The organism is Arthrobacter sp. P1_D12, from assembly GCF_056406175.1.
In genome coordinates this window covers 1-115,343 of the sequence record NZ_JBFUAR010000015.1, presented here as the reverse complement: position 1 = coordinate 115,343, position 115,343 = coordinate 1, and the positions used below count along the sequence as shown (strand labels likewise).

92 protein-coding genes, 1 tRNA gene and 3 pseudogenes (1 of these 96 running past the window's edge) are annotated in these 115,343 nt (G+C 68.0%); 49 read left to right on the top strand and 47 right to left on the bottom strand.

Going from position 1 to position 115,343, the window contains the following annotated elements; all coding sequences use genetic code 11:
• On the top strand, positions 1 to 225 hold the 3' end of the coding sequence (locus AC1DZV_RS13020) for an isoprenyl transferase (protein WP_043436292.1). It extends 537 nt beyond the left edge of the window; the window shows 225 of its 762 coding nt (coding positions 538–762); its start codon lies off the left edge, out of view; the stop codon is at positions 223 to 225.
• 233 nt (positions 226 to 458) lie between these two features.
• Positions 459 to 1,736 (top strand): annotated as a pseudogene (locus AC1DZV_RS13015) (PhoH family protein); the annotation flags it as partial.
• A gap of 512 nt (positions 1,737 to 2,248) precedes the next feature.
• Here the strand turns inward: AC1DZV_RS13015 and AC1DZV_RS13010 are convergent.
• Together AC1DZV_RS13010 and AC1DZV_RS13005 are read right to left on the bottom strand one after the other, a co-directional pair.
• Positions 2,249 to 2,899: a GNAT family N-acetyltransferase gene (locus AC1DZV_RS13010; protein ID WP_476953860.1), complete on the bottom strand. Its 651-nt coding sequence runs from the start codon at positions 2,897 to 2,899 to the stop codon at positions 2,249 to 2,251.
• Between the two features lie 48 nt (positions 2,900 to 2,947).
• On the bottom strand, positions 2,948 to 3,775 hold the full coding sequence (locus AC1DZV_RS13005) for a hypothetical protein (protein WP_476953859.1): 828 nt from the start codon (positions 3,773 to 3,775) through the stop codon (positions 2,948 to 2,950).
• Between the two features lie 58 nt (positions 3,776 to 3,833).
• Here AC1DZV_RS13005 and AC1DZV_RS13000 point away from each other — a divergent pair, with 58 nt between their 5' ends.
• Positions 3,834 to 4,391 carry a prepilin peptidase gene (locus AC1DZV_RS13000; RefSeq protein WP_028277379.1) on the top strand — a complete coding sequence of 186 codons (558 nt, stop codon included), beginning with the start codon at positions 3,834 to 3,836 and terminating at the stop codon, positions 4,389 to 4,391.
• Positions 4,392 to 4,534: 143 nt separating this feature from the next.
• Here the strand turns inward: AC1DZV_RS13000 and AC1DZV_RS12995 are convergent, their stop codons facing one another.
• Together AC1DZV_RS12995 and AC1DZV_RS12990 are read right to left on the bottom strand one after the other, a co-directional pair.
• On the bottom strand, positions 4,535 to 6,250 hold the full coding sequence (locus AC1DZV_RS12995; RefSeq protein WP_476953858.1) for an MDR family MFS transporter: 1,716 nt from the start codon (positions 6,248 to 6,250) through the stop codon (positions 4,535 to 4,537).
• A complete protein-coding gene (locus tag AC1DZV_RS12990; RefSeq protein WP_476950406.1) occupies positions 6,247 to 6,963 on the bottom strand; it encodes a TetR/AcrR family transcriptional regulator in 717 nt (238 codons plus the stop codon). The genes AC1DZV_RS12995 and AC1DZV_RS12990 overlap by 4 nt, the downstream gene beginning before the upstream one ends.
• A gap of 183 nt (positions 6,964 to 7,146) precedes the next feature.
• On the opposite strand from AC1DZV_RS12990, the gene AC1DZV_RS12985 reads away from it, so the two are divergent.
• The gene (locus AC1DZV_RS12985) at positions 7,147 to 7,473 is read left to right on the top strand and encodes a hypothetical protein (RefSeq protein ID WP_476953857.1); all 327 of its coding nucleotides are present in this window, start codon (positions 7,147 to 7,149) and stop codon (positions 7,471 to 7,473) included.
• On the opposite strand, the gene AC1DZV_RS12980 is transcribed toward AC1DZV_RS12985, so the two are convergent.
• From AC1DZV_RS12980 to AC1DZV_RS12970, 3 genes are all read right to left on the bottom strand, one after another.
• Complete coding sequence (locus tag AC1DZV_RS12980) at positions 7,470 to 8,906, bottom strand: class II fumarate hydratase (protein WP_476950408.1); 1,437 nt, start codon at positions 8,904 to 8,906, stop codon at positions 7,470 to 7,472. The two genes, AC1DZV_RS12985 and AC1DZV_RS12980, sit on opposite strands and share 4 nt — an antisense overlap.
• A 71-nt stretch (positions 8,907 to 8,977) precedes the next feature.
• Positions 8,978 to 9,592, bottom strand: a complete 615-nt coding sequence (locus AC1DZV_RS12975; protein WP_028277382.1) for a carbonic anhydrase — start codon at positions 9,590 to 9,592, stop codon at positions 8,978 to 8,980.
• 9 nt (positions 9,593 to 9,601) lie between these two features.
• Positions 9,602 to 10,318, bottom strand: a complete 717-nt coding sequence (locus AC1DZV_RS12970; protein WP_476953856.1) for a DUF4245 domain-containing protein — start codon at positions 10,316 to 10,318, stop codon at positions 9,602 to 9,604.
• Between the two features lie 213 nt (positions 10,319 to 10,531).
• Here AC1DZV_RS12970 and glpX point away from each other — a divergent pair, with 213 nt between their 5' ends.
• Both glpX and galE read left to right on the top strand, forming a co-directional pair.
• Complete coding sequence (glpX, locus tag AC1DZV_RS12965; protein WP_028277383.1) at positions 10,532 to 11,554, top strand: class II fructose-bisphosphatase; 1,023 nt, start codon at positions 10,532 to 10,534, stop codon at positions 11,552 to 11,554.
• Positions 11,555 to 11,704: 150 nt separating this feature from the next.
• Positions 11,705 to 12,676 (top strand): UDP-glucose 4-epimerase GalE, encoded by a 972-nt coding sequence (galE, locus tag AC1DZV_RS12960; protein WP_476950410.1) that lies wholly within the window; start codon positions 11,705 to 11,707, stop codon positions 12,674 to 12,676.
• On the opposite strand, the gene AC1DZV_RS12955 is transcribed toward galE, so the two are convergent.
• The 5 genes from AC1DZV_RS12955 to AC1DZV_RS12935 all read right to left on the bottom strand — a co-directional run bounded on the left by AC1DZV_RS12955 (position 12,663) and on the right by AC1DZV_RS12935 (position 18,528).
• A complete protein-coding gene (locus AC1DZV_RS12955) occupies positions 12,663 to 13,733 on the bottom strand; it encodes a lipid II:glycine glycyltransferase FemX (RefSeq protein WP_476953855.1) in 1,071 nt (356 codons plus the stop codon). The genes galE and AC1DZV_RS12955 overlap by 14 nt on opposite strands.
• Positions 13,734 to 13,737: 4 nt before the next feature.
• Positions 13,738 to 15,027, bottom strand: a complete 1,290-nt coding sequence (gene manA, locus AC1DZV_RS12950) for a mannose-6-phosphate isomerase, class I (RefSeq protein WP_476953854.1) — start codon at positions 15,025 to 15,027, stop codon at positions 13,738 to 13,740.
• 81 nt (positions 15,028 to 15,108) lie between these two features.
• On the bottom strand, positions 15,109 to 16,749 hold the full coding sequence (locus tag AC1DZV_RS12945) for an LCP family protein (RefSeq protein WP_476950413.1): 1,641 nt from the start codon (positions 16,747 to 16,749) through the stop codon (positions 15,109 to 15,111).
• Between the two features lie 22 nt (positions 16,750 to 16,771).
• On the bottom strand, positions 16,772 to 17,296 hold the full coding sequence (purE, locus tag AC1DZV_RS12940) for a 5-(carboxyamino)imidazole ribonucleotide mutase (RefSeq protein ID WP_459385965.1): 525 nt from the start codon (positions 17,294 to 17,296) through the stop codon (positions 16,772 to 16,774).
• An 83-nt stretch (positions 17,297 to 17,379) separates the two neighbouring features.
• Entirely contained in the window at positions 17,380 to 18,528 is a 1,149-nt protein-coding gene (locus AC1DZV_RS12935; protein ID WP_476953889.1) for a 5-(carboxyamino)imidazole ribonucleotide synthase, read from the bottom strand.
• Positions 18,529 to 18,796: 268 nt separating this feature from the next.
• Here AC1DZV_RS12935 and AC1DZV_RS12930 point away from each other — a divergent pair, with 268 nt between their 5' ends.
• A complete protein-coding gene (locus tag AC1DZV_RS12930; RefSeq protein ID WP_459384196.1) occupies positions 18,797 to 19,363 on the top strand; it encodes a GtrA family protein in 567 nt (188 codons plus the stop codon).
• A gap of 33 nt (positions 19,364 to 19,396) precedes the next feature.
• Here the strand turns inward: AC1DZV_RS12930 and AC1DZV_RS12925 are convergent, their stop codons facing one another.
• Positions 19,397 to 20,101, bottom strand: coding sequence for a TIGR03089 family protein (locus AC1DZV_RS12925; protein WP_476950414.1), 705 nt, complete (start codon positions 20,099 to 20,101; stop codon positions 19,397 to 19,399).
• A gap of 370 nt (positions 20,102 to 20,471) precedes the next feature.
• Here AC1DZV_RS12925 and AC1DZV_RS12920 point away from each other — a divergent pair, with 370 nt between their 5' ends.
• Genes AC1DZV_RS12920 through AC1DZV_RS12910 form a run of 3 tightly spaced genes read left to right on the top strand, consistent with a single transcriptional unit; the run spans position 20,472 to position 26,084 of the window.
• The gene (locus AC1DZV_RS12920) at positions 20,472 to 21,014 is read left to right on the top strand and encodes a WhiB family transcriptional regulator (RefSeq protein ID WP_052355088.1); all 543 of its coding nucleotides are present in this window, start codon (positions 20,472 to 20,474) and stop codon (positions 21,012 to 21,014) included.
• 29 nt (positions 21,015 to 21,043) lie between these two features.
• Positions 21,044 to 24,430: a glycosyltransferase family 2 protein gene (locus tag AC1DZV_RS12915; protein ID WP_476950415.1), complete on the top strand. Its 3,387-nt coding sequence runs from the start codon at positions 21,044 to 21,046 to the stop codon at positions 24,428 to 24,430.
• A complete protein-coding gene (locus tag AC1DZV_RS12910; protein WP_476950416.1) occupies positions 24,423 to 26,084 on the top strand; it encodes a DUF5719 family protein in 1,662 nt (553 codons plus the stop codon). The genes AC1DZV_RS12915 and AC1DZV_RS12910 overlap by 8 nt, the downstream gene beginning before the upstream one ends.
• A 29-nt stretch (positions 26,085 to 26,113) precedes the next feature.
• On the opposite strand, the gene AC1DZV_RS12905 is transcribed toward AC1DZV_RS12910, so the two are convergent.
• Positions 26,114 to 26,665, bottom strand: coding sequence for a metallopeptidase family protein (locus AC1DZV_RS12905; protein WP_028277395.1), 552 nt, complete (start codon positions 26,663 to 26,665; stop codon positions 26,114 to 26,116).
• Between the two features lie 232 nt (positions 26,666 to 26,897).
• Between AC1DZV_RS12905 and AC1DZV_RS12900 the strand changes: the two genes are divergently transcribed.
• The 5 genes from AC1DZV_RS12900 to AC1DZV_RS12880 all read left to right on the top strand — a co-directional run bounded on the left by AC1DZV_RS12900 (position 26,898) and on the right by AC1DZV_RS12880 (position 31,946).
• Positions 26,898 to 27,287, top strand: a complete 390-nt coding sequence (locus tag AC1DZV_RS12900; RefSeq protein WP_476950417.1) for a DUF3499 domain-containing protein — start codon at positions 26,898 to 26,900, stop codon at positions 27,285 to 27,287.
• 93 nt (positions 27,288 to 27,380) lie between these two features.
• Positions 27,381 to 27,614 carry a hypothetical protein gene (locus tag AC1DZV_RS12895; RefSeq protein WP_476950418.1) on the top strand — a complete coding sequence of 78 codons (234 nt, stop codon included), beginning with the start codon at positions 27,381 to 27,383 and terminating at the stop codon, positions 27,612 to 27,614.
• Positions 27,615 to 27,770: 156 nt separating this feature from the next.
• Positions 27,771 to 29,258, top strand: a complete 1,488-nt coding sequence (gene ahcY, locus AC1DZV_RS12890) for an adenosylhomocysteinase (RefSeq protein WP_476953853.1) — start codon at positions 27,771 to 27,773, stop codon at positions 29,256 to 29,258.
• Positions 29,259 to 29,416: 158 nt separating this feature from the next.
• Entirely contained in the window at positions 29,417 to 30,643 is a 1,227-nt protein-coding gene (locus tag AC1DZV_RS12885; RefSeq protein WP_476950419.1) for a L,D-transpeptidase, read from the top strand.
• 112 nt (positions 30,644 to 30,755) lie between these two features.
• Positions 30,756 to 31,946, top strand: coding sequence for a TIGR01906 family membrane protein (locus AC1DZV_RS12880; RefSeq protein WP_476953852.1), 1,191 nt, complete (start codon positions 30,756 to 30,758; stop codon positions 31,944 to 31,946).
• A 21-nt stretch (positions 31,947 to 31,967) separates the two neighbouring features.
• Here AC1DZV_RS12880 and AC1DZV_RS12875 read toward each other — a convergent pair whose 3' ends face one another.
• On the bottom strand, positions 31,968 to 33,797 hold the full coding sequence (locus tag AC1DZV_RS12875; RefSeq protein WP_476950421.1) for an AMP-dependent synthetase/ligase: 1,830 nt from the start codon (positions 33,795 to 33,797) through the stop codon (positions 31,968 to 31,970).
• 61 nt (positions 33,798 to 33,858) lie between these two features.
• The gene (locus tag AC1DZV_RS12870; RefSeq protein ID WP_476950422.1) at positions 33,859 to 35,616 is read right to left on the bottom strand and encodes a dolichyl-phosphate-mannose--protein mannosyltransferase; all 1,758 of its coding nucleotides are present in this window, start codon (positions 35,614 to 35,616) and stop codon (positions 33,859 to 33,861) included.
• A 57-nt stretch (positions 35,617 to 35,673) separates the two neighbouring features.
• Between AC1DZV_RS12870 and rsmI the strand changes: the two genes are divergently transcribed.
• Both rsmI and AC1DZV_RS12860 read left to right on the top strand, forming a co-directional pair.
• Entirely contained in the window at positions 35,674 to 36,630 is a 957-nt protein-coding gene (rsmI, locus tag AC1DZV_RS12865) for a 16S rRNA (cytidine(1402)-2'-O)-methyltransferase (RefSeq protein ID WP_476950423.1), read from the top strand.
• A 288-nt stretch (positions 36,631 to 36,918) separates the two neighbouring features.
• On the top strand, positions 36,919 to 38,418 hold the full coding sequence (locus AC1DZV_RS12860; protein ID WP_243179863.1) for an NAD-dependent succinate-semialdehyde dehydrogenase: 1,500 nt from the start codon (positions 36,919 to 36,921) through the stop codon (positions 38,416 to 38,418).
• Positions 38,419 to 38,427: 9 nt separating this feature from the next.
• Here AC1DZV_RS12860 and AC1DZV_RS12855 read toward each other — a convergent pair whose 3' ends face one another.
• Genes AC1DZV_RS12855 through AC1DZV_RS12845 form a run of 3 tightly spaced genes read right to left on the bottom strand, consistent with a single transcriptional unit; the run spans position 38,428 to position 43,663 of the window.
• Complete coding sequence (locus tag AC1DZV_RS12855; protein ID WP_476953851.1) at positions 38,428 to 40,953, bottom strand: transglutaminase TgpA family protein; 2,526 nt, start codon at positions 40,951 to 40,953, stop codon at positions 38,428 to 38,430.
• Positions 40,950 to 42,491 (bottom strand): DUF58 domain-containing protein, encoded by a 1,542-nt coding sequence (locus tag AC1DZV_RS12850; protein WP_476953850.1) that lies wholly within the window; start codon positions 42,489 to 42,491, stop codon positions 40,950 to 40,952. The genes AC1DZV_RS12855 and AC1DZV_RS12850 overlap by 4 nt, the downstream gene beginning before the upstream one ends.
• 14 nt (positions 42,492 to 42,505) lie before the next feature.
• The gene (locus AC1DZV_RS12845) at positions 42,506 to 43,663 is read right to left on the bottom strand and encodes an AAA family ATPase (RefSeq protein WP_476950426.1); all 1,158 of its coding nucleotides are present in this window, start codon (positions 43,661 to 43,663) and stop codon (positions 42,506 to 42,508) included.
• A 178-nt stretch (positions 43,664 to 43,841) separates the two neighbouring features.
• Between AC1DZV_RS12845 and AC1DZV_RS12840 the strand changes: the two genes are divergently transcribed.
• From AC1DZV_RS12840 to sufU, 16 genes are all read left to right on the top strand, one after another.
• Positions 43,842 to 44,729: a TatD family hydrolase gene (locus tag AC1DZV_RS12840; protein WP_476950427.1), complete on the top strand. Its 888-nt coding sequence runs from the start codon at positions 43,842 to 43,844 to the stop codon at positions 44,727 to 44,729.
• 304 nt (positions 44,730 to 45,033) lie between these two features.
• Positions 45,034 to 46,179 (top strand): ubiquitin-like domain-containing protein, encoded by a 1,146-nt coding sequence (locus AC1DZV_RS12835; RefSeq protein WP_476950428.1) that lies wholly within the window; start codon positions 45,034 to 45,036, stop codon positions 46,177 to 46,179.
• A 203-nt stretch (positions 46,180 to 46,382) separates the two neighbouring features.
• A complete protein-coding gene (gene rsmA / locus AC1DZV_RS12830; RefSeq protein ID WP_476950480.1) occupies positions 46,383 to 47,222 on the top strand; it encodes a 16S rRNA (adenine(1518)-N(6)/adenine(1519)-N(6))-dimethyltransferase RsmA in 840 nt (279 codons plus the stop codon).
• An 81-nt stretch (positions 47,223 to 47,303) separates the two neighbouring features.
• Entirely contained in the window at positions 47,304 to 48,266 is a 963-nt protein-coding gene (locus tag AC1DZV_RS12825; RefSeq protein WP_028276492.1) for a 4-(cytidine 5'-diphospho)-2-C-methyl-D-erythritol kinase, read from the top strand.
• Between the two features lie 72 nt (positions 48,267 to 48,338).
• Positions 48,339 to 50,168, top strand: a complete 1,830-nt coding sequence (locus AC1DZV_RS12820; RefSeq protein ID WP_476950429.1) for an ABC-F family ATP-binding cassette domain-containing protein — start codon at positions 48,339 to 48,341, stop codon at positions 50,166 to 50,168.
• Positions 50,169 to 50,834: 666 nt separating this feature from the next.
• Positions 50,835 to 50,906 (top strand) — tRNA-Gln (locus AC1DZV_RS12815).
• 43 nt (positions 50,907 to 50,949) lie between these two features.
• Positions 50,950 to 52,476, top strand: coding sequence for a bifunctional UDP-N-acetylglucosamine diphosphorylase/glucosamine-1-phosphate N-acetyltransferase GlmU (glmU, locus tag AC1DZV_RS12810; RefSeq protein WP_476953849.1), 1,527 nt, complete (start codon positions 50,950 to 50,952; stop codon positions 52,474 to 52,476).
• Between the two features lie 5 nt (positions 52,477 to 52,481).
• Entirely contained in the window at positions 52,482 to 53,462 is a 981-nt protein-coding gene (locus tag AC1DZV_RS12805; protein ID WP_018774662.1) for a ribose-phosphate diphosphokinase, read from the top strand.
• A 264-nt stretch (positions 53,463 to 53,726) separates the two neighbouring features.
• A complete protein-coding gene (locus AC1DZV_RS12800; RefSeq protein ID WP_476950431.1) occupies positions 53,727 to 54,326 on the top strand; it encodes a 50S ribosomal protein L25/general stress protein Ctc in 600 nt (199 codons plus the stop codon).
• Positions 54,327 to 54,482: 156 nt separating this feature from the next.
• Positions 54,483 to 55,070: an aminoacyl-tRNA hydrolase gene (pth, locus tag AC1DZV_RS12795; protein ID WP_028276488.1), complete on the top strand. Its 588-nt coding sequence runs from the start codon at positions 54,483 to 54,485 to the stop codon at positions 55,068 to 55,070.
• A 238-nt stretch (positions 55,071 to 55,308) separates the two neighbouring features.
• Entirely contained in the window at positions 55,309 to 58,053 is a 2,745-nt protein-coding gene (locus AC1DZV_RS12790; protein ID WP_476950432.1) for a helix-turn-helix transcriptional regulator, read from the top strand.
• Positions 58,031 to 60,799, top strand: a complete 2,769-nt coding sequence (locus tag AC1DZV_RS12785; protein WP_476953848.1) for a LuxR C-terminal-related transcriptional regulator — start codon at positions 58,031 to 58,033, stop codon at positions 60,797 to 60,799. The genes AC1DZV_RS12790 and AC1DZV_RS12785 overlap by 23 nt, the downstream gene beginning before the upstream one ends.
• Before the next feature lie 303 nt (positions 60,800 to 61,102).
• A complete protein-coding gene (locus tag AC1DZV_RS12780) occupies positions 61,103 to 63,844 on the top strand; it encodes a LuxR C-terminal-related transcriptional regulator (protein WP_476953847.1) in 2,742 nt (913 codons plus the stop codon).
• Positions 63,845 to 63,915: 71 nt separating this feature from the next.
• Positions 63,916 to 66,639 (top strand): helix-turn-helix transcriptional regulator, encoded by a 2,724-nt coding sequence (locus tag AC1DZV_RS12775; RefSeq protein WP_476953846.1) that lies wholly within the window; start codon positions 63,916 to 63,918, stop codon positions 66,637 to 66,639.
• A gap of 1,126 nt (positions 66,640 to 67,765) precedes the next feature.
• The gene (locus AC1DZV_RS12770) at positions 67,766 to 69,073 is read left to right on the top strand and encodes an aminotransferase class V-fold PLP-dependent enzyme (RefSeq protein WP_476953845.1); all 1,308 of its coding nucleotides are present in this window, start codon (positions 67,766 to 67,768) and stop codon (positions 69,071 to 69,073) included.
• Between the two features lie 11 nt (positions 69,074 to 69,084).
• The gene (sufU, locus tag AC1DZV_RS12765; protein ID WP_476950437.1) at positions 69,085 to 69,540 is read left to right on the top strand and encodes a Fe-S cluster assembly sulfur transfer protein SufU; all 456 of its coding nucleotides are present in this window, start codon (positions 69,085 to 69,087) and stop codon (positions 69,538 to 69,540) included.
• Positions 69,541 to 69,550: 10 nt separating this feature from the next.
• Here sufU and AC1DZV_RS12760 read toward each other — a convergent pair whose 3' ends face one another.
• Genes AC1DZV_RS12760 through AC1DZV_RS12740 form a run of 5 tightly spaced genes read right to left on the bottom strand, consistent with a single transcriptional unit; the run spans position 69,551 to position 73,652 of the window.
• Positions 69,551 to 70,864, bottom strand: coding sequence for a UDP-glucose dehydrogenase family protein (locus tag AC1DZV_RS12760; RefSeq protein WP_476950438.1), 1,314 nt, complete (start codon positions 70,862 to 70,864; stop codon positions 69,551 to 69,553).
• 28 nt (positions 70,865 to 70,892) lie between these two features.
• Positions 70,893 to 71,261, bottom strand: coding sequence for a VanZ family protein (locus AC1DZV_RS12755; RefSeq protein ID WP_476953844.1), 369 nt, complete (start codon positions 71,259 to 71,261; stop codon positions 70,893 to 70,895).
• 54 nt (positions 71,262 to 71,315) lie between these two features.
• Complete coding sequence (locus AC1DZV_RS12750; protein WP_476950440.1) at positions 71,316 to 71,537, bottom strand: SCO4848 family membrane protein; 222 nt, start codon at positions 71,535 to 71,537, stop codon at positions 71,316 to 71,318.
• A 4-nt stretch (positions 71,538 to 71,541) separates the two neighbouring features.
• The gene (locus tag AC1DZV_RS12745; protein ID WP_476953843.1) at positions 71,542 to 72,039 is read right to left on the bottom strand and encodes a DUF2505 domain-containing protein; all 498 of its coding nucleotides are present in this window, start codon (positions 72,037 to 72,039) and stop codon (positions 71,542 to 71,544) included.
• A 47-nt stretch (positions 72,040 to 72,086) separates the two neighbouring features.
• A complete protein-coding gene (locus AC1DZV_RS12740; RefSeq protein WP_476950442.1) occupies positions 72,087 to 73,652 on the bottom strand; it encodes an SDR family oxidoreductase in 1,566 nt (521 codons plus the stop codon).
• A gap of 247 nt (positions 73,653 to 73,899) precedes the next feature.
• Between AC1DZV_RS12740 and mfd the strand changes: the two genes are divergently transcribed.
• The gene (gene mfd, locus AC1DZV_RS12735) at positions 73,900 to 77,571 is read left to right on the top strand and encodes a transcription-repair coupling factor (protein WP_476953842.1); all 3,672 of its coding nucleotides are present in this window, start codon (positions 73,900 to 73,902) and stop codon (positions 77,569 to 77,571) included.
• A gap of 4 nt (positions 77,572 to 77,575) precedes the next feature.
• Positions 77,576 to 78,406: a metal-dependent hydrolase gene (locus AC1DZV_RS12730; protein ID WP_476953841.1), complete on the top strand. Its 831-nt coding sequence runs from the start codon at positions 77,576 to 77,578 to the stop codon at positions 78,404 to 78,406.
• 71 nt (positions 78,407 to 78,477) lie between these two features.
• Here AC1DZV_RS12730 and AC1DZV_RS12725 read toward each other — a convergent pair whose 3' ends face one another.
• The 6 genes from AC1DZV_RS12725 to nirB form a co-directional block, all read right to left on the bottom strand.
• On the bottom strand, positions 78,478 to 78,696 hold the full coding sequence (locus AC1DZV_RS12725) for a hypothetical protein (RefSeq protein ID WP_028278362.1): 219 nt from the start codon (positions 78,694 to 78,696) through the stop codon (positions 78,478 to 78,480).
• Positions 78,697 to 78,748: 52 nt separating this feature from the next.
• Positions 78,749 to 79,447 (bottom strand): deoxyribose-phosphate aldolase, encoded by a 699-nt coding sequence (gene deoC / locus AC1DZV_RS12720; protein ID WP_028278361.1) that lies wholly within the window; start codon positions 79,445 to 79,447, stop codon positions 78,749 to 78,751.
• Positions 79,448 to 79,607: 160 nt separating this feature from the next.
• A complete protein-coding gene (locus AC1DZV_RS12715; protein WP_476953840.1) occupies positions 79,608 to 80,507 on the bottom strand; it encodes an FAD-dependent oxidoreductase in 900 nt (299 codons plus the stop codon).
• Between the two features lie 184 nt (positions 80,508 to 80,691).
• The gene (locus AC1DZV_RS12710) at positions 80,692 to 81,846 is read right to left on the bottom strand and encodes a uroporphyrinogen-III synthase (protein WP_476953888.1); all 1,155 of its coding nucleotides are present in this window, start codon (positions 81,844 to 81,846) and stop codon (positions 80,692 to 80,694) included.
• Between the two features lie 92 nt (positions 81,847 to 81,938).
• Positions 81,939 to 82,973 (bottom strand): uroporphyrinogen-III C-methyltransferase, encoded by a 1,035-nt coding sequence (gene cobA / locus AC1DZV_RS12705; protein ID WP_476953839.1) that lies wholly within the window; start codon positions 82,971 to 82,973, stop codon positions 81,939 to 81,941.
• Positions 82,974 to 82,975: 2 nt separating this feature from the next.
• Positions 82,976 to 85,657: a nitrite reductase large subunit NirB gene (nirB, locus tag AC1DZV_RS12700; protein WP_476950446.1), complete on the bottom strand. Its 2,682-nt coding sequence runs from the start codon at positions 85,655 to 85,657 to the stop codon at positions 82,976 to 82,978.
• Positions 85,658 to 85,913: 256 nt separating this feature from the next.
• On the opposite strand from nirB, the gene nirD reads away from it, so the two are divergent.
• Positions 85,914 to 86,294 carry a nitrite reductase small subunit NirD gene (gene nirD, locus AC1DZV_RS12695; protein WP_476945623.1) on the top strand — a complete coding sequence of 127 codons (381 nt, stop codon included), beginning with the start codon at positions 85,914 to 85,916 and terminating at the stop codon, positions 86,292 to 86,294.
• On the opposite strand, the gene AC1DZV_RS12690 is transcribed toward nirD, so the two are convergent.
• Entirely contained in the window at positions 86,291 to 88,030 is a 1,740-nt protein-coding gene (locus tag AC1DZV_RS12690; protein ID WP_476953838.1) for a phospho-sugar mutase, read from the bottom strand. The two genes, nirD and AC1DZV_RS12690, sit on opposite strands and share 4 nt — an antisense overlap.
• Positions 88,031 to 88,157: 127 nt before the next feature.
• Here AC1DZV_RS12690 and AC1DZV_RS12685 point away from each other — a divergent pair, with 127 nt between their 5' ends.
• On the top strand, positions 88,158 to 88,637 hold the full coding sequence (locus AC1DZV_RS12685) for an RrF2 family transcriptional regulator (protein ID WP_028278356.1): 480 nt from the start codon (positions 88,158 to 88,160) through the stop codon (positions 88,635 to 88,637).
• 51 nt (positions 88,638 to 88,688) lie between these two features.
• On the opposite strand, the gene AC1DZV_RS12680 is transcribed toward AC1DZV_RS12685, so the two are convergent.
• Complete coding sequence (locus tag AC1DZV_RS12680) at positions 88,689 to 89,507, bottom strand: purine-nucleoside phosphorylase (RefSeq protein WP_476950448.1); 819 nt, start codon at positions 89,505 to 89,507, stop codon at positions 88,689 to 88,691.
• Positions 89,508 to 89,615: 108 nt separating this feature from the next.
• Between AC1DZV_RS12680 and AC1DZV_RS12675 the strand changes: the two genes are divergently transcribed.
• Positions 89,616 to 91,031 (top strand): NAD(P)H-quinone dehydrogenase, encoded by a 1,416-nt coding sequence (locus tag AC1DZV_RS12675; protein ID WP_476950449.1) that lies wholly within the window; start codon positions 89,616 to 89,618, stop codon positions 91,029 to 91,031.
• Between the two features lie 64 nt (positions 91,032 to 91,095).
• Positions 91,096 to 91,758, top strand: a complete 663-nt coding sequence (locus tag AC1DZV_RS12670) for a hypothetical protein (RefSeq protein WP_476953837.1) — start codon at positions 91,096 to 91,098, stop codon at positions 91,756 to 91,758.
• A 29-nt stretch (positions 91,759 to 91,787) separates the two neighbouring features.
• On the opposite strand, the gene AC1DZV_RS12665 is transcribed toward AC1DZV_RS12670, so the two are convergent.
• A complete protein-coding gene (locus AC1DZV_RS12665) occupies positions 91,788 to 93,245 on the bottom strand; it encodes a benzaldehyde dehydrogenase (RefSeq protein ID WP_476950451.1) in 1,458 nt (485 codons plus the stop codon).
• 188 nt (positions 93,246 to 93,433) lie between these two features.
• On the opposite strand from AC1DZV_RS12665, the gene AC1DZV_RS12660 reads away from it, so the two are divergent.
• Positions 93,434 to 93,979 (top strand): flavodoxin domain-containing protein, encoded by a 546-nt coding sequence (locus AC1DZV_RS12660; RefSeq protein ID WP_476950452.1) that lies wholly within the window; start codon positions 93,434 to 93,436, stop codon positions 93,977 to 93,979.
• Positions 93,980 to 93,995: 16 nt separating this feature from the next.
• On the opposite strand, the gene AC1DZV_RS12655 is transcribed toward AC1DZV_RS12660, so the two are convergent.
• From AC1DZV_RS12655 to AC1DZV_RS12645, 3 genes are all read right to left on the bottom strand, one after another.
• Positions 93,996 to 94,688, bottom strand: a complete 693-nt coding sequence (locus AC1DZV_RS12655; RefSeq protein WP_476953836.1) for a hypothetical protein — start codon at positions 94,686 to 94,688, stop codon at positions 93,996 to 93,998.
• Between the two features lie 42 nt (positions 94,689 to 94,730).
• Positions 94,731 to 95,369: a hypothetical protein gene (locus AC1DZV_RS12650; protein WP_476950454.1), complete on the bottom strand. Its 639-nt coding sequence runs from the start codon at positions 95,367 to 95,369 to the stop codon at positions 94,731 to 94,733.
• Positions 95,370 to 95,499: 130 nt separating this feature from the next.
• Complete coding sequence (locus AC1DZV_RS12645) at positions 95,500 to 96,618, bottom strand: endonuclease VII domain-containing protein (protein WP_476953835.1); 1,119 nt, start codon at positions 96,616 to 96,618, stop codon at positions 95,500 to 95,502.
• Between the two features lie 300 nt (positions 96,619 to 96,918).
• Here AC1DZV_RS12645 and AC1DZV_RS12640 point away from each other — a divergent pair, with 300 nt between their 5' ends.
• On the top strand, positions 96,919 to 97,725 hold the full coding sequence (locus AC1DZV_RS12640) for a hypothetical protein (RefSeq protein WP_476953834.1): 807 nt from the start codon (positions 96,919 to 96,921) through the stop codon (positions 97,723 to 97,725).
• 143 nt (positions 97,726 to 97,868) lie between these two features.
• The gene (locus tag AC1DZV_RS12635) at positions 97,869 to 98,276 is read left to right on the top strand and encodes a helix-turn-helix domain-containing protein (RefSeq protein ID WP_476950458.1); all 408 of its coding nucleotides are present in this window, start codon (positions 97,869 to 97,871) and stop codon (positions 98,274 to 98,276) included.
• 193 nt (positions 98,277 to 98,469) lie between these two features.
• On the opposite strand, the gene AC1DZV_RS12630 is transcribed toward AC1DZV_RS12635, so the two are convergent.
• Complete coding sequence (locus tag AC1DZV_RS12630; RefSeq protein WP_476953833.1) at positions 98,470 to 98,811, bottom strand: hypothetical protein; 342 nt, start codon at positions 98,809 to 98,811, stop codon at positions 98,470 to 98,472.
• Positions 98,812 to 99,022: 211 nt separating this feature from the next.
• Entirely contained in the window at positions 99,023 to 99,250 is a 228-nt protein-coding gene (locus tag AC1DZV_RS12625) for a hypothetical protein (RefSeq protein WP_476950460.1), read from the bottom strand.
• 236 nt (positions 99,251 to 99,486) lie between these two features.
• On the opposite strand from AC1DZV_RS12625, the gene AC1DZV_RS12620 reads away from it, so the two are divergent.
• A complete protein-coding gene (locus AC1DZV_RS12620) occupies positions 99,487 to 99,741 on the top strand; it encodes a hypothetical protein (protein ID WP_476953832.1) in 255 nt (84 codons plus the stop codon).
• On the opposite strand, the gene AC1DZV_RS12615 is transcribed toward AC1DZV_RS12620, so the two are convergent.
• The 3 genes from AC1DZV_RS12615 to AC1DZV_RS12605 all read right to left on the bottom strand — a co-directional run bounded on the left by AC1DZV_RS12615 (position 99,738) and on the right by AC1DZV_RS12605 (position 100,883).
• Positions 99,738 to 99,896 carry a hypothetical protein gene (locus AC1DZV_RS12615; protein WP_476950462.1) on the bottom strand — a complete coding sequence of 53 codons (159 nt, stop codon included), beginning with the start codon at positions 99,894 to 99,896 and terminating at the stop codon, positions 99,738 to 99,740. The two genes, AC1DZV_RS12620 and AC1DZV_RS12615, sit on opposite strands and share 4 nt — an antisense overlap.
• Before the next feature lie 47 nt (positions 99,897 to 99,943).
• Complete coding sequence (locus tag AC1DZV_RS12610; protein WP_476950463.1) at positions 99,944 to 100,201, bottom strand: recombinase family protein; 258 nt, start codon at positions 100,199 to 100,201, stop codon at positions 99,944 to 99,946.
• Between the two features lie 196 nt (positions 100,202 to 100,397).
• The gene (locus AC1DZV_RS12605; protein WP_476950464.1) at positions 100,398 to 100,883 is read right to left on the bottom strand and encodes a hypothetical protein; all 486 of its coding nucleotides are present in this window, start codon (positions 100,881 to 100,883) and stop codon (positions 100,398 to 100,400) included.
• An 896-nt stretch (positions 100,884 to 101,779) separates the two neighbouring features.
• Between AC1DZV_RS12605 and AC1DZV_RS12600 the strand changes: the two genes are divergently transcribed.
• On the top strand, positions 101,780 to 102,202 hold the full coding sequence (locus tag AC1DZV_RS12600; RefSeq protein WP_476953831.1) for a YybH family protein: 423 nt from the start codon (positions 101,780 to 101,782) through the stop codon (positions 102,200 to 102,202).
• A 214-nt stretch (positions 102,203 to 102,416) separates the two neighbouring features.
• On the opposite strand, the gene AC1DZV_RS12595 is transcribed toward AC1DZV_RS12600, so the two are convergent.
• From AC1DZV_RS12595 to AC1DZV_RS12585, 3 genes are read right to left on the bottom strand one after another with little or no spacing between them, the layout of a single operon-like run.
• On the bottom strand, positions 102,417 to 103,976 hold the full coding sequence (locus AC1DZV_RS12595) for an FAD-dependent oxidoreductase (RefSeq protein WP_476953830.1): 1,560 nt from the start codon (positions 103,974 to 103,976) through the stop codon (positions 102,417 to 102,419).
• Positions 103,973 to 106,264 (bottom strand): molybdopterin oxidoreductase family protein, encoded by a 2,292-nt coding sequence (locus tag AC1DZV_RS12590; protein WP_476953829.1) that lies wholly within the window; start codon positions 106,262 to 106,264, stop codon positions 103,973 to 103,975. Before AC1DZV_RS12590 ends, AC1DZV_RS12595 begins: the two co-directional genes overlap by 4 nt.
• Before the next feature lies 1 nt (position 106,265).
• Entirely contained in the window at positions 106,266 to 107,657 is a 1,392-nt protein-coding gene (locus AC1DZV_RS12585) for an MFS transporter (protein WP_476953887.1), read from the bottom strand.
• A 318-nt stretch (positions 107,658 to 107,975) separates the two neighbouring features.
• Between AC1DZV_RS12585 and AC1DZV_RS12580 the strand changes: the two are divergent.
• Positions 107,976 to 109,298 (top strand): annotated as a pseudogene (locus AC1DZV_RS12580) (MFS transporter); the annotation flags it as partial.
• A gap of 37 nt (positions 109,299 to 109,335) precedes the next feature.
• On the opposite strand, the gene AC1DZV_RS12575 reads toward AC1DZV_RS12580, so the two are convergent.
• From AC1DZV_RS12575 to AC1DZV_RS12565, 3 genes are all read right to left on the bottom strand, one after another.
• Positions 109,336 to 110,067, bottom strand: coding sequence for a glutamine amidotransferase (locus AC1DZV_RS12575; RefSeq protein WP_476950468.1), 732 nt, complete (start codon positions 110,065 to 110,067; stop codon positions 109,336 to 109,338).
• A gap of 96 nt (positions 110,068 to 110,163) precedes the next feature.
• The gene (locus AC1DZV_RS12570; protein ID WP_476953828.1) at positions 110,164 to 112,017 is read right to left on the bottom strand and encodes an acetyl/propionyl/methylcrotonyl-CoA carboxylase subunit alpha; all 1,854 of its coding nucleotides are present in this window, start codon (positions 112,015 to 112,017) and stop codon (positions 110,164 to 110,166) included.
• A 147-nt stretch (positions 112,018 to 112,164) separates the two neighbouring features.
• Positions 112,165 to 112,857 carry a Maf family protein gene (locus AC1DZV_RS12565; protein WP_243179679.1) on the bottom strand — a complete coding sequence of 231 codons (693 nt, stop codon included), beginning with the start codon at positions 112,855 to 112,857 and terminating at the stop codon, positions 112,165 to 112,167.
• Between the two features lie 134 nt (positions 112,858 to 112,991).
• Here AC1DZV_RS12565 and AC1DZV_RS12560 point away from each other — a divergent pair, with 134 nt between their 5' ends.
• The 4 genes and pseudogenes from AC1DZV_RS12560 to AC1DZV_RS12545 all read left to right on the top strand — a co-directional run.
• Complete coding sequence (locus AC1DZV_RS12560; protein ID WP_476950470.1) at positions 112,992 to 113,159, top strand: hypothetical protein; 168 nt, start codon at positions 112,992 to 112,994, stop codon at positions 113,157 to 113,159.
• On the top strand, positions 113,156 to 113,881 hold the full coding sequence (locus AC1DZV_RS12555; RefSeq protein WP_476953827.1) for a cytochrome b N-terminal domain-containing protein: 726 nt from the start codon (positions 113,156 to 113,158) through the stop codon (positions 113,879 to 113,881). Before AC1DZV_RS12560 ends, AC1DZV_RS12555 begins: the two co-directional genes overlap by 4 nt.
• Positions 113,878 to 114,828, top strand: a complete 951-nt coding sequence (locus tag AC1DZV_RS12550) for a hypothetical protein (protein WP_476950472.1) — start codon at positions 113,878 to 113,880, stop codon at positions 114,826 to 114,828. Before AC1DZV_RS12555 ends, AC1DZV_RS12550 begins: the two co-directional genes overlap by 4 nt.
• A 226-nt stretch (positions 114,829 to 115,054) precedes the next feature.
• Positions 115,055 to 115,343 (top strand): annotated as a pseudogene (locus tag AC1DZV_RS12545) (HNH endonuclease); the annotation flags it as partial.

The window sequence follows — 115,343 nt, the reverse complement described above, 5'->3', positions numbered from 1 at the left end:
CTCACCGTGGATGACATCTCGCGCTTCCTCTACACCAGGGGCCAGCCGGATCCGGACTTGGTGATCCGGACCTCCGGGGAGCAGCGGCTGTCCGGATTCCTCATGTGGCAGAGCGCGTACAGTGAGTTCTACTTCTGCGAGGCCTTGTGGCCGGCGTTCCGTAAGGTGGATTTCCTGCGCGCCCTGCGCGACTACGCCGGCAGGCAGCGCCGCTTCGGCGCCTGAGCGGTTCACGCGGAATTCACAAGACGGCAACAAGAATCGCCGAAAAATTATCGGACAAACCGGCCCCCGGAGACGTACGTTAATCCCATCGGCAGGCAATTCGCCGGCCGATCGGGGAGGCCAGTACATGGAGCGGATTTTCGCACCGGGTGTATGGGAGGCCGCGTCCGGCCTCCAGGCCGAGCCGCCTCACCAATAACAATTCCGGGCATTGCCCCGGGGCTGGAGTCGATGTGGCTATTTCTGAGCAACTGCCCGACGTCATTTCCGATCAGGGACAGAAAGCTACCTCTCGCGCCAAGCGAGCCACCTCAAAGACCGGTGCAGCGGATTCCGCGGCGGCCGGTCTTGCTGTTTCCGGGGAAGGAACAGGGAGCCGGGGCACGGCCCGCAGTTTCGTGATCGATACCTCCGTTCTGCTCTCCGATCCGCGGGCCCTCCTGCGCTTCGCCGAGCACGAGGTCATCCTGCCGATCGTTGTCATCACCGAGCTCGAAGGAAAGCGCCACGACCCGGAGCTGGGTTACTTTGCGCGCAAGGCCCTCCGGCTGCTCGATGACCTGCGGCTCGAGCACGGCGGCCTGGACCGTCCCATCCCGCTGGGCCCCGACGGCGGCACGCTCATGGTGGAGCTGAACCATATCTCCGCCGAGGTGCTGCCCGCCGGGTTCCGCGGGGTGGACAACGACAGCCGCATCCTCGCGGTGGCCAAGAACATGGCCAACGAGGGCCGCGACGTGACGGTGGTGTCCAAGGACCTGCCGATGCGCGTCAAGGCCTCGGCCATGGGGCTGCTGGCCGACGAGTACCGCAATGAGCTCGTCAAGGACTCCGGCTGGACCGGCGTTGCCGAGCTCGACGCGGGCGAGGACGAGGTTGCCACCTTGTACGGGCACGAGCCGGTATTCATCCCGGCGGCGGCCGAGATGCCGACCAACACCGGGCTGGTCCTGCTGTCCAGCCGAGGCTCGGCCCTCGGACGGGTAGGGGCGGACAAACAGGTCCGGCTCGTGAAGGGCGACCGCGACGTCTTCGGACTCCACGGCCGCTCGGCCGAGCAGCGGTTGGCAATCGACCTCCTGATGGACCCGTCGGTCGGCATCGTGTCCCTCGGCGGCCGGGCCGGCACGGGCAAGTCCGCACTGGCCCTGTGCGCCGGGCTCGAAGCCGTCCTGGAGCGCCGGGAGCACCGCAAGGTGATCGTCTTCCGGCCCCTGTACGCGGTGGGCGGCCAGGAACTCGGCTACCTGCCCGGGTCCGAAGCGGAAAAGATGAACCCGTGGGCGCAGGCGGTCTTTGACACCCTGGGCGCGCTGGTCAGCCAGGAAGTGGTGGAGGAAGTGATGGACCGGGGCATGCTTGAGGTCATGCCGCTGACGCACATCCGCGGACGCTCCCTGCACGACGCATTCGTGATCGTCGACGAGGCGCAGTCCCTGGAGAAGAATGTGCTGCTGACTGTGATGAGCCGGATCGGCCAGAACTCCAAGATCGTCCTGACGCACGACGTCCCCCCCCCCCCCCCCCCCCCTTCGACGTTGTCAGGAAACCGTGGTCCAGTTCGCCGTGTCGTGGCGCTTCGCTGTTGTCGGGTTTGCCGTGGTTGGGTTGGCCGGACCGCCGCCTTTCGCCGTCGCTTAGCGCAGAGGTCCCTTCCCAAGGCTCGCAAGCTCGCCTCGGGGCCCTCGGGACGCTGCTTACGACGCATAGGGACCCCTGCGGTCGCTGAGCGACCTCCGGGGATCCGATGCGTCGCGATGCGCTCTTTTGCGAAAGACCGCGTCCCGGCACGTTTGTCCCTCACCTTACGGAGGACCGCGTCCCGGCTGGTGAGCGTCCCAGCTTCGCGGGGCTGCGGTGTCCCGCTGAGGAGCGCATCGCCGACCAAAGCGCAGCGAAGGTCGCCCAGCGACCGCAGCGCAGCGACGGGAGGTGTCTAAGCGACGGCGGGACGCCGCGGGCCGGCGAACCCAACCACGGCAACCCACCGACGGCGGGGGGGCGCTGCCCCGCTTGGGGGCTGCTACTCGTGGATGCCCAGGTACTTCGCGAAGGCTTCGTGGCCTTCGACGCCGAGATCCCAGTCGGGGCGTTTGAAGGTGGCGGGGGTGAGGCGGACGTTTTGGACCTCCTGGGCCTTGCCGCCCCAGGCCGCGCGGGTGACGCCGTTGAGCTCGTAGCCGAGGGAGCGTGAGACGCCCAGGGACTGCTGGTTCCAGTCGGCGGCCTCGGATTCCGCCACTTCGGCGCCGAGCCAGTCGAAGGCATAGAGGGCGACGGCCGTCCGCATCTCCTTGCCGAATCCCTGGCCGTGCACGCTTTGCCGCAGCCAGGAGCCCGTGGTGACCGTCTTCAGCGTGGCGAAGTCTTTGGCCTCGACGTCCTGGCATCCGATGAACTCGCCGTCGTGCCAGATGCCCAGCAGCAGCGTCCACTCCTGCGGTGTCATGTTCCCGCGGCACCGCCAGTACCACTGCGCCATGTTCGGGCCGAGCTCCTCAGCGGGGGATTCGGCCCAGGGCCTGCTGAAGGGGCTGCGGCCCGGCTCGTGCACGCCGCTCAGGGCGGCTGAGACCGCGGCCGGAATGTCCGCGTCGCGGATGGGGCGCAGCTGAAGGCGCGGCGTGGTCAGGCTCAGGCCGAAAGGGGGCCAGTAGTCGGCGGGTTCAGTCATCGCAGGAAGCTTAGCGGGGCCGGCTGGCGGATGCGAGTCACAGCCGGGCTACTCCGCGGGTACGTCCCAGCTGATGTGGCGCCGGACGTCCGTGAGGTTCATCGATTCGGCCACGAACAGGTCATCGAGCATGTATTCGTCGACGCCCAGGATGCGGAGCCAGTGCCCGTAACCGTCCTGCTCTGAGCCGGCCCCGGGCGCGTCCAGCCAGCGGCTCGCAACGCAGACGCCCGTGCCGGCGTCAATCCTCAGCAGCGTGCGTCCCGGACGGCATAGCGGGGCTCCAGGATCGGCGGGCCGGTAGGAGAGGTTCGGGCTGACCGTCGATTCCAGGGCCGGCCGGCCCTCGTGGTCTACCTCCGTGATGGGGCCAAGCTCGACGGCGTTGGAGTTGGGGAACTCCAACGGGACGGGGGCGTTCCCCGCAAGCTCCACCGGGTCCAGGACGGCGGCGAACCTGCCGTTGCCGAACGACGGCTCGCCATAAGCTGCCTCCGGGCGGCGGCGCACCAGCCCGTCGTCGTCGTACACCGGCGTAACCAAGTGCGGGGGCAGGAGCCAGGTCTTCCTCGTGGAGCTGATATAGAAACCGCCGCGGGAATCATTGATGCCGGTAGTGCTGCCGATGACCAGGCCGTCGGCGGTCTCCAGCCGCAAGGCACCGGGCCGGCGCAGCCACCCCCTGACGAGGTCGCCGGGGGAGGGGGCGGCCGGGGACCCCGCGGAACCCGTGAGCGGCCGGTCCAGGTACTCGAACCTCAGCGACTGCCACTTCCAGGGCGATGACCGGCACAGGTTCCGGAAGGCCGCGGCCTTCTCCGCCGGGCCGCGGGGCGCGTCCGGCCCGCGCCGGTTTGTGCTGTCCCATGCGGCCATATCCACAGTTTACGCGCGGGGACCGCCGGGCCGGACGAATATCAAGTAGCATCCGAGGGTGATCGAACGACTCGGCATCCTGGGCGCCGCCAACCCGCTGGCTTTCTGGCTTGCCCTGGCTGCGTGTGCGTATTTCTTCGTGATGGCCGTTCGGCTCACGGTCATTGACGTCCGGCACCACCTGCTCCCGGACAGGATCGTCTTTCCCTCTTATGGGATCGCCGGAGTCCTTCTGCTGGGCGCGGCGGCCAGCCAGTTGCTTCCCGGCGGGCAGGACGTGGCGGGCACGGCCGACGCCGGGGCATTCGGCATTCCGGGGCTCCGTGTCCTGGCCGGCGGGGCAGCCCTCTGGCTCTTCTACTTTCTCCTGCACGCGGTATATCCGCCGGGAATGGGATTCGGCGACGTGAAACTCGCGGGCGTCCTGGGAATGTACCTGGGATTCCTGGGCTGGGGGCACGTCATGGCGGGGACCTTTGCGGCGTTCGTCCTCGGCGGACTGTGGAGTCTCGGATTGCTCGCCGCACGGCGCGGGACGCTGCAGTCGGCCATTCCCTTCGGGCCCTTTATGCTGGCCGGCACGGCCGCCGCCATGCTGCTGCCGACGGCCGGATAGGCTGACGGCACGGCCATCCCGGCCTGCCGGCGCTGACCGGCACGGCACGCGGCAGGGGCGCCGCACCCCCAAAGGTTGCGGCGCCCCTGCTGCCATTCACCGGCTGCTGCCGGGCCGTTTCCGGACCGTCAGTTTCCGGACCGTCAGCCGCGCAGGCGGGTGAGCTCGTCGTCGTGGCTGGACCCACCGGCGTTGCTGTGGGCTGAAAGCCCTTCCGGCCCCGTGGACTCCGCGGCGTTGGCGGCGTGGCGGGTTGCCGCCCGTTCCGCCTCGAGCCGCTCGGCTTCCTCGCCGCCTACTGCTTCGCCGCGGGCCACCATGCCGGCGGTGTCCGACAGGGGGATCTGCTTGAGGGTCAGGGCCAGGATCAGGGCGATGACCAAGAACGGCAGCAGGTACCAGAAGACGGGGGCGAGCGAGTCCGCGTAGGCGTTGACAATCGCGTCCTTGAGCTGTGCCGGGAGCTGGCTGAGGGCCTGGGGGTCCATCGTCCGGGTGGACTGCGACGCCTGCTCAGCTGAGGCCCCGGCGCCGGTAAAGGCATTGGTCAGGGACTCGGAGAGCCGGGTGGTGAAGATGGAGCCGAACACCGCGACGCCCAGGGACGCGCCCACCTCGCGGAAGTAGTTGTTGGTGCTCGTGGCCGTGCCGATCTGGTCCGCCGGCACCGAGTTCTGGACCACCAGGACAATCACCTGCATGATCGAGCCCAGGCCGGCACCGAAGACGAACAGCTGCACGCAGATGACCCAGATGGGCGTGGCGGCCGTGAGCGTGGTCAACCACAGCATTGCCGCGATGGTCAGGATGGCCCCGAGGATCGGGAACATCTTGTACTTGCCGGTCTTGGAAATGCGGATGCCGGAGAAGATGGCCATGCCCATGAGTCCCACCATCATGGGCAGCATCAGCAGGCCGGATTCGGCGGCGGAGGTCCCGGAGGACATCTGCAGGAAGGTCGGGACGAAGGCGATCGCCGCGAACATGCCCAGCCCGAGGGTGAAGCCGATGGCGGTGGAGTTCACGAAGATGCGGTTCTTGAACAGGCTCAACGGAATAATGGGGTCCTCGGCCCGGCGTTCCACCAGGATGAAGGCCGTCGCGGCGAGCACCAGCCCGGCTCCGAACGCCCACGTCAGCGGCGAATCCCAGCCTTCGTCCTTCTTGCCGCCGAAGTCGGTGAAGAAGATCAGGCACGTGGTGGCCGTGGAGAGCAGCAGCACGCCCAGGACGTCGATCCGCTTCTCGGCCTTCTTGTTCGGCAGCGTCAGGGTGAACCAGGCGATGGTGAACGCGGCGATGCCGATCGGGATGTTGATGTAGAAGGCCCATTCCCAGGTCAGGTGGTCCACGAAGAAACCGCCCAGCAGCGGTCCGGCGACGGCGGAGAGGCCGAAGATTGCGCCCAGCGGGCCCATGTACTTGCCGCGCTCCTTGGCCGGAACGATGTCGGCGATGATGGCCTGGGACAGGATCATCAGGCCGCCGCCGCCGAGGCCCTGGATGGCGCGGAAGACCACGAAGCCCCAGAAGTCCGTGGCGAGGGCGCACCCGACGGAGGCGAGGGTGAAGAGCCCGATGGCGATGAGGAACAGGTTCCGGCGGCCCAGGATGTCGCCGAACTTTCCATAGATGGGCATGACGATGGTGGTGGCGAGCAGGTAGGACGTGGTGATCCAGGCCTGGTGTTCCACGCCGCCGAGCTTGCCGACGATCGTGGGCATGGCGGTGGAGACGATGGTCTGGTCAAGGCTGGAGAGCAGCATGCCCGCGATGAGGGCGGAGAAGATGATCCAGATGCGTTTCTGGGTCAGCAGCAGCGGCTCGGCTGCTGGCTTGGTGCTGACGGCGGCGCTCATTGCGCTCCTTCGGAAGGGTTGGGCTGGACTGTATTTGACTCGACTCCGTCGAAGTGGACTGTGTCGAACTGGGACATGGTGAACGGCAGGGAGAAGAGCATGCGGGCTGCTGCGATGTTTTCCAGCAGCAAGTCCTTGTAGGGGCGGGCGTTGCCCTCGGAGAAGTAGTCGGCGCTGGTTTTCCTGGCGACGTTTCCGAGGAGGACCACGGCCATGCGGACTACGGGATGATCGGCAGGTACGCCTTCCCTGGCCGCGAGCAGCCGGGCGAAGTCGGCCTCGCGTTCCTCGGTGGCGCCGATGATCTTCAGCATCAGCTGGGGCTCCTTCTTGATCACCCCGATCAGCTGGCGGGTCTCTTCCTCGGAGCCGCTCATCCGCTCCGACAGATCAAGGGACAGGCGCACGAGGTCGGCGAGGAGTGAGGCCGAGATTTCCCCGGCGGGCGAACCTGCGCCGCCCGCCATGAACCGGGCCACCACCTCTTCCGGAAAGTCGTCGTCGACGTGGCCCAGGATCGCATCTTCCTTGGCAGGGAAGTAGTTGAAGAAGGTCCGGCGGGAGATGCCCGCGCGCTCGCAGACTTCCTCCACGGTGTAGCCGCTGAGGCCGCGTTCGGCGGTCAGGGAACGCGCGACGGCGGTGATCGCCGCCCGTGTTGCGGCCCGCTTGCGCTCGCGGAGGCCGCCCGAAGTAATTGCACTGTTTCCCATATAGTGTATTTTTGCACTTAGTCATAAATAGTGCAAAGAGGCTGTGGGCTGTTTGGGCTGTTTGGCCTGTTGCCGGCAATAATGTCGCTGCCCGGCCGTAGCCTGCTCCTGTCCAGCCATACCGCTGGCAACAGGTGGCCCGCGAGGAGGCAGAAGCGCCGTCGGGGCCGGAAATGGGGAAGCATGACAGATTCAGCCCTGACGCACGTGTACGTCCTCCTGGACCGTTCCGGGTCGATGAGCGCCATCGCCGATGACACTGAGGGCGGGTTTGCGGCGTTCATCCGCGAACAGCGGGCAGTGGCGGGCCGGTGCCGGCTGTCGCTGGCGCAGTTCGATGACACCTATGAGCGCGTCTACGCTTCGGTGGACATCCAGGACGTGCCGGCCCTGGACCTGCAGCCGCGGGGCAGCACCGCCCTGCACGACGCCATGGTCCGGCTCTTCCAGGAAGGATGCCGGCCGTCGGCAGTTGTACTCTTCGGGGGCGGCGCCGCCCGGAGCAGTTAGGCCTTGTGCGGCGGGCGCGTCATGGACATGACGTCCAGGGCGGTGTCCAGCTGCTCTTCGGTCAGTTCGCCGCGCTCGAGGAAGCCCATGGAGACGACGGTCTCACGGATGGTCAGGCCCTCGGCCACGGCCTTTTTGGCGATCTTGGCGGCGTTCTCGTAGCCGATGAACTTGTTCAGCGGGGTCACAATCGACGGCGAGGCCTCGGCGAGGAAGCGGGCGCGCTCGACGTTGGCGGTGATGCCGTCGATCATCTTGTCGGCCATGACGCGGCTGGTGTTGGCCAGCAGGCGCACGGATTCAAGGAGGTTGGCGGCCATGACCGGGATGCCGACGTTGAGTTCGAAGGCGCCGTTGGTGCCGGACCACGCGATGGCGGTGTCATTGCCGATCACCTGGGCGCAGACCATGATGGAGGCTTCGCAGATGACGGGGTTGACCTTGCCCGGCATGATCGACGAGCCCGGCTGCAGGTCCGGGATGGCGATTTCGCCGAGGCCGGTGTTGGGGCCGGAACCCATCCAGCGCAGGTCGTTGTTGATCTTCATGAAGGAAATCGCGATGTTGCGCAGCTGGCTGGACGCTTCGATGAGGCCGTCCCGGTTGGCCTGGGCCTCGAAGTGGTCGCGGGCCTCGGTCAGGGGCAGTCCGGTGTCGGCCGCCAGCAGTTCGATCACGCGCTCCGGGAATCCCGCCGGGGTGTTGATGCCGGTGCCCACGGCGGTGCCGCCAAGCGGGACCTCGGCGACGCGGGGGAGCGAGGCGTTGATGCGCTCGATGCCGTAGCGGACCTGCGCGGCGTAGCCGCCGAACTCCTGGCCCAAAGTGACAGGGGTGGCGTCCATGAGGTGCGTGCGGCCGGACTTCACAACGTCCTTGAATTCGGTTGCCTTGCGCTCCAGCGACTCCGCCAGGTAACCGAGGGCCGGGATCAGGTCATTGATCAGCGCGGAGGTCGCGGCAACGTGGACGGACGTGGGAAAGACGTCGTTGGAGGACTGCGAGGCGTTGACGTGGTCGTTCGGGTGGACAACCTTCTCGCTGCCTGCGGACTTCAGGGCCCGCGAGGCGAGCTCGGCGAGGACCTCGTTGGTGTTCATGTTCGAGGACGTCCCGGACCCGGTCTGGAAGACGTCAATCGGGAAGTCGCCGTCGTACTTGCCGGCCGCAACCTCGTCGGCTGCGTCAGCGATCGCCTGGGCCAGCTCGCCGTCGAGCACCCCCAGTTCGGCGTTCGCCTGCGCGGCAGCTTTCTTCACCCGTGCCAGGGCTTCGATGTGGGCGCGCTCCAGCGTCTTGCCGGAGATCGGGAAGTTCTCGACTGCCCGCTGCGTCTGTGCGCGGTACAGGGCGTTCACGGGAACGCGGACTTCGCCCATCGTGTCGTGTTCAATGCGGAACTCTTCGGTGTTCAACTCATCTGTGGAAGTCATGGGGCTAGCTTATTGGGAGTAGGAGTCCCACCGAAAACCATGAGCAGGCTGCGACCGCCGGGCGCCGGGGTTTACAGCCTGCCGATGCTGGAAACGAGATCGGCCCGGCCGTCAGCCAAGCTGTAGGCGAGGCCGATCACGGCGGTGCGGCCGCTGTCGACTGCGCCCGAAATCACCCGGGAACTGTCCACCAGCCGCTGCGAGGTCTGCTTGACGTTCTCGACCACCATGTCGTTGACGTCGGTCTGATTGTTACGCAGCGAGGTCAACACGGACGGGGTGATCCGCTCCACCAGGCTGCGGATGAAACCGACCGGCATCTGGCCGGTTTCCACGGCGTTCTTGGTCGCGGTGACAGCACCACAACTGTCGTGCCCCAGGACGACGATCAGAGGGACGTCCAGTTCGCTGACGCTGTATTCCAGCGAGCCAAGCACGGCGTCGTCGATCACCTGGCCGGCGGTGCGGACCACAAAGGCGTCCCCGAGGCCGAGGTCGAAGATGATTTCGGCGGCAAGCCTGGAGTCGGCGCAACCGAAGATCACCGCGAAGGGGTGCTGGTTTTCAACCAGCGACGAGCGCCGCGACGCGTCCTGGTTGGGGTGTGATGACGTGCCGGCGACAAAACGCTTGTTGCCTTCACGGAGACGCTGCCAGGCGAGTGCGGGAGTCAGATAAGTAGCCACGTGGCCACTTTACGGTGAAGGGCTGGCCGAAGGTGAAACTGTTGCGCCTGGCGTGCTGGACGATGCCCCGGCGGGCGGATTGCTTTCGAGCGACTTCACCACGGCGGCGGCCAGGGCGGAGAACTCCTCCAGCGTCGCGGATCCGGAGAGGATGACGGTGGTGCCGCGATCAGTCAGCACCATGGATTTCTCGCCCTTGCCGGTGTCGCGCAGTTCCCAGTCGCGGCCGCCGGCGTTGCGGGCGCCGGTCACGGGAGCGTTCTTGGTCTGCTGCAGGAGCCAGGTGGGGTTGGCCGTGCGGGTCTGCACGAGGGCGATGAAGGATTCCTTGGGCGTCAGGTAGCCGACTTCCCAGGCAGGGACGCCGCTGCCGGCACCTGACTCCCAACGGGCGTAGTTGGCGCGGAATGTGTCGCCGGTATCGGCCGCCACGGGTGTGAATCCCGCCACACCCGCCGCGTTCTGCGCGGTGGCGCTGACATTGACGTTGGGCCGGTAACCGTCGGTCTTCGGAGAAGGATTCATGAGGACGATCGGCAGGAACGCGGCGATGCTCACCACCAGGGCGATGATCATGCCCATCACGGACGCGTTGGCGCGTTTGGCCGCCGCGGCGGCGATGACGGGCTTCACGGGGGGCTGTTCGGACGGGTCCGGGCCTGCCGCGGGGGAGCTGCCAGCCGGCGAACCGGGGGCGGCGGGGGAAGCGTCCTGCAATTCACTCACCCCTCTATAGTCGCGCATGTCCGGGCCGATCTCACATTCGCGGCGCAGGGACCGCTCCGACGGTGAAGTGCGTCACGCGCCGGTCATCCCATGACCTTGCGGGCCCGCCCCGACTATGATCAATATCAGACGAATCACCGCGACGGATCGATCCTGGCCGTACGGGTTCAACGACCGCCACTCGAAGAAGAGGTTCACGTGACACCAGCGCCCATGTCCCAGAAGTACTCCACGCTTTCCCCCTCGCTCGCCGTCGGGATCGATGAGCCTGACCGCAACCTCGCGCTGGAACTTGTCCGCGTCACGGAAGCCGCGGCCATCGCCGGCGGCCACTGGGTGGGTTTCGGCGACAAGAACAAGGCCGACGGCGCCGCCGTGGACGCCATGCGCTCCTTCCTGCAGACCGTGCACTTCAACGGCGTCGTTGTCATCGGTGAGGGCGAGAAGGACGAAGCCCCGATGCTGTTCAACGGCGAGCACGTCGGTGACGGCACCGGCCCCGAGTGCGACGTCGCCGTCGACCCCATCGACGGAACCAGGCTGACCGCCCTTGGCATCAACAATGCCCTGGCCGTCCTGGCCGTGGCCGAACGCGGCTCCATGTTCGATCCCTCCGCCGTGTTCTACATGGAAAAGCTCGTCACCGGCCCGGAAGCGGCCGACATGGTGGACCTGCGCCTGCCGGTCAAGCAGAACCTGCACCTGATCGCCAAGGCCAAGGGCGTCAAGGTCAACCAGCTCAACGTCATGATCCTGGACCGCGACCGGCACCGCCCCCTTGTAGAGGAAATCCGCGAAGCCGGCGCCCGCACGAAGTTCATCATGGACGGCGACGTCGCGGGGGCCATCGCCGCTGCGCGTGCCGGCACCGGAGTCGACGCCCTCATGGGCATCGGCGGAACCCCGGAAGGCATCGTCGCGGCCTGCGCCATCAAGTCCCTCGGCGGCGTCATCCAGGGCCGCCTGTGGCCCACGAGCGACGAAGAGAAGCAGAAGGCGATCGACGCCGGCCACGATCTGGAGCGCGTGCTCTCGACCAACGACCTCGTCTCCAGCGACAACTGCTACTTCGCGGCCACCGGCATCACCGACGGCGACCTCCTCAAGGGCGTCCGCTACTCCAAGGACAAGGTCCTCACCCAGTCCATCGTGATGCGCTCCAAGTCCGGTACGATCCGCTTTGTCGACGGCGAACACCAGGCCAGCAAGTGGGAAGGCTACGCCCGCAGGAGCTAGCACCTGAACGGCAACACTGAACTGCACGACAGAGCACAGCGAATCCCGGGCCGCCTCCGCGGTCCGGGATTCGTCGTCTTAAACCAGGTGCATGATGGTGTCTATTGCGGTGGGGCGGCCGGGGCCCGTGGGATTAGATAGGGTGGAGCCATGACGTGGCTCGTAACTGGCGGTGCAGGATACATCGGTTCTCATGTGGTTTCCGCTTTGCGCGGTGCCCGGATCCAGCCGGTGGTGATTGACTCCCTCTCCAGCGGGCACCGTGAGTTCGTGCCGGCCGATGTGCCGTTCATCCATGGCAGCATCCTCGACGCCGACCTCGTCGCCCGTACGCTGCGGGAGCACGCGGTGACCGGCGTGATCCACCTGGCCGGTTTCAAGTACGCCGGGGTTTCCGTCCAGGAGCCGCTGCTGACCTATGAACAGAACGTCACGGGCACCGCGCAACTGCTCAAGGCCATGGAGCTCAGCGGCGTCGACAAACTGGTGTTCTCCTCGTCCGCGGCCACCTACGGCACGCCCACCGGCGACATCGTCACCGAAGCGACGCCCACCAACCCGGAATCGCCCTACGGCGAGAGCAAACTCATCGGCGAGTGGCTGATCCGTGACCAGGGCCGGGCCCGGGGCCTGAACCACACCTCGCTGCGGTACTTCAATGTGGTCGGCTCAGGTGCGCCCGAGCTTTACGACACCAGCCCCCATAACCTTTTCCCGATCGTGCTGCGGGCGCTCACGGCCGGTAAGACGCCGCGCATCAACGGCATCGACTACAACACGCCGGACGGAACCTGCGTGCGCGACTACGTGCACGTGGCCGACCTGGCCACCTCGCATGTGGCCGCCGCCCAGGCGCTCGAGGCGGGCAAACCGCTGGAGCGGGTGTACAACCTCGGATCCGGGGACGGGCTGTCCGTGCGCCAGATCATGACGGCGATGGCCGACGTCACGGGGATCGATTTCGAACCCGAAATCGGTCCGCGGCGGGCGGGGGATCCGGACCGGATCGTGGCCGACGGCACGCTGGCTGCCCGCGATCTCGACTGGAAGATGCGGCACTCCGTGGAGCAGATGGTGGCCAGCGCCTACGACGCCCAGCGGCACGCCATCACGGCCAACTAACGCCCGCCACCAACACCGGCCACCGGGACACGGCGGCCCGGCTGGCCGGGGCGGCTCCGGGTGGCCGGTGCCGCCTGCTGGGCCCKTAGCGGTTAGCGAGGGCCCGGGACCGGGCGCGCAGCTTTTTCGCGAGCTGGGCACCCTTGCGGGCCAGCTGGTAGCTGCCGTAGCGGACCTTCCGGACGGGCAGGTCCCACGTTCCGGGATACGCGATCCCGCGGCCGCCGAACGACTTCTTGAACGCCGTGAATCCGGCCCATTTGTGGTCGGGCTGGTCCTCCGGCGCCACGCCCCAGAGATCCACGTGCTTGAGGCCCTTCGCCTGGGCGTCCGCGATCAGGGTGACAAGCAGGGGGATGCCCGCGCTGAGCTTGCGGTGGGTGTCGTCCAGGGCGGCGTGGGCGTAGGTCCGGGTGTCGGCCGAATCATAGGCCAGGGCTGCGGCGATGGGGTGGCCGTCGAGCTCCGCGATGAACAGCGTCGCGGCGCCGGCCGGCATCAGCGAGAGGGCCACCTGGGTCAGGTACTCGTCGCTTTGCGGCTTAAACCCGTTGCGGGCGGCCGTCATGTGCAAGAACTCCAGGAGGACGGCGATCTCGGCCGGGTCCTGGCTGGAGCGGAAGGTCACGCCCTTCTTGTGGATGTTGCGGAACAGGTTCCGGTTGGCCGGCTTCATATCCGCCAGCACGTCCTTGAAATCCCGGTCGAGGTCCACAATCCAGCTGAGCTCGGGTTGCTGGCTGGCCGGCGCCGGCTGCAGGCCGCGGCTGCGGAGTACCGAGTCGGCCTCGGCGGCGGTGAAGCCTGCGGTGACCGGCTCAACCCGGACAAACACGGCCCCGCTGCTCCGGGCGAGGTCCGTCAGGGCCGCCAGCGCGGCGTCGAACGCTGCCAGTGACTCGGCGACCGGGCCGTAGGGGGAGTACAGCAGTTTGCCGGCCGGATTGGATTCCTCGACCGCGAGGAAGCGCCACCCGGGGCCGGACTGTTCGTGGACGGTGCGTCCCAGCGATCGCTGGAACTGTGCCCACTGCGGGCTCTGCAGGAAATAATCCATGGTGTCAGGCTTCCAATGCGGTGGTGACGGCAAATGCCAGGGCGGGGCCGGTGGCGCCGGAGACGGCGTGGACGTTGACCGGTGCCTCGGCGGCGGGCAGGAAGGCACTGGCGCCCCGTTCCAGCCGCAGCTCGCCCTTGGGGGAGTCGAGGCGGACGGAGCCGTGGGTGACGATGACGACGGCGGCACCGGACTGCGCCAGCGGGACGGGCTCCGCCCCGGGCGCCAGTTCAATCCGCTGCAGCTGGAATTCCCGGAACGGCGGCCGGAAGAGTTCCTGGCCCAGCATGGTGGTCTCGGCGGGGAGCATGGGCACGGCGACGGCCTCGAACGCCACGGTCTTCAGCAGTTCCGGCACGTCGACGAATTTCGGCGTGAGCCCGCCGCGGAGCACGTTGTCCGAGGACGCCATGACCTCGATGCCGAGGCCGTGCAGGTAGGCATGGACATTGCCGGCCGGGAGGTACACGGCCTCACCGGGGGCGAGGGAGATCCGGTTCAGCAGCAGGGAGATCAGCACGCCCGGATCTCCCGGGTACCGGCCGTTCAGGCTCACCGCGGTGGACAGTTCCGCCTCGTGCCCGGCCATCGGGGCACCGGAGACGAGGGCCGCAACGATCGTCGCCGTCGCCTCGGCGACGTCCCCGCCGCCGGTGATGAGGCGTTCGAAGGCGGAGCGCAGGGCCGTGGGTTCGTCCGGCTGCGCCAGGTCCTCGAGCAGCAGCGGGACCAGCGGCGGCAGCTCCAGCCCGGCGAGCTCGAAGCACGCCGCCAGATGCTGGAAGACCGCACGGGATTCCGCGGCCGGCCGGAACCCGCAGAGGGCCTCGAACGGAGTCAGCGCGAAGATCATTTCGGGCTTGTGGTTATCGTCCTTGTAGTTGCGCTCCGTCGCGGCGGGGTCGACGCCGGCGGCTTCCTCGCGTGCGAAGCCCTCCCGGGCCTGGGCGAGCGTCGGGTGCACCTGCAGGGACAAGGGCGCCTCGGCCGCGAGGACCTTGAGCAGGAACGGCAGGCGCGGACCGAAAGCGGCCACGCTCGCGCTGCCCAGGCAATGGTCCGGATCCTCGGCGATCAGGGCGTCCAGCGGCAGCCGTCCGCCGTCGTGCGTTGCGGGTGCGTGCCGGCCGGCACCGTCGGGCGCCGGCGTCAGCGCGACGGACGGGGAGTCCGGGTGGGCGCCGATCCAAAGCTCCGCTTCGGGACCGCCGGAAGCCGGCCTGCCCAGCAGCCCGGCGATGGCCGTCGGGGAGCCCCAGGCGTAGGGCCGGAGGACGTTCTCAAGTTCGTACATGGCCTGGTCCCTGTCTGATCAGTGAAATGTCTCGTCAAAGAAATGTGGTCGCACTGCTGCGCTCAAGGCTGGTGCCCGGGGTTAGAGCGGCGCGCACTGTCCGTTGGTGGCGACGAGGTCGCGGATGGACTGTTCGTCGCCGTTGCGCTTGAACTGGTTCAGCATCTCTTCGGTGATCGGCTCGCCGTCCGGCGTGGTGGTCACGGGGGTGAAGTCCGACGGCGCGGGCGGGGGATCGGTGGCCGGGACGGGCCCGGCGGCGGAGACCGGCCCCGCGGCCGTTCCGGGCTGCAGGACCGCATCGTCAACGGCGTTGTCAGCAGCTGCGGCGCCGGCGGACGGGCTGGCCAGCAGTTTGGCCACCCGCGCGTGGATGACGTCGAAGTCCGGGGACGTGGAGAAGGCGGCGTCGAAGTCCGGCGGACCGATGGTCAGGCGGCTGACGTCCTGTCCCTTGGCCTTCATGGCCAGGTCCACGAAACTGCCGAGCTGGCCGGAGGAGATGTTCGACTCGACCACCTTGGTGCCGGCCCTGGCGATGTCCTCAAACTTGGCCAGCAGTGTTGCCGGGTCGAGCTGCTTCAGCATCGCCTGCTGCACGCACTGCTGGCGCTGGATGCGGGCATAGTCGTCCACGAATTCCCGGGACCGGCCGTACCAGAGGGCGTGGAAGCCGTCGAGCGTCTGGTCTCCGGCCGGAATCCAGCCGTCCGGCATGCCGTGGATGCCGTTGGCCTCATCCACCATCGGCCCGCTGATGGGGACCCAGCCGCCGGCCTTGATCCGGATGCCGCCCATGGCGTCGATGAGCTTGGAAAAACCGTCCATGTCCACGAGCACGTAGGCCTGGACCTTGATGCCCAGCGTTCCGGACACCGCTTCGAGGGTGGCCTGCGCCCCCGGGTCGGCCACCCCGGGATAGAGATCCTGGTGCTGGTTGGTGACCTCGGTGTTGATCGCGTTGATCAGGCATTCGTCGCCGCAGTTGTAGCCATCCGGGTACACCTGGCGCATCGGCGACTCCGCGCTGAACTGGGCGTTCTGGAGGTTGCGGGGCACGGAGATGATCGCCGTGCTGCCGGTCTTGGCATCGACGCTGATCACCGAGAGGCTGTCCGGCCGGCGTCCCGTGCGGTCCGCTCCGGCGTCGCCGCCCATCATCAGGAAGTTGTACCGGCCCTCGGACGGCTCAAGGGTGGGGCCGGAGCCGGAGAAGATGCTGCCGATGGCGTTGCGGCTGACATTGAGCAGATAGGCCGCGTAGCACAGGGATCCGCTGCTGAGGATCATGGCCAGCACGAGCGCCAGCACCACCGCGGGACGGATCCTGGGCGCCAGCATCCCGGGCCGGATCAGCCGCAAGGTGTTCAGGAACAGGGCGGCCCAGCCGATGGCCAGGCAGGCGAAGCCGAGCACCAGCAAGAGCGAAGGCACCGTGCCGGTGAGGAGGTTGATCAGCGTGGAGCGGGACACGAGCAGGAGCAGTACGGCCAGCAGGGCCAGCGCCCAGACCGTAAAGGTCACGCGCAGCGCGGCCCGGCCAAGCCGGCGGTTGCCCGCGACGGTTTGGGCGCTGCCGGGAACCAGCAGCGTCATGAGGATCAGGACGAACGCCCGCTTGGTGAGCACCGGGAACGGGGCGCCGGAGGGGTGCCGGACCGGATCGCCCAGTGCCCGCCCGGACTGCTCAGGGTGGTGTGTGGGGGCGTAGCTGCTGCTCATGCCGGGATTCCTAATGGCTGCCTTAATTGCCGCTACGCGGGGTGACGTTTCCGGCGGCGAACACTTCGCTGACCTTGTGCCGCAGGTTCGCGCCCTTCCGGGTTGCGACGTCATTCAGCTCCTGGGCGAACTCCAGGAGGTCCGCCCGGAGCTGGACTGCCAGTTCATCCGTGCCCGAGGCCAGCATGCGCACGGCCAGGAGGCCGGCGTTGCGCGCGCCGCCGATCGAGACGGTGGCGACCGGAACGCCTGCCGGCATCTGCACGATGGACAGCAGGGAATCCATGCCGTCCAGGGTCTTCAACGGCACGGGGACGCCGATCACCGGCAGGGGAGTGACCGAGGCCAGCATGCCGGGAAGATGCGCGGCGCCGCCGGCGCCGGCAATGATCAGGCGAAGACCGCGCTCGTGGGCGCTCTGGCCATAGCGGATCATCTCCGTGGGCATCCGGTGGGCCGAGACGACGTCGGCCTCGAACGGGATTCCAAACTCGGCGAGGGCTTCGGCGGCGGCTTCCATGACCGGCCAGTCCGAATCCGAGCCCATGACGAGGCCCACGAGCGGGGTGTCCGCGCGGGTGACGGCGAGGGGGGTTCCCGCTTTATTGGCTTTGGGGCTGGCTGCGGTGCTCATGCGGTCTCCTCGGAGGTTGCCGGCATTGCGCCGGCGTGGGCCCGGCCGTTCCGGATGATGTCGGCCACGGTGGTGGCCCGCTGCCGCACGGAGTCGACGTCGGCGGCTGAGGTCCCGACCAGGTTGACGTGGCCGATCTTCCGGCCGGGCCGGACGGCCTTGCCGTAGCAGTGCACCTTCGCGGCCGGCTCGCTCGCGAGGGCGGCGGGGAAGGCGGAATAGAGGTCCTGATTGGCGCCGCCGAGGAAGTTCTTCATCACCACGACGGGCCCCAGCAGGTCAGTGGCGCCCAGCGGCAGGTTCAGGATGGCCCGCAGGTGCTGCTCGAACTGGCTGGTCACCGAGCCGTCCTGGGTCCAGTGCCCGGTATTGTGCGGGCGCATGGCGAGTTCATTGATCAGGAAGCCTGCGCCCACGCCCGGGGTCTCGAAGAGTTCGACGGCCATGACACCGGTCACGCCGAGTTCGCCGGCGATCCGGACCGCGGCGTTTTCCGCGGCTGCGGCAACATCGACGGAGATGTCCAGGGCCGGGGCAATGACTTCATCGCACACCCCGTCCAACTGGATGGTGTGCACCACCGGCCAGGCCCGTGTTTCACCGTCCGGCGTCCTCGCGACCATGGCCGAGAGCTCGCGGCTGAATTCCACCTTGGCTTCGGCCAGCAGGGGGGACATGGCCTCGAACCAGCCGGCGGAGGCCGCCGCGTCCTCGGCCGAGGAAACGATGCGCACGCCCTTGCCGTCGTAGCCGCCGCGGGGCATTTTCAACACCACCGGCCAGCCGGTCTGCTCGCCGAAGGCGACGAGGTCCGCGACATTGGCGACGGAGGCCCACGTGGGGTTCGGAAGCTCGAGCCGGTCGATCGCGGCGCGCATCACCAGCTTGTCCTGGGCGTTGACCAGGGCATCCGGGCCGGGATGGACGTTCACGCCGGCACCGATCAAGGACCGCAGGTGCGCCGTGGGGACGTGTTCGTGGTCGAAGGTCAGGACGTCCAGGCCGCGGGAGAACTCGAGCAGATGCTCCAGGTCCTTGTAGTCGCCGACCGGGGCGTTAGCCACGGCAGAGACTGCGGAGACGTCCTCGCCTTCGGCGAGAACACGGAGCTCAAAGCCCAGGGCGGTCGCGGCAGGGGCCATCATGCGGGCAAGCTGGCCGCCGCCAACAACACCGATTACAGGAAAAGTCACAAGTCCCAGCCTACCGAAAACCTCACGGGAACCCGGCTTTTGGGGATTGGCAAGCGCGGGAACCGCGCCGGGACGGGGGTTTCGCACCCGCGCGCCCGGCGCCCGCCGCCGGGTGCGCAGGGAGCCGTCTGAGCGGCCGCTGCGGGCGGACTCCCGGGAAACGGCGCTAAAATGGGCGTTTGGCCCAATGGCCGACAGTTCCAGAAGGCCACGGAGGGTCATGATTACTACACTTAACGAGCGCATGCGCGGGCTTGCCTCGCTGTTCTGGCGCGAAGTGGCCAAGTTCGGTGCCGTCGGCGGCATCGCGTTCGTCATCGACAACGGACTGACGTTTTACCTGATGCACGGTCCCATGACCGACAGCGAGGCCAAGGCCCGCTTCTTCGGGGCCAGCGTGGCGACGGTCTTTTCCTGGGTTGCAAACCGTTTTTGGACGTTCCGGCACCGCCGGCAGGCCAACGTGCTGCGCGAGTTCGTGATGTTCCTCATCATCAACGGGATCGGCATCGGCATCTCCACCGGCCTGACCGCCGTCGCAAAGTACGGCATGGGAGTCACCGACAAGAACATGCTCTTCCTGGCCGGGGTGGTCGGCATCCTGGTCGCGACCGTGGTCCGGTTCTTTGCCTACCGCTTCCTGGTCTTCAACCAGGAACTCGACGCAGAGCCGGAGTTCTCGCACGACCACGAGATCATCGAACGGCACCCGCACTCCCAGCCCGTTGCCACGTCGGCCGTCAGGGAATCCGTCAACGATCCCGAACTGCCCGGCCCGCCGGCCTAAGGAACCGCCGTCCCGGAGGTCAGTGCCAGGGGATCAGCGCCCGCTGATGCGCTCGGCGTCCCGCAGTTTGCCGGTCACCTCTACCTCGGGGTGCACCAGGACCACGGAACCATCGGCCTTCCAGGTTCCCAATGACTGCGCAAGGACGGTTTCGAGGCCGTCGGCCGCCGGAACGAGCAGCCGCAGTCCGGGGTCCTGGGCCGTGGCAAAACCGTCCAGGAGCGCCCCGTGTGCATGGACTGCGCCGTCGGAGGTGCGGACGGCGAGACGTTCCGCCTCCGGATCCACGTGGGGCATGAAAATGTCGCCGTGGGAGCGGACCTCGGCGGCATAGTCGAGGACGCCGCTGGGCAGTTCACCCGTCCACCGCATGGCCAGTGCCGGCAACGACACGGCCAGGACGGCGTCGAACCCGCCCGCGGCAGCGCCCGGACCCGGGTCCGCGGTGGCCAGCAGGTCCGCCTCCGCGTCGTCGAGGACCACTTCCATGCCAAGCTGCCAGGCCGCGAGGGCCAGGATCACCGACTTCCAGTGCGCGGGCAGGTCCAGGCGCAGCCGCATGCCCGGTTCGGCGTCGAGTTCGTCCTGCAGCAGGTTGGACGTCTTCGCGACCCAGTTGTCCAGCACGCGGCCAGAGAGCTCAACCCGTTCCGCATCGGGGCCGTACCAGGTCAGCCGGGGCGCCGTGGCCTGGCCGGAGCGCAGCGCTGTCATCAGGTCGATTGCCGGAATGCTCATGCCCTCATCTTGCCACGGCTGTTGTCACGGCCAATCAGCCCCCGGCTCCGTGACGTCCGTCACCCCGGCGGCCCCCGCGTTCGGCGGGGTCCGCGCAGGGCGCGGGAAAATTTCCCGAAAATTCAATGAAAAGCCCCAAAAGTGCTCAGTACCCTGATTATTCCGCGGGTTCTCGCGTGAGAGGCGAAAAAATTCCGGGCGTGGCGTGCCTCCACTTTGTGTATCAAGTTGATTATTATCTCCGCCGTGGCTTGACTCCCGGATACTTACACGCGTGTAATTAGTTATCTAAAGCCACTGCACAAAAACCGGCACTCAACCGAGTGTCCAAGGGGGTCTTGCAGTGGCTGCAAATCAGGAGGGGGACGCCATGGGGCTAGCAGAGCGTATCCATGAAGATGCCGTAGTTGCCGGCCAGGCCACGGCGAAATACCGGTCACGCGGCGTGCCGACTGACTGGTACGTAGATCCGGCGGATCCGGACGCAGCTGACCGCTATAACGAACACACCAAGGATTCCCTGCAGGAGGCCGCCACGGCCTTCCTCGCAGCGCACGACGAGCTCCTGTCCGGCCCGGATCATGACACCGATCCCCTGGACCCGCCGATGGAGCTCCATTCGCCCGGTTCCGGTACCGCCGGGCAGCCAGTCTGGATCGGACTGCCGTCCCGGCAGGACTTCGACGACGAGGGCGAGCTCGGCTGGCAGACCGATGCCCTGTGCGCCCAGACTGATCCCGAAGCCTTCTTCCCCGAAAAGGGCGGCTCCACCCGCGACGCCAAGAAAGTCTGCGGCGCCTGCAACGTGCGTTCCCAGTGCCTCGAGTACGCCTTGTCCAACGACGAGCGCTTCGGGATCTGGGGAGGCCTCTCCGAGCGCGAGCGGCGCCGGCTTAGGAAGCGAGCAGTCTAATTCTTCAAGAAGTACGAGTCACCGCCGTCGTGGTCTCCCACGACGGCGGTGATTTTCTCCCCAGGACCCTTGCGGCGCTGGCGGCCCAAACACGGCCCGCCGACGCCGTGATCGGTGTCGACACCGGATCCCGCGACCACTCTGCCGCCCTCCTTGAACAGGAACTGGGCAAGGCCAACGTCACAGTCTTCGACCAGCCCAGGTCCGGCATGGGTGGAGCCGTCATGGCCGGGCTCAAGGCCCTCGCGCCGTGGCCTGCGGAGGGCTCCGCCGCCACGGCGCCGGGCACCGACTGGATCTGGCTGCTGCACGACGACGCCGCACCGGCACCCGAGGCCCTGGCCGAACTCCTCCGTGCAGTCGAGCGGGCGCCGTCGGTCACGGTGGCAGGCTGCAAGCAGCTGGACTGGCATGCCGAGCGGCGGCTGATCGACGTCGGACTCTCCACGAGCCGCTGGGCCGAGCGGCTGACGCTGATCGACGCCGACGAGCTCGACCAGGGCCAGTACGACGGCCGCAGCGATACCTTTGCGGTCAATTCCGCCGGCATGCTGGTCCGCCGCGACATCTGGGAGGAGCTCCGGGGCTTCGATCCGGCCCTGCCCGGAAGCGGCGACGACGTCGACTTCTGCTGGCGCAACCGCCTCGCCGGGCACCGCGTGGTGGTGGTCCCCAGCGCCCGGATGTTCCATGTCTCGCACCGTCCCCACGCCCTTGGCAACGCGACGGCCGCACGCAAGGCACAGGTGCACCTGCGGCTCAAGCACGCGGCCGGCTGGAAAGTCCCGCTGCACGCGGCCGGCGCCCTCCTGGGCAGCCTCTTCAAACTCGTCCTGAGCATTGCGGTCAAGGACCCGGGGCACGGGTTCTCCCAACTGCTGGCGACCTTTGCCGCACTGGGCCGCCCGGCGGCGGTGGTCCGCGGACGCCGCAATGCCGCGCGGACCCGCCGGATCCGGCGCTCCGTCATGAAGGGACTGCAGACGCCGCGCCGTGAGGTCTGGGCGCACCGGCGCTCCCTGATTGAGGCGCTCGGCGCCGACGACTTCGGCAGCGAATTGACGGGTGCCGGTCCGCTGGCCGAGCAGCCCACCGGGAACACCGACGACTTCGCCGCCATCGCCACCCCGGACCGCGGGTGGGTGGGCAGCGGTGCAGTGCTGGCCATACTCCTGACCCTGGCGGTCTCCCTGACAGGGTTGCTTAGCCTGTTCCGGGCCCCGGCCGTCTCCGGCGGCGCGCTGATCCCCGTCTCACTGCGCCTCTCCGAAATCTGGAACCATGCCTCCACCTGGTGGATCAGTCTGGGCGCGGGCCTTCCGGGCCACGGCGACCCCTTTGGCTACCTGCTGTGGGTGCTCGGTGTGCTCGGTGCCGGCGATGCCAACGGCGGCGTGGGCTGGTTGTTGATCCTCGCCATGCCGCTGTCTGCGCTGGGCGCGTGGTTCGCTGCCGGCGCCCTGACTGCCCGCCGGAGGCTGCGCCTTGCGGCCGCCCTGCTGTGGGCCGCGGCGCCGGCACTCCAGGTGTCCCTGAACCAGGGCCGGCTCGGCGCCTTGGTCGCGCACGTCATGATCCCGGTGGTCGTCCTGGCGCTGCTCCGCGCGACCGGCACGGCCGCGGGCCGCGGCATCCATGCCGTCCCTGCCCCGGGACAGGGACGGTCCATCCCCACGCCGGCCGCCCGTCCCGGCGTCAACGGGACGCCGTCGTGGACGGCKGCGGCCGCCGCGGGCCTCGCCCTGGCCGTAGTCACCGCCGCGGCGCCCTCGCTGCTGCTGCCGTCGATGGCCGTCGTGGCCGTCTGCGGCGTGCTGCTGGGCCGGCGCGGCCGCACGGTGTGGTGGGCGCTCCTGCCCAGCCTGGCACTGTTCCTGCCCTTCGCCTTCTCGGTCCTGGACCGGCCGCGGGCGCTCCTGGCCGACCCGGGCCTGCCGCTCGGTTTCGACGCCGCCCCACTGTGGCAACAGGCCCTGGGGCAGCCACTGAACTTCGACGCCGGCGCCGGACTCACCGGGCTCAGCGCCTTCGGCGGGTCCGCCGCCGGTTCCGCCGGGCCGGCCGGTCTGCCGTGGGCACTGCTGCTGGCCTTGCTGTTCGGGCTGCCGGTGCTGCTGCTGGCCCTGGCCGCACTCTTCATGCCGCGCCGGCTTGTGCTGGCCGGACGCACCCGGACGGCACGGGGCCTGTGGGCCGTGGCCGTCCTGATGCTGGCCGGCGGCTGGCTCGCCGGGCATGTCGCCTCCGGCGCCAGCGCCGAGGTCCTGGTCACGCCGTTCCCCGGCCCCGCCGTTTCGGCGGCCGCGTTCGCGTTCCTGGGCGCTGCCCTGATCGGAGCCGAAGGGCTCCTGGACGCCGCCGACCGGACCGCCGGTACCGGGCTGGCACGGAAGGTCCTGATCCGCGGCGCGGCCGCGGCATCCATGGTCCTGCTGCTGGCCGCGCCCCTGGCCGGGTTCACCGTGTGGACCGCACAAAACCTGCTGCAGCCTACGTCGCAGACACCAACAGAGGCACCGGCAGCCACCGCGGGACACACCGGTCTCGGGACCCCGAGGCTCGTCCAGCCTGCCCAGGCCCGCACGCTGCCCGCCACGGCGGTTGATCGCGGCGAGGGCCCGGAACAGTCCAGGACGCTCCTGATTGCCAGCAACGAGGACGGAAGCTTCGACGCAACACTCATGCGCGGAGCCGGGACTACCCTGGACGCACTCTCAACGATCGCCGCCGCCCGCGGCATCCTGGGAGCGCCGGGCCAGGAGACGGTCCGCGACGACGACGCCGTCGCCGGATCGCTCCGGAACGTCGTGGCCACCATCGTCGCCGGCGAAGGCGTGGATCCGCGGGAGGACCTCGAGCGGCTCGGCGTCGGCTTTGTCGTGCTCCGGGTTGCCGATTCAGCCTCCGAATTGACGGCCAGCCGCATGGACGCAGTCCCCGGACTTGCCGCCGTCGGCCAGACGGGGACGGGCTGGCTCTGGCGGGTCAGCCCGCTGGACCGGCCCGGCATCACGGACTCCGACGTCGCGCACCGGGTCCGGGTAGTGGACGGCAGCGGCGCCGCCACCGGACTCCTCCCTTCCGAAGAAGTCTCGGCGGCCGGCACGGTCCCGGCCGGCCCCGAGGGCCGCCTGGTGGTGCTCGCCGATCGGGCCGATCCGGGCTGGAGCGCCTGGCTTGACGGGCGCCGCCTGACCTCAACGACGTCGGGATGGTCGCAGGCCTTCACCCTGCCGGCCCAGGGCGGCCAGTTGAGCATCCGTTACGAAGCGCCGTGGGCGGTCCTGATCGGGATTGCGCAGGCCGTGATGATCGGGCTGACCGTCCTCCTCGCCGTGCCCATGCCTGCCCGCCGGTCCAACACCGGCCTGTCCAGGGACGAAGCCTCCCTGCGTAAGGAACCTCAGCATGTCTAAGGGCGACAACGAAAAAGAAACCCAAACGGAAGCCGCGACGGGTCCGTCGCCGCGGAAGGGGCGCCTGCCGCGGGCTGGAGTGATCGGCGGCATCCTCTCCGCGGTCGCCCTCGTTGCCGCGGGCGGCGGCCTGGTATCGGCGGCGTCGCTGACGCCCCAGAACCCCGCCAGCAGGCAGCTCGAGGCCCCCGTCGCCGCGGTTCCGGCCGGCAGCAGCGTCGGGGTCTGCCCGGGCCCGGCCCGGCTGCTTGAGGGCACCCCCGTGGGCACCGACCCCCAGTTCAGTCCGGAGTCCGCCACCGCGAAGACAGCCGTCAGCGCCGCCGTGCTCGGCTCAAGCGCCGGCATCATCCCCGGCAGCCGGCTCGCCCCGCTCAAAGGTGCCCCCCTCGCCGAAATCGCGCCGGGCGCCGCGCCCACAGCTTCCGCGCCCGCAGCTTCCGCGCCCCCGGCCCGCACGCCCGTGCTGGTCGCCGGCGTCGTGCCCCAGCGCGAGGTGGACAACATCAGCGTCCTCAGCGCCGATGCCCAAAACAACCACCAGGCAGCTGCCGGCGCCGTCCTGAGCTACACGGCCGAGGACGGCGACCTCCAGGGTTCCGCGGCCGCCGCGTGCCAGCAGCCCGGCAACGATCTCTGGCTGGTCGGCGCCAACACGGCGCTCGGCCGGTCGGCAGTCCTGAACCTGACCAATGCCTCCAGCACGCCGGCGACCGTGAGCCTGGACCTCTTTGGCTCCGAAGGCCCGATCCAGGCTCCCGGAAGCCGCGGCCTGCTGGTGGCGCCCGGCAGCACCCGCTCCATCATCCTGGCCGGGCTCGCGCCGGGACAGGAACGGCTCGGCGTGCGGGTCCGCAGCACCGGCGGCCCGGTGGCTGCCGTGATCCAGCAAAGCGTGCTCCGCGGCCTCACGCCCGGCGGCGTCGACTTCATCACCCCCGGCACCGCCCCGTCCGTCAGTCAGGTGGCCGCCGGTCTCGACATCCAGGATCCCGCGGCACTGGCCGCGCTCAAGGCAAAGCCAGGCTTCGCCGACGCCGGACCGGCCCTCGAAGTCGCCGTGCCTGGGGCCACCGACGCTGTGGTCGAGATCAAGCTGTATGGTCCCGACGGCCAGAAGGCGCTACCCGGGGGCGGCGTGGTGACGGCGAAGGCCGGCGCGGTCACGGAAGTTTCCCTGGCCGGGGTCCCGGCCGGGACCTACACCGTGGCGGCGAGCTCGGATGTCTCGTTCGCGGCCACTGCCCGGCTCACGCGGGGACTGCAGGCCGGGGACACGGCGGACATCGCGTTTTCCGCCGCCTCGGCCCGGCTGGGCAGCCAGCACATCGTTGCGGTGCCGCGCACGGGCGACCGGCAGCTCGTTCTCGGTGCCCCCGCCGGCCGGGCGACAGTGACCTACACGCCGATCACTGCGGACGGCAAGATCCGGACCGCGGGCACCGCCGACATTGCCGGCGGAACCACCGTGTCGATCAAGATCCCCGCTGACGTGGGCGGCTCGCCGCTCGTGGGCTATGTGGTGTCCGCCGCCGGGGATCCGGCGTACGGGGCACTTGTTCTGGCGCGGGACGGCCGGCAGGACATTTCCGCGGTGGCGCTGGCGCCGGAAGCGGCAGGACAACGGCAGGTCCCCGTCACGCTGGGCTATTAGGCCCGGGGCAGTTCGGAAGCAGGCTCGGGCTAGTACCGGCGGCGATAGACGGGGTCGAGGGACTCCGGGGGTACGCCGAGCATCTCGGCCGTGTATTCCACGACGACGTCGTGCACGAGGTCCTGGAGTTCGTCCCGGGTTCCGCACACCTGCTCCACCACCCGGCGGTACAGCGTGATGACCGGTCCGTCCTCGGCCGTGGCAGCAGTGAAAGCGCCCATCGGCGCGGGCGTGCGGTCCGCCACGAGCTGCTCCAGGCCCGGGGGGATCTCGTCAACGGCGAAGCGGACGCCGTCGAGCGGCTTGCCCCAGATGTCGTGCAGCCGCTGGGCCGAGTCCAGGACGAAGTCATCGAAGCGGTCGGAGCGGGTCCGGTAGCCGGGCAGCGTGGGGAGAATGAGCTCGCCACGAAGGCCCCGGCCGTGCCGGTTCCTGCGGCGCTGCCGGAAGGTCTTTCCCTGGACGGCGGCGGGCGACCCGGCCAGAGGCGCGCCGGCGGGGCCGGAACCGGCGCCTGTACGTCCGGCGTCGGGGTCAGCCAACCGGACCGTGAAACCCGAATCGTGGTGCGATGACTGCATATCTTGACTCTAAACCCGCGCAATGAAATACGCGATACAGCCCCGACGGCGATCCGCCGCCGCGCCGCCCCGGCCCCGCCGCGGCACAACCACTGCCGCGCCGCGGCACAACCACTGCCGCGCCGCGGCACAACCACTGCCGCGCCGCGGCACAACCACTGCCGCGCCGCGGCACAACGACAGACGTTTCAATGCGCAGCGCCCGGTCCGAGGGGGAGTAGTCTGTGATGTCGTGGGTGCAATTCGTATTTGTTCTAGGTCTGCCTGCCGCAATTCTGCGGTGGCCACTTTGACGTACGTTTACGCCGACTCCACGGCCGTTCTGGGCCCGCTGGCGACGTACGCCGAACCGCACTGCTATGACTTGTGCGAACAGCACGCCGATTCGCTGACCGTGCCGCGCGGCTGGGAAGTCATGCGGCTGGCGATGCCCGCAACTCCGGCCGGTCCCGGCCCCGACGACCTCCTGGCCCTCGCCAACGCGGTCCGCGAGGCGGCCGCACGGCCGGCTGCGGGGGAGACGGCGAAGGGGCAGCGCACGCTGCACCCGGCGCTGGAGGCACCGGCCCCGGCCGAGGGTGCCCGGCGCGGACATCTGCGCGTCCTGCGCGAACCTTCCTAAGGCGCCAACTGGCGGTAGGGTGGAAACTGCAAAAAGCCGTCAGCCACTCAGCCACCGGCGCCCTGTTGCGGCGCCCATCAGGGAGCGTTAACCATGCCCAAGCTCAGTTCCGAACTGTTGTCTGTCCTGCGATGCCCCGTCACCGGCTCCGGCCTGGTGCAGGAAGGCGACGAGCTCGTCACCGTCACGGCAGATAGCGCCGGGAACAAGCTGCGGTACAAAATCGAGGACGGCATCCCGCTGCTGCTCCCGCCGGAACTGCTGCCCGCCGCAGCGGCGGCCCCCGCTGACCAGCACGACGCCGCCCCGCGCCACGCCGCCGAATAGCGCGCCCCGCGCCACGCCGCGGAATAGCGGCCCCAAAACGCTGCCGGGCACCCATCGGGGATGCCCGCGGCACCGAATGACTGCTTAGATCCTGCTCCAATCCAGAATCGCCCAGCTCCAGACACGCGATGCCACCGGCCACAACAAAGGACTCAGATGACTTTCGATTACAAGATTGCGGACATTTCCCTGGCCGAGGCGGGCCGCCACCAGATCCGCCTCGCCGAGCACGAGATGCCCGGACTCATGTCCCTGCGCGAGGAGTTCGGCGCCAGCCAGCCGCTCAAGGGCGCCCGGATCGCCGGATCCCTGCACATGACCGTCCAGACCGCGGTGCTGATCGAGACCCTTACCGCCCTCGGCGCCGAAGTCCGCTGGGCCTCCTGCAACATCTTCTCCACCCAGGACGAAGCCGCCGCCGCAGTGGTGGTCGGCAACGGCACCGTCGAGGACCCCCAGGGAGTCCCCGTCTTCGCCTGGAAGGGCGAGACGCTGGAGGAATACTGGTGGACCGCCCAGCAGATCCTCACCTGGCCGGGCGCCGACGCCAACCCTGAGCTGGGCCCGAACATGATCCTGGACGACGGCGGCGACGCCACCATGCTGGTGCACAAGGGTGTCGAGTTCGAGGCCGCCGGTGCTGTCCCCGCCGCCGCCGAGGACGAGTCCGAAGAAGGCCGGGTGTTCCTCGACGTGCTGCGCGCATCCCTCGAGGCCGACCCGCAGAAATGGACCCGCATCGGCGCCCTCCTGCTCGGCGTCACCGAGGAGACCACCACGGGCGTGCACCGCCTGTACCAGCTGGCGGAGCAGGGCAAGCTGCTCTTCCCGGCGATCAACGTCAACGACTCTGTCACCAAGAGCAAGTTCGACAACAAGTACGGCATCCGCCACTCCCTGCCGGACGGCATCAACCGCGCCACCGATGTCCTGATGGGCGGCAAAGTCGCCGTCGTCTGCGGTTACGGCGACGTCGGCAAGGGCGCAGCGGAGGCCTTCCGCGGCCAGGGGTCGCGCGTGATCGTCACGGAGATCGACCCCATCTGCGCGCTCCAGGCGGCCATGGACGGCTACCAGGTCGCCAAGCTGGAGTCCGTCCTCGGCGAAGGCCACATCTTCATCACCACCACGGGCAACAAGGACGTCATCATGGCCAAGCACATGGCCGAGATGCGTGACAAGGCCATCGTGGGCAACATCGGGCACTTCGACAATGAGATCGACATGGCCGGGCTGGCGCGGGTCCCCGGCATCAAGAAGGTCGAGATCAAGCCCCAGGTGCACGAGTGGGTCTTCGAAGCTGACCCGGCCACGGGCATGGGCGGCCGCTCCATCATCGTCCTGTCCGAAGGCCGCCTGCTGAACCTCGGCAACGCCACCGGACACCCCTCGTTCGTCATGAGCAACTCTTTCGCCAACCAGACCATCGCCCAGATTGAACTGTTCACGAAGGCCGGCCAGCCCGAGGGCGAGCGGGAATACGAGAACCAGGTGTACGTCCTGCCCAAGATCCTGGACGAAAAGGTCGCCCGCCTGCACCTGGGTGCCCTCGATGTGGAGCTGACCGAGCTGTCCAAGGAACAGGCCGAGTACCTGGACGTCGACGTAGCCGGACCGTACAAGCCCGGCCACTACCGCTACTAGGAACCCCTCCCAAAGGGCCCCGGAAGAAGGTCCGGGGCCCTTTGCTGTGACCGTTTTGGGGGCGCTTTTGTAACCGGATCGTGGTCGAATCGGGCCGGGGTTCCAAGGTAATTCGCTTATGCTGGCAGGATGACGTGTGGAAACGCCCGGGTCCTGTGATGGCCCTGAAAACCTGGAGTACCGGCCGAAAGATCGCCCTGCTGGGGGTGCTCTGTGCCCTGGCAGCCGGCGGCGGAGCCTTCGCCGCGGCGGCTCCGGGGCTGGCCCAGTCCGGGATTTCCTCCGAGGCCGGATCCCCGGCCCGGACGACGCCGGGACTTGCCGTCCCGGTGGTCGCCCCCGCTGAACTGGCCGTCTCGCCCGCCGACGGCGCCAAGCAGGTCAACCCTGCGGCGCCGGTTTCCCTCAAGGTCACGAACGGCCGGATTGACCGCGTGGCCCTGACGAGCGATGACGGCGACACCGTTGACGGCACCTTGGGCACGGACGGGTCCGCCTGGACGTCCTCCGGCAACCTGACGTTCAACACGCGGTATAACTTCACGTACTCCGTGGTGGACGACGCGGGACGCGAGACCCACAGCACGCGCGCGTTCACCACCGTCTCGACCGCCAACGAGGCTGACGCCGCCATATACCCCTTGGACGGGATGAAGGTGGGTGTGGCCCAGCCCCTGCAGATCACCTTCAGCGAGCCGGTCCTGAACCGGACCGCCGTCGAAAAGGCCATCAAGATCACCTCGACGTCCGGCCAGGTGGGTGATTTCCACTGGTTCAACAACAACACTGTCAGGTACCGGCCGGAGGCCTTCTGGGCCGCGAACAGCACCATCACCATGGACATGAAGCTGTTCGGCGTCGAGCTAGGCAACGGGCAGGTCGGCAACTTCAACAAGACAGTAACGGTCCACATCGGGGACAAGAAGGTGGCCGTCGCCGATGCCAAGGCCCATACGTTCTCGGTCAGCATCAACGACAAGCCGGCCGGCCACTGGCCGGCGACCATGGGCGACACCCGGTTCCCGTCGGCACGGGGCTTCCTCGTGTTCATGGAGAAGCACCGTGTGGAGCACATGGATGCCTCCACTATTGGGCTCAAACCGGGGGACCCGGCCTACTACGGCCAGCTGGACGTCAACTACGCCACGCGCCTGACGCCCAGCGGGGAATTCATCCATCAGGCCACGGAGTCCGCGATGCCCTATATCGGCAAGACGAACCTCTCCCACGGCTGTATCGGCCTGGGCCCGGACGGCGCGAAGTGGGTGTTCGACAATATGACCACCGGCGACGTCGTCCAGGTGGTGAACACCGAGGGGGAGTACGCCAACTTCGATGACGGCTTCGGGGACTGGAACATCCCTTGGGCCCAATACGCCAACTGACGGGGTGGCACCTCGCTGAGCCCAATCCTCTGACGGTAGGCTCAGAGCCAGATAAGTTGCGCAGCCGGGCGCAGGCCGGGCAGCGCAGAAGCCTACGGAAGCGAAGCTCCACGTGACTGACAAGAGTCCCACCCCTCCCGACCGGCCGGATCCGCACCTGGATCCGTCGGACGACACCGACGAACCGGCGTTCGACTGGATGAAGCCGGCCGCCGCCGGCAAGCCCACTGCGGGCACGCCAGCGCCGTCGGCAACGCCCACCGCCAGCCAGCCGGAGAGCCGCGCCGACCGCAAGGCGGCCGAGGCCGCCGCCACGGGGCCGTCGGATACTGCCCAGTCGGATGTGGCCACGTCGAATGCTGCCCCGTCGGATGACAAGGCGCGCGGGGCAGGAGCCGGCGTATCAGCCGGCGCACGTCCTGACACCGCCCCCGAGGACGAAGTCGAACGCCGCAACGCCGAACGCCGGAATGCCGAACGCGAGCAGGCGGCCAAGGCCAAGCCCGTCCTCCCGCGGGTGCTTCAGGTGCTGCTCGCCGTGTTCTACCCGGTTATCCTGCTGGTGCTCGCCGTCCGCGCCGTGACCAGCCCTCTGTTCCTCTGGGTGGAATACAACCGTCCGGGCTTCCCCGGTGACGGCTACGGCTTCAGCACCGATGACCGCATGACGTACGGTTCCTACGCGGTGGACTACCTCAGCAACTGGTCGGGCCCCCGCTACCTCGGCGATCTTGTGGACCAAAGCGGGGAGCGGTTGTTCAAGGACGGCGAAGTCAGCCACATGGTCGACGTCAAGGCCGTGATCCTGTCCACTTTCGGCGCCGGTACCCTGCTGATCCTGCTGGGCCTGGTGGCCGTGATCTACCTCAAGCGCCGCCATAACGGGGGAGTCCGCCGCGGCCTGTTCGCCGGCTCGATCGTCACCCTTGCGCTCATCATCGGCCTCGGGACCCTTGCGGTACTCGGCTGGGAGCAGTTCTTCACCGATTTCCACCGTATTTTCTTCGCCAACGGGACCTGGACATTTACGCTTCAGGACACCCTGATCCGGCTCTTCCCGGGCCAGTTCTGGATGGACGCCGGGATCGTCATCGGAAGCCTCGTGCTGCTCGCTTCCTTGGTCACCCTCGTCCTGACCTGGCCCACGCGCCGGCGCCGCGGCCTCGGCAAGAAGGCCGCCGCCACATCCAAGGGCACCGATACTGATGCCGGCACTGGCGCCACCGCCGAGGCTGCGCCCGCGGCGGACGGCACGGCCGGCAGCGACGCAGAGGGCCCGGCGCGCACCCGGCACACCGTCTGACGACGGGCCGGTTGCCCGGGGTCAGCCGTAGATCCGGTTGATGTGCTGTTCGTAGTCCCGCACGACGGCGGCCCGCTTGAGTTTGAGCGAGGGGGTCAGGTGCCCTGATTCCACGGTGAAGTCGGCGTCCAGGATGACGAAGCTGCGGATCGACTCGGCCTTGGAGACCGTGAGGTTCGCGGCATCGATGGCTTCCTGGATCGCGGCGCGGACCGTCTGGTCCGCGGCGGCTTCGGCCGGCGCCATGACGGGCACCTTCCGGGCGGCGCACCAGTTGCGCAGTCCTTCCGGGTCCAGGTTCACCAGTGCAGAGACGAAGGGCCGGCCGTCGCCAACGATCACGGCCTGTCCGACCAGCTGGTGCTCCCGGATCTTCTCCTCGAGCGGGCCCGGGGCGACATTCTTGCCGCCGGCCGTGACCAGCAGGTCCTTCTTCCGGCCCGTGATGGTCAGGAATCCGTCCTCGTCGAGGGAACCGAGGTCGCCGGTCCGGAAGAAACCGTCCACGAAGGCCTCAGCGTTGGCGGCCTCGTTCGCGTGGTAGCCCTTGAAGACGCCAATGCCCTTGACCAGGATCTCGCCGTCGTCAGCCACCCGGACTGTGGTGCCCGGAATCGGGATGCCGACGGTGCCCACCTTGGTCCGTGTCGGGGTGTTGGCTGTGCAGGGCGCCGTGGTTTCGGTCAGGCCGTACCCTTCCAGGACGGGGATGCCCACGCCGCGGAAAAAATGGGCGTCGTTGGAGCTCAGCGGGCTCGCGCCGGAGACCGTGTACCGCAGCTGGCCGCCGAAGGCCTGCCGGAGCCTGGGATACAGGATCCGGTCGAAGACTGCGTGCCGGGCACGCAGCAGGAGCCCCGGGCCCGTGCCGTTGCCCCGGGAGGCGGCGTCGAGGGCCTTGGAGTAGTCGATCGCGGCCGCCGCTGCGGCTGTGAAGATACGTTCCTTGCCGGCGGCGTCCGCCTTCTGCGCGGCTCCGGCGTAGACCTTTTCGAAGATCCGGGGGACCACCAGCAGAAAGGTGGGTTTGAAGCTGTCCAGATCGTCCAGGAGCTCTTTGGCGCTGGCGGTGTGGCCGAGGGTGGATCCGGAGCTAAGGCAGACCACCTGCACCGCCCGGGCCAGGACGTGCGCCAGGGGCAGGAACATCAGCGTCCGGGAACGCGGCTGCATGAGGAGCTCGGGCAGGAACAGGACGATGTTCTTGGCCACCAGGGCAAAGTTGGCGTGGGTGATCTCGCAGCCCTTGGGCTTGCCGGTGGTGCCCGAGGTGTAGACCAGGGACGCGACATCCGCCAGGGACGCCGCGGTCCGGTGGCGTTCCAGCTCGGCGTCGGTCACCCCGGTGCCGGCCGCGGCCATGCTCGCCAGGTTCGGTGCGGCGCCGTCGTGCTCCATCCGCACGACGGCAACAAGCCGGTCACCGAGGACGGTGGAGGCGTCCAGGACGCCCTGGACGAGAGCGGCCCTGGCGTGGTCCTCGACGAACACCCGCCGGGCCCCCGAATCATGGAGAATCCACTCGACCTGGGACGCGGAGGAGGTCTCGTAGATCGGAACGGTGACGCCGCCGGCGAACCAGATGGCGAAGTCCACCACCGTCCACTCGTACCGGGTGGCGGACATGACCGCGACGGTCTCGCCCGGCGTGAGTCCGCCGGCGATCAGGCCCTTGGCCAGGGCAGTGACCTGCTCCAGGAAGTGCTGGACGGAGACGTCGGTCCAGCCGCCGGGGCCTTTGCGGGAGTAGAGGGCGTGCACGGGATCCTTCGCGTGCTGCTCCAGGAGCAGGTCAGTCACGTTGCTCTCCGGGTCCAGCTCCACGAGCAGTCCGGTGCTTGCTTCTCTCACAGCCGAGTCTCCATTTCCTGGTCCGCCCGGAGTTCGGCGGACATTCCCCTGCAATCCTGCCCTAGATCCAGGACGGCATCCACATCCGGATGCGCCAGTCCTGGTACGGGATCACCTCGGCCGTCCAGACCGGGTAGAAGAACGCGGACACCAGCACGGCCGCCACCACGAACAGCGCCACCAGGTAGAACCCGGACCGCCGGCGCCAGAGGGGGTCGGCGCGCTGGCCGAGCACCAGCCCCAGGCAATAGACGAGCGCCAGCACCAGGAACGGTTCAAAGGACACGGCGTAGAAGAAGAAGGTGGTGCGCTCCGGGTACATGAACCAGGGGAGATATCCTGCGGCCACTCCGGCCAGGACTGCGCCGGCGCGCCAGTCGCGGCGGCCCGCCCACCAGAACAGCAGGACACCCAGGCTCACGGCCGCGCTCCACCAGATCAACGGGTTGCCGACGGAGAGGATGGCGGTGGTGCAGTTGGTCAGCTCGCAGCCCGGGGTGCCCTGCCCGGGGGATTCATAGAAGAAGGACGTGGGCCGGCCCATGACCAGCCAGCTCCAGGCGCTGGCCTCGTAGGGGTGGTCGGCACTGAGGCCCTGGTGGAACTTGTAGGCCTCCAGGTGGTAATGCGCCAGGGACCGTACGGCGTTCGGCAGCCAGCCCCACTCGGCCGAGGGGTTGGCCTCGGCCCAATGCCTGAAGTAGGCGTCCGTGGACCGGAACCACCCGGTCCATGTGGCGCCGTAGACCAGGGCGGCCACCGGAACGATGCTCAGGAAGGCCGGGACGCCGTCCTTGAGGATGCCGCCGCTGATCCAGGCATGCACGCCGGCTATGCGCCGCGCGCTGAGGTCCCAGAAGACGGTCAGCAGGCCGAATCCGGCCAGAAAGAACAGGGCGGACCATTTCGTGCCGACCGCCAGGCCCAGGCAGACGCCCGCCGCGAGGCGCCACCACCGGATGCCGAGCCAGGGCCCGGAGGTGAGCTGCAGCGCCGAGGGCCGCCCCGTGGCGGAGGCCGCGGCCTGCCGGCCGAGCCGGGCAGCGAGCCGCCTCCGGCCGTCGTCGCGGTCCATCAGCAGGGCCCCGAACGCGGCGAGGATCCAAAACATCAGGAAGATGTCCAGCAGCGAGGTCCGGGACATGACCAGGTGGTGGCCGTCCACGGCGAGCAGGATGCCGGCCACGGCACCCAGGGTGAGCGAGCGGAAGAGCTTTTGCGCGATCAGGGCCAGCAGGAGGATGGACAGTGTCCCCGTCAGGGCCGCACCGAACCGCCAGCCGAAGGGGTTGTCCGCCCCGAACAGCCACATGCCCGCGGCGATCATCCACTTGCCGACCGGCGGGTGGACGACGTACTCCGGCGTGTTCAGCAGCACGCCGGGGTTGCCGGCGATGAACGAGTCGTTCGCCCGGTCCGGCCAGCTGCGCTCGTATCCGCTGACCAGGAATGAGTACGCGTCTTTGACATAGTACGTTTCGTCAAAGACCAGGTTGCGCGGCGTGTCCAGCCGGACGAACCGCAGGACGCCGCCCAGCGCGGCCGTCAGGACGGGAATGAGCCAGTACCAGAGCCGAAGCGACGCCGGGTAGTCCCGCCAGCTCTGGAGGCCGCCGATCAGGCGCTCACGGAGGGCCTCCGGGGTGTTGGCCTCGGCGGGGCGGCCGATCCAGCGGTGCCCTTCAAGGTTGCGGCCGGTGCTTAAGCGGCTCCGGTCCTTGCCGGCCGCCCGGCCGTCGGGACGGCCGGGACCTGTTGCCGGCGAAGCATCAGGGCCAGTCTCGGGCTGCCGCGTGGGGGTCTGGGTCACGTTGCCCATGCTACCTTTCGCAGCTGTGCCCGCAGGCCCCCGCCCCGGCGGCAGTAGGCTGGTCCTGTGGACCACGAACCCAGCCCTTCCCCCCTTCCTCCCCTCGATCCTCCCCTCGACGGCGATGACGCCGCCGCCGTTCCCGCCGCTGATTCGGCGTCTGTGTCCGCCGCTGTGTCCGCCTCCGGCGGGCCTGGCAGGATCGTCCTCGCCGCGACGCCGATCGGCAATGCGGGCGATGCCTCGGCGAGGCTCGTGGAGTTGCTCGCGACGGCGGACATCGTCGCCGCGGAGGACACCCGGAGGCTGCACCGCCTCGTGCAGAACCTCGGCGTCACCGTGGCGGGCCGGATCATCAGCTATCACGAGCACAATGAGGCAGCCAAGACGGCTGACCTGCTGGCGCAGGTCCGGTCCGGCAAGACCCTGGTGATGGTGACCGACGCCGGCATGCCCTCGGTCTCTGATCCGGGGTTCCGGCTGGTTGAAGGCGCCGTGGCGGCCGGCCTCACCGTCACCGCGGCGCCGGGACCCTCCGCCGTGCTGACCGCCCTGGCCCTGTCGGGCCTGCCGACGGACCGGTTCTGCTTCGAGGGCTTCCTGCCGCGCAAGGCCGGTGAACGTTCCTCGCGGCTGGCGGATCTCGACACCGAGCGGCGCACCATGGTGTTTTTCGAGGCACCGCACCGGCTGGAGCCCATGCTGAGGGCCCTGCGGGAGAGCTTTGGCGCCGACCGCCGGGCCGCCGTCTGCCGTGAACTCACCAAGACCTATGAAGAGGTCATCCGCGGCACCCTGCGCGAACTGCTTGAATGGGCCGAGTCCAGCGAAGTGCGCGGCGAAATTGCCGTGGTGGTGGGCGGCGCCCCGGAACGCGAACCCGGCCGTCCCGAGGATCATGTGGCTGCCGTCAACGGGCTGATAGCCCAGGGCATCCGGCTGAAGGAGGCCGTCGCCGCAGTGGCCGATGACGCGAAGGTCAGCAAGCGCGAACTCTATGCCGCGGTCCTCGCCGCGCGCTGAGCCGTGCGCTGAGCCAGGTGCTGGGTGCCGGGCGGCAGGTTCCGGCGCGCCGCCGTGCCTCCGGGGCCGGAACCGGGCTCCACGCCCACACAGAACGGTTGTGCAGCTGCACAGCATAGTTTGGATACAGTAGTGCGCGCATGCATAGACTTGCCAGTGAGCGCGGCAGTAGCGTGGCAGTAATCCAGACGCCCGTGCCTGCCTGTGGGAACGAGCGCCTACAACGAAAACTCATTCAAAAACTTGTGCCCACACTAGTTCAACCGAATTGCTGACGAGGGAGTCATTGTGACTGTAACTGCCCAGCCTATTGTTTCCGCGGACCGGGAGAGCGCCCTGCTGGCGTCCGTTCCGACGGGTCTGCTGATCAACGGCGAATGGCGTCCGGCCGTGTCCGGGAAGACCTTCGACGTCGAGGATCCCGCGACCGGGAAGGTCCTGCTCAGCATTGCCGACGCCGGTCCCGAAGACGGCAAGGCGGCCCTGGACGCGGCCGCTGCCGCGCAGGAGTCCTGGGCCAAGGTCCCGGCCCGGGAACGCGGCGAGATCCTGCGCCGCGCCTTCGAGCTGGTGACCGAACGGGCCGAGGACTTCGCGCTCCTGATGACCCTGGAGATGGGCAAGCCGCTGGCCGAGGCCCGTGGCGAGGTCACCTATGGCGCCGAGTTCCTGCGCTGGTTCTCGGAAGAGGCCGTCCGCGCGTTCGGCCGCTACTCGGTCTCCCCGGACGGCAAGTCCCGGCTGCTGGTGACCAAGAAGCCCGTGGGCCCGTGCCTTTTGATTACGCCGTGGAACTTCCCGCTGGCGATGGCCACCCGCAAGATCGCCCCCGCGGTCGCGGCCGGCTGCACGATGGTGCTCAAGTCCGCGAACCTGACCCCGCTGACCTCCCAGCTGTTCGCGGCCGTGATGGTCGAGGCCGGCCTGCCCGCCGGTGTCCTGAACGTCATCCCGACCTCCACGGCCGGCGCCACCACGGGTCCGCTGATCAAGGATCAGCGCCTGCGCAAGCTGTCCTTCACCGGTTCCACCGAGGTCGGCCGCCGGCTGCTCGCTGATGCGTCCGAGACGGTGCTCCGGACCTCGATGGAACTCGGCGGGAACGCCCCGTTCGTCGTGTTCGGGGACGCCGACATCGACGCCGCCGTCGCCGGGGCGATGCTGGCGAAGCTGCGGAACATGGGCGAGGCCTGCACGGCGGCGAACCGGTTCATCGTGCACGAGTCCGTCGCGGCCGAGTTCGCGGAGAAGTTCGCCGCGAAGATGGCGGAGATGACCACGGCCCGGGGCACCGAGGCCGAGTCCAAGGTCGGCCCGCTGATCGATGCCAAGAGCCGGGACAAGGTCCACGAACTCGTCACCGACGCCGTGAACTCCGGTGCTGTCGCCGTGACCGGCGGCTCCGCCGTCGAGGGCCCGGGCTACTTCTACAAGCCCACGATCCTCACCGGCGTGACCGAGGGCAGCCGGATCCTGTCCGAGGAAATCTTCGGACCCGTCGCCCCGATCATCACCTTTGACACCGAGGACGAGGCTGTCCGGCTCGCGAACAACACCGAATACGGGCTGGTGGCCTACGTCTTCACCCGGGACTTGAACCGGGGCATCCGGATGGGCGAACGGCTCGAGACCGGCATGCTGGGCCTGAACGCCGGCGTGGTCTCCAACGCTGCCGCCCCGTTCGGCGGCGTCAAGCAGTCCGGCCTGGGCCGCGAAGGCGGCCTCGAGGGCATCGAGGAATACCTCTACACGCAGTACATCGGCATCGCCGACCCCTACGCCGGCTAGCCACACCAGCTACCCGCGGCGCACCCGGCGGACGGAGTTGCGGATCTTCCCCCAGGATCCCGCGAACCCCCGCCGGGTGCGTAGTGCTGTCCGGGAGAGGAACCCGCGGGGCAGCCGGAGGGCGCGCCGCCAGCCGGCCATGACCGACGGCGGCAGCCAGGCCGCGCGTAGCCGGACCAGGAAGCCGGCGTTGGCGCGCAGCGAGGACTGCACCTGGGCGATCCTGGCCGCGGCGGAGTCGGCCGGATCCGCGGAGCCTGCGGCCCGCGCCGGGCCGGCCACGCCGCCCGGGCGGCCGTACTGCTCACGTTCGAAGTCCTCGGTCAGGGCCGCCGCGGCCCGCTGGCCGGGCCCGTCCGCACCGCCGGGTTCCCCGAAAACCGTCGAGGCGCGCAACCGCTCGGAGAAATTCCGCGGCGTTTCGCTCGCTCCGGGCGCCACCCCGTAGTCCGTGGCCAGATCCCGCAGTTCCGCCCAGGCCGGCAGCGCCGTCCCGGCCGTGGCGCCGGGATTGCCGCGGGCCGCCGTCCTTAGCCTGCGGCGCCGCACGCCGCTGCGCACCAGCCGCGGGGAGGCCACCAGCAGCGCCAGCAGCAGCGCCGCGGCAACACCGTACAGCGCCTGTGCCGCCTGCGCGCCGCTGGGCGCCGGCGTGCCCGCTCCGGGAAGCGGAACCGTGCCGGGGGCCGGGAACGGTGCCTGGGTGGATCCGTCACCGGGGGTCAGGGCGTCGTTGCGGTCGTTGGTGCTGGCACCGCTGCGTGCGGCGGCATCCGTGGCGTACGCCGGAACGACGCCGCGGGATGGCGTCGGCTCAAACGCGACCCAGCCGACGCCCTGGAAGTAGAGCTCCGGCCAGGCGTGGGCGTCCCGGGCATCGACCTCGAACTCCGGAAGCGGGCCCTGGCCCGAGACCGCCACCGTGGCCCCGGTGGGGCGCCCCGGCGCGTAGCCCACGGCGATCCTGCTCGGAATGCCCTCCAGCCTGGCCATCACGGCCATGGCGGAGGCGAAATGAATGCAGTAGCCGCTCTTCTGGGTCAGGAAGTCCGCCAGCACGGACAGGCCGTTGCCGTCGTAGCCGCCCTGCACGGGGGACTGCAGCGAGTAGGTGAACTCGGCGGAGCGCAAATACCTCTGGATGGCCATGGCCCGCGAATACGGCGAGTTGGCACCCGCCGTCACAGTTTTAGCCGTGCTGCGCACAACCTCCGGAACATTCGACGGTTCCCGGAGGAACAGTTCGGGGACACCGCGCACCTGCCCGGAAGCGCCCGCCAGCAGCGCTGCCGTGAGCTGCGGAGTGACGGACGAGACCACATATTGCTGGTCGCGGGAATTTGTGTCCACACCCTTGATGCTCAGCGTGGCGGGGTCCCAGCTCCAGCGCCCTGAGAGGCCGTTGACAGCTTCCGGCGCATACGGCGCGGGCAGGTACGGGCTCGTGTACTGGCCGGTGTTGACGGCCGTAATCACGCGGAGCTCGGCCGGGGCGGTCTCATGCCCGGCCTCGAGCCGGCCCGTTCCCGGCTGCCGGCTCGACTCCCGGTCATCGGGTGACCAGGCATCGCCGTCAAAGGTGTCCACCGTCACCGAGCGCAGGTACGGCGTCGTCGGCGCGTTCGTGGCGAAGGTGATCCGGCCCTCGCCGGAGGGGCTGCGCAGGCTGTTGCCCAGGCTGATCATCGGATTGAGGCCGGTGGCGCCGCCGAACGGGTTCAGCCGCGAGCCCTGCGGGAACGTGCCCTGGTCGAAACCCGGGATGACCAGCTGCAGCACCAGCGTGAGGGTCAGCGCCGCGACGGCCGTGACCGTGCCGCGCCGCAGCTGTCCGGGGTTGCGGGCGGTGTCGGCCAGGGTGCGGGTATCCGGCGTGTACCAATGGCTGCAGCCGAGGATCAACAGGTACCCGACTACGGCGCCCACGAACCCCAGCACCCCCACGCTTTGCGGCTTGACCATGGCCGGGACCACGAGGATTGCCAGGATCCCGAGCCCGCTCGTGGCCGGCAGCGCCAGCGGGAACGCCAGGGCATCGATGAGGATCACGAGCAGCCCGAGGACCGCGCAGATCAGCATGACGATTCCGGCGTTGGGGGCCACTGGGGTGCTCTCGGCCAGGACCGTTTCGCTGGCCCGCCGGAGGAACTTTCCCAGGTAGTTCCCGGTCTCCGGGGAGGGGATGAACCCGGCAATGCTGTGCTGCCGGAAGAAGATGAAGGTCACGGCCACGATCAGGGCCACCAGGCCGCCGGCGGTCACCAGCCAGGGCCGGGCACGCAGGGACCGGAGCACCGCGAGGGAGAACGCAACGGAGAGGACGGTGCTGAACACCGGGGAGTACCAGGCCCAGCCCCGCAGGACGCCGTTGAATCCGAGGGCCGCGCCCGCGACGGCCACCGCGACGGCGGTCGCCATCACCCAGGGCCGGGCGCCGGGTCCGTCCGGCCGGGACGCCGCACCGGGGGAGAGGGCCGTCGGTTCTTCTTCGCCGGCCGTGCCGGTGCCGTGGCTGCGTTGCGGGGCGAGGGTCATGGCCGGCCCCCCACGCCGCGGCGGACGTCGGCCCCGGCGGACATCCCCGGGTCTGCCTGGTCGAAGGCTGCCCAGGCGTCAGGCAGCGAGCTCTGGGCGGATACCGCCAGGGCCCGCCATCCGCCCAGCCGCAGCGCCTCCAGCACCTCGGGCACTTCGCCGGAGTCCTGTGCCCGGTCCGTGACCAGCAGCGCGAAGGCGTTCGCGCCGAACCCGGCGGCCGGGGACAGCGCCCGGGCCTCGGCCGGGGTCAGGCTGCCCAGGACCGCCAGGACAGGTCCGCGCAGCCGGTGGGCGGAAAGTTTGTCCATCAGGGTGTCGTCGAAGGCGTGCGGGGCATTCCCGGTGCCTGCACCGGCCCCGGAGCGGAATCCACCCGGCGCGGAGGATCCGGTGCTGGTTCCCGCCGCGGCCTCCTGCGGGCGGGCCTGGGGGCGGGGCGCCGTGCGGTCACGGCGCGGGTGGTTGTGGAGGTGGGTGTGGTGCGGGCCGGAAAGCTCGATGGCAGCCAGGCTTTCGGCGATGGACTGCAGCCCGGCCGTTCCGGTGTATTCCTCGGCTTCCGGGTCGGGAGCGGACGGCGAATTCCGGAAGGCCGGCGCGCCCGCGCTGTCCAGGAACCGCAGCGAGTAGTTGCGTTCCGCGAGGTGGGCCCCGATCGACATCGCCGCCGTGACAGCCCACTCGAAGGCATCAGAGGTCAGCAGGTCGTGGCCGTCCCCCTCCCCGCCGCCCGGGTGGCCGCCGGAGGAATGTGCACTGTGGCCGAACACCCCGTGGGGGTAGGCCGAGAGCCGCTGGTCCAGGATGATGGTCGCCTCGGGGGTCGTGACGGATTCCTCCTGCCGCACCATGAGGGACCCGTGGCGGGCGGTCGCGGCCCAGTGCACCCGGCGCAGCGGATCCCCGTGGCGGTATTCGCGGGTCATGACGTCGTCGTCGCTGGGATTGGCCCGGGCCCGCGTGGGTGTGACACCGTCGTGCCCGCGGGCACCGGCGAGCCCGGTCTCCGGCAGCTCGATGGCGGCGGGCGTCACGGTGAGGAGGTCGCCGTCGTCAATCGCGTGGCGGTGGAAGGAGAGCCCGAAGGGATCGCTGAATTCCGCCGTGACGGGCCCGATCAGGAACTGGCCGCGCCGGGCCGAGCGGAGGTGGTACTCATAGCGGCTGGTGCCGCCGGCTGCCGCACGGGCCGGGAACCGGAAGACAGGCGATTCGCCGAACCGGGCCGGCAAGTGTTCCTCCATGACCGCGTGGCCTGTGCCCGCCCCGGTCCGCGCGACGGCCAGCCGCACCGTGGCACGGGCGGACGTTTCAACCGGCGACGGGCTGAATTCGCGGTAGACCCGGAACCTCGGCTTCAGGACCCGGGTTCCGGCCAGGGCGAGCACCGGCAGCACCAGCAGCAGGACGGCCAGGGCCAGCAGGTCCCGGCGCCCCATGATCTGCGCGGCCAGCAGCGACACCGCACCCGCGCCGAGCAGGCCCCAGCCGCGGCTGCTGAAGAAGTGCCCGGGGAACCGATCCCTTATCGCCACGGCGGAGCCATTCCCTAGCGCGGATTGGGCACGTTGGGCGGCGGCGCGGCTGCCATGGCCGAGGCCTTCTTCCGGCCAGAGCCGCCGGTTCCGTTGGGTGAGGCCGTCACGTCCGGGGTGACGGGTATCTTGGCGATGATGGCCCGGATGACGCTTTGCGGCGTCTCACCCGCGCTGGCCGCCTTGCGGTCGAGGATGATCCGGTGGGCGAGCACCGCCTCGGCGACGCTGACGACGTCGTCCGGCAGCACAAAGTCCCGGCCCTCCAGCGCGGCGGTGGCCTTCGCCGCACGCAGGAGCTGCAGCATGGACCGCGGGCTGGCGCCGAGCCGGAGAAGCCCGCTTTCCCGCGTGGCCCGGCCCAGGGCCACGGTGTATTCCTTGATGGACCGGGACACGTACACCTGCTGCACCGTGGCAATCATGGCGGCCACTTCCGCCGCGGTGACCACTGCCGTCACACGCGCCAGCGGAGAGGAGGCCTGGTGGGTTTCGAGCATCTCCATCTCGGACTCACGGTCCGGGTAGCCCATGGAAATCCGGGCCATGAAGCGGTCCCGCTGCGCTTCCGGTAGCGGATACGTGCCCTCCATCTCAATGGGGTTCTGCGTCGCCACCACCATGAAGGGCTCATCCAGCCGGTAGGACGTGCCGTCCACCGTGACTTGGTGCTCCTCCATGCACTCCAGCAGGGCTGACTGGGTCTTGGCCGAGGCGCGGTTGATTTCGTCCCCGATGACGATATTGGCGAACACCGCGCCGTGCCGGAACTCGAAGGTCCGGGTCGCCTGGTTGTAGATGGACACGCCCGTGACGTCGGACGGGAGCAGGTCCGGGGTGAACTGGATCCGGCTGACGGAGCAGTCGATGGTGCGGCCCAGCGTCTTCGCCAGGAGCGTCTTGCCCACCCCCGGGACGTCTTCGAGGAGCAGGTGGCCCTGGGCGAGGAGGACCGTGAGCGCCAGTTTGGCCGCTTCGGCCTTGCCGTCGATGACCGTATTGATCGCCGTCAGGATCCGGGTGCTGGCTGAGTGGAAAGCGTCGGCATCCATGGCCGGCAGTTCATGCCGCGGGGGCCGCTGTCCGGCTGCGTTTGGGTCCAAGGACGCGCGGCCCGGGAGGCTCTGTCCCTGGGGGAGGATGTCGTCTACGGAAGTGCGGTGGTAATCCATCGGCAGCCTTTCAGCCCTGGTGGGTCCCGGATCTGACCGCCCGCGGCGGCCGGGGCCCCGCAGTGGCATTCACCTGTTTCCTAACGGGGAAATTACAGAGTATTAACAGACTACTAACACAACTGCCGGCCCTGACAGAGAGTTCCGGGGAAATCTGGCCTCCGGTTAGGGTGGATGAATGCCCAATCCCCTCACTCCCGTCCCCTTCCGGTCGCCTGGAAACGACGGTACCGGACGCAGCGGGTATCCGCCCGCACCGGAACCGCTTCCCGTGCCGGTCATGGACAACCACACGCATTTGGACTTTCCCGACGCGGAGCTCGAGGTGGGCATCAAGGATGCCCTCGATGCCGCCGCCGCCGTGGGCGTCCAAGGCGCCGTGCAGGTGGGCTGCGACCTCGAATCGTCCCGGTTTACGGTCAACGCGGTCGACCTCGATTCACGGCTCCTGGGCGCTGTTGCCCTCCACCCCAACGACGCCCCCGGCTACGCCCGGCGCGGCGGCCTGGAGGAGGCCCTGGCCGAGATCGAGGAGCTTGCCGCCCATCCGAGGATCCGGGCGATCGGGGAGACCGGCCTGGACTTCTTCCGGACCGAGGGCGAGGGCCTGGCCCACCAGCGCTATTCGTTCCGCCGCCATATCGACATCGCCAAACGGCTCGGACTGACGCTGCAAATCCACGACCGCGACGCCCACGACGACGTCGTCCAGGTCCTGCGCGAAGAGGGGGCCCCGGAGCGGGTGGTCTTCCACTGTTTCTCCGGCGGCGAGGCGCTCGCCCGGACCTGCAACGCGGAGGGCTGGTACATGTCCTTTGCCGGAACTGTGACATTCAAGAACGCGACGGACCTGCGGGAAGCGCTGGCTATCGCTGAGCCGAGCCGGATCCTGGTCGAGACCGACGCGCCCTTCCTCACCCCGCACCCGCATCGCGGCCGGCCCAACGCGAGCTACATGGTTCCGTACACCGTGCGGGCCATGGCCGATGTGACTGGGTCGGAGCTTTCCGGGCTGTGTGCCCAGATCGCCGCAAATACGGTGCGGGCATACGGATCCTGGGACTGAACCTTCCTGATCCAGCTCCCCGGCATAGATACCAGGTATGCACAAATTCTTGGTTCCTTTATAACGCTTCGATTACAGTGGTCAACTATTAGCCGGGGTCGGGGAAGGCCTACGGATAATTTCACTCCAGCAGGGCGTGCATTGTGGCAAACAAACCACATGCGCGCTCTCGTTTTGGGTGAGGCAGTGCACGCATGTTCCGTGACGCTCCGGACGCTGTCCGGAGCCGCCGTTGGCGCGCTCACGGGGGATGGCCACGTGCACTTTTCCCCGTGCCCGGAAGGTCCAAGAGATTCGGGCAATTGTGGTCAAGTTCTTCACATCGGACGGCAAGTTCAGCTTCGTCAAGGTTGGCACGCAGCTCGTGGTGCTGGTGGCACTGGTGCTGGGCCTCGTGGCCTTCGTCGGCAATAACAAGACGATCACACTCAACGTGGATGGCAAAGTCAGCTCCGTCCAGACCTTCGGCGGAACCGTCGGCGAAGTCGTCAAGAGTGCCAAGGTTGAACTGCAGCCATCTGACAGGGTGTCGCCTTCGGCGGACGCCCACGTGCAGGACGGGTCAGTCATCAACGTCAACCTCGCCAAGGCCGTCAAGGTCAGCCTGGACGGCGCCGAACGGACCATCTCCACCACCGCACCCACCGTCGAGGGGCTCGTGACCGAACTCGGCGTGGCCAGCGCCTCGCAGGTCTCCGTGCCCAAGGACGCCCAGCTTGCCGTCTCGGGCTCCTTCGTCTCCATCTCGACGCCTAAAAAGGTGAGCCTCGTTGCGGACGGCAAGGCGGCAGCGACCACCACGACGGCGGCCACAGTCGCCAAAGTGCTCGAGGACGCCGGGCTTTCGCTCGGGGCCAGCGACCGCGTCTCCCAGCCCGGGAACGCTCCGGTGGTCAATGACATGGTGATTAAGGTCTCCCGCGTCGACGTCAGCAAGACGGCCAACACCACCGAGCCCGTCGCCTTCGAAACGCTCACCACCGAGAGTGCTGACATGTTCAAGGGTGAGAAGAAGGTTACCCAGGCCGGCGTCGCCGGTACCACCAGCAAGAACTTCAAGCTGGTCCTCGTGGATGGCCGGGAAGCCTCCCGGACCCTGGTGTCCGAGACCGTCAGCGTCCAGCCCGTCACCGAAAAGGTCACTGTCGGCACCAAGGAAAAGCCCGAGCCCGCCGCCAACACCGGTGCGGCCGCCCCCGCCATGATGAACCAGGGCATGTGGGACAAGATCGCCCAGTGCGAATCCGGCGGCAACTGGTCCACCAACACCGGCAACGGCTACTACGGAGGCCTGCAGTTTGACGTCGGTACCTGGCTCAGCTCGGGCGGCGGCGCCTACGCCCCGAACGCCGCGGCCGCCACCAAGGCCCAGCAGATCGCCGTCGCCAACCGGGTCTACGCCCAGCGCGGACTGCAGCCCTGGGGTTGCGGCTGGGCGGCCTCCAGCTAACAGGCCCGACCGGCGGCTGACCGCCCGCCACTGAACGCCCGACTCCCGCGGCTGCCGACCACAGCCGGGGGAGTGCACAGGCCGGGTCCGGATTCCCTCCGGACCCGGCCTGCGGCGTACCGGCGCCGGGATAGGATACCTAGGTGACTGAACCGAGCCCCTCCGCCCCCGAAAGCCTGCCCGGAGCGGCGCCCGCACCGCTGATGGGTGCCTCCGATATCCGCCGGCTGGCAGAGGAAATCGGCGTGCGGCCCACGAAGACCCTCGGGCAGAACTTCGTGATCGACGGCAACACCATCCGGCGGATCGTGAACGCGGCCGACATCCGGGCCGATGAGACCGTCCTGGAAGTCGGGCCCGGACTCGGGTCGCTGACCCTTGGCCTGCTGGACGCCGCCCGCAGCGTGGTCGCCGTCGAGATCGATCCGGTCCTTGCCGGGCGCCTGCCTGCCACTGTGGCCGAGTGGCGTCCGCACGCCGTCGGGAACTTCCACCTCGTCCTGGCCGACGCCATGCGGGTCACCGAACTTCCCGTCGAGCCGACCGCGCTCGTGGCGAATCTTCCCTACAACGTGGCCGTTCCCGTGGTGCTGCACCTGCTGCAGCACTTCCCGAGCCTGCAGCACGGCCTGGTCATGGTCCAGGATGAAGTCGCCGACCGGCTCGCGGCCGGGCCCGGTTCCAAGACCTACGGCGTTCCATCCGTCAAAGCCGCCTGGTACAGCAGCATGCGCAAGGCCGGCGTGATCGGCATGAACGTCTTCTGGCCAGCGCCCAAGATCCATTCCGGACTCGTCGCCTTCACGCGCCGGGAGCCCCCCGTCACGACCGCCACCAGGGAGCAGGTCTTCGCTGTGATCGACGCCGCCTTCGCGCAGCGCCGCAAGACGCTCCGGGCCGCGCTGGCCGGCTGGGCCGGCAGCGCCGCGGAGGCCGAACGCTGCCTGCGGGCCGCCGGCGTCGACCCCACCGCACGCGGCGAAGTGATCGACATCGCGGCGTTCGCCAGAATCGCCGAAGCCCACGGACAACCGGACTCCTGAGCTCCTTGTGAGCTCTGCATGGGCGCCGCCGGGGGCTGTTGCGTGCTTGGAGCCCGGGCCGCGATGCCATAGCGTGGAGCCATGAACGCAGTGAGAGGGCGCTTTGCCGCGAGGACCGTCCGGGTGAAAGCTCCAGGCAAGGTTAACGTCTCACTGGATGTCGGACCGCTGCGGCCTGACGGCTACCACTCCGTGGCGAGCGTCTATCTGGCTGTCTCGCTCTACGAAGAAATTGCCGCCACCAGCACCGATACCGGCGAGATCACCGTCAGCATCAGTGACGCGAGCACCGTGGACCTCGACGGGGTGGACATTCCGCTCGATCACCGCAACCTGGCCTACAAAGCCGCCGCCATCATGGCCGACGTCTCGGAACACTCCACGGGTGTCCACCTGGAGATCACCAAACGTGTGCCCGTGGCTGGCGGCATGGGCGGCGGATCGGCCGACGCCGCCGCCACCCTGCTGGCCTGCGACGCGTTATGGAACAGCGGACTGTCCCGCGATGAGCTGGCCCACCTGGCCGCCGAGCTCGGCGCCGATGTTCCCTTCGCGCTGCTGGGCGGCACCGCCGTCGGACTGGGCCTGGGTGATGACCTCTCGCCGGCCCTGGTCAAGGCCCAGACGGACTGGGTCCTGGTCAGCGCGGACTTCGGCCTGCCCACCCCTGAGGTCTACCGCACCCTGGACCGCCTGCGCGCGGCCGAGGGCCTGGCGGTGGACGAACCCGACGCCGTGGATCCCGGCGTGCTCACGGCTCTGCGCAGCGGCGATGCCGACGCCCTGAGCCGCGTCCTGGTCAACGACCTCCAGCGCGCCTCGATCGAACTGGCCCCGGGCCTGCGCGAGACCCTGGGCCGCGGCGAGGCCTGCGGCGCGATCGCAGGCATCGTCTCCGGCTCCGGACCCACCGTCGCGTTCCTCGCGCATAGCCCCGCCGCGGCCGCCGGACTCGCCGAAGAGCTGCGGCACCACAGCCTCGACGCCATGGCGGTGCACGGGCCGGTGCACGGGGCCCGCATCATCTCCGATACGCTCCTTTAGGAGCTTTTGACGCACCGCATCCAATGACTTCACAGCTTCACTTCACCGATACACCTAAGAAAGCAGTTCCCAGTGGCACACCTGCTCGGCGGCGAGAACCTCACGGTCTCGTATGCAACCCGTACCGTCCTCGATGGCATTACCCTCGGCCTTGAAGAGGGCGACCGGATCGGGATGGTGGGCCGCAACGGTGACGGCAAGTCAACCCTGATGCGGTTGCTGGCCATGCGCTCCACCCCGGACTCCGGCCGGGTGACCAAGCGCAGCGAGGTCAACATCGGCTACCTGGACCAGAGCGACGTGCTCGACGGCGACCTTACCGTCGGCGCCGCGATCGTGGGGGACCAGGCCGACTACGAGTGGGCCCGCAATCCCCAGATCCGCGAAGTCATGGGCGGGCTGGTGTCCGACGTCGACTGGCACGCCAACGTCCACGCGCTCTCCGGCGGGCAGAAGCGGCGTGTGGCGCTGGCCAAGCTGCTGATCGAGGACCACGACGTCATCATGCTCGACGAGCCCACTAACCACCTCGACGTCGAAGGCGTCGCGTGGCTGTCCCGGCACCTGAAGACCCGCTGGCGGGCCAACCAGGGCGCCTTCCTCGTGGTCACCCACGACCGGTGGTTCCTCGACGAAGTCTGCACCAAGACCTGGGAAATCCACGACGGCATCATGGACCCGTTCGACGGCGGCTATGCCGCCTACGTCCTGGCCCGCGCCGAGCGGGACCGGTCCGCGTCCGTGATGGAAAGCAAGCGCCAGCAGCTCGTGAAGAAGGAACTCGCCTGGCTCCGGCGCGGTGCCCCGGCCCGCACCGCCAAGCCCAAGTTCCGGATCGAGGCAGCCAACGCCCTGATCGCGGACGTCCCCGAGCCGCGCGACTCGACGGCGCTGAGCAAGATGGCCACCGCCCGGCTGGGCAAGGATGTCCTGGACCTCGAGCACGTCTCGCTGGACTTCCTCGGCGGCGAGCCCGGGCAGAAGCTCTTCGACAACATCACGCTGCGCCTCGCCCCCGGGGAGCGGCTGGGCCTCGTGGGCGTCAACGGCGCCGGCAAGACCACCCTGCTCAAACTCCTCAACGGCGAGATCCAGCCCACCTCCGGGAAGGTCAAGCGCGGCAAGACGGTGGTCACCGCGGTCCTGACCCAGGAGGTCAAGGAACTCGACGACGTCTCGGATCTGCGCGTGATCGAAGTGATCGAGCGGGAAAAGCGCTCCTTCAACGTCGGCGGCAAGGAATTCACCGCCGGCCAGCTCGTGGAGCAGCTGGGCTTCACCAACGAGAAGCAGTGGACCCCGGTCAAGGACCTCTCCGGTGGCGAACGCCGGCGGTTGCAGCTCCTGCGCCTGCTCGTGGGGGAGCCGAACGTGCTGATGCTTGACGAGCCGACCAACGACCTCGACACCGACACGCTCGCCGCCGTCGAAGATGTGCTCGACGGCTGGCCCGGCACGCTCGTCGTCGTCAGCCACGACCGCTACCTACTTGAGCGCGTCACGGACCACCAGATGGCGCTCCTTGGTGACGGCAAGATCCGCGCCCTGCCGCGCGGCGTGGACCAGTACCTCGAACTGCGGGAAGGGGCTCTGGCCGGCTCCACGATCACCGGCGGCGGCAACCCCGTCACCTCCGCGGGCGGGGGATCCGCGCCCGCCGCCAGCGGCCCTTCTGAGGCCGAAAAGCGCGACGCCCGCAAGGCCAAGAACCGGATCGACCGCCAGCTGGGCAAACTCAAGCAGCAGGAAGACAAGATCCACGCCCAGATGACCGCCGGGGCCGGGGACGCCAGCAAGTTCGACCAGCTCGCCGGGCTCAACGCGAAACTCCAGGAACTGGCCGGCGAACGCGAAGCCCTTGAACTCGAATGGCTCGAGGCCCTGGAAGTGCTGGGGGAGTAGCCTCCTGCCCATCCCGGGACATGTCCAGCGTGAGCACCCGCCGCTGGACATGTCCCTCGCAGCCCTCAAAACCCACGGGACATGTCCCTTGCAGGGCTGAATTTCCGCTGGGCATGTCCCTCGCAGGGCTCAATTTCCGCTAGGCATGTCCCTCGCCGCGGGCCAGGGATGGGCATATTGGCATTATGTCCATTGCTCGGGACTAACACTGGGCATGTTCCGCATTGGAACCAGGGTCTCTGCGCACGCCCGGGAAGGCACGTTCCGCGGAGYKCGTGAATCCCGCGGCACATGTCCGGCCGCGCAGACCAACACTGGACATGTCCCTTGGAGGGCTGAATTCCCGCTGGGCATGTTCCTCGGCGCGGGCCAGGGATGGGCATATTGGCATTATGTCCATCGCTCGGAACCAACGCTGGGCATGTCCCGCWTAGGGGACGGGGTCTCGGCGCGTGCCCCGGGAAGGCACGTTCCGCGGAGCTCGTGAATCCCGCGGCACATGTCCSGCCGCGCAGACCAAGAATGGGCATGTCCCGTGGCGCCGCCCACCCGCGCCCACCACCGCCCACCCGCGCCTGCCCGCCCCCTTCCACGGCGCTGAGTCGCACGAGCATCAACCTTCGTGGCAGAATTGATTCTCGTGCCACAGGTCAAGCCTGGGCACGGTCCGCTCTGGTGTAATGGCAGCACCCCGGCCTTTGGAGCCGTGGAGTATAGGTTCGAGTCCTATGGGCGGAACTTGGCGAGACACACTGCGCAACCAAGCAAGGAGAGCCAATACGTGAGCCCCGAGAATACTGGCCCAGCCGCCGTGATCGTACTAGCTGCAGGGGCCGGTACCCGGATGAAATCCCGTACCCCCAAGATTCTCCATGAGATCGGCGGCCGCTCGCTGGTCGGCCACGCGCTCCAGGCGGCCCGCAGTATCAGCCCCCGCGAGCTGGCCCTGGTGGTCCGGCATGAACGCGACCTCGTGGCCGCACACGTCTCCGCCCTCGATCCGAAAGCCCTGATTGTGGACCAGGACGATGTGCCCGGCACCGGCCGCGCGGTCGAGGCGGCACTGGAAGCGCTCGACACGCTCGACCCCCAAGGACGGCTGGGCGGAACGGTCGTGGTCACGTACGGCGACGTCCCGCTGCTCACCGGTGGCCTGCTCAGCGAGCTCGTCGTCGCCCACGAGGCCGAGGGCAACGCCGTCACCGTCCTCACCGCCGTGCTCGAGGACGCCACTGGCTACGGTCGCATCCTCCGCGCAGAAGACGGAACCGTCACGGGAATCCGCGAACACAAGGACGCCACCGGCGCCGAACGCGAAATCCTTGAGGTCAACTCCGGCATTTACGCCTTCGACGCCGCCGTCCTGCGCGACGCGCTGGTCCACGTCACCACGGACAACGCCCAGGGCGAAAAGTACCTCACCGATGTCCTGGCCCTGGCCCGCGCCGCGGGCGGCCGCGTCGCCGCCGTCGTCACCGAAGACCGCTGGCAGGTGGAGGGCGCCAACGACCGCGTCCAGCTCTCGGCGCTCGGCGCTGAACTCAACCGCCGCACCCTCGAAGCCTGGATGCGCGCCGGCGTGACCGTCGTGGATCCCGCCACGACGTGGATCGACGCCACGGTGACGCTCGACGAGGACGTCCGGCTCCTGCCCAACACCCAGCTGCATGGCAGCACCATGGTGGCGCGCGACGCCGTCGTCGGCCCGGACACCACGTTGACCGACGTCACGGTGGGGGAGGGCGCCACGGTGATCCGCACCCATGGCTCCGGCTCCACGATCGGGGCGCGCGCCAGCGTGGGCCCCTTCACCTACCTGCGCCCGGGCACCGTCCTGGGCGAGACCGGCAAGATCGGCGCGTTCTACGAAACCAAGAACGTCACGATCGGCCGCGGTTCGAAGCTGTCCCACCTCGGCTACGCCGGGGACGCGGAGATCGGCGAAGACACCAACATCGGCTGCGGCAACATCACGGCCAACTACGACGGCGAGAAGAAGCACCGTACGGTGATCGGTTCGGGGGTGCGCACCGGTTCGAACACCGTGTTCGTGGCCCCCGTGCGCGTGGGTGACGGCGCCTACAGCGGCGCCGGTGCGATCATCCGCAAGGACGTCCCGGCCGGCGCCCTCGCCGTCACCCTGGCCCAGCAGCGGAACTCGGACGGCTGGGTGGTGGCCAACCGCCCCGGTTCCGTTTCCGCCGGCCTGGCCGAGTCCGCCCTGGCCGAAGCCGCTGCCTCGGTGGATTCCGCCGCGGGCGCCGCCCCAACATCCTCCACTACTCCGGCACCGACAGAAGAGGGCTAGCAATCATGAGCGAAATTACGGCACACGGCGAGAAGAAGCTGGTGCTGGCCGCGGGGCGCGCGCACCCTGAGCTGGCGAAGGAGATCGCGAAGGAGCTCGGCACCGAGCTGCTGCCCCTGGATGCCTACGACTTCGCCAACGGCGAGATCTACGTGCGGGCCGGCGAGAGCGTCCGAGGCACCGACGCCTTCGTGATCCAGGCCCACCCGGCACCGTTGAACAACTGGCTCATGGAACAGCTGATCATGATCGATTCGCTCAAGCGGGCCTCCGCCAAGCGCATCACTGTGGTGTCCCCGTTCTACCCCTACGCCCGGCAGGACAAGAAGGGCCGTGGCCGCGAGCCGATCTCGGCACGCCTCGTCGCCGATCTGTACAAGACCGCCGGCGCCGACCGCATCATGAGTGTGGACCTGCACACTTCCCAGATCCAGGGCTTCTTCGACGGCCCCGTGGACCACCTGATGGCCATTCCGCTCCTGGCCGACTACATCCGCACCCGGGTCGGCTCGGACAAGGTCACTGTCGTCTCGCCGGACACCGGCCGCGTCCGCGTGGCCGAGCAGTGGGCCGAGCGCCTCGGCGGCGCGCCGCTGGCGTTCGTGCACAAGAGCCGGGACCTCACCGTGCCCAACCAGGCCGTCTCCAAGACGGTCGTGGGCCAGATTGAAGGCCGCACCTGCGTCCTGATCGACGACATGATCGATACCGGCGGAACCATCTCCGGCGCCGTCCAGGTGCTCAAGAACGCCGGCGCCAAGGATGTCATCATCGCCGCGACCCACGCCGTGTTCTCCGATCCGGCGGCCCGCCGGCTCTCCGAGTCCGGCGCCCGCGAAGTCGTGGTCACCAACACGCTGCCGATCACCGCGGACAAGCGCTTCCCGCAGCTGACCGTGCTCTCCATCGCGCCGCTGATCGCCCGCGCCATCCGTGAAGTGTTCGACGACGGCTCCGTCACCAGCCTGTTCGACGGCCAGGCCTAAGCCGGCCGGCGGAGGGCCCGGTTTCAGGAACCGGTCCCTCCGCTGGTAGCCTTGTACCGAAACCTTGGCGAGGGAGAGCGCCGGCATTCCGTATTGATGTGAATTATTCGGAACCCGGACTGCTGGTCTCCGTAATCGACTGGGTCTGAATCTCCTTCTGAAGGGCCGCCGCACGGCAGCCCGGCGTTGAAGGTCGTAAACAGACCTCCGCCCTTGCTGAACACCGTTTAGTCCCACAGCTTGAAATCCCACGAGGAGATATCCATGTCTGAGCAGAAGCTCGCAGCAGAAGTCCGCACCGAATTCGGCAAGGGCTTCGCCCGCCGCGCCCGCATGGCCAACCTGATCCCGGCCGTCATCTACGGCCACGGCGCCGAGCCGATCCACATCACCCTGCCGGCGAAGGCCACCACCCTGGCCGTCCGCACCGCCAACGCCCTGCTGACCCTGGACATCGACGGCGAGCAGCACCTGGCCCTCGTCAAGGACATCCAGCGCAACCCGATCAAGCAGATCATCGAGCACCTCGACCTGCTGACCGTCCGCACCGGCGAGAAGGTCACCGTTGACGTGCCCGTTCACCTCAGCGGCGAGCTGGCTCCGGGCAACGTCCACAACCTGGAAATGACGGTCGTTTCCGTCGAAGCCGAGGCAACCCACCTGCCGACCGCCATCGAGGTCAGCATCGAAGGCCGTAGCGCCGGCGAGCACATCCACGCTTCCGACCTCGTCCTGCCGAAGGGTTCCACCCTGCTGGCCGACCCCGAAGCACTCGTCGTCAACATCTCCGAGGCCACCGAAAACGTCGAAGAGGGCGAAGAGGGCGAAGCAGCCACACCGTCAGCCGAAGCAGCAGCCGAGTAATTCCGGCGAATTAGACGGCGGCCGGGTCCCTCAGGGGCCCGGCCGCCTTCGTCTCCGGTGCCGTAGCCCGCGCCGTACGCGCCCACTTGACCCGGCCCACCTGACCCGCCCCACTGGCCGTGTCCTACCGGCCGCGTCCCACCGAAGGACTGACCCATGACCGACACCTGGCTGATCGTAGGCCTTGGCAACCCCGGATCCGAGTACAGCCACAACCGGCACAACGTCGGGCAGATGGTCCTGGACGAACTCGCCTCGCGCGTCGGTGGTGGCTTCAAATCGCACAAATCGCGTGCCCAGGTCCTCGAAGGGCGCCTGGGCATCGGCGGACCCCGGATCGTGCTGGCCAAGCCGCTGTCATACATGAACGTCTCCGGCGGCCCGGTGTCTGCCCTGGCCCAGTTCTTCGGCATCGATCCGGCCCATGTCATTGCCGTCCATGACGAGATCGACATCCCCTTCGACACCGTGCGGCTCAAGATCGGCGGCGGCGAAGGCGGCCACAACGGACTGCGCGACATCTCCAAGGCCCTGGCCACCAAGGACTACCTGCGCGTGCGGGTGGGCGTCGGGCGTCCGCCCGGACGGATGGAGACCGCGGACTTTGTCCTGCGTGACTTTTCCGCGCCGGAGAAAAAGGAACTGCCCTTCCTCATCGACTCAGCTGCCGACGCCGTCGAAGTCCTGGTCCGGGACGGCCTCACCGCCGCCCAACAAAAGTTCCACCCCGCCAAGGCGACGTAGCCCTCCCGGACGTATACGCAGGCAAAACAGCACGGAGCCAAAATGCCACGACCGCGGGCCGGCCCGGGCCCGCGGCAGGCGGCCGGCGACTAAGTTGCATGCGGATTACGTGTTTCCTTTCCAAGCTTTCCGCATTCCAGCTATGATCTGTCTACTCTCATGTCGGGGGATAGGGATACGCTACTTCTAAGTGGGCAGTCCGGGGTTGCTGTCTGCAAAGCGGTACGAAGGAAACTACATGTCGAGGGATTCGCTGGGCTGGGGGAATGTTTCCACTACATTGGCACCCGCCGAAGAAGAACATGCTGCCGGTCAGGTCGCGAGACACGGCTGGTCCGGTTTGGCGCGGAACGCTGATGCCGAGCGCGTCCGCCAGGAACTGCTTGCCCAGGACCGGATGGGCGTCGTCATCACGGGCGACCGCGGCGTGGGCAAAACGCTTGTCGGCCGGACCGCCCTCGCGGGCTTCGGCCCCGAGGTGTACACCATCCAGCTCCGCAGTTCAGGGCCGGGGTCGGCAACGCCGTACGGCTGCCTCGCCTTCACCCTTGCGCGGCTCCCGCAGAGTTCCCTGGGCTCGCCGACCGCCATCCTGCACGGCATTACCTCGCTGATCCGCGACGACGCCGCCGGCCGCCAGTGCGTGATCCTGCTCGACAACGCCGGTGCCCTCGATGAACTCAGCACCGGGGTCCTGCTCAACCTGCTGCAGACCCGGACCGCCCGGTTGATCGCAACGGCCCAGCGCACCACTGACCTTCCGCCCGATTTCTACTGGCTCATCACTTCCGGCCAGCTCGCCGAGGTCCGGCTCGCCAACCTGACCGAGCTCGAGACGCTGGAGGTCCTGCAGTCAGCTTTGGGCCATCGGGTCTCGACCGCCCTCGCAAGCCAGCTGCACCAGCTGGTCGGCGGCAGCCCCACGCTCCTGCAGGCCGTCGTCTCCGAACAAATCGAACGCGGAAACCTTGTCCTGTCCGGATCCGTGTGGACACTGCTCGATGAGGTCGTGCTCGATGGCCGCACGGCGCTGGAGGATATTGTCCGGGCCAGGTATGCCAGGGAAACACCCGAGGCCCGGGAGGTCATCGACGTCCTCTCCTGCGCCCGGACCTTGCCCCTGTCCCGGCTCGCCAGGATGTACAGCCCCGGTGTCATCGCCGACATGGAAGAGGCCGGCCAGATCGTGGTCGACCGCGCGGACCGGCACCTCGTCACGCTGGGCGACCGCTACCTCGGCGACATTGTCCGCAACTGGCTCAGCGTGGAGCGCCGGCTGGAGCTCCGGGACAAGGTCCCCGGGCACCAGGAACATGAACTGGACGAGCTGACAGTCGAAGACCTGCTGGCCTACGCGGCGTGGACCCACGACTGCCACGCCCAGCTGGCCCCCGCGCACGCCGTGGCGGCTGCCAGTGCCGCCGTCAAGCTCTTCGACCCGAAATTTGCACTCAAATGCGCCGGCAGTCTTTCTCCCTCTGATCCTGAATGGGCCGAAGGGCAGCTCCAGAAATCGGCCGCCTACCTCCAGCTCGGCCTGCCCCTGCAGGCCATGTCCGCGCTGGACGACGTCTCCGAACGGCAGGTCCACGGCCTTGCGGCCGAGAACTTCGCCGAATTCATCGCGGCGAAGGCTGACTGCATGGCGTGGCTGGATGACCGCTCCGGCCAGGTCCCCGAACTGCTCGGGCAGGCCAGGGTCCGGCTCCAGGACCTGAGTCTGGACGAGCCGTCCCCCGCTCTTGCGGCGCTTGCCCGGGCGGGGCTCTGCCTGGACCTGTGCGAGTTCAACTATTTCTCTTTCATCGGGGATTTCGAGCCCATGATGGAGCGGCTTACCACCGCTGCCACCACGGACGTGCCCGGCGCCGATCCCGTGCACCGGCTCAGGTCGGCCATCATCCTGATGGAGGCCTGGTCCATGACCGGTCACGAACTCGACGCCCGCAAACTCATGCGGGAAATCGGCGGACAGCTGGGCGAGTGGTCCAACGTGCCGCGCATCCGGGAAAACTTCGCTTGGCGCTCTTTCAACGTGCTGCTCCTCTCGGGCCTGTGGCGCCAGGCCATCGACATGCTTAAGGACGCGAGCGGCCGGGCCGGGCACGGGCTGCATTCCGGCAGCGCCGCTACGGACCTCGCCGTCGGACTCGCCTATGTCTATGCCGGCCGCGGGTACATGGCTCTGGATCCGTTGCTGGCCGCGATCGCCCAGCTGGAGGTCCGGGCGAGCCTGCAGTCCCTGCGCCAGGCATACGCCGCCACTGCTTTTGCCTACGCCCAGACCGGCAACTCGGTTCAGGCCACGATCTACCTGGACCGGGCCCGCTCGGCTGACGGCCCGGCCCGCTTCACGGTCGGCAGTTCCACCGAGTTCTGCATGGATATGGCGTCGCGGTGGCTCGGTGACCCCGAGGCCAAGGATCGGCTGATACGGTCCGCGGAGGAGCATTTCCGGAAGGGCCGCTACACTCTGGCCGGCATCTGCATGCTCGGGGCCACCGTCAACGGCACCGTCAAGGATTTTCTTTTCATGGAGGAAATCGCCGGGCTGCGGCAGGGGCCGCTGGCCGAGCTGTCCCGGACGGTCGCCTTCGGCAGCCGGAAGAAGGACGCCGCGATCATGCTCGAAGCCGCCGGGCAGGCCGCGGGGCTCGAACTGGACGCCGTCCAGGCCCGGTGCGCCGCGCTGGCATTCGACTTCGCGAAGGGCGCCGGGCTGACCGCCAGCGCCAACGCCGCCTACAGCATGCTGGAGAGCCTCTCGGAGTCCGTGCCGGCGCTGCCTGTCATGCCGCGCAACAAGGGTCCGCTGCTGACAGACCGGGAGCGGCAAATCGCCACCCTGGCCGGGAACGGGGTCTCCAACAAGGACATCGCCCTGGAAGTGGGCATTTCCGTCAGGACCGTGGAGGGCCACTTGTACCAGGTGTTCACGAAGCTCGGCGTTTCTTCGCGAAGTGATCTGCTTGGACTCATCTAGGGGGCCGGCGGGGAACCCCGGCACGGCGTCGGCCCGCGCCTTGACCGGGAGGTCGGAAGATTTGATGTCGGCAGTGGAAGCCCTCCAGGGCGGCAGCCATGTGGCCGTGTTCGTCCTCGGCGACAGCGGGATGGGCAAATCAAGGCTCATCGACGCCGTCGTCGGGGAGCTGGGCCCGGAGGTGACGCCGGTGCCGATCCACGGCAGCGCCTCGTTGACCAAGGTGCCCTACGGTGTCCTTGGCCCCTTCATCGTCGGACTGCCGGTCCAGGAAGCAACATCGCAGCTGGCCGTGCTGAGGACCCTGTGGGCGCATCTGGAAGAGCAGAAGCGGGCCACCCAGAAGCCCCTTCTGCTGGTCGTTGACGACGCACACGATCTCGACGAGGCGACGGCCGGAATCCTCGCGGAGCTGGCGGCGGCCGGCTGGGCGAAACTGCTCGTGGGCGCGGCGGCCCGGCCCGGACTGCCGGAACCGCTCCTGCAGCTTTGGTTTGAAGGCATCGCCGAACGGCACGACCTTCGCCCGCTCACCCTCGCGCAGACCACAGAGATGCTGGAGGGCGAGCTCGGCTCGCAAGTGCTGCCAAACGTCGCCGAGATCCTCTGGGAGGCCTCCGGCGGCAACCCGATGCTCCTCAACGGGCTCCTGGACGACGCCAGGAACGACGGGACGCTGCTGCGGCGCAACGGTGTCTGGTTGTTCACCCGGCACCTGAACAGCCACGGTGACCGGCTGACCGACGTCGTGCGCCGCCAGCTGCTGCTGCGCTCGCCGGAAGAACGCCAGGCCCTGAACCTCGTGGCGCTGGCCGAACCGGTGTCCCGGGAACTGATCGAGTCGGTGGCCGGCGAAGAGGCCGTGGGATCACTGATCGACAGCGAACTGATCCGGGTCACGGACGACGGGACGGGTGAGCTGCGGCTGTGGCATACCGTGTACGGCGACACCCTGCGGAACCTGATTTCGCCGGCCAGGAGCCTGCAGCTTCGGCAGAGCCTGCTGCGCAAGATGGACAGCGAGCCGACGTCTGCCGAGGGACTGCTGCGGCAAGTGAGCTGGTCGATCGAATGCGGCGCGGAGGTCGAGGACCGTCAGCTCCTGAGGGCGGCCGTGTTGGCGAGCCGGCTTTACGAGGACGAGCTCGCCCGCAAGGCTGCCGTCCTCGTCAAGGATCCGGAACTGCAGATGGCGGCCCGCGCCGTGATAGCACGGACCCGCTACAACGCCTCCGACTACGTGGCGGCCCGGGACATCCTCGACGCCGATTTCGGGCAGGGAAACAGCATCCCCGGGCTCCTGGCCGGATCCCTCCTGTGGGCCGCAACGATGTCTGCGCTGGGGCACACGCCGGCAGAGATCATCAAGCGGGCACAGGTGCTTCGACGCGCCGCCGAACGCCTCGCCGCGGCCCGGCCGGACGACGCCGAAGCCATTCACCGTGCCACGGAAGAGCGGCTGGAGATCCTGGAAGCCATGGTCCTGGCGCTGGCGGGCGAGTACGCCGCAGCCCCGGTCGCGGCGGCGTCCGCCGAGGACGCGGCTGCCGGCACGCTGCCGTCGAACACCCCGCCGTCGAACGCCCCGCCGTCGAATGCCCCGCCGTCGAACACCCTCGTACAGGCGTTCCGGCTCTGCCTCGACGCGGAGCGGCTCTTGGCCGGCGGCAAGGGACTGAGCGCCCTCGCCGCGATGACCCGGGCCATCGAGGCCGCCGGGGCCGATCACGATGAGCTCTACTTCCTCACCGACTTCCTCGTGGTCCGATCCGCGGCCGCCGCACTCCACTCCGGCGACTGGCAGGGGGCGGAAAGCCTCCTGACCGGCTTCGTCGCCGGATCCGGGCCCAACCTGATTTCCTTCGGCGGGGGAGTGCACGCGGCGCACGGCATCATCCTGCTCTACCAGGGCAAGGCCGCCCAGGCCCTGAACACGCTAGGTGCCGCGCTCGAAGCGCTGCGGTTGACCGACCCCCAGCAGCTGTTCGCGCTCACGGCGGCCATGGCCTTCGCGGCAGCCGCCGAAGTTGGTGCCCAGACGAAGGCGGAGCTACTCCTCGCCGACTTCGAGGCAGCACCCGCGGCCTTGCCGCGGTTTATGCGCTCGCTGGCCGCGATGGCCGTGGTCTATGGAAAGGCCCGGCTCGGGAACTACCCGGGTGCTATCGCGGAACTGAAGCGGCTCGGCCGCCCGTACCCGGACGTGGACACCGCCGGGCTCGAACTCGACGCGCTGGCCTTCTGCCTGGCCCTGGGGGACACGGACTCTGCGCCGAGGCTGCTCGAACTCCGGGCCGGGCTCGAGGGCCCAAGGCCCGCCGCGATCTGCGCCTACGCCGCAGCCATCAGCACGGACAACGCCGCAGACCTCCTTGAGGCCGCGAAAACCTGTGAGGAGGCGGAACTGTGGGCCTTTGCCGCCCTCGCCTACGACGCCGCGGCGCACGCCTACCGGGCCGCGGGCGACACCCTCAGGGAGCGCATGGCCAATTCCCAGCGGAAGCGGTGCCTGGACCGGGCCGATGACCTTCCCGGTGACGAAGCGGCCAAGAACGATGACTCGCTCGGCATACTGACCCGCCGCGAGCGCGACATTGTGGCGCTGGCGGTACGCGGCCTCACTGACCGGCAGATTGCCGCAGAGCTCCAGGTGTCCGTGCGCACGGTTGAAGGCCATCTCTACCGCAGCTACGCGAAACTCAACGTCAAGGGCCGTGAGCAGCTTCCCGGTATCGGCGGGCACTAGCGGCAAGCAAGGGAGAGGCCGCGTGGGGCCGTGTCCGCCGGCCGGCCGTGGCGGGCCGCTTCCCCGGTGTCCGGGCCGCTAGCTTCCCCGGTGTCCGGGCCGCTACCGGCGCCAGACACGTGCAGCGGGATTGCAACTACTTGGTCTGGGCCTTGCGGCAGCGCCGGCCCAACTGAGTACAGCTACGTAGAGCCGGCGGAATACTCGCTAGGTAATCGAGTACTACTTACGCATCCCGAAAATACGCGTAGTCCCTACCGTTGAGGTATCACCGCTCACACTTTGATTGCGAAGGTCTCTTATATGTTCCAGCAAGACGCCGGCTTGCCTGCGGGCAGCGGCCAGACAGAAATAGTGTTTCCGGCGCAAAGAAACGGTCATGGCCGCAGTAAGGACCGACCCTTCACCCGCCAGGAGGTCGTTGCCGACATCGTTGAGACCCTGACGTCGGGTTCCGGCTGCGGCATCGTACTCGTGGGCGACCACGGGGCCGGCAAGTCCTTTATCGCCCAGCGCGCCCTGGAGCAGCTCGGCGACGAGTACCTGGTAGTCCAGGTCAGGGGCAGCTCCATATCCTCAAAGCTTCCCTACGGGGCCTTGAGCGTCCTGCTCAACGACCTCGACGCCTCCCACCTCGAGCACCCGCTGATGGTGCTGCGCGGACTGACCCAGCTGCTCCACAACAAATCCGAAGGCCGGCCAATCGTCCTCTTCGTGGACAACGCCCATGACCTCGACGAGCTCTCCAGCATGATGGTGGCCCAGTTGAGCGCCGGGTCCCATGTCACGCTGCTGGCGGCGTGCGTTGACATGCCGCACATCGGCGGGGACATCATGGGCCTGTGGAAGGATGACCTGCTCCGACGGGTGGACCTCGGACCGTTCGACTTCGCAGAGACGGCAGCAACGTTGCACCACGAATACGGCGGCCGGTTCTCCCTGACCGCTGCCCGGGCGCTTTGGAGTGCGAGCGGGGGGAACGCCTTGTTCCTCCATTCCCTGGCCCGGGAGCAGATCAAGCTGGGCACAGTGGTCCGCCAGGACGGTGTGTGGTTCCTGGGGAACGGCCCCATCGCCTTGACCGGAGAGATCCGGGACGTCGTGAAGGCGCGCCTCAACCGGCTCGGCAACGGCCAGCGCGACGTCTTTGAACTGCTGGCACTCGCCGGGGCAGTCCCGCTGCAGACCCTCATGCTCATCGCCAACCCGCAGGATATGGACGCGCTCCAGGAGCGGGCCCTGATCCGGGTCACCCACGATCATCCGCCGATGGTCAGCATCGCCAATCCGGTGACTGCCGGCATTGTCGCCAACGTGGTCCCGCCCGGGCGCAGCGCCGAACTCCGCCGCCGGCTCACGGCCGTGCTCCAGGAATCGGACACGCTGGACACCGGCGGCTCGGCCGGCGTCGCCTGGGCTCTGGACTGCGGGGAAGAGGTGAGCTCCGAGGTCGCCCTGGCCGCTGCCCGCGCCGCGAACGGTGCATCCGACCACGCGGCCGCCTTGCGATTTGTCCAGGAGGTCGAAGGAAGCGAACCCGCCGCCCTGATGGCCATCGAAACAGTCAATGCCCACGTCTCGGTGAACAACGAGGAGTCCGCACGCCGGGTTCTGGAGGCACTGGATGACGGCGCATGCGCCAAGCTTCCCCTGACCGAGTGGACCGCCTTGCAGCTGCTGCGCGTGGAACTGGACAAACGCAGCACCGCCCCGGGCGCCGACCCCGAAGCCCGGATACAGGAGTTCGCCGAGCGGCTGGCTGCCGAGCCCGCCGCGCAGAGTTCAGTTGCAGTTGCAGCCCGGGAGCGGCTGCGTCTGGCGGAGGCTGAACTCGCCGCTTTCCGTGGGCGCTACGACGAGGTCTTGGCCATAACCGACGGCGTGGACGCGGGGGACCTGGGCAGCGAACCAAGGATCCTGACCGCCAGCGTGCGCAGCGAGGCCCTGGCCGTCACCGGCAACGTCGTGTGGGCGCTCGCACTTGGAAAGCAGATCCTGGCGGCCACAGCCGGCGTGCGGCTCACGGACCATGCGGTTCGTGAGATCAGGGGCAGATTCCTCCTCCTCCTTTTGCTCTCAGGCAAGTTCAGGGAAACGTCCGTCTATCTCGAGGACACGTACAGCGGCGCAGAGCCCCAGACCAGGCTGGGCGGGATGTTTGAGATCGGCCACGGCGTCATGGACCTGCATGCCGGACACCTCGACGACGCCTTGTCCCGGCTCCAGGCAGGCCGGTGGCAGCTCCGGGCGCAGGATCCCGACGCTTTGGGCGGCCTGGCCGCCGCCGTGTGTGCCTATGCCGCCGCACTCCAGGGCGAAGAGGAACAGGCTGGCCTGCTACTGGACGATCTTGCCCAGGCCCGGCCGCCCGCGGCCTGGCTGGTGGAACGGCTCACACGCTATTTCGAACTTTCGGCCCAGGCCGAGCTCGGCCAGAGGGCAACGTCCATCCGCGCGCTCTCGGCCGAAGCGGGCAACGACGCCGAAACGTCAGCGCTGGCCCCCGCGCTACTGTTCCAGTCCGCCGCGGCCCGGTTGGGAGACCGCCAGGCGGGCCAGAAGCTCGGCAGCCTGAGCGGGAGGGTGACCGGACAATTCGCGGCCCTGTGCTCACGGCTGGCCGAAGGCATGCGCGAGGCTGACAGCGAACAGTTACTGGCAGCATCCAAGGAAGCTGAGGCATGCGGCAACACCGTGTTCGCCAGGGACGCGGTGCGGAAATCCGTCGGCTGCGCAAACGACGCCGGCAACCGCATCGCGCTGCGGATCGCCCAGCGGGCGCAGCAGTCCCTCGATGACAAGTTCGGCAGTCCGAAGAACGGGCTGCGGTCGCTCACAACCTCAACCCTGACGGCGAGGGAATGTGAAGTGGCGGTCCGGGCCGCTGCCGGTACGTCCAACCGCAAGATCGCGGAACAGATGCACGTATCCGTCCGCACCGTGGAGGGACACCTCTATCAGGTGTATTCGAAGCTGCACGTCGCCAGCCGATCGGAACTTAAAGATGTCATCTCGACTCCGGCAGACAGCGCCAGGCTCGGCTGAGCCCGGCAGACTGCAGGCGGCAACCCGGACGGCTGTTCAAGACGGGCAGAAACTGGCAGGAAGAACCGGCGATGGAAAGCCTGGCTGAGACCTCGGCGCTGATCGAGCGCTCGGCGCTGGTCAAGGACCTGGTGCGTTGCCTGCGTGACGACACCCGATCAGGTGCGCTCATCGTCGGCGGCGCGGGCGCGGGCAAGACCGCCGTCCTCAAGGCCGCCATCCGCGAACTCGAGCCCCACCGCCACCTGATTCGGCTGACCGCCACTTCGGCTCTGGCCAGCGTTCCGTTCGGTGCCCTGGCGCCGTACTTGTCCCGGCTTCCTGACCGGGAACTCGACTCCTACGCAGCCGTCGTGGAAGCGATGGCGCGCAGCCTGAAATCCGAGGCGGACCGCCCTCTGTTTGTGGTCGACGACGCGCATTGCCTCGACCATGGGACCGTCCGGCAGTTGGCGCAGGCGGCAGCGACCGGCGCCGCGGGAATCCTCGTGGCCTGCCGTCCCGGGCCGATGATTCCGGAAGAGTTCCTCGCGCTTTGGGACGACGGGATAATTTCCAAGTTCGACCTTTACCCGCTGAGCCGGATCGGAACCCACCAACTGTGTGAGCAGGTCCTGCGGGCCGACGTCTCTCCGTGGGTCAGTGCGTTGTTCTATAAGGCGGCCGACGGCAATCCGCTCATGCTGATGTCCCTGATCCAGCATGCCCGGGCCAGCGGCGCCTTGGGCCTCCGGCACGGAGTATGGTTCCTGCTGACCAACCCCGACATGGCCCAAGTTCCGGCCGCCGACGTTGTGGACCGGCAGTTGCGCTCCATGACACCGGAGGAAAAGACTGCCGCCACGATCGTTGCCATGGCCGGACCGCTATCCCTGTCCCAGATTCTGCGGATCAGTGGTCCCAAGGCCGTCGATGCCCTGGACACCGCGGGCATCATTGCCGTCTCCACGGGACATGACCGGCTGGTACGGGCCGCCAGCCCGATCCTTGGCGAGATTATCCGCCAGCGGGTCCCGGCCGGCCGCAGTTCGGCCCTGCGTTCGAGCGTGTTGTCGCTTCCGTCGGCACGGGCCGCGGCGCCGGGAGCGGCCCTCAACCGGCTGCGCTGGTCCATGGACTGCGGCGTAGAGATCCCTCCGATCCAGCTCCTGCAGGCCGCTGTTGCCGCGAACACGGACTTGGACCCTGCGACCGCGGGCCGGGTGGCTGGCGCCATCCGGGACGCCCGGTTCCTCCCCGAGGCCCGGATCCAGCTGGCCTATTCGCACTTCATCGCGGGGCACACCGAGGCCGCTGTGGCGTGTCTGGAGTCCGCACAGCCGGTGCCCTCCGGACGGCCGTCCTACCTGGCTGCCCTCCTGGCAGCCCGGCTCGGGTCCGCAACGCCGGCCCGGCAACAGCATCCCGACGCCGGCACGCACCCCCCGGCCTTTGAACTGCCCATCGAAACAGGGCTCCTGGAATCGCGGGCCCGGGATTCACTGTCTGCGGATTTCGCGACGTGCACCGACCTTTCCGGACGCGCTCCGGCGGGACAGCCGTCGGACGTGACAGCCGCCGGGGGGCTGGCCACAGAGCTTCTGAGTCACTCATGGGACGGCAAGTTCGTGGCAGTTGGAACCGTCCTGCGCGAACTCATCGCCGCGGCCGGCGCCTATCCCGAAATCCGGGTCCCGGCAGTTTCCCTCCTCGCCGAACTCTTGACCGCCCAAGGTCAACTCCGCGCAGGGCTGCGTTTGGACGGCGAGGCATGGGGCGGTGCCCGGACCGCAAGCCTGGAACTTCCCTTGGTCTACGAGGACCTCGTGGTGCGCCACTGCCTGAATCTGATCTGGGCCGGCGACTGGGACCGGCTCGGAAATGTCCTGGACGATTACGCGGCCCGTGAGCCTGGGCGGCTGCTGTACAGCGGCGGCATGCTGCACCTCATGCGGGGATACTCGCGGTTGCGCCAGGGCAGGATGCGTGAAAGCCTGGCCGAACTTCGGCTGGGTGTCGAAGAGCTTACTATCGCCGACCCGTTAGGTCTGTTGCCGTTTGCGCGCGCCGTCGCGGCCTATGCCGCAGGCGCCGTCGGACGCCACCATGAGGCCAGCCAGCACGTGCTCGCCTACCGGCTCTCGGTGTACCGGGAGCCGAAAACCCTTCACCTGCTGGCAGAGGCGTACTGCCGGGCGGCTGAGCCCGGAGAAGGGCCCGGAGGGAGCAGTGCCGGGGCTTTGGCGCGGCTGGCGGACGAGGCCCTGCACGAGAGCCTGCGGGGCGTTGAAACCGATATCAGGCGGCTCGCGCTCCGCGGCGGTGACACCTCAGGCGCTGAGGCCCTCGCCCTCAGCAGCGGCGCAGTCGACGGCCCGGAGGCCAGGCTGGTGGAGTCCTACGCGCGAGCGGTGTCGGCGTCGGATGCGTCCGACCTCATCGGCATCAGCGACGACGCGCTCAATGCAGGGCACGGGCTCCTTGCCCTTGAGGCCGCCCAGCAGGCCGAGCGGATCCTGGCAGACGACCCGGAGCGGTGGCGGCTTACCGCGGTCCAGCGCCGGGTCCATCACCGCTTAGTGGAAGCCGGAATGTTGTCACAATTGGAGGTCGTCCGCAGCGACTACGGCACCCCGTTGACTGCCCGTGAGACCGAAGTCCTGGAACTGGTGTCGGGCGGGGCCACGAACGCCGGGATCGCCACAGCGCTCTGTGTGTCACTTCGGACCGTGGAGGGGCACCTGTCCCGGATCTTCGCCAAGCTCGGCGTGGGCCGGCGGGCGGACCTCCTGGACCTCGGCCCGCTGCCCTCCTGACCGGCCCGGCCCCGCATGGCCTGACATTGCTGTGGCGTGCGTACAGCGCGGGTGGCCCGCGGGAACAGCGGGAGTAGCTCCAAGTAGTGCCATGGCGAGTAGGGCGTCAGAAGTCGGGTAAACGCTACTCGTGTGCAGAGTCCGTTAGGGCGATTGACTTAAGCCAGTCCCACGAACAACACCACCCCGAACAACACCACCACGAACAACACCACCCCGAACAACACCAACCCGAACAGCTCCACCCGACCAGCTCACAAAGGTCTCAAGATGAGGAACTTGAGGGCGGTCAGCAACCGCAAGCATGGCCCGAGGAAAGTGTGGTCTCAAATTCCTTGCTTGCGGATGCAGCCACTGCCACCATTAGAGGTGATCGGGCCGTAATCTTTCCCACTAACTCCTTCATTGGAATCGTGCGGTGCCTCAACCGGCAGCCGCGCGCCAAGGTCGGAGCCGGCGGCGTCAGAGCCTTCTGAGACCGAGGCTCTCCCCCCAGCCGCCGCCGGCTCCCTTAATCGGTCTACGCGCGGGTCCGCGCCATCGAGAAGCGCGACCCTGACACGGGCGCCGTCGGGCATCGCCGCACGGGGTAGCGGCGGGTGACGACGTCATGTGTGCAAGCCTTCGCCGGCCCTGGCGTTAAGCGCCGGCATGTCGCGCAGGCCTTGCGCCGAAGCAGTGAGAGCCGGCCGATGTTCCGGCGCCCCTGTCGGCCCACGGCTCCCGCCAATGGGTCCCGGCGACGGACAGCCGCGGCCCCTGCGATCATCGCCGCGGCCCCTATCGTTCGTCGATTGCCATTTTCGGGCAGCACCAGCCCAACCCCCTGGCTGGGCGTTGCTAGCAGCTGCCCTCGGGCAATGCTCCCGTCGCGGTCCGGGTCTTGGCCGCCGAAGGGCACCGCCGCGCGAGCCGATGGCCCCTCGAGCCGGCTTCCGAGGCACGGACCTCCTCTCGCGTTCCGCGGTGAGCGCGTTCCGCGGTGTGCGGGTCCGCAGGGTGGCCGCGCGGGAGGGCTGCAGGAACGTGGGATAATTAGGTTTAATCTGTGTGACGTATTTTGCACGCTGGCCGCCTGGCCGGCGCGGTGTACGCCGCAGCGAACGCCGATCCAGGAGTCTCCGCCATGGTTGCCACCCCAGCCCATCTCCGCCGCTCTGCCGCCGTACTCGGAAACGAGGAGGTCCTGAGGATCCGCAATGACTTCCCCATTCTGCAGCAGCACGTCAACGGCAGGCCGCTCGTCTACCTGGACTCCGGTGCCACCTCGCAGAACCCGCTCAGCGTGCTCGAGGCCGAGCAGGAATTCTATGAACAGCGGAACTCCGCGGTCCACCGTGGGGCACACCACCTCGCCGTCGAGGCCACCGAGGCGTTCGAAAACGCCCGGGAAACGGTGGCGGACTTCGTCGGGGCGGAGTGGGATGAGCTGATCTGGACCTCCAACGCCACGGAGGGCCTGAACCTGCTCACCTACTCCTTCCTCAATGCGTCCCTGCCGGGCGCCGGACCCGAAGCGGCCCGGTTCGCCCTGGCCCCGGGCGACGAGCTCGTGGTCACGGAGATGGAGCACCACGCCAACCTGATCCCCTGGCAGGAGCTGGCGGCCCGGACCGGCGCCGTCGTGAAGTTCGTCCCGATCGACGACGCCGGTGCCCTTGACCTGGAGGCCGCCGCCGGCATCATCGGCCCGCGCACCCGCGTCCTGGCGTTCACGCACGCGTCAAACGTCCTCGGCACCATCAACCCGGTGGCCGCCCTGGTGGCCCTGGCCCGGTCCGCGGGGGCCCTCGTGGTGCTCGACGCCTGCCAGTCCGCACCGCACCTGCCCCTGGACGTCAAGGCGCTCGACGTCGACTTCGCGGTGTTCTCCGGCCACAAGATGCTTGCCCCCACCGGCATCGGCGCCCTCTATGGCCGCTCGGAGCTGCTCAACGCGATGCCGCCGTTCCTGACCGGCGGCTCCATGATCACCACCGTCACAATGGAACGGGCGGGTTTCCTGCCCAGCCCGCAACGCTTCGAGGCCGGCACCCAGCGCATTTCGCAGGCCGTGGCACTCGCCGCGGCGGTAAATTACCTCAGCGAAACCGGAATGGACCGCATCCACGCCTGGGAAGCCGAACTCGGCCAGCGCCTTGTGCGCGGCTTGGAGTCCATCCCCGGGATCCGGGTGCTGGGTCCGGCGGCCGGGCAGGAGCGGATTGGCCTGGCGGCATTCGACGTCGCGGGCGTCCATGCGCACGACGTCGGCCAGTTCCTGGACAGCCGCGGCATCGCCGTGCGGGTCGGCCACCACTGTGCCCAGCCCCTGCACCGCCGGCTCGGGCTGGCGGCGACGACGCGCGCCAGTACGTACCTTTACAACACCACGGACGATGTGGACGCGTTCCTGAACGCGGTCGCCGATGTCCGTGCCTACTTCCAAGCCTAGGACGGACATCCATGAGTCTCGACCAGCTTTACCAGCAGATCATCCTCGAACATGCCAAGGCCCGGCACGGCAGCGGCCTGGCCGCCGCGGACGCGCCCAAGGAGGCCAGCTGCGGCCAGTCCCACCAGCTGAATCCGACCTGCGGCGACGAAATCACGGTCCGGGTGTCCGTGGCCGGCGGGAAGGTCAGCGAGCTGCGCTGGGACGGCGACGGCTGCTCGATCTCGATGGCCTCGGCGTCCGTGCTGACAGACCTCGCTGAGGGCATGACGGTCGAGGAACTCAGCACCGTCATTGACAGCTTCCGCGAGGTGCTGCGCTCGCGCGGCAAGGTGCCGGCCGACCCGGAGGTGCTGGGCGACGCCGCGGCGTTTGAGGGCGTGTCCCGTTATGCTGCCCGGGTCAAATGCGCCATGCTCTCCTGGGTGGCCACGGAGGACGCCCTCGGCCAGGCGCTGACGGCCTGACGGCAACACATCAGGGCCGGCCCAGGCCCTTATAGGTCCAGCCGGCCGCCCGCCACTTGGCAGGGTCCAGGACGTTGCGGCCGTCCAGGATGCGCGGCGCGGACACGAGCGCTTTGGCCGCGTGCGGATCCAGCTCCCGGTAGGCCTGCCACTCGGTCAGCAGCAGCACGGCATCGGCCCGGTGCAGCGTCGTCTCCAGGTCCGGTTCCAGCTGGAGTTCGGGGAAGCGCTTGGCGGCGTTGGGCAGGGCCTGGGGATCGGTGACCGTCACCACGGCGCCCTGCAGCTGCAGCTGCGCGGCGGCGCTCAACGCGGGGGAGTCCCGGACGTCGTCGCTTTCGGGCTTGAACGCCGCGCCCAGGACGGCGACCCGCTGGCCGAGCAGGGACCCGCCGCACAGTTCGCGTGTCAGCTCCACCACGCGGGTCCGGCGCCGCATGTTAATCGCATCCACTTCCCGCAGGAAGGTCAGAGCCTGGTCCGCCCCCAGCTCGCCGGCGCGGGCCATGAAGGCACGGATGTCCTTGGGCAGGCACCCGCCGCCGAATCCGATGCCTGCGTTCAGGAACTTCCGCCCGATCCGCTCGTCGAGCCCGATCGCATCGGCCAGCCGGGTGACGTCGGCGCCGGTGGCTTCGCAGACCTCGGCCATGGCGTTGATGAAGGAAATCTTGGTCGCGAGGAACGAGTTGGCTGCCGTCTTCACCAGTTCCGCCGTGGCGTAATCCGTCACCAGCCGGGGTGTTCCGACCGCGAGGGGAGTCTCGTAGACCCTGTCGAGGACGGCCACCGCGGGATGGTCTTCGTTGCCGTCCGGCGTGCCGTAGACAAACCGGTCCGGGTTCAGGGTGTCTGTCACGGCATGGCCTTCGCGCAGGAACTCGGGATTCCAGACCAGCGAGGCTCCGGGCTCTGCGTTCGCCAGCACTTCGGCCAGGCCCGCGGCGGTTCCCACGGGCACCGTGGATTTGCCGGCGACGACGTCGCCGGGGGAGACGTATTCAGCGAGCGAGGCGACGGCGGCGTCGACATAGCGCAGGTCGGCGCCGTTTTCGCCGCGTTTCTGCGGCGTTCCGACGCAGATGAAGTGGACCTCGGCGCCGCGGGCGGCCGCCATGTCGGTGGTGAACCGCAGCCGGCCCGACTCCTCAAGTTGGGACAAGAGTTCGTCGAGCACGGGCTCGTAAAAGGGGGCGTGGCCTGCTGAAAGCTGTGCCACCTTGTGTTCGTCGACGTCGATTCCGACGACGTCGTGACCCAGCTTTGCCATGCATGCGGCATGGACCGCGCCCAGATAACCGCAACCAATAACCGAGATCCGCATAGTTCCGATTTCCTCCCGTCGGCCCTGTTCACAGGGTACGTGGTGGACGTCGGGATCGCACAGCCTCACGGCGTGCCATGAACAGCCTGGCCGCGAGCGCGCCGGCCAGGGCGCCGATCGTGTTGGCGGCGACGTCGGCGACGGACGGAAAGCGCGCCGGCAGGAACGCCATCTGGCCGAGTTCGATCACGACGGCGAGGATGAACCCGGCAACGGCCCCGCCCCACCAGAGCCGCAAGCCCAGGATGATGGCGACCAGGGCGCCCAGCGGAACAAACAGGATCACGTTCGAGGAAAATTCCACCACCCCGTAGTCGAACCAGGGAGGAACGCCCCAGCTGTGCAGCTGCCGGAGCCACCGCATGAGGTAAGTGGCCGCGCCCCGGTCAACGGGCACCGGCCAGAAGGCAATCGGCGCAGTGTGCGCGTGCCGCCGCCGGTGTGCCGGATGCTAGCTGAGCAGCCCGGCCACGCCAATCGCCGCCGTCGCGGCCCCGAGCAGCATGGAGATGCTGACCAGGACCACATGGACGGTCAGGAAGCGCGTGGCCTTGCCGTTGGCGTCACGGGCACGCGGATCCTTCATGACCCGGCGCAGGAACTGCGGCCAGACAATCAGGGACCAGACGCCGGCGACGATCAGGACGACGGCGAGGACCGCGGGCAGTTCCACGGTGTCAGTGGCTTTCGAGCCAGGCCTGGGCCTGCTGGGACTGCAGGTTCAGGGCCTTGCCGACCATCGGTTCTGCGGCGTCGGCGATCTTGCCGCCAAGGAACGGCACCGAGGAGGTCACGTCGCCCTCGAGCTCGATCCGGGTGTTGCCGCCGTCGGACACGAGACGCTGGACAGCCTTCACGTCCAGCGGGGCGCCGGAGACCTTCAGGGAGATCTTGCTCTGCCGGGAGCCGTCGGCGGCGGGGGCCTCCCAGGCCTCCAGCTGGGTCACCTTCAGACTTTCGCCAACAAATTTCCGGGCAATGTCGGGCATCCGGGTGGTGGGGATGGTCCGCACGGTGGTGGTGTTGAAAGCGCCGGCGGTGTCACCGTCGATGGCGAAGGATTCCAGGGTGCCGCCGACGAGTTCGCTCGTGTGGCGCAGGAAGTCTTCATTGACKAAAACCGCGGTGACGCGGTCGACGCTGTGCGGAACGGTGGTGGATGCACTCAGGGCCATAGGGGGTCCTCCATGATGTGGAAGTGGACGTTTCGGGCTCCAACATCCTACGTGGTGTGGCGGGCTGGCTCCGATTCGAGGTTTTCCAGATCCCGGGCGGCGGCCGTGATATTCCGCGACATGGCGGGAAAGATGACGCTGTGGAACGGCAGCACTGCGAGCCAGTAGAGGCGGCCGCTCAGGCCCTTGGGGAAGAAGATGGCGCGCTGGCGGTAGCGGCTGCCCGTCCCCTCCGGCTCCACCGAAAGTTCGAGCCAGGCCCGGCCCGGGGCCCGCATTTCGGCCCGCAGCCGCAGCAACCGGCCACGGTCGATCCGCTCGACCCGCCACCAGTCCACCACCTCGCCCTCGGCCAGCAGGTGCGGGTGCCGGCGGCCGCGCAGCAGCCCCGCCCCGCCGGTGAGCTTGTCCAGCCAGCCGCGCACCTGCCAGGCCAGTGGCAGGGAGTACCAGCCGTTCCGGCCGCCGATTCCTTCGATGATGGTCCACACATATTTGGGGTCCACATCGCTTTGGAAGCTGCGCTCGTCCACGTACACGGCGTGGCCGGACCAGTCCGGGTCGCTCGGCAGGGGATCGGCGTCGACGCCGGCGCTGGCCCACGTGGTCTCCACCTGGCCGTCGCGTTCCTTGCCCAGGGCGAGGGCCACGGCCCGCCGGTAGGGGGTCAGGCCGCCCTCCGGCGCAGGGATGTACGCGTCGATGTCGTGTTCGGCGGCGACGGCGTCGTGCTGGAGTGATTCGACGAGCGGCAGGGACATGGAGAGCGGGATGGGGGTGGTCAGTGCCACCCACAGACCGGCCAGTTTGGGGGCCGGCACCGGCAGCGCCAGCACCACCCGGTGCGGCAGGCGGGCCTCGGCGGCGTATTCCTGCATCATTCCGGCGTAACTGAGCACCTGACGGCAGCCGATGTCGAAGGTCCGGTTGATGGGTCCTTCCAGCGACGCCGCCGCCACGAGGTAGTACAGGACGTCACGGACCGCGATCGCCTCGATCTTGTTGCGCACCCAGCTCGGGGCGGGCATCAGCGGCAGCGTCTCGGACAAATGCCGGATCATTTCGAACGACGCCGAGCCCGAGCCGATCACGACGCCGGCCTGGAACACCAACGCGTCCACCGGGCTGTCCAGGAACACCTTCCCCACCGCCTCGCGGGAGCGCATGTGAGTGGACAGTTCAGCCCCGGCCGGGTGCAGGCCGCCGAGGTAGACGATCCTGTCCACTCCGGCGGCGGCCGCGGCCCGGGCGGCCGTCCCGGCCATCGTCTTTTCCTTGGCCTCGAAGCCGGCCCCGGCCGCCATGGAATGGACCAGGTAGTACAGGACGTCGACGCCGTCGAGCGCCGCCTGCAGGGCGTCCCCGTCGTCGAGGCTGCTGTGGATCACCTCGACGTCGTCCAGCCAGGGCACGCCGGCGATCTTGGCCGGGGTGCGGACCACGACTTTGACCCTGTGCCCGGCTTCCAGGAGCCGGGGGACAAGCCGGCCGCCGATGTAGCCGGTGGCCCCGGTGACGAGCACGGTCTTAGGGGATGCGGCCTTTGCGGTGGCTGCCTGCGGGGCTGGAACAGGAGTTCCAGCGGGTTCGGGGGTTGCGGTTGTGGCGTTCATGGTGACTCCTTGTCAGCCAGCAGTTGGCGGGTGGCCTACCAAGCCATTCGGTGCGCGGCCCGCGTTGGATGGGCCGCCCGCTCCTGAAGCCAGCCTAGCCCCGTCGGCGGCGCCCCGGGCAGGTCCCGCCGGCCGGGCCCGTCGGCGGGCCCCGAGGCTCCGCGGTAGGCTTGGAGGGCCCGGGATTCTCGCGAATTTCGGCTATTCGTGTTGCCTGCACCCCGTGATCCCATCAGGAGCAACAGCTATGAGCCTCAACGGCCCCTCTCTCACCGGTTTGCGCCGTGTCCTCGCCGAAGACCGGAACTACGCCCGGATCCAGGCCGAGGCCGCCCGCGGGTTCGCGGCCCGCAGCGAGGATTACCAGATCAGTGCCCCGGCCGGAATGCGGTCCACGCTGCTCGCGGAAATGGCGGACGGACTCGCGGCCCTGGCGGGAAACGAAACCGGCTCTGCAGGGGCTGGCCGGGGAGTGCCCGTGGTCCTGGCCGTCACCGCGACCGGCCGCGAGGCCGAGGACCTGACCGAGGCCTTGCGCGCCTTCCTGCCGGCCGAGACGATCGCGGAGTTCCCCAGCTGGGAGACGCTGCCGCATGAGCGGCTCTCCCCGCGCTCGGACACCGTGGGCCGGCGGCTGTCTGTGCTGCGGCGGCTCGCGCACCCCGAATCGGCCACCGCCGGTGCGCTGCGCGTGGTGGTGGCCCCCGTCCGCGCCGTCGTGCAGCCGATCGTCGCCGGCCTCGGCGAACTGGTTCCGGTGACCTTGAAAGTCGGCCAGGAGGCCCCCTTCAGCGGTGTCGTCAAGAGCCTGGCCGACGCCGCCTACGCCCGGGTGGACATGGTGACCCGCCGCGGCGAATTCGCCGTCCGCGGCGGCATGCTGGACGTCTTCCCGCCCACCGAGGACCACCCCATCCGGGTCGAGTTCTTTGGTGACGAGGTGGACCAGATGCGCTGGTTCGCCGTCGCCGACCAGCGCTCGCTGACCGCACCCGGCCTGCACCATCCCACCGAACTCCATGCCCCGCCGTGCCGCGAAATCCTGATCACACCCTCCGTCATGTCCCGCGCCGCCACCCTGAAGTCCCAGCTCCCGGCCGCCGCGGACATGCTGGAGAAAATCGCCGGCGGCATCGCCGTCGAGGGCATGGAATCGCTGGCCCCCGTGCTGGTGGACGCCATGGTGCCGTTCCTGGACCAGCTCCCGGCGGGTTCCATCGCGGTGGTGATCGAGCCGGAGAAGGTCCGCACCCGGGCCCACGACCTCGCCGCCACGAACGAGGAATTCCTCGAGGCCGCCTGGTCCACGGCGTCCGACGGCGGCACCGCACCCCTCGATTTAACTTCCGCGGCATCCGTTGCCCTGCACTCGGCCAGCTTCCGTTCGCTGACCGAAACCCGCACCGCCGCCCTCGAGCACGGCGTCTCCTGGTGGTCCATCACATCACTGGCCAGCGACGAGGAGCTGCTGCCCGACGTCGACGTGCTGAACCTGCACGCCCGGGAACCCCGCGGCTACCAGGGCGACGTGGCGGAAATGATGGACTTCATCGGCTCCCGCGTCCGGGACCAGTGGCGGATCGTCGTGGTCACCGAGGGCCCGGGCCCGGCGCAGCGCCTCGCCGAACTCTTCCACGACAACGACATCCCGTGCGCGCGGGTGGACACGCTCGAGGCCGATCCGCAGGCCGGGCTGATCGAGGTGACCACCGCCGCCGTCGGCCGCGGTTTTGTCCTGGATCCGCTCAAGCTGGCGCTGCTGACCGAGGCCGACCTGCTGGGCCGGACCTCGGCCGGTTCCACGAAGGACATGCGCCGGATGCCGTCCAAGCGGCGGAATGCCGTGGATCCGCTGCAGCTCGTGGCCGGGGACTCTGTGGTGCACGAACAGCACGGCATCGGACGGTTCGTGGAACTGATCCAGCGCAAGGTTGCCGGTGGCGGCGAGGGCATGCGCGAATACCTGGTTCTGGAGTACGCCCCGTCCAAGCGCGGGGCCCCGGGCGACCGGCTCTTCGTGCCCACCGACCAGCTGGACCAGGTCACCCGGTACGTGGGCGGCGACACTCCGGCGCTGAGCAAGATGGGCGGCGCGGACTGGGCGAGCACAAAGTCCAAGGCCCGCAAGGCGGTCAAGGAGATCGCCGGCGAGCTGATCCGGCTGTACTCGGCCCGGATGGCCTCCCGCGGCTACGCCTTCGGCCCGGACACCCCGTGGCAGCGGGAACTGGAGGAGGCCTTCCCATACGTGGAGACCCCGGACCAGCTGACCACCATCAACGAGGTCAAGGCCGACATGGAGCGGGAGATCCCGATGGACCGGTTGATCTCGGGCGACGTCGGCTACGGCAAGACAGAGATCGCTGTCCGGGCCGCGTTTAAGGCGGTCCAGGACGGCAAGCAGGTCGCCGTGCTGGTGCCCACCACGCTGCTCGCCCAGCAGCACTACGAGACGTTCACCGAACGGTTTTCCGGCTTCCCCCTCGTCGTCAAGCCGCTGTCCCGCTTCCAGACCGGCAAGGAGGCCAAGGAAACCGCCGACGGCGTCAAGGCCGGTTCCGTGGACGTCGTGATCGGCACGCACCGGCTGCTGTCCAAGGACTTCGGCTTCAAGGACCTCGGCCTGGTGATCGTGGACGAGGAGCAGCGTTTCGGCGTCGAACACAAGGAAGCGCTGAAGAAGATGCGCACCAACGTCGACGTCCTGGCCATGAGCGCCACCCCGATTCCGCGCACCCTGGAAATGTCCCTGACCGGCATCCGCGAAACCTCCACCCTGGCCACCCCGCCGGAGGAACGGCACCCCGTTCTGACGTACGTGGGCCCGTACACGGACAAGCAGACTTCCGCCGCGATCCGCCGTGAGCTGATGCGCGAAGGCCAGGTGTTCTTCGTCCACAACCGGGTGTCCACGATCGACCGCACCGCGGCGAAGATCCGCGAACTTGTCCCGGAGGCCCGGGTGGAGGTGGCGCACGGGCAGATGTCCGAGAGCCGGCTGGAACAGATCATCGTGGACTTCTGGGAAAAGCGCTTCGACGTCCTGGTTTGCACCACCATCATCGAGACCGGCCTGGACATCTCCAACGCCAACACCCTGATCGTGGACGGCGCGGACAAGTACGGCCTCTCCCAGCTGCACCAGCTGCGCGGACGTGTAGGACGAGGCCGTGAACGCGCCTACGCCTACTTCCTCTACCCTTCGGAAAAGCCGCTGGGCGAGGTGGCGCTGGAACGGCTCAAGGCCGTCGCGACGCACAACGAGCTCGGCGCCGGCATGCAGTTGGCCATGAAGGACCTGGAGATCCGCGGCGCCGGCAACTTGCTCGGCGGCGAGCAGTCCGGCCACATCCAGGGCGTCGGCTTCGACCTCTACATCCGGCTGGTCGGCGAGGCCGTGGCCGAATACCGGGGCGAGGCGGAGGAGAAGGCCGCCGAAATGAAGATCGAACTGCCGGTCAACGCGCACCTGCCGCACGACTACGTGCCGGGCGAACGGCTGCGCCTGGAGGCTTACCGCAAACTCGCCAGCGCCATCACCTACGAGGCGATCGAGGAGGTCCTCGCGGAACTCGTGGACCGCTACGGCGAACTGCCACTGCCGGCCACCAACCTGATCGACGTCGCCCGGTTCCGGGTGGGCGCCCGCGAGGCCGGATTGTCCGACGTCGCGCTGCAGGGCAACTTCATCAAGTTCTCCCCGGCGCAGCTGCCCGAGTCCAAGCTCATGCGCCTGACCCGGATGTACCCGGGCGCGCAGGCGAAGCCGGCCCTGGACGCCGTGCTCGTACCGAAACCCAAGACCGCCAGGATCGGCGGCCGGGACCTGCAGGACGCCGAGATCCTGGAGTGGGCCAACGGCGTGATTCGCAACATCTTCTCCGACGCCCCTGTCTCTGCCACACCGGCGGTGAAATAAAAGAATGATGGGAGGACATCACGCCGCGTCGGGAGCCGCGGCGTGGGTAGCCATTGCCTCGACCGGCCCGTATGCGCTCGGCTGGTACCCGCTGGATCCCACCGGAATCGTGATCGGCGCGATGGCGACGGCGGGGACCGCGCTGGTCTGCGACTGGGACCACCGCGCCAGCACGGTGGCGCACGCGCTGCCGCCGCTGTCCAACCTGGTGGCGCGCGGCATTGAGAACGCCAGCGGGGGCCACCGGCAGGGCACTCATTCGGTGCTGGGCGCGGCGTTCTTCGTGCTGCTGGCCACGATCGCCGGGCAGTGGCAGGTGCAGACCCAGTGGGGTCTGCTGTCCGTCGGGGCTGGCCTGTTGTGCATGTTCATGATCAACATCGCCGCGAAGGCACTGAAACTCTTCCCGAAATTCGGCTGGATCAGCAACTGGATCGTCGGGCTGCTCATGGCCGGACTCGTGACGTGGTTCGCGCCGCACCAGTGGACCTGGCTGCCGGTTTCGATGCTTACCGGGGTGCTGGTGCACATTGTGGGGGACATGATCACCACCGGGGGAGTGCCGCTGCTCTGGCCCCTGGTGATCAAGCCGCCCAAGGTCCTGCGGAAATTGCCGCTGCTGAAGAACATCTGGAGGGCCAACGGGGCGTTCTCCATTCCGCTGCTGGGCCGGGCGGGTTCGCGGCGGGAATGGTTCGTCCTGATCCCGGTGAGCGGCTACGCCATGGTGGGGATGTTTGGCGCCGGCCTGGCGGTGGCCAAAGCGCACTTCCCCGCGGCCCTGGCGCTCGGCGCGGGGCTGGTCAAAGGCCTGTTCGCGCTGGTGCCCGGCTAGGACTGCCACCGGTTAAATGACAGAAGCTCCGGATAAACCGGAGCTTCTGTCATTTACGGGTCAGGAGTGGCCTAGTTTTCGCCGGCCGAATCCGAGCGGCCCAGCAGGGTCTGCGGGATCCAGAACGCGGCGGCGAAGAGAATCAGGCAGACGGCCATTGGCCAGGTGTTTTCCAGCGTCAGGAAGGACAGCGAGTAGATCGCACCGAGGAACAGGACCATCATCGCGGCAAAGATGACGATGGTCGAGCCGAGGCTGTTCTCGGTCTGCGGGGTGGTGTTGCTGGACATTCGTTCCTCCTCGGCCCCGGGGGGCTCAAAACTGTGGGCGGTGCCGGCACGGTCAGTACGCGGACGAACCCTGTTCACCCTTGACGATCGCGATACCGGAGCTGGCGCCAATACGTGTTGCACCTGCAGCAATCATAGCCTGAGCATCGGCCAGGGAACGCACGCCGCCGGAGGCCTTGACACCCAGGTCCGGGCCGACGGTGCGGCGCATGAGAGCGACGTCCTCGGCAGTGGCCCCGCCGCCGTTAAAACCCGTGGAGGTCTTCACGAAGTCCGCCCCGGCTTCCACCGCGGCCTCGCAGGCGAGCACCTTCTGGTCATCGCCCAGCAGCGCCGTTTCGATGATGACCTTCAGGATGGCTCCGCCCTCGTGCACGGCGGCCGCGACGGCGGCGATGTCGTCCACCAGCGCGCCCTTGTCATTGGCACGGGCCGCGGCGATGTTGATGACCATGTCCACTTCTTCGGCACCGTCCAGGACCGCGCCGCGGGCCTCGAAGGCCTTGACGTCGCTCGGCGTGGCGCCCAGCGGGAATCCCACCACGGAGCACGTCAGGACGCCGGATCCCTTGAGCGCTTTCTTGACGGTCTTGACCCAGACCGGGTTCACGCAGACCGACTTGAAGTGGTACTCCGCCGCCTCGGCGCAGACCTTGAGGATCTCCGCCTCGCTGGCCTCCGGTTTGAGCAGGGTGTGGTCGATGTAGGAGGCGATGTTGGGCGTTCCCCCGGTGGCGGCTTCTTGGCTCATGGTGGTCCCTTTCGTGGCGGGCCTGGGACGCGGCGGTCCCTTCCCGGGCCTTGTGGGCCTGCGGGCCCTGGCGGCGCCGCGTGGTGCGCGGCTTATCAGGGAACCATCTTGCCATAGGAATGTGCACGGCGGATGCCCCCGGCCGGGCCTCCCGGGCACGTCAGGCGGCGGCCGCCAGGGGCCGGCCCATGGCGGCCTGAAGCAACTGGGAAGCGCACACCGACGCCGCGGAACCGGAGGCCACGAGCAGCCCCAGCCGGACGCCGTCGTAGGCTGCCGCGTCACCGATCGCCCAGATGCCCGGCACGGAGGTGCGGAAGTCCTGGCCGATGACGATCCCGCCGCCGGCAGCGGTGGCGAGCCCGGCCGTGGCGGCCAGCTCGTCGCGGGCGATGCGCTCCTCGGCGAGGATCACGAGGTCACCGTTCATGCTGGAGCCGTCCTCGAAGACGATGCCCGACGCCGGCAGGGCGGACCCGGCGGCGGTGGGAACCACGGCGGCGGGACGCACGGTCGTGCGGACCGGGCGGACGCCGCGGGACCGGAGCACGGCCTCGGCCTGGCCGGCGGCCGAACCCGTGCCGACCAGGATGCCCAGGGGGCGGCGGCCCAGGACCCGGGTGACGTCCTTGACGGCCTCGCCCAGCCCGGCGGCGTCGTCGATCGTGGAATAGCTCAGGCAGCGGGCGGCACCTTCCACCGGTGCCTCGGCGGGGGCGGACCCGGTGGCGACGACGAGCTCGTCGTAGTCGAACTCCATGCCGTCGGCGGTGGTCACGCGGCGGTTTTCCGCGTCGATATAGCTGGCCGGCTGGCCGAAGCGAACGGATACCTGGGGCAGGACGGCGAGCTCCAGCAATTCCTCGGGGGCGTCGTCCCGGTTGCTGAGGACCGTGATGGCGCCGGCGAACGGGGTCCGGGTGAGCTGCCGGACGAGCGCCTGGGCGGCCCGGCCGGCGCCGGCGATGACGATCCTGGGCCGGGCGGCCGTGGTGGAGGCGGCAGCCGAAGCGCCTGTCAGGGAAGAAGTGGAGATGGGAGACATTTCCGGAGCGGACATGTGCTGGCCCTTTCGCTGGGTGGCCATCGTGTGGCCGGTGTGCTTGATGAACCCCAGCGTAGGCGTCCGATTTTTCCGGGGTGTTTCCCGGGTGTTGCCGCTTCTGCCCTGCCCGTTCGCCAGTATTTACCGGCCGGTAATGCCGTGGGTCACACCGTCGCGAAGGCCGGCACTCCGCGTTGGGTTAGACCCTGATCCGGTAGCCGCGTTTCACCACGGTTTCCACCAGCCGGGTGTCCGGCAGCGCGGACCGCAGCCGGCTGACGGTCATGTCCAGGGCATGCACGGAACCGCGCAGCTCCAGCAGGTCCGAGAGCGCCTCGCGGGAGAGCACAGCCCCGCCGGCGCCGATGAGCGCGCGCAGCAGCAACAGCGGTGCGGGCGCCATCTCGACCGGCTCGCCGTTGATGCGCAGCGAGCGGCCGCGCAGCTCCACCCTGCCGGAAACGGTGTCGAGCCGGCGGACGTGGTTGAGCGCGAGGTGCTCGCAGACCAGCCGGATCAGGGCGCCCATCCGGAACCGTTCCGGGATCAGCGGGTGCAGCCCGGCATCGAGCAGCGGCTGCGCCGTGATGGGCCCGACGACGGCGGTCGCCACAGTGGTCTTCAGGCTCTCCACGAGCTGTTTGTAGACGCCCATCTCGTGGGCCGTGCTCCACATGGCGTCCACGGCAGGCGCGCTGGTGAAGGTCAGGACATCCAGGTTGCCGCTGCACGCGGCTTCGATCAGCTTGGGCAGCCGGTCGGCGCCGTCGGGCTTGACCCAGCGGTACGGGGTGACCGTCAGGACGGTGGCGCCGGACATGCGCAGGCGCTCGAGCTGGCGGACATCGGTGTAGCCGTGCAGCTGCACCGCGACTGTCTTGCCGCGCACACCCTCGGCCAGGAGCATGTCCACGAGCGTGGACGTGGTTTCGTCGCTGCTGATTCCGACGTCGGCGAGCCCGGCGGCGCGCACGGCGCCGCGGGCTTTGGGCCCGCGGACGAACATCCGGGTGGCGGAGAGGGTCTCCAACAGCTGGTCGCCAATGCCAAACGTGTCCGCGGCCTCGCACCAGCGGCGCATGCCGTAGGCGGTGGTCGCGATGCAAAGATCGGGCCGGGCGGCGATGATCGCCCGGGTGTCCTCGATCAGGCTCTGGTCCTCCCGGACCGGGGCGATTTTCAGTGCCGGGGCGTGAAGCACCTCGGCACCGCGGCGTTCCAGGGCCTCAATGAGGTCCTGCGAACGGCGGTGCGAGGTGACGCCGATCCGGAAGCCGTCCAGGGGGAGGTCCCGGTCGGTCGCGTCCTCGGCGGGTTCCGGCGCGGGGGCGCCGGCGGGGCCGCCGGCGGTCAGTGCGGAGGCTAGGGCGGGGTTCAAGGGGGACAACGGTGCGCCGGGCTCCGGGAGGGCTGCGGCGACGGCGTTCAATGCGCTCATGGGAATCCTTACGCCTCCATCAGTGATGCGGCCAGACGGTCGAGCTCTGCCGTGGCCCCGGCACAGCCCCGGTTGGCTTCGGCCACCCGGACAACGTCCCCGATCACCAGGACGGCGGGGTTGCTGCAGCCAGCGGCTGCGGAGGTGATGGTGCCCAGCTCGGCGATCGTGGTGCGCTGGCCGGGGCGGTAGCCGCGTTCGACGACAGCCATCGGCATGTCGGCCCGCATTCCGGCCCGGCGGAGTCCGGCTGCGAGGTGGTGCAGGGTGCCGATGCCCATCAGGACCACAATGGTTCCGCCGAGCCCGGCGAGGTGCGTCAGTTCGTTCTCGGTCAGCGGGGCATGGCCGGAGACCACGGTGAACATGTGGCTGACTTCGCGGTGCGTGACCGGGATGCCGGCGGCGGCCGGAACCGAGATGGCGCTGGTGACTCCGGAGATGACGCGGACCGGAACCCCGGCCGCGACGCAGGACGCGACTTCCTCGCCACCGCGGCCGAACACATAGGGGTCCCCGCCCTTGAGGCGGACCACGTTGTTGCCGGCCAGCGCGCTTTCCACCATGAGCTTTTCGATGTCGGCCTGGCTGACCTTGTGGTGGCCGGGCTTCTTGCCCACATCCACGAGCTCAGCCGAGGTCAGGGACGGCAGGTCCTGGTACGGGGCGAGCCGGTCGTAGAAGACGACGTCGGCATCGCGCAGGGCGGCGACGGCGGCGACCGTGAGCAGCTCGGTGGTCCCGGGTCCGCCGCCGACTAACGTGACGTGGCCCGCCGGGCCGGCCGGGGGCTCGGCCGCGACCGGGATGCCGGTGGCGCGGCACCGGCCCAGGAGGGCCTCCCAGCCCGGCTGGCCGTCGTCGACCGCCGCCACCAGGAACGGGCGCTCGGGCAGCGGGCCGTCAATGCCGGTGCCCTGCGGGGTGCTGAGGCGGAACACGACGGCGCCGGCCGCCTCATAGCGCCGCACGGCCTGACGTGCGGCGTGGTCCGCGCCCGTGACCAGGACTTCGCGTCCGGTGAGGTCAATGGTGAGCTGCATGGCTATACCTCGTTCTCGTCAGGCTGTCCCGGGGTGGTGGCTCGGACCGGAATGGAAGCCCCGATCAGGACCGGCTGCTGCCCGGCCCGCGCCTTCTCCTCCGCAGTCGCGGGGCGCATCTGGCCGCGCTCGTCGGAGACGAAGGTGATCGAATCGTCTTTCTGGTCCGGGGCGTTGACGAAGGAGCGGAAGCGGCGCAGGCGCTCGGGATCCTTCAGGGTGTCGGCCCATTCGTCGACGTACGTGTCAACGTGCTTGGCCATGGCGGCTTCGAGGTCCGCGGCAATGCCCAGAGTGTCGTGCACCACCACGTCCTCGACGTGCTTGATGCCGCCGTCGAGCTCTTCCTGCCAGCGCGCGGTGCGCTGCAGCCGGTCGGCCGTGCGGATGTAGTACATGAAGTAGCGGTCGATGTACCTGATCAGGGTTTCGTCGTCGAGGTCCTTGGCCAGCAGCTGGGCGTGCGCCGGGGTGGCGCCGCCGTTGCCGCCGACGTACAGGTTCCAGCCGTCGGCGGTGGCGATGACGCCGACGTCCTTGCCCCGGGCTTCCGCACATTCGCGGGCGCAGCCGGAGACGCCCATCTTCAGTTTGTGCGGGCTGCGGAGGCCGCGGTAGCGCAGCTCGAGCGCGATGGCCATGGCCACCGAATCCTGGACCCCGAAGCGGCACCAGGTGGAGCCGACGCAGGACTTCACCGTGCGCAGGCTCTTGCCGTAGGCCTGGCCGGATTCGAAGCCGGCATCGACCAGGACCTTCCAGATTTCGGGCAGCTGCTCCAGCCGGGCGCCGAACATGTCGATCCGCTGCCCGCCGGTGATCTTGGTGTAGAGGCCGTACTGCTCGGCGACAGCGGCGATCACGCCGAGTTTCTTCGGGGTGATCTCGCCGCCGGCGATCCGCGGGACCACCGAGTAGGTGCCGTCCTTCTGCATGTTGGCCAGGGCGCGGTCGTTGGTGTCCTGCAGGGTGCCGCGGCCGGCGTCCAGGACGTAGGCGCTGTTCTGGCTGGCGAGGATGTTGGCGATGGTCGGCTTGCAGATATCGCAGCCGGCGCCGGTGCCGTACTTGGCCATGATCTCCTCGAAGGAGGTCAGCTCCAGGACCCGGATGGCGTCGAAGAGTTCCTGGCGGGAGAGCTCGATGTGTTCGCACAGGGCCTTGGAGACCTCGACGCCGGACTTGGTCAGTTCGGTTTCGAGCAGCTTCTTGAGCATCGGCACGCAGGAACCGCAGCTGGTGCCGGCGCGGGTGCAGCCCTTGAGCTCGCCGAGTTCCCGGACCGGCGCGTTGCCGTCGCAGGCCCCGCAGCCGTTGACGGTGTCACGGATGGTTCCGGCCGAGACGTTGTTGCAGGAACACAGGATGGCGTCATCCGGCAGTTCCGTCTCCGGGGCGTCGCCGCCGCCGGCCGCGGTGAGGTAGGCGCCGGGTTCGGCGGCCAGTTCGCGGCCCAGCATGGGGCGCAGGGAGGTGTAGGGCGAGGCGTCGCCGACGAAGATGCCGCCGAGCAGGGTCTTGGCATCGTCGGTGGTGACGATCTTCTGGTAGACGCCGCGGGCGGGGTCGGCGTAGACGATCTCGAGCGCGTGTTCGGTGCGGGCGAAAGCGTCACCGAAGCTGGCGACGTCGACGCCGGAGAGCTTGAGCTTGGTGGCGGTGTCGAAGCCGGGGAAGGTCGCGTCGCCGCCGTGCAGCCGGTCGGCGACGATTTCGGCCATCGTGTTGGCCGGGGCCACGAGGCCCAGGCACATGCCGCCGAAGTTGGCGACCTCGCCGATTGCCCAGATGCCGGGAACCTCCGTTGAGCAGTCGTCGGAGATGACGACGCCGCCGCGCTGGCCCAGCTGGAACTGCTGCGGTGCGCCCTCTGCGGCCCGGAACAGCTCGTCGCGGGGCCGCACGCCGATCGCGACGATCACGATGTCGGCGTCGATGATCCGGCCGTCGGCCATGAGGACGCCGGTGACCTGGCCGTCGTCGTCGGAGAGGACCTCGGAGGGGAACACCCCGCCGTGGACGGTGAAGCCCTTGGCCTCGATCAGCCGGCCGAGCGCCTGCCCGGCACCCTCGTCCAGCTGGGTGTTCATGAGCCACGGCGAGCCGTTGATGACGATCGGAGTGGCGCCGAGCTGTTCGGTGCCGGCGGCTGATTCCAGACCCAGCAGACCGCCGCCGATGGTGACCGCGTTGACCTTCCGGCCCAGCTTCGCGGTGAGGTCCGCGATGGCCTTGTTGATGGACCAGACGTCCTCAAGGGTGCGGTACACATGGGTGAGTTCGGCGCCCGGGATGGGCAGACGGGCAGCGTCCGAGCCCGTCGCGACCACCAGCTCGTCATACGGATAGACGGTTCCCGCCGCGGTCTGGACGGACTTGCCGGCGGCGTCGATGCTGGTGACGCGCTCGCCGGTCTTGAGGTTCAGGGCCGTGTGGTCCCACATGGAAGCGCTGCCCAGGGTGAGGTCGACGTCGCTGTCGGTGAGTGCCTTGCTCAGCGCGACGCGGTCATAGGGGAGGTGGGCTTCCTCGGTGAGGACGGTAACGTGCCAGCCATCGAGTCCGCGGGCGTGCATGGCATCGGCGAACCGGTGCGCCGCGGGGCCGCCGCCGGCCACCACAATACGGCGCGGGGCGGCGCTGGTTGCGCCCTGGTTCGGGTGGCTTGAGGGGTGTCCGGTCACGGTGGGCCTTTCGCATGGGCCGCAGACGGTGCTCTGCAGCTTGTCGTCCCAGACTAGGCAACCGTAATTTCGCTTCAGTTTCCCTTATGTTTCGTGATCTTAACTTCTGCATCACGAATGCATTTCCCGCCGTGTGAGCTCTCTTTTACGCGCCGGACACATCCGGCGCGTCCGGATGAAACACCGCGCGCCTAGCTTGAATATGTGGCCGCAGCAGCGGTTGAGCCCATAAGGGATGTATCAGAGAGGGGCCGGGATGACCGCCGTACTTGAAACCGCCGTACACGACGTTGAGGACCAAATTACTGGAGCCGCAGCCGGCTGGCACCGGGTGTGCGCCGTGGCGGACCTGGAACCCGCCTGGGGCGAGGCGGCACTGATTGCGGGCCGCCAGGTGGCCGTGTTCCGCACCCTGTCCGGTGAGGTTTTCGCCGTCGCGCAGGAGGACCCGGCCACCGGGGCGAACGTCATGGCACGCGGCATCACCGGGTCCCGCGGGGACCGGCCCACGGTGGCATCGCCGTTGCACAAGGAGGTCTACGACCTCGGCACCGGAGAATGCCTCGGCAGCCCGGAACTCCGCCTCGCTACCTTCGGTACCCGGATTGTGGGCGGGTACATTGAGGTGCAGCTCTAGAGGCCCAGTGCCTCGCGGACGTCCGCAAGGACGCCGTCCAGGGCCGTGCGGGCCTCGTCCCGGGCTGCCGGAAGCTCGGCGGCCGAGCCGACACTGCGGATGACTTCCAGGTAGCACTTGAGCTTCGGTTCCGTGCCGCTGGGACGGATGATCACACGGCTGAGGTCCCGGGTCAGGTACAGCAGGCCCTCGGTGGGCGGGAGGAGTTCGCTGCCCTCGGCAAGGTCCGTGACGGCCTCGACGCCGGAACCGCCGAACGATTCCGGCGGGCTCACGCGCAGCCGGTTCATCATCGCGTCCAGCAGGCCGAGGTCCGCCACCCGGATGCTGAGCTGGTCGCTCGCGTGCAGCCCGTGCACCAGATACAGCTCGTCCAGGGTGTCAAAGATCGTCTTGCCCCCGGCCTTTGCGGCCGCCGCGAGTTCGGCAATGAGGACCGCGGCCGAAATGCCGTCCTTGTCGCGCACCAGCGACGGGGCAACACAGTAGCCCAGCGCCTCCTCGTAGCCGTAGACCAGCCCCGGCACCCGGGCAATCCACTTGAAACCAGTCAGGGTTTCCTCGTGCGCGTAGCCTGCCGCGGCCGCGATCCGCGCCAGCAGCCGGGAGGACACGATCGAGTTGGCGAACACGCCGGCCGGTGCTTCGCCACTGGCGGCCTGCCGCGCCACGACGTGGGCACCGAGCAATGCGCCTACCTCGTCGCCGCGCAGCACGCGCCACGCGCCGGTATCAGGATCCTTCGCCGCCACCGCTGCCCGGTCGGCGTCGGGATCGTTGGCGATCACGATGTCGGCGTCCTCCCGCGTCGCCGCCTCGAGGGCAAGATCCAGCGCCCCGGGCTCCTCCGGGTTCGGGAAGTTCACCGTGGGGAAGTCCGGATCCGGCTGCGCCTGCTCGGTGACGAGCGTGACGTCGTCGAATCCGGCGGCGTTCAGCACCGCGACGGCCGTTTCCCCGCCCACACCGTGCATGGGGGTCAAGACGATCTTCAGCCCGCGGGCCGGGAAGTGCGCAGGGACTGCCAGGGCCGCGACGGCGCGCTGGTAGTCGGCCGCGATCGAGGGCTCCAGCACGGTCCACCCGTCCGCGGCCAGAACGATCGAGTCCAGGGCGCCGACGGCGTCGATCTTCGCCGCTATCAGGGCGTCGTAGGGTGCCACGATCTGGGCGCCGCGGCCGCTTTCCTCCACCGCGTGACGGCCGAGGTACACCTTGTAGCCGTTGTCCTGCGGCGGGTTGTGGCTGGCGGTAACCATGACGCCGCCGTCGCAGTCCAGCGCCCGCACCGCGTAGGCGAGCAGCGGAGTGGGCAGCGCTGCCGGCATCAGGAAGGTCTCAACCCCCGCCGCGGTGAGGATCGCCGCTGTTTCCTCGGCGAAAATGTCGGAGTTGTAACGGGCGTCATAGCCGACGACGGCGCGCGGCCGGGTGCCGGGGGAGGCTTGCCCGACCGCGTTGGTGAGGAAGGCGGTGAAGCCGGCGGCGGCGCGGCGGACCACCACGCGGTTCATCCGGTTCGGACCCGGGCCGAGGGCTGCCCGCAGTCCAGCGGTGCCGAACTGCAGGGTGCCGCTGAAGCTGTCGGCCAGTTCCTGGCGGGCCGCGGCGACGCCCCCGTCGGTGAGGCGGACCAGTTCGGAGAGGGCGGCGGCGGTGGCGGGGTCCGGGTCCTGGCTTGCCCAATCGCGGGCATCGCTCAGGAGGCGGGCGAGTTCGGCATCAGAAGACGTCATGGAACCAAACTATCGCCAATCGTGGGCGATTCCTGCCCAGACAATCGAGAGTTCGGGTTTCAGTTCGATCTCGCGGCCTTTCGCGGGACCTTGACACCCAAATTTCCGGACACGTAACGTCTGGAATATGAAGATGGGCCGTGGTGTCGAATGGGCCGTGCACAGTTGCGTCAACATGGCTTGGACACCGCCCGGTGAGCCGGTGAACAGCGCCCGGCTGGCGGAGTTCTACAAACTCCCGGCGGCCTATCTCAACAAGCAGTTTCAGTCGCTGGTCCGGGCCGGCGTCCTGGACTCGGTGTCGGGTCCCCGCGGCGGCTTTCTCTTGGCACGCCGGCCCGAAAACATCACCGTGCTGGACATCGTGCTGGCGCTCGAGGGCCAGGACCCGGCGTTCCGGTGCGAGGCGATCCTCGGAAATGTTCCGGAACCGGATCGGCAGGAGAACTTCGCGCGGACGTGCCTGATTTCCCAGACCATGCGCCAGGCCGAACTCGCCTGGCGGCAGGCGCTGGCGCGCCAGAGCATCGCCGGGATCGCGGACTCGATGGAGCGGCGGTTCCCGGCGGACAAGGCAAAGGTCCTGGACTACCTGGCTGCGGAATAACCGCGGCCGGGTGTTCCAGGACCTGTTGCGGGGCCTAGCCCAGAACCAGGATCAGAGCTTGGCGATGATGTCTGCCAGCAGCTTGGAAATCCGCGGGCCGGCGGCCTCGCCGGCCTCAAGGACTTCCCCGTGGCTGAGCGGCACGGGGCTGATCCCGGCGGCGAGGTTGGTCACCAGCGAGATGCCGAAGACCTCCATGCCGGCGTGACGGCCGGCGATCGCCTCAAGCGCCGTGGACATGCCCACCAGGTCGGCGCCGATCCGTTTGGCGTACTGCACCTCGGCGGGCGTCTCATAGTGCGGGCCGGTGAACTGGGCGTAGACGCCCTCGTCCAGCGACGGGTCCACCTCGCGGGCCAGCCCGCGGATCCGGGAGGAGTACAGGTCCGTCAGGTCCACGAACGTTGCCCCTTCCAGCGGTGAGGTAGCGGTGAGGTTGATGTGGTCGCTGATGAGCACCGGCGTGCCGGGCGTCCAGTTCTCGTTGAGCCCGCCGCAGCCGTTGGTCAGCACGAGGGTCTTGCAGCCGGCCGCGGCGGCAGTGCGCACGCCGTGCACCACGGCGCGGACGCCCTTGCCCTCGTAGTAGTGGGTGCGTGCACCCAGGACCAGGGCCCGCTTGCCCTCTTTGGTCAGGACCGAGCGGATGGTGCCCACATGCCCCACCACGGACGGTGCGGAGAAGCCGGGGATTTCGCCGGCGGACAAAGTGGCGGTGGTCTCGCCGATGAGCTCGGCGGCGTCGCCCCAGCCCGATCCGAGGACCAGCGCGACGTCATGGGAATCGACACCCGTCTCTTCGGCGATGTAGGCGGCGGCGTCTCGCGCGGCGTCGAAGGGGTCCGCGTTCAGGAATTCTGTATAGCTCACTGGTACAAGCTATCGCGTGCCGGGCCCGCTGCCCAGCATGCGCGGCCGGACCAGCGTGCGGCCCGGATTCTTGGTGGCTCCGGTTCGGATGGTGGACAATGGTTGATTGTGACTACGCATCCTGACTTCAGCTCACCCCGTATCGCAATTCTCGGCGGAGGGCCTGGCGGCTACGAGGCCGCCATGGTCGCCGCCTCGCTGGGGGCGCAGGTCACCATCATCGAACGTGCCGGCCTCGGCGGATCCGCGGTGCTGACCGACGTCGTGCCCTCCAAAACCCTGATTGCGACGGCGGACCTGATGACCCGCGTCGGCGAGGCCGGCGAGCTCGGCGTTAAGTTCGACCTCGACGGCGGCGACTGCAGCCCGACGATGCGCGCTGACCTCAAGCACATCAACGACCGCCTGCTGCGGCTGGCCCGGAAGCAGTCGGAGGACATCCAGTCCGGGCTGGAACACCAGAACGTCCGCATCCTGATCGGTTCCGGCCGGTTGCTGGACAACCACACCATCGAGGTCCTGACCGCCGACGGCACCGAAACGGTGGAAGCCGACACCATCCTGCTCGCGGTCGGAGCCCACCCGCGCGAGCTGCCCACCGCCCGCCCGGACGGTGAGCGCATCCTCAACTGGGCCCAGATCTACAACATGGACGTGCTCCCCGAAGAGCTGATCGTGGTGGGTTCCGGCGTCACGGGCGCCGAATTCGCCTCGGCCTACAACGGCCTGGGTTCCAAGGTCACCCTGATTTCCAGCCGCGACCGCGTGCTGCCGGGCTCGGACACCGACGCCGCCGAGGTCCTCGAGGGCGTCTTCGAACGCCGCGGGCTCAAGGTCCTCTCCCGCGCCCGCGCCGAGACCGTCGAGCGCACGGACGACGGCGTCGTGGTCACCCTCGGCGACGGTTCGAAAGTGACCGGCAGCCACTGCCTGGTCTGCGTCGGCTCCATCCCCAACACGGCCGGCATCGGCCTGGAGGAAGCCGGCGTCGCGCTGACCGAGAGCGGCCACATCAAGGTCGACGGCGTCTCGCGCACCACTGCGCCGAACATCTACGCCGCGGGCGACTGCACCGGAGTCCTGGCCTTGGCCTCCGTGGCCGCGATGCAGGGCCGGATCGCGATCGCGCACTTCCTGGGCGACAGTGTCATGCCCCTTAAGCTGCATCAGGTGGCGTCCAACATCTTCACCTCGCCCGAGATTGCGAACGTGGGCGTCTCCGAGGCCGAGATTGATTCGGGCAAGTACCAGGCCGACGTCATCAAACTGTCCCTGCGCAGCAACGCGCGCGCCAAGATGCGCAACCACCGCGATGGTTTCATCAAGATCTTCGCCCGCAAGGGCTCCGGCACCGTGATCGGCGGGGTGGTGGTGGGCCCGAACGCCTCCGAGCTCATCTTCGCGATCTCGATCGCCGTGACCCAGAAACTGCACGTCGATGACATCGCCAGCACCTTCACCGTGTACCCGTCCCTGAGCGGCTCGATCTCCGAAGCGGCCCGGCGGCTCCACGTCCACATGTAACAGTTCACATGTAGCAAAACCGGAGGCCGGAGCCATGCAGAGTCCCCGTTCGCTTGTTGAGCCGATGGAACATAACTGTGCGCTGCCCCCGGGTCCAGAGGAACGCTTTGCCGGCTACGCCGTCATGGGCGTTCCGTTCAGCTCCGGTTACGTCCTGGCTTTTCGGCATTTTCCGGTATCGTCCGTCGGCCCTGGCTACATTTCGGTCTGGATCCGCGACCCCGCCGGCGTCTGGACGATTCACAGCACCACCGACCCCGGGACCTCCTGCCCCCGCTACTTCGGCAGCGCCATCGGCTCGGCGTCCACTCGCCGGGTCTCCATCCGGTGGCGTGACGGCTATTCCTTTAGCGTGGAAGTCGGAGCCGGCGTGGACCTGAACTGGGATTTTACGCTGGCGGCGACGCCGGTGACCCGGCTTATGTCCGCGGTGTCCGGCGCCGTTCCGGAGCGGCTGTGGCGCAGCCGGACGTTCCTGCGCGCCATGGGGGCCGTTGCCGGCCCGGTGCTGGGGGCGGGGCACCTCGGGCTGACGGGCGCGGCGCCCAACGGCCAAACGTTCTTGGCGCGCCCGCGGCAGATGTGGTTTGTCCGCGAAAGCAAAGCGCAGCTGCAGGGGCACAGCCTGGGACAGACGTCGGCACTGCCGGTCCAGGACCGGCTCGGGGAATTCTGGGTCCCGCAGCGCGGCATCTTCATGACCGGCTCGGTCTTGTTCGAGCCCTAAGTACGGGGGAACTCCCGCATTTACCCGGCCTAAAACGGGTACGGCGCGATGTCCGGCCGCACGGTCAGCCACTGGATTTCCGTGAAGGATTCGATGTTGGCGTGATGGCCGCCGATCCGCGAGCCGTTGCCCGAGTTCTTGACCCCGCCGAAGGGCGAGTTGGCCTCGTCGGACACTGTCTGTTCGTTGATATGGATCTTTCCGGAGTCGAGCCGGTCGGCGATCGTCATGGCCATCCCGACGTCGCCGAGGATTCCTATCGAAAGCCCGTATTCATTGTCGTTGGCCAGGGCAACGGCCTCGTCCACGGTGGAGAACTTCATCACCGGGGCGACGGGGCCGAAGATCTCGTCCTTCCACGCCGGGCTGGCGAGGTCGAGGTCGGCGAGCACGGTGGGCTGGTAGAACCGGCCGTCATGGCTGCCGCCGGCGGCCAGACGCGCGCCGCCCTGCACCGCGTCCTGAACGATCGTGTCCACCCGGTGGAGCTGCTTCTCGTCGATCACCGGGCCAAGCGCCACTGTTCCGCTCTTTGGGTCGCCTACCGGTAGATGGCGGGCCTTTTCCGCCAGGGCGCTGACGTAGTCCTCGTAGATGTCCTCGTGCACTATATGCCGCCCGCACGCCATGCAGATCTGACCCTGGTGCATGAAGGAGCCAAACGCGGCGGCGGAGACAGCTTTGGGGAGGTCGACGCCGGGCAGCACGATCATTGCGTTGTTCCCACCGAGTTCCAGGTGGGCACGCTTGAGCAGCCGGCCGGCCGCCTCGCCCACTTTGCGCCCTGCCGCCGTCGACCCCGTGAAGGCGATGACGCTGACCTCCGGTGCCTCTACGACGGCCGAGCCGATCTCGGCGCCGCCGGGCAGCAGGGAGAGCAGGCCGGGCGGAAGACCCGCCTCCTCGAACACCCGGACCAAGGTGACGCCACCACAGACCGCAGTGCGCGGGTCCGGTTTGAGCAGGACGGCGTTGCCAAGGGCCAGCGCCGGGGCGACTGCGCGGATGGAGAGGATCAGCGGGAAGTTGAAGGGTGCAATCACCGAAACGACGCCGACGGGCCGGCGCCGGGCGAAGGACCAGCGGCTCTCGTTTGAGGTCAGCACGTCGCCAGCCGGGAGCGAGGGCAGGGCGGAGGCGTCGTAGCATTCGTTGGCCGCGATGTGGGTTTCCAGCCCCGCTTTGGGCGGGATGCCGCCGGATTCGCGGACGATCCAGGCCTGGATTTCCGCCGAGTGTTCCTCCCAGAGTTGTCCCGCGCGGCGGAGCACGGCGGCGCGGTCTTCCGGGTTGCGGGCGGCCCAGTCCTTCTGCGCTTTCGCGGCTACCGCGGCGGCCTCGCGGACGTCCTCCGCGGAGGCCACGCCATAGCGGCCCAGCGTTTCTCCGGTGGCTGGTTCGACGGCGTCACCGGTCCCGCCGCGCCCGGGCCGCCAGCCGCTGAGGTAGATCCTGCCGTCCCAGAGGGCGGAGTCGAGCAGGGACATGTTGCGTCCTTTCATCGAGGGTTCTGCTTGTGTACCGGCCGGTCGAATCAGAACCGGACCGGGCCTTCGTCCATCTCATGTCGGTAGGCCGCCGCCGTCAAGAGTGCGGGCGTCAAGAAGGCCGTGCGTTGCCGCCCGCGGGACCTTCGGCCGTAGTGCGTCACAGCCGGGCGAGGTCAACTTGGCACATGGCCAAAATCTATGTCCCCTACGGAACCGTTGAAGGACAAACAGCAAAAATCGCGGATTACATCGGCGACGTGATCCGGGCGCTTGGGCACGAAGCAGAGACAGCGGACCTCAAACTTTCCGGAGATACCCTTCCGGGCGGCTACGACGGCGTGATCGTGGCGGCCTCGGTGCACGTCGGAAAGCACGAGGGGTACGTCACGGACTTCGTGAAGAAGAACCGCGGTGAGCTCGAGCGTTTGCCTTCCGCCCTCGTCTCAGTGAGCATGGCCGCGCAGGGGGACGAGCAGACCGCGGAGGGCTACGTGGAGAAGTTCGAGCAGGACACGGGGTGGCGGCCCGCGCACGTCGGACTGTTCGCCGGCGCCCTGCTCTATACCCACTACGGGTTCATCAAGAAGCACGTCATGAAGAAGATCGCCAAGGACAAAGGATCCCTCGACACGGACACGTCCCGTGACTACGTGTACACCGAGTGGGACGGAGTCAGGCGTTTCACGGAGGACTTCCTGGCCCGGCTCGCCGAGCCGCCCGCCCAGCTGTAGGGCTCAGTCGTAGAGCTCAGGAGTAGGCATACGGCGGAACCGTGTTGCCGGGGGTGAAGGGTTTGAACCACTGCTCGAAATCCAGACTTGCGGCGTCGTCCTCGAGAACGTCAAGGTTGTCGGAGTACAGCGCGTCACTGTCGGCATCCTCCAACAGGACTTCCTCGACGTCGGCCCGCCAGTCCTCCGGAAGGTCCAGTTCGTAGATGTCCTCGGTGATTTCCGCCTGATCGAGCAGGCAGCGGACGGCTAGTTCCGCTGCAAGGCAGCCGGGGGCGGTCCAGCCCCGGACCAGCGACGCGGTGACGTCGGCCGCGACCACGATGAACTTCTGGGTGAACTTCGCGTCGTAACTGGCGGCGAACTGTGGCGGCAGCGAGGACAGGACCGAGGTCCCGGCAATGTCGGCCGGCGTGAGAACATCCAGCGTGCTGAGCGTTCCGAGATCGCGGAACAACTGGTCGATCAGAATGCTGGACGAGTTCCACAGGAGTCCGGCCAGCAGGCGCGTCTGGCCCACGGCTTTGTGACGGTCAACCGGAGAAACGTCGGCCATCTCGGCCAGGTCTTCGGGATCAAACTGGAGCCGTTGCTCGGCCGTCATGTCGTCCGGGTGGGGGTCGAGCCCAAGCAGTTCCAGGCTCAGCCCGGTCAGCTTCCCGGCGTCGGCCAGCAGTTCTTCGGTGATGTCGTCGTCGTCGGCGCTCATGGCCCCGATGCTACCCGCCGTTTGCCCGCGGCCCGATTTGCGTTACGCGGCCGCCGGGTGGATGGTTCCCGACGTCGAACCCGCCCTGGCCATCCGGACGGACAGCAGATAGGCGATCCCGCAGGCCAGGGGAACCAGGCTGGCGGCGATCAGCGATCCGACCGCACCCGACCTTCCGATGATCGTGATCAACAGTGGCAACACCCCCAAGCCCACCAACAGCCAGCCGGCCAGTGCGGTGACTTTCAGGCCGAGGATTGCGGCCGGGAACGCCAGCGCGAGAACGCTGACGGCGATGAGGGGGCCGTTGTCGTTGAGGAAGGCGCTCAGGGCAGCGGGGTCGAAGGCGAGCCACACGCACGCAGCAATGAAGGCCGAGGCGAGGGCGAGCAGCAGGGGAGCGGTTGCCGCCGGCCAGAACCAGGCCGAGACCGCGAGGATGAGCATCGGCACCACCCAGGCGAGCGTGATCAGCGTTCCGGTTGTTCCGCCCGGGTCCTGCATCGCGAAGCCGCCGATGAAGATTCCTCCGATGACGGTGAACGCCGCCATGACAGCCGCTCCGGTGCGCGTCAGCGCGGCCGCCCGCCGCTGCGGATCCTTTTCGCGGGACATGACAACACCCGTCACGACGGCGAACACAATGATCGCGCCGAGCGCCAAAATGACCGGGACGTTCATGGGATGCCTCCTGCGGATGAACGGAACCTACGTTCATTGCATCCCCACCCCTCTTACGTGCCAAGGGGAGAAAGGCCCGCTTCGGAGCCGGGGGGCTGCTTGCACTGAACTCCGGCCTAGCGGAAATTCGTCAGGCACTATGCAGCGGTTCAGAAGATTCCTGCCGTGAGGTGCCAACTGTCGGCGGGGCGGCCGACTGTGATTTCGACTGGAGATATGCCAAGACGTGGGGTACGCCTTCGACCAGGTATTTGAAGCCTGCTTCCAGCCGCTCGGGCTTGTGATCCAACAGACCGAGGGCAAGGTTGCAAGCGCCGCAGATAAGCCCGCGTATGCAGCTGCCGCACGTCTTGTACTTGTCGTCGCAGCAGCGGTGGTCGTGGTCCACGTTTAGCGACTCGCGGCCAAAGTCCGGGGGTTCCTTGCATAGCCAGCAGACGCCGCCTTGGGCGGCGAGTATGGCATCGTACTGTTCCCGGGTGACGCCGAACTTCCGCAAACGGGAAGCATCGTTTGCGCACCTTAGGCAACGGCCCGTAAGTCCATCGCCGGCACTGGTGTTGTCCTTTCCGAAATCCTTTTCGGGCAGCCATTCTCGACAACTCGTGCACCGCTTGTTGCCATCGTCGTCTCGCTCCAAAGACGCGAACTTGTAGCGGGGGACGACGACCTGCATGGCGCCCGTGTCGTTGTATTGGGCAGCGTGGGATTTACATAACGGGGTCGGATCATCCTGGTAGATGTCCTTCCGGCCGCATTCCGTGCCGTCGGGGCCGGGGCCCCCGCACCGTGTGCCATTTGGTGACCTCCGCCTGATGGGGGTCAGCTCGCCGCGCTGGAGCTGGCTGTAGTGCGTGCGGCAGAACCGCCCACCGCGGGTGTGCGCCTTACGTCCGCAGCCGTAGTCGAGGGCGGCGCAGTCGTTCCAGTCGTCCCCTTTCGGCGGAAACTGCCACATCGCTCCGTCTCGCTCATGCTGCGTTGCATGTCCTTTGCAGAGCGGTCCTGGTGGAAGATCTAGCTGTGTCACTTGTCGGTCGCAGGGTTCGCCGCCGCGCCCCGGCCCGGCGCAAGTCAGGCCTCGGCCTATTCCCCAGGACTGGAGAGGCCTGAACTCCTCACCCCGGTTCATCTGGAGGGCGTGCGAATTGCAGTACTTGCCGCCTTTGTTCCGGGTTCGAAGCTCGCACCCGTCATCGGGGAGGGCGCTGCACAGGTTCCATCCTTCGGCGTCTTTTTTCGTCTCCATGCCGGAACTGTAATCGGCACCACCGACGAAATCAGACCCAGCAAGCGGATTGTCGGGCCTTCCACCTTCCCTGCGATTGTTTCTGAGAACGTCTGGCGAGGCGTCTGTGCTGTGCTGAGCGACCAGTCCCGCAGGCGGTCCCAGTCCAACAAGGCCGTCCACCTGCTAGCGGGCATAGCCCAGTGCCATTGCGGCGGATATGTCCGGTCTGCGACGGTGACTTCCCGTAGCGGCGAGAAGCACCGCATCTACCGCTGCGGCGTGCGTGGCCCTGGCCACGTCAGCAAGAGGATGGAGTACGTGGACAAGGTAGTCAACGCTGCGATCGTCGCAGTTCGGGCCGCACACGACCGGAGCAAGACTGAGGACAGCGGTTCGGGACCTGAGGCGGAGCGGCTAGGGCTGGAGGCTACGGCCCTGCGGAAGCGGCAGGAAGAGGCGGGCATGCAGGCCGCCCTGGGCCAGATACCGATGCACATGCTGGGAACCATCAACTCGGTTATAGAGAAGGAGCTGGCTGGCGTCACCGCCGCCATGGCACGGCTGGAGGAGGCGGCGGCGCGTCAGCCGCCGACGGAAGATGAAATACTTCCGGTCTCGGAGGATTCCCCATACGCGGTGGAGTGGGCGGGCATCCACATTGATGACCGGAGGGACTACCTCCGAAGCATCTGCAATGTCGTACTTCTTCCGCACGGTAAGGGCTCCACCAAGATATTCAGTCCAGACACCGTCCAGACTGTGGTTAAGGCCCCAGGAGAGGGGCCGGGACCAATGGACGTTCGTGCCATCGGAAAACTTGCGGCGGTAAGCGCTTCGCTTGCCACCGCTGGGTCGGGAGCCTTTGTTAGTTTCCATGTCGGCAATGAAGTCGTCAGTTACCGGATACCTGATGCTCTTTTGAGGGCAACCAAATCGGAGGAAGACCTTCTCGACAGCCTGATACCGCTGGACGATGGCGGCGCCGCACGCCTACAGATAGCCCGCGACAAACGTGGTGTCCGTGGCACCGAGGAGGGCCTAAAAGCCCTCCCGTGGCTCTCAGTGAAACGCACGCCCCAAGCGTGCCTGGTGGCCGTTCCGATAACCCCCGCCGGTAGCACCTAGGAGGGCCTCAAAGCCCTCCTGTGGGCTTTACACCCCTTGTATGGCAACGCTTGCACCAGCTAGGACCACGATCTGCCACATCAATAAGGGATTTTAATCCAATATGGATTGACATCACTTCCTTTTCGAGGGAACCTAATCCCATGGAAGATCAGGAAACACTCGAGGCAATCGGCAAGCTCATTGCCGCAGCCCGCAAAGACAAGTACCCGTCCCGCCGGCAGCTCGCACTCGCCGCCGGGATCGACGTCAAAACGATCATGTCCGCGGAGGGGGGCAAAAAGGTGCCGCACCCGAACTCCCAACGCCGCATCGAGCAGGCCCTCGGCTGGCGCAAGGGTTCCATCGAGGACCTCTGGGAACGCCGCACAGACATAGGTCCCGACGCGGTTACTCTCGCTGAGATGGAGCGCGGGGCCGACGCGCACCTGCTACCGACGGAAACCGACACACCGCATGTCAGCCCGGCGTCCCGGTTGACCGACGAGGAACTCCTTGCCGAATTATCAATTCGGTTCTGGGGCTACAAGGTGCAGGCGGCACAACGGTAAGAGCGGTCAGCCTGCCACGCTCACCGAGTCGGCTGTGAGCAAGCCTGAGCAACCCATGGTGAGCAACGGCGACACCGCCTCGGACATGGCTAAGGGCAGGCCTGAGCCTGCCCGTCTGTGGCGCCGGCTGCTGCCCCGCCGCTAGCTGCCAGCTACTTCCCCGCCGAACGTGCCTTGATGCGCGAATAGGAGGCTAACCTACGGCTCTGCAGGCAGCCTGGATGCGCTGTTCTGCCGTCCTGTATTCGCTTTGGAGGCGGCTTGCCCCATCAACATCCCTGTCGGCTACCAAGACTTTGAGGTAGTCGGCACCGATTTTCACATCGTTCTTCAAGGCATCCGGAGACTTGGAGGCGAGGTCGGAATACTGCCCGGTGATCTTGTTCCGCGATTCCTGGGACATCCCCGCTCCGACGGAAAACTGTGGAGCCAGGGCCTTGAATTCCTTGCACTTATCGGCGGCGCTCATCGGTGCAGAGCACCCTCCCAGGAAAACCGCGCCGGTAAAGATCATGACAAGTGCGCGTGCCTTCATATTTCCCCCAAGTTATTCAACAGCGAACGTTCAGCGTCAGCGTAGCCAAAAGGTCAGGGACACCCCCTATAGCGGCCTGGGTCGCCCCAGGAGCGCCCAAAAGCGCTCCCCGGCGGTAGGGTGCCACCCGCCTCCCGATAGTCCCTTCAGGCCTTTCCTGGGAACAAATAAACCCCCATGCCAAGCGGCACGAGGGGCTTAATGATGGGGCCTACTCGGCTCCGTGACGCTCCATGTATTCCTCAAACGTTTCCTCCGGCTCAACAGAGCCGGCGATCAAGTCGGCCCGGTGGGAAGGGCGCGTACTGTCATCGCTCATGGCAGCCGCCAGCACTGCCTCATATTCATCCAGGTTGTTACAAAGGTGGGTTTCCGGCAGGGCGCCAGACAGCTTCAGGGAAATAAGTCCTGCACGGGGTGCATCGGTAATTCTGGCCATCAAAGGTCCTTTCAATTAGAAGATAAATGTGAAGAATTTCACTCCTTCTATTTTACCAGACCTATTGACCGGCCCTGCAAAGAATGATATGGGTTCGCCTTTGAAATTGCCTATTTCCTGACCGTTACACGCACCGCCGTTGACCTGACCAGCATTGCCGGCTTACTGTCCGCACTTTGCGTTATAGGCTCATGCCAAATCGTTCACTAGTGGGGGAAGTGCGAGCAATGTCGAGGTTGAAATACAACGCGATTTGGATCGCGGTGATGGTCGCGCTCTTTGCCGCCTCCAACACCCTTTTGCAGATCGGTAAAGACGGGACCACAGAGCATTGGGTTTGCTTAGGCGATGCCTTTCACTGCATGGCCCCGTCAGATGTCACGCCGGGTGCGTGGTGGGCTGGAACGTTTGGGACGATCCTCATGATGGTTGCCGTGGTATGCATCTGGCCGTGGTTCTACTACCAGCCCAAACGTCAGCCAACCAGTTAGTCCCTGGTCTGCAGCACGGCCAGCACCTGCCGTGCTGCGTCCAGATGATGCACCACCACGCCCACGGCGTTACGCGCCGTGCAGTGCGCCTGTTCAGCGTCACACTCCAGCGTGAGCCGGCCATCTGCCACCAGCTCCCCTAGTCGGTCCTGCACGTCCAGCAGTAGACGGTAAATGTCGTCTGCGGTAGCGGTTTGTCCACTTAGTTGCCCCCTGCTTCCATGTTGGAGGCGGTGAATCCCTCCAAGGATTCCCGCGCCATGCTGTCCAATACGGCTTTCACGGTGGAGGGGTACCACTTGGCGCCCCCCTGGCTTGTGGCCACGCCATCCTCATTCAGACCGGCGGCGATCTTGGCCATGCTGGCACCGCCGGCACGTTCCGCCCTGATCCGTTCCACGGTCTCCGCCGGGAGCTGGCGCTTGCGCCCAAGGTGCTTGGTCTCCCCGAGCTTGGCCATTGCATCTCGCGAAGCGGACCGAGGCCGCCGTCGTTCTGAAGTTTCGACCGAGTCTACTATTCCTCCACCGCCGGGCCTGCGTAAGGTCAACACGCCACCGGGCGCTGAGCTGTGCTTCAGGGATATCTGGGATAGCAGATTTAAACGCAAAAGCGCCCGCGGCAACTGGGCCGGGGCGCCCTGCGTTGGTCGGTTGTTAGGGCGCCAGCAGCTGGCAGACGTCCGTTTCCGTGCCGTTGCCGGAGAACCTCGTCCTTTCAGTGCCATCGGCATTGAGCGTCCAGTGCATGGTGCCCGTCGTGAGGAACAGCCCTGCAGGATGCCCGTTGGCTTCGGGGACGATGATGGTGTTCCTACCCGTCGCGGTGACGTCAAAGCTGCCGTCTGGCAGAGTCGTGACTTTGGTCAGTCCGGTGATGACGTAGGTCACCGTTTTGAAGGTAGGAGCGGGGCCCGTGAGGGTGATCCTCAGGTTGGGACCGGTAAAGAACGTGCGGTTTCCTGGCAGGACGATGGTCCCTCCCTTGCCCGAGAGCTGAGCCTGGAGGTTGAACGTCGGGCAGGCGATCGGGAAAGGCGTTGGGTCGACCGGTGTGGGAGTGGCGGCGGCAAAGGCCGGGCCGGCACTTGCGGAGAGTGCAGCGGCGGCTGCGAGGGTGATGGGTGCGAGCCAGCGTTTCATGAAGGTACTCCTTTGTAGCTTACGAAAGTCCCCCAGCGGTACGGGACGAGTCCCTGACTGCAAAGCCCTTGCAGGTTATCGCGGCCCTCCCGCTCCAACGCGGGTATCCACTACTTGGTTATCGGGCGTCCGCTACCTGTTTATGGAGCTAGGCCAGCCCGACTGGCAGCATCGCGGCTCCCGCAGGATCGGGCGCGAATGAACTGCATGTAGCGAAAGTGGCCTTAGAAAAACCAGCGGTACGGGCGACCCCGTGGCGCGCCACGAGTCACGCACTGTGCTGTGCATGATGAATGTTCGGGCTTCCCGGTATGTGTTCATCCCTGTGTGGTTTGGAAAGGCCGCTTAGCCTTAGCGGAGCGGAGCTAGCCAGAGCCCTCACGGTTGGTCGGGGGCTCTCCTCGATGATGGCCGGCCCAGCTTGGCGTTCTCTTCGGGTGCGCCGGTCTTCCTTCAGGGCTCCGTGCGGGCGATCGGGGAATATGGCCTCTACCTCCTGGCGTCAAGCAAAGGCATAATGTCGCCATGTGGATCCCCGCCCTATTTCTAATCTTGGTCGTCATCGGGATACTGGTCACTTATTGGCAACTCACCCTGACAGGACTCTTCATCTGGGCGCTTGTGGCCTGGAAGAGGCACCACACAGCCGACACACGGTCGAGCTACCCCCGGAAGCCCGTCCAGACCCGGCCTGTGGCCAAGCAGGTCCAGACCCGCCCCAGACCCAAGCCTGTGCAGACCCGGCCTGAGCCCACGCACAGGTCCAAGCCTGCCCGCGAGATGCCAGCGCCCACATACCTGCCCAGGTGGACCGCGAACCGCCGGCTGGAAGCTGGCCGCGAGCATGCCCAGTGGCAGAAGAAGTTCGACAGCGCAGCGCAGTGAAGGTGGGACCAATGCAGCTTGACGAGGTCATCGACCAGTTTCATCAAGCGGTAAATGACTTTGCTAAAGGCGACCCGGAACCCGCCAAGGCCATTTTCTCCCACAGCGGAGATGTCTCCCTTGCTAATCCTTGGGGCCCTCCGGTGGTGGGCTGGGAGCGAGTATCAGGGGCGCTCGATTCAGCGGCGGCACGGTTCCAAGATGGACGCGTCACGGCTTTTGATGCCCTCACCAAGCACGTCACTACCGATCTCGCCTGCTTCCTGGACATAGAACACTGGCAGGCCAAGATCGGAGGAGGCGACAAAATCTCGCCATTTGATCTGCGGGTAACGAGCATTTATCGCCTTGAAGGCGACACGTGGGCACTCGTTCATCGCCACGCAGACCCGATCACCACACCGCAGGCCCCGGACGCCGTCTTACGAAAATGACGCCCGGGAATCACGCGATCCGAGTCCACCCCGGGTTGCAGTCGAGCATGACCGGCCTGACCAGCGGCCGTGCGCTCGACGCCGAGCCCCCATTGTCCCAGGCGTGTCCCGGTCGAGGGTGCGACAAGCCCCCCATGCATCTTGAGGAAGACCATCGGGGCGCCCCCGTCGGCGCAAGCCTTGAGGTGAAGCTGCGCCGTCGCCGAGCTAGAACTCAGGCAGCCGCCCCCTGAAAGTGGGCCTCGATGATGCCCTTGATGTCCTCGTGGCAGCCACCGCAGCCCGTGCCGGCGCGGGTGGACGCCGATACCTCGGGCACCGTTCCGCAGCCCTCGGACACGGCAGTGGCAATGGCCGTTCCGCTGACGCCGGCGCACCGGCAGACCGTCCGGGCGGGGTCGGCGGCACCTGGGGAAGCGACCTGGTCCGGCCCGTCCAGGCGCAGCAGCAGCGACCGGTCCGCCGGCAGTTCCGCGCCGCGTTCGAAGAGCTGCACCAGCTCGGCCGAGGTTCGCGGCATGCCCACGGCCACGAGCCCTTCCAGCACGCCGGCGCGGGTGGTCATCTTGACGTAGCGGCCGTGCTCGGGATCGGCCCACTGGGCGATCTGCAGCCGGGCCCGGCCGTTCACGGCCCCGGCGCTCAAGGCTTCCTCGTCCCAGGGGTCTGCGGACACGTCCCCGGCCACGGCCAGGTTCATGCCGCGGGCCTTGAGCACGATCACGCCCGGGAGTTCCGCCGGAAGTGCCGGCAAGGCTTCCGCCTCGGCAGGAGCCCCGGATGCCAGCAGGGTCAGGTAGTCGGCGAGCCATTCGGCCTGCCGCCAGCCCGGGCCGACCAGCCCGGAGGGACCCCTCGCCGTCCGGCACTGAACGCACTCGGAGTCCGGGCAGCGGACCTCGGCGCAGTCGCCGATCGCGAAGATGTGGGGCTCGTGGTGGGCGCGGAGCTTGTGGTCCACCAGGATCCCGGCCCCGGTGGAGAGCCCGCAGCCCTCCGCAAGTTCGGTCCGCGGCCGGACACCACAGGAGAGGACCAGGAGGTCGCCGTCGATCGCGGAGCCGTCATCCAGCAACAAGGCGGAGAAGCCGCCGTCGGGCGCGTTGTGTTCGACGCCGACCGAGCGGGCGCTGCCGGTCACCCGCACGCCGCAGTTCCGCAGGGACGCCGCGAGCACGGCGCCGCCGCCGCGGTCGATGTTCCGGCCCAAAGGATGCGGGCCGTTGTGCACCACGGTCATCGTGGCGCCTTCCTCGGCCCCGGCGAGGGCCGTCTCCAGGCCCAGCACACCGCCGCCCAGGACCACCACGCGCTTGCCGCCGGCCACGGCAGAGTGCAACACGGACGCGTCGCGAAGATCGCGCAGGGCGGTCACGCCCGGCGGCAGCACCGGCGCGGCCGGGTCCGGGTTGAGCCCGGTCAGGTTCGGGATGACCGGCCGTGAACCGGTGGCGAAGACGAGCCGCTCGTAACCGGGGGAGGTGCCGTCGCTCAACAAGACCCGCTGCCGGGCGCGGTCCACGCGGCGGACGCGGACGCCCAGCCGGACATCGACGCCGTCGGCCACCAGTGCCGCCGCGTCCGCGAGGGCCAGTGCGGCCGGCGTCGTCCGGCCGACGCCAAGATCCGCCACCAGCACGCGGTTGTACGCCGCCTCGGACTCTTCGCCGACCACGGTCAGGTGTGCGATGCCGCTGCGCACGGCCGGCAGCAGCTCGTCGATCAGCCTCGCGGCGACGGGCCCGAAGCCCACCACCACAATCCGCTCAGTCATGAGGTCTCCTCTGCTTGAAGAACGCGGGCCGGAACGCCGCTGTGATTGCCGGCCGGGGCATCCGGGGAAGCTGCCGGGCGAATCCACACCTTGCTGGTCTTGAACTCGGGCATCCCGGAAATGGGGTCCGTGGCCGCCTCCGTGAGCCGGTTGGCGCTCTCGAGCTCCGGGAAGTGGAACGGCAGGAACACCGTCTCCGGGCGGATATCCGTGCTCAGCTCGGCGCGGCAGCTGACCACGCCGCGTTCGTTGGAAATCGAGACGTAGTCGCCGTCGGCGATGCCCTGGGCGGCGGCCGCGGCGGGGTGGAGCTGGAGCCGCGCCTCCGGCTGTGCCTCGGCCAGGGCGGCCACCCGGCGGGTCTGCGCGCCGGACTGGTAGTGCTCCATCAGGCGGCCGGTAATGAGGGTCATCGGCGTGCCGGGACGATCGTCGCCGGCCCGGTCGTCCCGCTGGTCCGCCCGGCGGTCCGCCGCGGACGCGAAGCCCGCAGAAGAAGAACGACGCCGGGGCGTCACCGGCGTGAACACGGCCCGGCCGCCCGCATGGGCAAAGGCGTCCAGGAAGAGCCGCGGCGTGCCCGCGCTCCCGGCGGGGTAGGGCCAGTAGGCGGCCTCGCCGCGGTCCAGCATGGCGTAGTCGATCCCGGAGTAGTCGGCCAGGCCGCCGGAGGACGCGAGCCGGAGCTCCTCAAACACTGTTTCCGGATCCTCGCTGAAGGTGGAGGGCGCGTGCAGCATTTCGGCCAGCCGGGTCATGATCCACAGCTCGCTGCGGACACCGGGCGGGGGAGTGAGGGCCCGGCGGCGGCGGAGCACGCGGCCCTCGAGGTTGGTGAGGGTTCCTTCCTCCTCGGCCCACTGGGTCACCGGCAGGACCAGGTCTGCCTCGGCGGCGGTCTCGGAGAGAAAGAAGTCGCACACCACCAGGAAGTCCAGGCTGCGCAGGCCCGCGATCACGGCATTCGCGTCCGGCGCGGACACCGCCACGTTGGCGCCGTGCACGAAGAGGCACCGGACGCCGTCGGGCTGTCCCAGCGACTTGAGCAATTCGACGGCGGGAAGGCCGGGGCCGGGAATCAGGGGTTCGGGCACGCCCCAGACCCTGGCCATGTGGGCGCGGGCGGCGGGATCGGTGATCTTCCGGTAGCCGGGGAGCTGGTCCGCCTTCTGGCCGTGTTCGCGGCCGCCCTGGCCGTTGCCCTGGCCGGTGAGCGTGCCGTAGCCGCTGCGCGCGGAGCCCGGCAGGCCCAGCAGGAGGGAGAGGTTAATGGCGGCCGTGGCGGTGTCAGTGCCGTCCACGTGCTGTTCGACGCCGCGGCCGGTGAGGATGTAGCTGCCGCCCTTGCCGGCGCCGTCGGCCAGCCTCCGGGCGGTTTCACGGATCAGCCCGGCGGGGACGCCGGTGATCGACTGGACCCGTTCGGGCCAGAAGCTCGCGACGCTGCGGACCGCGGCGTCATAACCCGTGGTCCGGTCCGCGATGTATGCCGCGTCCGCGAGGCCCTCGTGGATCACCGCGTGGGAGATGCCCAGGAGCAGGGCAAGGTCGGTGCCGGGCAGCGGCTGCAGGTGCAGCCCGCCGCCGTCGGAGGTAAAGGCGGCGGTGGCGGAGCGCCGGGGGTCGACGACGATCAGGCCGCCGGCGTCGCGGGCCCCCTGGAGGTGCTGGACGAAGGGCGGCATGGTCTCGGCAACGTTGGAGCCGAGCATCAGGATGGTGCCGGCGGTGTCGAGGTCCGCGAGCGGGAACGGGAGCCCGCGGTCCAGGCCGAAGGCGCGCATGCCGGCCGCGGCGGCCGAGGACATGCAGAACCGCCCGTTGTAGTCGATCCGTGAGGTGCCCAAAGCCAGCCTGGCGAACTTGCCCAGCTGGTAGGCCTTCTCATTGGTGAGGCCGCCGCCGCCAAACACGCCGACGGCGTCAGCCCCGTGCTCGAGGCGGGCCTGCTTTACGGCGGAGACGATCCGCATGAGGGCCTCGTCCCAGCTGACCGGGTGGTGGACGCCGTCGGCGCCCTTCAGCAGGGGTTCCGTGACGCGGCCCGGGTGATCCAGCAACGAGGCGGAGGTCCAGCCCTTGCGGCACAGGCCGCCGCGGTTGGTGGGGAAGTCCCGTCCGGCGACTGTCAGGAGCGGCGCGGACGTTGGGGTAGTGGCTGGGCCCGGTGCAGCGTCTACGGGCTCTGACCCCGGCTGGACAGCCGGGGTCAGAGCCGCTGGAGATGTGAGCGTCATGGCGCACTGCAGAGCGCAGTAAGGGCAGTGCGTGTCGGCGCTTTTGGTCATGTTAGACGTGTCCCATCGCATTTCGGTTGGCGTTGCGGATGTAGCAGAACCAGCAGACCACCAGCATCAGGACGTAGGTCCCCACGAATCCGTAGAACGCCGAGGTGTAGGAACCGCTGGCGGTGTTGGAGGCGTTGAGGACCTGGGGGATGATAAATCCGCCGTAGGCGCCGATGGCCGAGATCAGGCCGAGGGCTGAGGACGCGAGCCGCTGGGTGGTGTGCGTGCTTGCCCCGGAGCGGGCGGCCCGGCTGGAGGTGGCGAAGATGATCGGGATCATGCGGTAGGTGGCGCCGTTTCCGAAGCCACTGGCGGTGAACAGGAGCAGGAACAGGAAGAGGAAGAGCCAGAAGTTCTTCAGCGGCAGGGTCCAGAGCATGGTGAGGGTCATGACGGCCATGGCGGCGAAGGCTGCGACGGTCATGCGGGCCCCGCCCATCCGGTCCGCCATGCGTCCGCCGTACGGGCGGGCCAGGGACCCGACCAGCGGGCCGAGGAAGGCCAGGGACAGGGCCACGGTGCCGACGGAGATCGAGGAAAATGCCGGGAAGTAGTCCTTGATGAGCTTGGGGAAGACGCCGGCGAAGCCGATGAAGGAGCCGAAGGTGCCGATGTACAGCAGCGCCATGATCCACAGGTGCGGCTCTTTGATCGCGGCCAGCGAACCTGCCACGTCGCCCTTGGCGCTGGTGAGGTTGTTCATGTACTTCCAGGCACCGAAAGCCGCCAGCAGGATCAGCGGAACCCACATGAACCCTGCGACGGGCAGGTTCACGGTGCCGGCTGCCAGCAGGGTGATGGCGATCGGCACGGCCAGCTGTGCGACGGCGGCACCGAGGTTTCCGCCGGCGGCATTCAGGCCCAGGGCCCAGCCCTTTTCCCGTGCGGGGTAGAAGAAGGTGATGTTCGCCATCGAGCTGGCGAAGTTGCCGCCGCCGAAGCCGGCCAGCGCGGCCACGAACAGCATGACGCCGAACGGGGTGGCCGGGTTGGCGACGCACAGGCCCAGGCCGATCGTGGGGATCAGCAGCAACAGGGCGGACACGATGGTCCAGTTGCGGCCGCCGAAGCGGGGAACCATGAACGTGTAGGGGATCCGGAGCGTGGCGCCGACGAGGCTTGGCATGGAGATCAGCCAGAAGATCTCGTTGGTGGAGAACTCGAAGCCGGCGGAGGGAAGCTGGACCACCACGATCGACCACAGCTGCCAGACCACGAAGCCCAGGAACTCGGCGAAGATGGACCAGTTCAGGTTGCGCCGGGCGATCGAGCGGCCGGCCGACGCCCACTGCTCCTTGTTTTCCGCATCCCAGTTGGCGATCCAGCGGCCGGGCCGGTGGTCGAGGGTAAGGGTGCCGCCGGTACTGGCGGCGCCGACCTCTGCGGTGCCGATTTCGGCGGTGCGTTCAGCAGTCACTTGGGAGACCTCCTTGGGGGTGATGTCCTTCAAAGGTAGGGACGCCGCGTTTCCGGGACGGACGCGGTTTATTAACGCGCTGTGACTTTTGCCTATCGGGGCTTTTATGACGGTGTGAGAATAGGTGTGACGACCACCACGTGAGACAACGACACGGAGTCCAAATAGCGGACTATTTGTCCATTGACTGGACGGTGGGAACTATTATCAGACGTATACGAATCCCTAGCCGGCGGCCCCGGGCATCGGGCTCTTGGGGAAATATCCGACCGGTCTTCATGAAAGCGTTACTACATGTCATCCACTGCCACCTCCGCGGAGCATGGGTCCACCAAGCAGGTGAATTCGCGCGGCCGCGTGATTGTCGCCAGCTTGATCGGTACCACCGTCGAGTTCTATGACTTCTACGTTTACGCCACCGCGGCCGTGCTCGTTTTCCCGAAGCTCTTCTTCCCCGGGCAGAACGAGACCACCCAGCTGCTGGCATCCTTCGCCGTGTTCGGCGTCGCGTTCATCGCCCGCCCGCTCGGCTCGGTCATCTTCGGCCACTTCGGTGACAAGTTCGGCCGCAAGGGCACGCTGGTGGCCTCCCTGCTGACCATGGGTATTGCCACCTTCCTGATCGGCTGCCTGCCGACGGCGAGCGTCCCGGGCTGGACCTTCCTGGCCCCGGCGCTCCTCGTGGTCCTGCGCTTCTGCCAGGGCCTGGCCCTCGGCGGCGAATGGAGTGGCGCGGCGCTGCTGGCCACCGAAAACGCCCCGTCGAACAAGCGCGCCATCTATGGCACGTTCCCGCAGCTGGGAGCCCCGATCGGCTTCATCATCGCCAACGTAATCTTCCTGGTCTTCAGCTACACCCTGACACCGGAAGCCTTCATGGAATGGGGCTGGCGGGTCCCGTTCCTGCTCAGTGCCGTCATGGTCATCATCGGTCTCTACGTGCGCCTCAAGCTGATCGAAACCCCGGCCTTCACCAAGGTCCTCGAATCCAACGAGGTTGCCAAGCTGCCGCTGGCACGGGTCTTCAAGACCAGCTGGCGCCCGCTGATCCTGGGCACGTTCATCATGCTCGCCACCTACGTGCTCTTCTACCTGATGACCACGTTCACGCTGACCTACGGCACCCGGGCGTCCAGTCTGGACACGGCCAAGGCCGCCGCCGAAAAGGCCGGCAAGCCGATGACCGAGGCCGCTGCCGCTGCGTTCGTCCCGGGTCTGGGCTACAGCCGGAACGATTTCCTCTGGATGCTGATCGCCGGTGTCGTATTCTTCGGTATCTTCACGCTGGTCTCCGGCCCGCTGGCCGAGAAGTTCGGCCGCCGCAAGATGCTGATCGTTGTCACCTTCGGCATCCTTGCCTTCGGCCTGCTGTTCGTTCCGCTGTTCAGTGCTGGGTTCGCCGGTGCCATGGCGCTGCTGATCATCGGCTTCTCGCTCATGGGCCTGACGTTCGGTCCCATGGGTGCGCTCCTGCCGGAGTTGTTCCCGGGCAATGTCCGCTACACCGGCTCCGCCATCAGCTACAACGTCTCCAGCATCCTGGGCGCTGCCGTGGCTCCGTTCATCGCCGTCTGGCTCTGGGAACTGGCCGGGGGCAGCACCGTGCTGGTGGGTGTTGTTCAATGAACACACCGGGCTTCTGCGTTGGAGGGGCTCAGCTCGCGTAGCGCTCCACAAAGTTCCGCAGGATCTTCATCGGTTCTGTCGCAGTGAACTGCCGGGCGTCATCCATGAGCATTTCGGCCGATTCCGGCGGGAAGTAGCCGGCATGGCGGTAGATATCGATCCTGGTGACGAGCCCGTCAGCATCAAGCTCGGGGTGGAACTGCGTGGCATACAGGTTGGTCTTGATCCGGAACATGTGCACCGGGCAGGCGGCCGAGCTGGCCAGCAGCACCGCATGGGAGGGCAGGACGGTGCAGGCTTCCTTATGGCCGGTAAACGCCGTAAAGCTCTCCGGCAGCCCGCGCAGAAGGGGATCCTGCAGCCCCTCCGCCGTCAGTTTGATGGTGACGCCGCCGAGCCCTTCACCGTACGTCCGGTCGATCACGGCGCCCTGGTGCAGTCCGAGGGTGCCGACGCCGTAGCAGGCGCCGAGGAACGGGAAGTCCTCGGCCACGATCCTGTCCAGCAGCCCGGCGAGTTCGCGCTCCACCCGGTGCTGTGCGGCGCTCTTGTGCTCGGCCGGGTCGCTGGAAGTAAAGGGACTGCCGCCCACAATGACACCCGAATAGTCGGACAACTCAAGCGCGGGCAGCGGGGCGGCTTCCATCCGGATGCGTTGGAGCTGCTCGGGCTGGAGTCCGCAGTAGCGAAGGTAGGCGCGGTATTCGTCCTCGGCGGCGGTGTCTTCCGCGCGCGAGGCGAGGAGCAGGAATGGCTTCACACTCCAAGTCTCTACTGGCCGGTCGCGGACGCGCCAGAGGCGCGCCCGCGGCCGGCAGCGGCGCCGGCCGTCCGCCGTCGCCGTACCGTGTACCGCTTACTCTGCGGCGCCGTCCTCGATCATGGCGATGATGGCGCCGGCGGACACGGTCTCGCCGGCCGCCGCGGCGAGGCCGATGACGATCCCGGCGCGGTGGGCGGTGAGCGGCTGTTCCATCTTCATCGCCTCGAGCACGACGACGAGATCGCCCTCGGCAACCGTCTCACCCTCGGCGACGGCTACCTTCACGATGGTCCCCTGCATGGGGGAGGTCAGGGCGTTGCCGCTCGCTGCCGCGGGTGCGCCGCCACCGCGGGAGCGCTTCTTGGCCTTGGCCGGCTTGGCGCCTGCGGCGTTGCTGACTGAGCCCAGCGACGCCGGCAGCACCACTTCCAGGCGCTTTCCGCCGACCTCGACGACGACGCGCTGGCGGTCGCCGGCGTCGGCCGCTTCAGCCTCGGTGCCGGTCGGGGTCCAGGCCGGAATGTCATTGACGAAGGTCGTCTCGATCCAGCGGGTGTGGACCTTGAAGGGGCCTTCGGCCGGTGCGAAATCGGGATTGGAAACCACCGCGAGGTCGAACGGGATGACGGTGGGGATGCCCTCCACCACCATTTCCTCCAGTGCCCGCCGGGAGCGCTGCAGGGCCTGGGCGCGGGTGGCGCCGGTGACGATCAGCTTGGAGAGCATGGAGTCGAAGTTGCCGCTGATGACATCGCCCTGCTCCACGCCGGAATCGACGCGGATACCGGGACCGGTGGGGTTTTTCAGTACCGTGATGGTGCCGGGGGCGGGCATGAAGTTCCGGCCCGGGTCCTCGCCGGTGATGCGGAATTCGATCGAGTGGCCGCGGACTTCCGGGTCGCCGTAGCCGAGCTCCTCGCCGCGGGCCAGCCGGAACTGTTCGCGGACGAGGTCGATCCCGGTGACTTCCTCGGAGACGCAGTGCTCCACCTGAAGGCGGGTGTTGACCTCGAGGAAGGAGATGGTGCCGTCCTGGCCGACGAGGAATTCGCAGGTGCCTGCGCCGAGGTAGCCCGCCTCCTTGAGGATGGCCTTGGAGGATTCGTAGAGCCGGCGGTTCTGTTCCTCGGTGAGGAACGGGGCCGGGGCTTCCTCGACGAGTTTTTGGTTCCGGCGCTGGAGCGAGCAGTCGCGGGTGGAGACCACCACGACGTTGCCGTGGGCGTCGGCCAGGCACTGGGTCTCGACGTGGCGCGGGGCGTCCAGGAAGCGCTCAATGAAGCACTCGCCGCGGCCGAAGGCGGCGGTGGCCTCGCGCACGGCGGATTCGAAGAGTTCGGGGATTTCTTCGCGGGTGCGGGCCACCTTGATGCCGCGTCCGCCGCCGCCGAAGGCCGCCTTGATGGCGACAGGCAGGCCGAACTTGTCCACGAAGTCGAGGATTTCCTCGGCGGATTCGACCGGGTCGGCGGTGCCGGGGACCTGCGGGGCGCCGACCTTCTCGGCAATGTGGCGGGCCTGGACCTTGTCGCCCAGGGCAGAGATCGCCTCGGGGGAGGGGCCGATCCACGTAATGCCGGCATCGATCACCTTGGCGGCGAACTCGGCGTTCTCGGCCAGGAACCCGTACCCGGGGTGGATGGCGTCCGCGCCGGACTGGCGGGCGACGTCGATGATCTTGTCCATCACCAAGTAGGACTCCGCGGCGGTGTTGCCACCGAGCGCGTAGGCCTCGTCAGCGAGCCGGGCGTGCAGCGCGTCGCGATCGGGGTCCGCGTAGACAGCCACCGAGGCGATGCCTTCATCGCGGGCGGCGCGGATGATGCGCACCGCAATTTCTCCGCGGTTGGCGATCAGCACCTTGGTCAGCCGGCGGATGCCCGCGGGTGTAGATGACTGCGTTGATCCCGGCACGATGGGTGCGGACTGCTCCGAATTTGCTGACAAGGCGTCTCCTTCTTTCCTTCAGGGAGCCTAGCGCGGTTTTGAGGGTTCCGCCGATATTACTTGCGGATTCCGCGCGTATACGGCCCTTCCTTTGTAGGGTTGCCACAAAGGGCGGCTAATTGGCTCACTCCGCCACGCATTCCGTCGTTACTCGGCACGGATGTCCGCCGGGTCCGCAGCCCCGCCGGTCCAGAGCTCGGTGATGCCCACATTTGCCTGGCCGAGCAGGGCGCGCAGAGTGGAGATGGAAAGCCCGACGACGGTGTGGGGATCGCCGTCGACCTTTCGGATGAACGCCCCGCCGTAGCCGTCGATCGTGAAGGAGCCGGCGCACTGGAGCGGCTCGCCGGTGGCGATGTAGGTCTCGATTTCCTCGGCGCTCATCTCCATGAAGTGCACCTCGGCCGAGGACACCGAGCCCAGGGTGGCGCCGGTGCCGCGCGCGGTGACGTCGCCGTCGTCGTCTTCTGAGTCTGTGTCTGTGTCGCGGCAGTCCACGAGCCAGTGGCCGGTGTGCAGGACGCCCATGCTGCCGCTCATGCGGAGCATACGCTCCCGGGCGACGTCGGCCGTGTAGGGCTTTCCGTGGGCCTCGCCGTCGAACTCGAAGACCGAGTCGCAGCCGATCACGATTGCGCCGTCCGCCTCGGGCAACGAGGCGACGGCCTCTGCCTTGGCCCGGGCAAGCAACAGAGCCGTGTCATGCGGATCCGTCACGCCGTAGCGGGCCTGCACGGCGTCCTCGTCGACGTCCGAGACGAGGACCTCGTGGGCGATGCCGGCGTGGCTGAGCAGCTTGGTGCGGGCGGGGGACTGGGAGGCAAGAATGAGGCGGGTCACGGATCCAGCCTAATCCACCGCAGCACAGCAACACCGGGTCCCGGAAGGACGCCTGGACGGGGCAGAAGACCCTGTTTGCGGATACCTGACAGTGGTGGAGTTGAACCGGCATCCTAAAAAGAATCGAGCAGCTCATGTCTGGATGGCTGGCGGCAAGCGTTGGCATGGTTGGTGATGGAACATATTTTGGCTGGGACGGTTTCATCATCCAATCCGGAAACCTGATCGTGATCGTCGTGATGATCATCTTGTTCATCCTGGCCTTGGTCCTGCCTTTCCCCGGAGGGAAGCGGCGGAAATGACTGCCCCTGCAACACCGGGACGCGGCGCGCAGGTCGATGAAGCAGGCGCCCGTACCTTGACCGGCAGGGCCCGCCGGTGGCTCCTGAGGAAGCTTCCGCCGGACAAACTTTTGCCCGAGGACCAGCCAAGCTTCGTGGCATCCTGGGCGTACGTATTCGGCATGGGGGCAATCGCGTCCCTACTGTGGATCATCGTTTCCGGGATTGTGCTGGGACTGAACGGACCCCAGTGGTATCACGTTTCCCCGCTGGGGAGTTTCGTCAACAGCACGCATTTGTGGAGCGTGGAGTTCTTCTTCATCTTCATGGTGGTGCACCTGTGGCTGAAATTCTGGATGGCGGCCTGGCGCGGGGGCCGGGTCCTGACCTGGATCACCGGCGTGATCTCCTTTGTCGTTTCCATCGTGGCGGCCTTCACCGGGTATCTGCTCCAGACGAACTTCGACTCGCAGTGGATTGCCTTTGAAGCGAAGGATGCGCTGAACGCGGTCGGCGTAGGCGCTTGGTTCAATGTGGCCAACGTCGGTCAGCTCTTCACCTGGCACGTCACGCTGCTGCCCTTGGCCGTGGGCGCTGTGGTGATCCTCCACGTCCTGCTGGTCCGGGTCCACGGCGTTGCACCTCCACTGGATGCCGCGGAGTCCGACGCCCAGCTGCTTCACAACCGCCCGGAGGCCACCGAACCTCCTGAGGCCACCGAACCCGGGGGCGCAGTGCAATGACCAGGAAAAGTAGTACCACGTGGCGGAAGGCGGACGACGTTGCCAGCCGGCCCTGGACGGGCAGCGTCCGCGAATATGACCTCATCAAAGAACTGATCATCGGCGTTGTGGTGGTCGGCCTGCTCGTGTTCGGTGTGTCCGCCATCTTCGGGTCCCCTGATGAGCCCAGCGTCAGCCTCAAGGCGTGGGCCACGGCCGCCCCCGCGGATTTCGTTGGCACCGCCGCGAAAGAGCTTGCCGGCACCAGCGATACTGCCGGATACGGGCCGCCCTACAACTCGACCCCGGACGCGACGCAGAACATCGGCCCCGTGGACCTTCAAAGCCTCTCCGGCGTCCGCCTTCCGGTTGATACCGCCAATGACTTTGTGATCGCCCCGCTGGCGACCCTGCCGTCGCCGCCAGCAGAGCTGGCGAGCTGGACGGCCGCCACGGATCAGCAGCGCTCAGCCTGGGCAACTGCCTATTCGGACGCCCTTGCCGCTGCGCCGGATAACGACCCGGCCCAGGTGGGCGACGGCGACTATGGCCCCGTTCCTGCACTGACCGGAGCGTTGCTGGAGATGGCGCGCCAAGGCAGTTTGGACGGCGTGCTGCAGAACGGTGGAAACTTCTACAACATGGACTACACGCGCGGCCTCCTCTTTTTGGGCGACGGCGGCTACTTCCCGGATCTTGCGGCCAGCCAACACCTCTCCGGGGATCAGTGGGGCGTCATGAACGAAACCGGCGATACGCCTGGGCAGTCCTGGTTGTGGCTCTTCTCGCTCCTTTACCAAGTGGAACCGTTCAAGTCCGCGCCCAATGCCGATGCCCTCGTCGTCGTCACTATGTTCGTGCTGACGGCGTTGCTGGCCCTGCTGCCGTTCATCCCCGGACTACGGTCGCTGCCGCGGGTGATCCCCCTCCATCGCCTGATCTGGAAGGACTACTACCGCAACCGCTGAGTCTGCCGGCAATCCGTGACGCCTAGCATCGGCTGAGGAGCACAGGCGCGTTATTGTCAGAGGTCCCTGAAACACTGGATTCATGGACGGCAATCACGGGCCCGAAGTGGCTCGGGCAGGACACGGCGACACCGGCTTAAGCCGCGCCGGGAGCGATGCCGCCGCCATTCCGGGCACCGCGGAGGCAGCCGTCTCGGACGTGGCGGGCCGGCTGGCCGCCGGACCGATGGGTTCCGTGAGCATGGCCACGGACAGTGCCGGGATCATTGACCGGATCCGGGAACTGGAGGACTGGAAGTCCGCCGCGTCGGCGGAACAGGCCCGGCTCGCCGTGGCCTTCGACCTGCTCCAGCGCCGCGAACAAGYCCGGCTCGGGGTCCCGGCCGAGAAGCTCGGCGCCGGGATCGGCGCGCAGATCGCCCTGGCCCGGCGCGAATCCCCGGCCAGGGGCGGCCGGCTCCTCGGCCTGGCCAACGCCCTGATCACCGAGATGCCGCACACGCTCGCCGCCCTGC

What these genes read in the sequence shown, in the direction of transcription:
- AC1DZV_RS12980 (WP_476950408.1), bottom strand. Translation starts at nt 8,906, where the DNA reads ATGACTTCCACAGATGAGTTGAACACCGAAGAGTTCCGCATTGAACAC.
- glpX (WP_028277383.1), top strand. Translation starts at nt 10,532, where the DNA reads ATGTCCCAGAAGTACTCCACGCTTTCCCCCTCGCTCGCCGTCGGGATC.
- AC1DZV_RS12910 (WP_476950416.1), top strand. Translation starts at nt 24,423, where the DNA reads ATGTCTAAGGGCGACAACGAAAAAGAAACCCAAACGGAAGCCGCGACG.
- AC1DZV_RS12685 (WP_028278356.1), top strand. Translation starts at nt 88,158, where the DNA reads ATGAAGATGGGCCGTGGTGTCGAATGGGCCGTGCACAGTTGCGTCAAC.
- AC1DZV_RS12560 (WP_476950470.1), top strand. Translation starts at nt 112,992, where the DNA reads ATGTCTGGATGGCTGGCGGCAAGCGTTGGCATGGTTGGTGATGGAACA.
- AC1DZV_RS12660 (WP_476950452.1), top strand. Translation starts at nt 93,434, where the DNA reads ATGGCCAAAATCTATGTCCCCTACGGAACCGTTGAAGGACAAACAGCA.
- ahcY (WP_476953853.1), top strand. Translation starts at nt 27,771, where the DNA reads ATGACTTTCGATTACAAGATTGCGGACATTTCCCTGGCCGAGGCGGGC.
- AC1DZV_RS13005 (WP_476953859.1), bottom strand. Translation starts at nt 3,775, where the DNA reads ATGGCCGCATGGGACAGCACAAACCGGCGCGGGCCGGACGCGCCCCGC.
- AC1DZV_RS12870 (WP_476950422.1), bottom strand. Translation starts at nt 35,616, where the DNA reads ATGGGCAACGTGACCCAGACCCCCACGCGGCAGCCCGAGACTGGCCCT.
- AC1DZV_RS12805 (WP_018774662.1), top strand. Translation starts at nt 52,482, where the DNA reads ATGAGCGAAATTACGGCACACGGCGAGAAGAAGCTGGTGCTGGCCGCG.
- AC1DZV_RS12630 (WP_476953833.1), bottom strand. Translation starts at nt 98,811, where the DNA reads ATGAAGGCACGCGCACTTGTCATGATCTTTACCGGCGCGGTTTTCCTG.
- AC1DZV_RS12760 (WP_476950438.1), bottom strand. Translation starts at nt 70,864, where the DNA reads ATGCGGATCTCGGTTATTGGTTGCGGTTATCTGGGCGCGGTCCATGCC.
- AC1DZV_RS12775 (WP_476953846.1), top strand. Translation starts at nt 63,916, where the DNA reads ATGGAAAGCCTGGCTGAGACCTCGGCGCTGATCGAGCGCTCGGCGCTG.
- AC1DZV_RS12715 (WP_476953840.1), bottom strand. Translation starts at nt 80,507, where the DNA reads ATGTCCGCTCCGGAAATGTCTCCCATCTCCACTTCTTCCCTGACAGGC.
- AC1DZV_RS12655 (WP_476953836.1), bottom strand. Translation starts at nt 94,688, where the DNA reads ATGAGCGCCGACGACGACGACATCACCGAAGAACTGCTGGCCGACGCC.
- AC1DZV_RS12990 (WP_476950406.1), bottom strand. Translation starts at nt 6,963, where the DNA reads ATGGGAAACAGTGCAATTACTTCGGGCGGCCTCCGCGAGCGCAAGCGG.
- AC1DZV_RS12935 (WP_476953889.1), bottom strand. Translation starts at nt 18,528, where the DNA reads ATGATGGCCCCTGCCGCGACCGCCCTGGGCTTTGAGCTCCGTGTTCTC.
- AC1DZV_RS12600 (WP_476953831.1), top strand. Translation starts at nt 101,780, where the DNA reads ATGCAGCTTGACGAGGTCATCGACCAGTTTCATCAAGCGGTAAATGAC.
- purE (WP_459385965.1), bottom strand. Translation starts at nt 17,296, where the DNA reads ATGGGCTCGGATTCGGACTGGCCGGTCATGGAAGCCGCCGCCGAAGCC.
- AC1DZV_RS12945 (WP_476950413.1), bottom strand. Translation starts at nt 16,749, where the DNA reads ATGAGCAGCAGCTACGCCCCCACACACCACCCTGAGCAGTCCGGGCGG.
- AC1DZV_RS12925 (WP_476950414.1), bottom strand. Translation starts at nt 20,101, where the DNA reads ATGAGCATTCCGGCAATCGACCTGATGACAGCGCTGCGCTCCGGCCAG.
- AC1DZV_RS12985 (WP_476953857.1), top strand. Translation starts at nt 7,147, where the DNA reads ATGACAGATTCAGCCCTGACGCACGTGTACGTCCTCCTGGACCGTTCC.
- AC1DZV_RS12930 (WP_459384196.1), top strand. Translation starts at nt 18,797, where the DNA reads ATGATTACTACACTTAACGAGCGCATGCGCGGGCTTGCCTCGCTGTTC.
- AC1DZV_RS12670 (WP_476953837.1), top strand. Translation starts at nt 91,096, where the DNA reads ATGGAACATAACTGTGCGCTGCCCCCGGGTCCAGAGGAACGCTTTGCC.
- manA (WP_476953854.1), bottom strand. Translation starts at nt 15,027, where the DNA reads ATGTACGAACTTGAGAACGTCCTCCGGCCCTACGCCTGGGGCTCCCCG.
- AC1DZV_RS12995 (WP_476953858.1), bottom strand. Translation starts at nt 6,250, where the DNA reads ATGAGCGCCGCCGTCAGCACCAAGCCAGCAGCCGAGCCGCTGCTGCTG.
- AC1DZV_RS12825 (WP_028276492.1), top strand. Translation starts at nt 47,304, where the DNA reads ATGAACGCAGTGAGAGGGCGCTTTGCCGCGAGGACCGTCCGGGTGAAA.
- AC1DZV_RS12855 (WP_476953851.1), bottom strand. Translation starts at nt 40,953, where the DNA reads ATGACCCTCGCCCCGCAACGCAGCCACGGCACCGGCACGGCCGGCGAA.
- AC1DZV_RS12740 (WP_476950442.1), bottom strand. Translation starts at nt 73,652, where the DNA reads ATGAACGCCACAACCGCAACCCCCGAACCCGCTGGAACTCCTGTTCCA.
- pth (WP_028276488.1), top strand. Translation starts at nt 54,483, where the DNA reads ATGACCGACACCTGGCTGATCGTAGGCCTTGGCAACCCCGGATCCGAG.
- AC1DZV_RS12550 (WP_476950472.1), top strand. Translation starts at nt 113,878, where the DNA reads ATGACCAGGAAAAGTAGTACCACGTGGCGGAAGGCGGACGACGTTGCC.
- AC1DZV_RS12780 (WP_476953847.1), top strand. Translation starts at nt 61,103, where the DNA reads ATGTTCCAGCAAGACGCCGGCTTGCCTGCGGGCAGCGGCCAGACAGAA.
- AC1DZV_RS12690 (WP_476953838.1), bottom strand. Translation starts at nt 88,030, where the DNA reads ATGACGTCTTCTGATGCCGAACTCGCCCGCCTCCTGAGCGATGCCCGC.
- cobA (WP_476953839.1), bottom strand. Translation starts at nt 82,973, where the DNA reads ATGCAGCTCACCATTGACCTCACCGGACGCGAAGTCCTGGTCACGGGC.
- AC1DZV_RS12610 (WP_476950463.1), bottom strand. Translation starts at nt 100,201, where the DNA reads ATGGCCAAGCTCGGGGAGACCAAGCACCTTGGGCGCAAGCGCCAGCTC.
- AC1DZV_RS12645 (WP_476953835.1), bottom strand. Translation starts at nt 96,618, where the DNA reads ATGGAGACGAAAAAAGACGCCGAAGGATGGAACCTGTGCAGCGCCCTC.
- AC1DZV_RS12895 (WP_476950418.1), top strand. Translation starts at nt 27,381, where the DNA reads ATGCCCAAGCTCAGTTCCGAACTGTTGTCTGTCCTGCGATGCCCCGTC.
- AC1DZV_RS12605 (WP_476950464.1), bottom strand. Translation starts at nt 100,883, where the DNA reads ATGAAACGCTGGCTCGCACCCATCACCCTCGCAGCCGCCGCTGCACTC.
- AC1DZV_RS12725 (WP_028278362.1), bottom strand. Translation starts at nt 78,696, where the DNA reads ATGTCCAGCAACACCACCCCGCAGACCGAGAACAGCCTCGGCTCGACC.
- AC1DZV_RS12650 (WP_476950454.1), bottom strand. Translation starts at nt 95,369, where the DNA reads ATGAACGTCCCGGTCATTTTGGCGCTCGGCGCGATCATTGTGTTCGCC.
- galE (WP_476950410.1), top strand. Translation starts at nt 11,705, where the DNA reads ATGACGTGGCTCGTAACTGGCGGTGCAGGATACATCGGTTCTCATGTG.
- AC1DZV_RS12800 (WP_476950431.1), top strand. Translation starts at nt 53,727, where the DNA reads ATGTCTGAGCAGAAGCTCGCAGCAGAAGTCCGCACCGAATTCGGCAAG.
- AC1DZV_RS13010 (WP_476953860.1), bottom strand. Translation starts at nt 2,899, where the DNA reads ATGACTGAACCCGCCGACTACTGGCCCCCTTTCGGCCTGAGCCTGACC.
- AC1DZV_RS12905 (WP_028277395.1), bottom strand. Translation starts at nt 26,665, where the DNA reads ATGCAGTCATCGCACCACGATTCGGGTTTCACGGTCCGGTTGGCTGAC.
- sufU (WP_476950437.1), top strand. Translation starts at nt 69,085, where the DNA reads ATGAGTCTCGACCAGCTTTACCAGCAGATCATCCTCGAACATGCCAAG.
- AC1DZV_RS12920 (WP_052355088.1), top strand. Translation starts at nt 20,472, where the DNA reads ATGGGGCTAGCAGAGCGTATCCATGAAGATGCCGTAGTTGCCGGCCAG.
- AC1DZV_RS12730 (WP_476953841.1), top strand. Translation starts at nt 77,576, where the DNA reads ATGATGGGAGGACATCACGCCGCGTCGGGAGCCGCGGCGTGGGTAGCC.
- rsmA (WP_476950480.1), top strand. Translation starts at nt 46,383, where the DNA reads ATGGGTGCCTCCGATATCCGCCGGCTGGCAGAGGAAATCGGCGTGCGG.
- nirD (WP_476945623.1), top strand. Translation starts at nt 85,914, where the DNA reads ATGACCGCCGTACTTGAAACCGCCGTACACGACGTTGAGGACCAAATT.
- AC1DZV_RS12665 (WP_476950451.1), bottom strand. Translation starts at nt 93,245, where the DNA reads ATGTCCCTGCTCGACTCCGCCCTCTGGGACGGCAGGATCTACCTCAGC.
- AC1DZV_RS12595 (WP_476953830.1), bottom strand. Translation starts at nt 103,976, where the DNA reads ATGACTGAGCGGATTGTGGTGGTGGGCTTCGGGCCCGTCGCCGCGAGG.
- AC1DZV_RS12770 (WP_476953845.1), top strand. Translation starts at nt 67,766, where the DNA reads ATGGTTGCCACCCCAGCCCATCTCCGCCGCTCTGCCGCCGTACTCGGA.
- AC1DZV_RS12555 (WP_476953827.1), top strand. Translation starts at nt 113,156, where the DNA reads ATGACTGCCCCTGCAACACCGGGACGCGGCGCGCAGGTCGATGAAGCA.
- AC1DZV_RS12885 (WP_476950419.1), top strand. Translation starts at nt 29,417, where the DNA reads ATGGCCCTGAAAACCTGGAGTACCGGCCGAAAGATCGCCCTGCTGGGG.
- AC1DZV_RS12845 (WP_476950426.1), bottom strand. Translation starts at nt 43,663, where the DNA reads ATGGATTACCACCGCACTTCCGTAGACGACATCCTCCCCCAGGGACAG.
- AC1DZV_RS12590 (WP_476953829.1), bottom strand. Translation starts at nt 106,264, where the DNA reads ATGACCAAAAGCGCCGACACGCACTGCCCTTACTGCGCTCTGCAGTGC.
- AC1DZV_RS12840 (WP_476950427.1), top strand. Translation starts at nt 43,842, where the DNA reads ATGCCCAATCCCCTCACTCCCGTCCCCTTCCGGTCGCCTGGAAACGAC.
- AC1DZV_RS12635 (WP_476950458.1), top strand. Translation starts at nt 97,869, where the DNA reads ATGGAAGATCAGGAAACACTCGAGGCAATCGGCAAGCTCATTGCCGCA.
- AC1DZV_RS12625 (WP_476950460.1), bottom strand. Translation starts at nt 99,250, where the DNA reads ATGGCCAGAATTACCGATGCACCCCGTGCAGGACTTATTTCCCTGAAG.
- AC1DZV_RS12790 (WP_476950432.1), top strand. Translation starts at nt 55,309, where the DNA reads ATGTCGAGGGATTCGCTGGGCTGGGGGAATGTTTCCACTACATTGGCA.
- mfd (WP_476953842.1), top strand. Translation starts at nt 73,900, where the DNA reads ATGAGCCTCAACGGCCCCTCTCTCACCGGTTTGCGCCGTGTCCTCGCC.
- deoC (WP_028278361.1), bottom strand. Translation starts at nt 79,447, where the DNA reads ATGAGCCAAGAAGCCGCCACCGGGGGAACGCCCAACATCGCCTCCTAC.